This window comes from Streptomyces spiroverticillatus, from assembly GCA_014650415.1.
Taxonomy (GTDB): Bacteria; Actinomycetota; Actinomycetes; order Streptomycetales; family Streptomycetaceae; genus Streptomyces; species Streptomyces spiroverticillatus.
The window spans coordinates 1-113,642 of record BMUX01000020.1 but is presented as its reverse complement, the minus strand read 5'-3'; the positions used below and the strand labels follow the sequence as shown (position 1 = coordinate 113,642).

General features: G+C 72.2%; 96 protein-coding genes and 2 pseudogenes. 56 read left to right on the top strand and 42 right to left on the bottom strand.

Features of this window, described 5'->3' with window-relative positions; genetic code table 11:
- Positions 1-250 precede the first annotated feature (250 nt).
- Entirely contained in the window at positions 251-1,192 is a 942-nt protein-coding gene (locus IE269_RS36410; RefSeq protein ID WP_189827579.1) for a TIGR01777 family oxidoreductase, read from the bottom strand.
- Between the two features lie 370 nt (positions 1,193-1,562).
- Here IE269_RS36410 and IE269_RS36405 point away from each other — a divergent pair, with 370 nt between their 5' ends.
- From IE269_RS36405 to IE269_RS36385, 5 genes are read left to right on the top strand one after another with little or no spacing between them, the layout of a single operon-like run.
- Complete coding sequence (locus tag IE269_RS36405) at positions 1,563-3,218, top strand: ATP-binding protein (RefSeq protein ID WP_308437005.1); 1,656 nt, start codon at positions 1,563-1,565, stop codon at positions 3,216-3,218.
- Between the two features lie 57 nt (positions 3,219-3,275).
- Positions 3,276-3,704, top strand: a complete 429-nt coding sequence (locus tag IE269_RS36400; protein ID WP_189827577.1) for a roadblock/LC7 domain-containing protein — start codon at positions 3,276-3,278, stop codon at positions 3,702-3,704.
- Positions 3,701-4,060 carry a DUF742 domain-containing protein gene (locus IE269_RS36395; RefSeq protein WP_189827576.1) on the top strand — a complete coding sequence of 120 codons (360 nt, stop codon included), beginning with the start codon at positions 3,701-3,703 and terminating at the stop codon, positions 4,058-4,060. Before IE269_RS36400 ends, IE269_RS36395 begins: the two co-directional genes overlap by 4 nt.
- The gene (locus tag IE269_RS36390; protein ID WP_189827575.1) at positions 4,041-4,670 is read left to right on the top strand and encodes a GTP-binding protein; all 630 of its coding nucleotides are present in this window, start codon (positions 4,041-4,043) and stop codon (positions 4,668-4,670) included. The genes IE269_RS36395 and IE269_RS36390 overlap by 20 nt, the downstream gene beginning before the upstream one ends.
- On the top strand, positions 4,667-5,908 hold the full coding sequence (locus IE269_RS36385) for a cytochrome P450 (RefSeq protein ID WP_189827574.1): 1,242 nt from the start codon (positions 4,667-4,669) through the stop codon (positions 5,906-5,908). The genes IE269_RS36390 and IE269_RS36385 overlap by 4 nt, the downstream gene beginning before the upstream one ends.
- Positions 5,909-5,954: 46 nt before the next feature.
- On the opposite strand, the gene IE269_RS36380 is transcribed toward IE269_RS36385, so the two are convergent.
- Positions 5,955-7,196, bottom strand: a complete 1,242-nt coding sequence (locus IE269_RS36380; protein WP_229898483.1) for a cytochrome P450 — start codon at positions 7,194-7,196, stop codon at positions 5,955-5,957.
- A 216-nt stretch (positions 7,197-7,412) separates the two neighbouring features.
- Here IE269_RS36380 and IE269_RS36375 point away from each other — a divergent pair, with 216 nt between their 5' ends.
- Positions 7,413-9,500 (top strand): phosphocholine-specific phospholipase C, encoded by a 2,088-nt coding sequence (locus tag IE269_RS36375; protein ID WP_189827572.1) that lies wholly within the window; start codon positions 7,413-7,415, stop codon positions 9,498-9,500.
- Here IE269_RS36375 and IE269_RS36370 read toward each other — a convergent pair.
- A complete protein-coding gene (locus IE269_RS36370; RefSeq protein ID WP_189827571.1) occupies positions 9,497-10,276 on the bottom strand; it encodes a GNAT family N-acetyltransferase in 780 nt (259 codons plus the stop codon). The two genes, IE269_RS36375 and IE269_RS36370, sit on opposite strands and share 4 nt — an antisense overlap.
- Positions 10,277-10,525: 249 nt before the next feature.
- Between IE269_RS36370 and IE269_RS36365 the strand changes: the two genes are divergently transcribed.
- The 3 genes from IE269_RS36365 (at position 10,526) to IE269_RS36355 (ending at position 13,786) form a co-directional block, all read left to right on the top strand.
- Entirely contained in the window at positions 10,526-12,139 is a 1,614-nt protein-coding gene (locus IE269_RS36365) for a metallophosphoesterase (RefSeq protein WP_189827570.1), read from the top strand.
- 99 nt (positions 12,140-12,238) lie between these two features.
- Complete coding sequence (locus IE269_RS36360) at positions 12,239-12,742, top strand: hypothetical protein (protein ID WP_438817661.1); 504 nt, start codon at positions 12,239-12,241, stop codon at positions 12,740-12,742.
- 105 nt (positions 12,743-12,847) lie between these two features.
- Positions 12,848-13,786, top strand: coding sequence for a YihY/virulence factor BrkB family protein (locus tag IE269_RS36355; protein WP_189827569.1), 939 nt, complete (start codon positions 12,848-12,850; stop codon positions 13,784-13,786).
- Here IE269_RS36355 and IE269_RS36350 read toward each other — a convergent pair whose 3' ends face one another.
- Complete coding sequence (locus tag IE269_RS36350) at positions 13,787-14,494, bottom strand: alpha/beta hydrolase (protein ID WP_189827568.1); 708 nt, start codon at positions 14,492-14,494, stop codon at positions 13,787-13,789.
- Between the two features lie 229 nt (positions 14,495-14,723).
- Between IE269_RS36350 and IE269_RS36345 the strand changes: the two genes are divergently transcribed.
- Positions 14,724-15,635: a helix-turn-helix domain-containing protein gene (locus IE269_RS36345; RefSeq protein WP_189827567.1), complete on the top strand. Its 912-nt coding sequence runs from the start codon at positions 14,724-14,726 to the stop codon at positions 15,633-15,635.
- A gap of 101 nt (positions 15,636-15,736) precedes the next feature.
- Positions 15,737-16,594 carry a dioxygenase family protein gene (locus IE269_RS36340; RefSeq protein ID WP_189827566.1) on the top strand — a complete coding sequence of 286 codons (858 nt, stop codon included), beginning with the start codon at positions 15,737-15,739 and terminating at the stop codon, positions 16,592-16,594.
- 7 nt (positions 16,595-16,601) lie between these two features.
- Here IE269_RS36340 and IE269_RS36335 read toward each other — a convergent pair whose 3' ends face one another.
- Together IE269_RS36335 and IE269_RS36330 are read right to left on the bottom strand one after the other, a co-directional pair.
- On the bottom strand, positions 16,602-18,167 hold the full coding sequence (locus tag IE269_RS36335; protein WP_189827565.1) for a PTS ascorbate transporter subunit IIC: 1,566 nt from the start codon (positions 18,165-18,167) through the stop codon (positions 16,602-16,604).
- A gap of 30 nt (positions 18,168-18,197) precedes the next feature.
- On the bottom strand, positions 18,198-18,992 hold the full coding sequence (locus tag IE269_RS36330) for a PTS sugar transporter subunit IIAB (RefSeq protein ID WP_189827564.1): 795 nt from the start codon (positions 18,990-18,992) through the stop codon (positions 18,198-18,200).
- Positions 18,993-19,146: 154 nt separating this feature from the next.
- On the opposite strand from IE269_RS36330, the gene IE269_RS36325 reads away from it, so the two are divergent.
- Positions 19,147-20,220, top strand: coding sequence for a glutamate--cysteine ligase (locus tag IE269_RS36325; protein ID WP_189827563.1), 1,074 nt, complete (start codon positions 19,147-19,149; stop codon positions 20,218-20,220).
- Positions 20,221-20,307: 87 nt separating this feature from the next.
- Here the strand turns inward: IE269_RS36325 and IE269_RS36320 are convergent, their stop codons facing one another.
- On the bottom strand, positions 20,308-20,475 hold the full coding sequence (locus IE269_RS36320; protein ID WP_189827562.1) for a hypothetical protein: 168 nt from the start codon (positions 20,473-20,475) through the stop codon (positions 20,308-20,310).
- A 128-nt stretch (positions 20,476-20,603) separates the two neighbouring features.
- On the opposite strand from IE269_RS36320, the gene IE269_RS36315 reads away from it, so the two are divergent.
- Positions 20,604-21,911, top strand: a complete 1,308-nt coding sequence (locus IE269_RS36315; RefSeq protein ID WP_189827561.1) for a glycosyltransferase family 87 protein — start codon at positions 20,604-20,606, stop codon at positions 21,909-21,911.
- A gap of 174 nt (positions 21,912-22,085) precedes the next feature.
- Positions 22,086-23,531 carry a PP2C family protein-serine/threonine phosphatase gene (locus IE269_RS36310; RefSeq protein ID WP_189827560.1) on the top strand — a complete coding sequence of 482 codons (1,446 nt, stop codon included), beginning with the start codon at positions 22,086-22,088 and terminating at the stop codon, positions 23,529-23,531.
- Positions 23,532-23,570: 39 nt separating this feature from the next.
- Here IE269_RS36310 and IE269_RS36305 read toward each other — a convergent pair whose 3' ends face one another.
- Positions 23,571-25,076, bottom strand: coding sequence for a DNA-binding protein NsdB (locus IE269_RS36305; protein WP_189827559.1), 1,506 nt, complete (start codon positions 25,074-25,076; stop codon positions 23,571-23,573).
- A 233-nt stretch (positions 25,077-25,309) separates the two neighbouring features.
- On the opposite strand from IE269_RS36305, the gene IE269_RS36300 reads away from it, so the two are divergent.
- From IE269_RS36300 to IE269_RS36290, 3 genes are all read left to right on the top strand, one after another.
- Positions 25,310-26,431, top strand: a complete 1,122-nt coding sequence (locus IE269_RS36300; protein WP_189827558.1) for an aminoglycoside phosphotransferase family protein — start codon at positions 25,310-25,312, stop codon at positions 26,429-26,431.
- 296 nt (positions 26,432-26,727) lie between these two features.
- Entirely contained in the window at positions 26,728-26,991 is a 264-nt protein-coding gene (locus tag IE269_RS36295; RefSeq protein ID WP_189827557.1) for a GlsB/YeaQ/YmgE family stress response membrane protein, read from the top strand.
- Between the two features lie 237 nt (positions 26,992-27,228).
- Positions 27,229-29,064, top strand: a complete 1,836-nt coding sequence (locus tag IE269_RS36290; RefSeq protein WP_229898482.1) for an N-acetylmuramoyl-L-alanine amidase — start codon at positions 27,229-27,231, stop codon at positions 29,062-29,064.
- A gap of 22 nt (positions 29,065-29,086) precedes the next feature.
- On the opposite strand, the gene IE269_RS36285 is transcribed toward IE269_RS36290, so the two are convergent.
- The 3 genes from IE269_RS36285 to IE269_RS36275 all read right to left on the bottom strand — a co-directional run bounded on the left by IE269_RS36285 (position 29,087) and on the right by IE269_RS36275 (position 34,002).
- On the bottom strand, positions 29,087-29,584 hold the full coding sequence (locus IE269_RS36285; protein WP_189827555.1) for a hypothetical protein: 498 nt from the start codon (positions 29,582-29,584) through the stop codon (positions 29,087-29,089).
- A 63-nt stretch (positions 29,585-29,647) separates the two neighbouring features.
- A complete protein-coding gene (locus IE269_RS36280) occupies positions 29,648-30,457 on the bottom strand; it encodes an alpha/beta fold hydrolase (protein WP_268253644.1) in 810 nt (269 codons plus the stop codon).
- A 176-nt stretch (positions 30,458-30,633) separates the two neighbouring features.
- Complete coding sequence (locus IE269_RS36275; protein WP_229898481.1) at positions 30,634-34,002, bottom strand: ATP-binding protein; 3,369 nt, start codon at positions 34,000-34,002, stop codon at positions 30,634-30,636.
- A 763-nt stretch (positions 34,003-34,765) separates the two neighbouring features.
- Here IE269_RS36275 and IE269_RS36270 point away from each other — a divergent pair.
- The 8 genes and pseudogenes from IE269_RS36270 to IE269_RS36235 all read left to right on the top strand — a co-directional run bounded on the left by IE269_RS36270 (position 34,766) and on the right by IE269_RS36235 (position 44,692).
- Positions 34,766-36,916: a hypothetical protein gene (locus IE269_RS36270; protein ID WP_189827554.1), complete on the top strand. Its 2,151-nt coding sequence runs from the start codon at positions 34,766-34,768 to the stop codon at positions 36,914-36,916.
- A 72-nt stretch (positions 36,917-36,988) separates the two neighbouring features.
- Positions 36,989-38,533, top strand: coding sequence for a GT4 family glycosyltransferase PelF (gene pelF / locus IE269_RS36265; RefSeq protein ID WP_189827553.1), 1,545 nt, complete (start codon positions 36,989-36,991; stop codon positions 38,531-38,533).
- Positions 38,530-39,927, top strand: a complete 1,398-nt coding sequence (locus IE269_RS36260) for a hypothetical protein (protein ID WP_189827552.1) — start codon at positions 38,530-38,532, stop codon at positions 39,925-39,927. The genes pelF and IE269_RS36260 overlap by 4 nt, the downstream gene beginning before the upstream one ends.
- A 98-nt stretch (positions 39,928-40,025) precedes the next feature.
- Entirely contained in the window at positions 40,026-41,027 is a 1,002-nt protein-coding gene (locus tag IE269_RS36255) for an SDR family NAD(P)-dependent oxidoreductase (protein ID WP_189827551.1), read from the top strand.
- A gap of 76 nt (positions 41,028-41,103) precedes the next feature.
- Positions 41,104-41,817 carry a nucleotidyltransferase family protein gene (locus IE269_RS36250; RefSeq protein WP_189827550.1) on the top strand — a complete coding sequence of 238 codons (714 nt, stop codon included), beginning with the start codon at positions 41,104-41,106 and terminating at the stop codon, positions 41,815-41,817.
- A gap of 6 nt (positions 41,818-41,823) precedes the next feature.
- Positions 41,824-42,738: pseudogene (locus IE269_RS36245) on the top strand (NAD-dependent epimerase/dehydratase family protein); the annotation flags it as partial.
- Positions 42,739-42,971: 233 nt separating this feature from the next.
- Complete coding sequence (locus tag IE269_RS36240) at positions 42,972-43,634, top strand: spherulation-specific family 4 protein (protein WP_189827548.1); 663 nt, start codon at positions 42,972-42,974, stop codon at positions 43,632-43,634.
- Positions 43,635-43,738: 104 nt separating this feature from the next.
- Positions 43,739-44,692 (top strand): endo alpha-1,4 polygalactosaminidase, encoded by a 954-nt coding sequence (locus IE269_RS36235; RefSeq protein WP_438817662.1) that lies wholly within the window; start codon positions 43,739-43,741, stop codon positions 44,690-44,692.
- Between the two features lie 4 nt (positions 44,693-44,696).
- Here IE269_RS36235 and IE269_RS36230 read toward each other — a convergent pair whose 3' ends face one another.
- From IE269_RS36230 to IE269_RS36210, 5 genes are all read right to left on the bottom strand, one after another.
- Positions 44,697-44,933, bottom strand: coding sequence for a DUF397 domain-containing protein (locus IE269_RS36230; protein ID WP_189827546.1), 237 nt, complete (start codon positions 44,931-44,933; stop codon positions 44,697-44,699).
- Between the two features lie 1,068 nt (positions 44,934-46,001).
- The gene (locus IE269_RS36225) at positions 46,002-47,186 is read right to left on the bottom strand and encodes a thiolase domain-containing protein (protein ID WP_189827545.1); all 1,185 of its coding nucleotides are present in this window, start codon (positions 47,184-47,186) and stop codon (positions 46,002-46,004) included.
- Positions 47,179-48,258 carry a thiolase domain-containing protein gene (locus IE269_RS36220; protein ID WP_189827544.1) on the bottom strand — a complete coding sequence of 360 codons (1,080 nt, stop codon included), beginning with the start codon at positions 48,256-48,258 and terminating at the stop codon, positions 47,179-47,181. Before IE269_RS36220 ends, IE269_RS36225 begins: the two co-directional genes overlap by 8 nt.
- A gap of 3 nt (positions 48,259-48,261) precedes the next feature.
- Positions 48,262-49,218 carry a Zn-ribbon domain-containing OB-fold protein gene (locus IE269_RS36215; protein WP_189827543.1) on the bottom strand — a complete coding sequence of 319 codons (957 nt, stop codon included), beginning with the start codon at positions 49,216-49,218 and terminating at the stop codon, positions 48,262-48,264.
- Positions 49,219-49,299: 81 nt separating this feature from the next.
- A complete protein-coding gene (locus IE269_RS36210; protein ID WP_189827542.1) occupies positions 49,300-50,121 on the bottom strand; it encodes a crotonase/enoyl-CoA hydratase family protein in 822 nt (273 codons plus the stop codon).
- Between the two features lie 176 nt (positions 50,122-50,297).
- On the opposite strand from IE269_RS36210, the gene IE269_RS36205 reads away from it, so the two are divergent.
- A complete protein-coding gene (locus IE269_RS36205) occupies positions 50,298-51,914 on the top strand; it encodes an acyl-CoA synthetase (protein ID WP_189827541.1) in 1,617 nt (538 codons plus the stop codon).
- Positions 51,915-51,940: 26 nt separating this feature from the next.
- On the opposite strand, the gene IE269_RS36200 is transcribed toward IE269_RS36205, so the two are convergent.
- On the bottom strand, positions 51,941-52,372 hold the full coding sequence (locus IE269_RS36200; RefSeq protein ID WP_189827540.1) for an SRPBCC family protein: 432 nt from the start codon (positions 52,370-52,372) through the stop codon (positions 51,941-51,943).
- A gap of 112 nt (positions 52,373-52,484) precedes the next feature.
- Here IE269_RS36200 and IE269_RS36195 point away from each other — a divergent pair, with 112 nt between their 5' ends.
- The gene (locus tag IE269_RS36195; RefSeq protein WP_189827539.1) at positions 52,485-52,976 is read left to right on the top strand and encodes a DUF4232 domain-containing protein; all 492 of its coding nucleotides are present in this window, start codon (positions 52,485-52,487) and stop codon (positions 52,974-52,976) included.
- A 4-nt stretch (positions 52,977-52,980) separates the two neighbouring features.
- Here the strand turns inward: IE269_RS36195 and IE269_RS36190 are convergent, their stop codons facing one another.
- Positions 52,981-53,910 carry a ketopantoate reductase family protein gene (locus tag IE269_RS36190; protein WP_189827538.1) on the bottom strand — a complete coding sequence of 310 codons (930 nt, stop codon included), beginning with the start codon at positions 53,908-53,910 and terminating at the stop codon, positions 52,981-52,983.
- A gap of 412 nt (positions 53,911-54,322) precedes the next feature.
- Here IE269_RS36190 and IE269_RS36185 point away from each other — a divergent pair, with 412 nt between their 5' ends.
- Positions 54,323-54,529, top strand: a complete 207-nt coding sequence (locus IE269_RS36185; RefSeq protein ID WP_189827537.1) for a DUF4236 domain-containing protein — start codon at positions 54,323-54,325, stop codon at positions 54,527-54,529.
- Positions 54,530-54,536: 7 nt separating this feature from the next.
- On the opposite strand, the gene IE269_RS36180 is transcribed toward IE269_RS36185, so the two are convergent.
- From IE269_RS36180 to IE269_RS36170, 3 genes are all read right to left on the bottom strand, one after another.
- On the bottom strand, positions 54,537-54,911 hold the full coding sequence (locus IE269_RS36180) for a DoxX family protein (RefSeq protein WP_189827536.1): 375 nt from the start codon (positions 54,909-54,911) through the stop codon (positions 54,537-54,539).
- 38 nt (positions 54,912-54,949) lie between these two features.
- Complete coding sequence (locus IE269_RS36175) at positions 54,950-55,696, bottom strand: alpha/beta fold hydrolase (protein WP_189827535.1); 747 nt, start codon at positions 55,694-55,696, stop codon at positions 54,950-54,952.
- A 144-nt stretch (positions 55,697-55,840) separates the two neighbouring features.
- On the bottom strand, positions 55,841-56,296 hold the full coding sequence (locus IE269_RS36170; protein ID WP_189827534.1) for a hypothetical protein: 456 nt from the start codon (positions 56,294-56,296) through the stop codon (positions 55,841-55,843).
- A 233-nt stretch (positions 56,297-56,529) separates the two neighbouring features.
- Between IE269_RS36170 and paaK the strand changes: the two genes are divergently transcribed.
- On the top strand, positions 56,530-57,816 hold the full coding sequence (gene paaK / locus IE269_RS36165) for a phenylacetate--CoA ligase PaaK (RefSeq protein WP_189827533.1): 1,287 nt from the start codon (positions 56,530-56,532) through the stop codon (positions 57,814-57,816).
- Positions 57,817-57,822: 6 nt separating this feature from the next.
- On the opposite strand, the gene IE269_RS36160 is transcribed toward paaK, so the two are convergent.
- Positions 57,823-59,367 carry a fatty acyl-CoA synthetase gene (locus IE269_RS36160; protein ID WP_438817660.1) on the bottom strand — a complete coding sequence of 515 codons (1,545 nt, stop codon included), beginning with the start codon at positions 59,365-59,367 and terminating at the stop codon, positions 57,823-57,825.
- A gap of 161 nt (positions 59,368-59,528) precedes the next feature.
- Here IE269_RS36160 and IE269_RS36155 point away from each other — a divergent pair, with 161 nt between their 5' ends.
- From IE269_RS36155 to IE269_RS36145, 3 genes are all read left to right on the top strand, one after another.
- Complete coding sequence (locus IE269_RS36155; protein WP_189827532.1) at positions 59,529-61,937, top strand: penicillin acylase family protein; 2,409 nt, start codon at positions 59,529-59,531, stop codon at positions 61,935-61,937.
- 197 nt (positions 61,938-62,134) lie between these two features.
- Positions 62,135-64,399 (top strand): terpene synthase family protein, encoded by a 2,265-nt coding sequence (locus tag IE269_RS36150; protein WP_189827531.1) that lies wholly within the window; start codon positions 62,135-62,137, stop codon positions 64,397-64,399.
- Positions 64,400-64,478: 79 nt separating this feature from the next.
- Positions 64,479-64,652: a CsbD family protein gene (locus IE269_RS36145; protein ID WP_189827530.1), complete on the top strand. Its 174-nt coding sequence runs from the start codon at positions 64,479-64,481 to the stop codon at positions 64,650-64,652.
- 248 nt (positions 64,653-64,900) lie between these two features.
- On the opposite strand, the gene IE269_RS36140 is transcribed toward IE269_RS36145, so the two are convergent.
- Positions 64,901-66,466, bottom strand: coding sequence for an acyl-CoA synthetase (locus IE269_RS36140; RefSeq protein ID WP_189827529.1), 1,566 nt, complete (start codon positions 66,464-66,466; stop codon positions 64,901-64,903).
- A 7-nt stretch (positions 66,467-66,473) separates the two neighbouring features.
- Entirely contained in the window at positions 66,474-67,577 is a 1,104-nt protein-coding gene (locus IE269_RS36135) for a nitronate monooxygenase (RefSeq protein ID WP_189827528.1), read from the bottom strand.
- A 118-nt stretch (positions 67,578-67,695) separates the two neighbouring features.
- Between IE269_RS36135 and IE269_RS36130 the strand changes: the two genes are divergently transcribed.
- A complete protein-coding gene (locus IE269_RS36130) occupies positions 67,696-69,519 on the top strand; it encodes a serine hydrolase domain-containing protein (protein WP_189827527.1) in 1,824 nt (607 codons plus the stop codon).
- A 6-nt stretch (positions 69,520-69,525) separates the two neighbouring features.
- Here the strand turns inward: IE269_RS36130 and IE269_RS36125 are convergent, their stop codons facing one another.
- A complete protein-coding gene (locus tag IE269_RS36125) occupies positions 69,526-69,906 on the bottom strand; it encodes a hypothetical protein (protein ID WP_189827526.1) in 381 nt (126 codons plus the stop codon).
- Positions 69,907-69,959: 53 nt separating this feature from the next.
- The gene (locus tag IE269_RS36120) at positions 69,960-71,528 is read right to left on the bottom strand and encodes a phytoene desaturase family protein (RefSeq protein ID WP_229898479.1); all 1,569 of its coding nucleotides are present in this window, start codon (positions 71,526-71,528) and stop codon (positions 69,960-69,962) included.
- 144 nt (positions 71,529-71,672) lie between these two features.
- On the opposite strand from IE269_RS36120, the gene IE269_RS36115 reads away from it, so the two are divergent.
- Entirely contained in the window at positions 71,673-72,707 is a 1,035-nt protein-coding gene (locus tag IE269_RS36115) for a copper resistance D family protein (protein ID WP_229898478.1), read from the top strand.
- Between the two features lie 30 nt (positions 72,708-72,737).
- On the opposite strand, the gene IE269_RS36110 is transcribed toward IE269_RS36115, so the two are convergent.
- The 4 genes from IE269_RS36110 to IE269_RS36095 all read right to left on the bottom strand — a co-directional run bounded on the left by IE269_RS36110 (position 72,738) and on the right by IE269_RS36095 (position 78,278).
- Complete coding sequence (locus IE269_RS36110) at positions 72,738-74,993, bottom strand: serine/threonine-protein kinase (RefSeq protein WP_189827525.1); 2,256 nt, start codon at positions 74,991-74,993, stop codon at positions 72,738-72,740.
- Complete coding sequence (locus IE269_RS36105) at positions 74,975-75,898, bottom strand: oxygenase MpaB family protein (protein ID WP_189827524.1); 924 nt, start codon at positions 75,896-75,898, stop codon at positions 74,975-74,977. Before IE269_RS36105 ends, IE269_RS36110 begins: the two co-directional genes overlap by 19 nt.
- A 9-nt stretch (positions 75,899-75,907) precedes the next feature.
- The gene (locus tag IE269_RS36100) at positions 75,908-77,092 is read right to left on the bottom strand and encodes an acyl-CoA dehydrogenase family protein (RefSeq protein WP_189827523.1); all 1,185 of its coding nucleotides are present in this window, start codon (positions 77,090-77,092) and stop codon (positions 75,908-75,910) included.
- A 109-nt stretch (positions 77,093-77,201) separates the two neighbouring features.
- A complete protein-coding gene (locus tag IE269_RS36095) occupies positions 77,202-78,278 on the bottom strand; it encodes a MerR family transcriptional regulator (RefSeq protein WP_189827522.1) in 1,077 nt (358 codons plus the stop codon).
- A gap of 618 nt (positions 78,279-78,896) precedes the next feature.
- On the opposite strand from IE269_RS36095, the gene IE269_RS36090 reads away from it, so the two are divergent.
- On the top strand, positions 78,897-79,316 hold the full coding sequence (locus tag IE269_RS36090) for a CBS domain-containing protein (protein WP_189827521.1): 420 nt from the start codon (positions 78,897-78,899) through the stop codon (positions 79,314-79,316).
- Positions 79,317-79,382: 66 nt separating this feature from the next.
- On the opposite strand, the gene IE269_RS36085 is transcribed toward IE269_RS36090, so the two are convergent.
- The gene (locus IE269_RS36085; RefSeq protein ID WP_189827520.1) at positions 79,383-79,574 is read right to left on the bottom strand and encodes a hypothetical protein; all 192 of its coding nucleotides are present in this window, start codon (positions 79,572-79,574) and stop codon (positions 79,383-79,385) included.
- 108 nt (positions 79,575-79,682) lie between these two features.
- On the opposite strand from IE269_RS36085, the gene IE269_RS36080 reads away from it, so the two are divergent.
- The 4 genes from IE269_RS36080 (at position 79,683) to IE269_RS36065 (ending at position 85,261) form a co-directional block, all read left to right on the top strand.
- A complete protein-coding gene (locus IE269_RS36080) occupies positions 79,683-79,979 on the top strand; it encodes a hypothetical protein (protein WP_189827519.1) in 297 nt (98 codons plus the stop codon).
- A 115-nt stretch (positions 79,980-80,094) separates the two neighbouring features.
- On the top strand, positions 80,095-83,796 hold the full coding sequence (locus IE269_RS36075; RefSeq protein WP_189827518.1) for an nSTAND1 domain-containing NTPase: 3,702 nt from the start codon (positions 80,095-80,097) through the stop codon (positions 83,794-83,796).
- A 163-nt stretch (positions 83,797-83,959) separates the two neighbouring features.
- Positions 83,960-84,823, top strand: coding sequence for a C40 family peptidase (locus IE269_RS36070; RefSeq protein WP_189827517.1), 864 nt, complete (start codon positions 83,960-83,962; stop codon positions 84,821-84,823).
- A 63-nt stretch (positions 84,824-84,886) separates the two neighbouring features.
- Positions 84,887-85,261 carry a hypothetical protein gene (locus IE269_RS36065; protein ID WP_189827516.1) on the top strand — a complete coding sequence of 125 codons (375 nt, stop codon included), beginning with the start codon at positions 84,887-84,889 and terminating at the stop codon, positions 85,259-85,261.
- A gap of 140 nt (positions 85,262-85,401) precedes the next feature.
- Here IE269_RS36065 and IE269_RS36060 read toward each other — a convergent pair whose 3' ends face one another.
- Complete coding sequence (locus IE269_RS36060) at positions 85,402-85,689, bottom strand: hypothetical protein (protein WP_189827515.1); 288 nt, start codon at positions 85,687-85,689, stop codon at positions 85,402-85,404.
- Between the two features lie 315 nt (positions 85,690-86,004).
- On the opposite strand from IE269_RS36060, the gene IE269_RS36055 reads away from it, so the two are divergent.
- Together IE269_RS36055 and IE269_RS36050 are read left to right on the top strand one after the other, a co-directional pair.
- Positions 86,005-86,388 carry a hypothetical protein gene (locus tag IE269_RS36055; RefSeq protein ID WP_189827514.1) on the top strand — a complete coding sequence of 128 codons (384 nt, stop codon included), beginning with the start codon at positions 86,005-86,007 and terminating at the stop codon, positions 86,386-86,388.
- A gap of 122 nt (positions 86,389-86,510) precedes the next feature.
- Positions 86,511-86,675 (top strand): hypothetical protein, encoded by a 165-nt coding sequence (locus IE269_RS36050; RefSeq protein ID WP_189827513.1) that lies wholly within the window; start codon positions 86,511-86,513, stop codon positions 86,673-86,675.
- 61 nt (positions 86,676-86,736) lie between these two features.
- On the opposite strand, the gene IE269_RS36045 is transcribed toward IE269_RS36050, so the two are convergent.
- A complete protein-coding gene (locus IE269_RS36045) occupies positions 86,737-89,202 on the bottom strand; it encodes an ABC transporter permease (RefSeq protein WP_189827512.1) in 2,466 nt (821 codons plus the stop codon).
- Positions 89,203-89,456: 254 nt separating this feature from the next.
- Positions 89,457-89,945, bottom strand: a complete 489-nt coding sequence (locus IE269_RS36040) for a GNAT family N-acetyltransferase (protein ID WP_189827511.1) — start codon at positions 89,943-89,945, stop codon at positions 89,457-89,459.
- A gap of 179 nt (positions 89,946-90,124) precedes the next feature.
- Here IE269_RS36040 and IE269_RS36035 point away from each other — a divergent pair, with 179 nt between their 5' ends.
- The 4 genes from IE269_RS36035 to IE269_RS36020 all read left to right on the top strand — a co-directional run bounded on the left by IE269_RS36035 (position 90,125) and on the right by IE269_RS36020 (position 94,617).
- Positions 90,125-91,684, top strand: a complete 1,560-nt coding sequence (locus IE269_RS36035) for an MFS transporter (RefSeq protein WP_189827510.1) — start codon at positions 90,125-90,127, stop codon at positions 91,682-91,684.
- Positions 91,685-91,722: 38 nt separating this feature from the next.
- Positions 91,723-92,571, top strand: a complete 849-nt coding sequence (locus IE269_RS36030; protein WP_189827509.1) for an inositol monophosphatase family protein — start codon at positions 91,723-91,725, stop codon at positions 92,569-92,571.
- Positions 92,568-93,623: an enoyl-CoA hydratase/isomerase family protein gene (locus tag IE269_RS36025; RefSeq protein WP_189827508.1), complete on the top strand. Its 1,056-nt coding sequence runs from the start codon at positions 92,568-92,570 to the stop codon at positions 93,621-93,623. Before IE269_RS36030 ends, IE269_RS36025 begins: the two co-directional genes overlap by 4 nt.
- A 106-nt stretch (positions 93,624-93,729) precedes the next feature.
- Positions 93,730-94,617, top strand: coding sequence for an alpha/beta hydrolase fold domain-containing protein (locus tag IE269_RS36020; protein WP_189827507.1), 888 nt, complete (start codon positions 93,730-93,732; stop codon positions 94,615-94,617).
- Here the strand turns inward: IE269_RS36020 and IE269_RS36015 are convergent.
- Positions 94,592-95,626: a LysR substrate-binding domain-containing protein gene (locus IE269_RS36015; RefSeq protein WP_189827506.1), complete on the bottom strand. Its 1,035-nt coding sequence runs from the start codon at positions 95,624-95,626 to the stop codon at positions 94,592-94,594. The genes IE269_RS36020 and IE269_RS36015 overlap by 26 nt on opposite strands.
- A gap of 85 nt (positions 95,627-95,711) precedes the next feature.
- Between IE269_RS36015 and IE269_RS36010 the strand changes: the two genes are divergently transcribed.
- A complete protein-coding gene (locus IE269_RS36010; RefSeq protein WP_189827505.1) occupies positions 95,712-96,359 on the top strand; it encodes a maleylpyruvate isomerase family mycothiol-dependent enzyme in 648 nt (215 codons plus the stop codon).
- Between the two features lie 179 nt (positions 96,360-96,538).
- On the top strand, positions 96,539-96,967 hold the full coding sequence (locus IE269_RS36005; RefSeq protein ID WP_189827504.1) for a VOC family protein: 429 nt from the start codon (positions 96,539-96,541) through the stop codon (positions 96,965-96,967).
- 54 nt (positions 96,968-97,021) lie between these two features.
- On the opposite strand, the gene IE269_RS36000 is transcribed toward IE269_RS36005, so the two are convergent.
- Entirely contained in the window at positions 97,022-97,624 is a 603-nt protein-coding gene (locus tag IE269_RS36000; protein ID WP_189827503.1) for a DUF7691 family protein, read from the bottom strand.
- Positions 97,625-97,806: 182 nt separating this feature from the next.
- Here IE269_RS36000 and mutA point away from each other — a divergent pair, with 182 nt between their 5' ends.
- From mutA to IE269_RS35980, 4 genes are all read left to right on the top strand, one after another.
- Positions 97,807-99,693: a methylmalonyl-CoA mutase small subunit gene (gene mutA / locus IE269_RS35995; RefSeq protein WP_189827502.1), complete on the top strand. Its 1,887-nt coding sequence runs from the start codon at positions 97,807-97,809 to the stop codon at positions 99,691-99,693.
- Entirely contained in the window at positions 99,693-101,927 is a 2,235-nt protein-coding gene (gene scpA / locus IE269_RS35990) for a methylmalonyl-CoA mutase (protein WP_189827501.1), read from the top strand. The genes mutA and scpA overlap by 1 nt, the downstream gene beginning before the upstream one ends.
- A gap of 235 nt (positions 101,928-102,162) precedes the next feature.
- On the top strand, positions 102,163-103,158 hold the full coding sequence (meaB, locus tag IE269_RS35985) for a methylmalonyl Co-A mutase-associated GTPase MeaB (protein ID WP_189827500.1): 996 nt from the start codon (positions 102,163-102,165) through the stop codon (positions 103,156-103,158).
- Positions 103,159-103,238: 80 nt separating this feature from the next.
- A complete protein-coding gene (locus IE269_RS35980; RefSeq protein WP_189827499.1) occupies positions 103,239-104,087 on the top strand; it encodes an SAM-dependent methyltransferase in 849 nt (282 codons plus the stop codon).
- Between the two features lie 107 nt (positions 104,088-104,194).
- Here IE269_RS35980 and IE269_RS35975 read toward each other — a convergent pair whose 3' ends face one another.
- From IE269_RS35975 to IE269_RS35955, 5 genes are all read right to left on the bottom strand, one after another.
- A complete protein-coding gene (locus IE269_RS35975) occupies positions 104,195-104,761 on the bottom strand; it encodes a YciI family protein (protein ID WP_189827498.1) in 567 nt (188 codons plus the stop codon).
- Positions 104,762-104,792: 31 nt separating this feature from the next.
- Complete coding sequence (locus IE269_RS35970) at positions 104,793-105,746, bottom strand: sensor histidine kinase (RefSeq protein WP_189827497.1); 954 nt, start codon at positions 105,744-105,746, stop codon at positions 104,793-104,795.
- Positions 105,743-106,612 (bottom strand): MEDS domain-containing protein, encoded by an 870-nt coding sequence (locus IE269_RS35965; RefSeq protein ID WP_189827496.1) that lies wholly within the window; start codon positions 106,610-106,612, stop codon positions 105,743-105,745. Before IE269_RS35965 ends, IE269_RS35970 begins: the two co-directional genes overlap by 4 nt.
- Before the next feature lie 73 nt (positions 106,613-106,685).
- Positions 106,686-107,552, bottom strand: a complete 867-nt coding sequence (locus tag IE269_RS35960) for a helix-turn-helix domain-containing protein (RefSeq protein WP_229898477.1) — start codon at positions 107,550-107,552, stop codon at positions 106,686-106,688.
- Positions 107,553-107,561: 9 nt separating this feature from the next.
- Positions 107,562-108,389: an alpha/beta fold hydrolase gene (locus IE269_RS35955; protein WP_189827495.1), complete on the bottom strand. Its 828-nt coding sequence runs from the start codon at positions 108,387-108,389 to the stop codon at positions 107,562-107,564.
- Between the two features lie 242 nt (positions 108,390-108,631).
- Here IE269_RS35955 and IE269_RS35950 point away from each other — a divergent pair, with 242 nt between their 5' ends.
- The 5 genes from IE269_RS35950 to IE269_RS35930 all read left to right on the top strand — a co-directional run bounded on the left by IE269_RS35950 (position 108,632) and on the right by IE269_RS35930 (position 113,277).
- The gene (locus tag IE269_RS35950) at positions 108,632-109,138 is read left to right on the top strand and encodes a type II toxin-antitoxin system HicB family antitoxin (RefSeq protein WP_189827494.1); all 507 of its coding nucleotides are present in this window, start codon (positions 108,632-108,634) and stop codon (positions 109,136-109,138) included.
- Positions 109,139-109,209: 71 nt separating this feature from the next.
- On the top strand, positions 109,210-110,079 hold the full coding sequence (locus tag IE269_RS35945) for a DUF4097 family beta strand repeat-containing protein (protein WP_189827493.1): 870 nt from the start codon (positions 109,210-109,212) through the stop codon (positions 110,077-110,079).
- Positions 110,080-110,163: 84 nt separating this feature from the next.
- Complete coding sequence (locus IE269_RS35940) at positions 110,164-111,177, top strand: ATP-binding cassette domain-containing protein (protein WP_189827492.1); 1,014 nt, start codon at positions 110,164-110,166, stop codon at positions 111,175-111,177.
- Complete coding sequence (locus IE269_RS35935; protein ID WP_189827491.1) at positions 111,174-111,965, top strand: ABC transporter permease; 792 nt, start codon at positions 111,174-111,176, stop codon at positions 111,963-111,965. Before IE269_RS35940 ends, IE269_RS35935 begins: the two co-directional genes overlap by 4 nt.
- 118 nt (positions 111,966-112,083) lie before the next feature.
- Positions 112,084-113,277, top strand: coding sequence for a cytochrome P450 (locus tag IE269_RS35930; RefSeq protein WP_189827490.1), 1,194 nt, complete (start codon positions 112,084-112,086; stop codon positions 113,275-113,277).
- A 104-nt stretch (positions 113,278-113,381) separates the two neighbouring features.
- Here the strand turns inward: IE269_RS35930 and IE269_RS35925 are convergent.
- Positions 113,382-113,642, bottom strand: a pseudogene (locus tag IE269_RS35925) (potassium-transporting ATPase subunit C); the annotation flags it as partial.

Genomic DNA, 113,642 nt, shown 5'->3' with positions numbered 1-113,642 from the left:
CGGGGTGGTGGGCGGGGCGCAGAGTACCTGGCCAGGGGGTGGGGTGCGGGGAAATTTTGGGCGGTGGGCTGCTTGGGCGGGAGGGGCTGTGCGGCCCCCGCCCGCTTGGGCAAGAGGGCCCCTGACCCGCCCCTCCACCCAAAGCGCTCGCCGCGCGGCGATAGGACGGTTTCCTGCGGGTGCTTTGTGGCTGGTCGCGCCCACGCGGCGGAGCCGCAAATCGACACAGCCCCGCGCCCCTGAAGGGGCGCTAGCGGGTGCGGGCTCGGTGGACCAGGTCGCGGGCGGCGGTTCCCCATTCGGGGTGGGTGAAGGTGAAGCCTTCGGTGAGGAGGCGGCCGGGGACCACGCGGCGGCTCTTGAGGAGGAGTTCTGTGTCCGTGCGGAGGACGAAGGCGCCCGCTTCCGCCATCCAGCGGGTGGCGGGCAGGCCGATCGGCACGCCCGACGCCCTGCGCAGGGCGCGCATGAAGGCGCGGTGCGGGAGGGGGTGGGGGGCGGCCAGGTTGAAGGGCCCGGAGAGGTCGGGGCGGCCGATGAGGAATTCCACGGCGCGGACGAAGTCGTCGTCGTGGATCCAGGAGAGGTACTGGGCGCCGCCCGCGACCGGTCCGCCCAGGCCCAGGCGGACCATCCGGTGCAGGACGTCGAAGACGCCGTCCGCGTCCGGGCTCATCACCATCGCGGCGCGCAGGGCGACCTTGCGGGTGTGCGGGGTGGCGGCCCGCTCCTGGGCGCGTTCCCAATTCTTGGCGATGCGGACGCTGTACTCCCAGTAGCCCGGGACGTCCGGTTCGGTGCCGCCGACGACGCCGGTCGTCTCGTCGTGCGGGGTGTCGAAGCTGTGGGCGTAGAGGGTGGCGGTGCTCATCTGGAGCCAGAGGGCGGGCGGTTTGGACGCCGAGGCGATGGCCTCGCCGACGGCTTCGGCGGAGTGCACGCGGGAGTCCATCATGTCGCGGAGGTTGGCGTCCGTGTAGCGGCAGCTCACGCTGCGGCCCGCGAGGTTGATGACGACGTCGCTGCCGTCGATCTCCTTGGCCCACTCCCCCTGCGTGCGGCCGTCCCAGGCGACCTGCCGGGCCCGGGTCGGTGTGCGGGTGAGGATGACGACCTCGTGGCCCGCACCGGTCAGCGCGCGGTCGAGCACCGCCCCGACCTGGCCGGTTCCGCCGGGGATGACAATCTTCACGGGGGCTCCCCCTCGGTACGGCGCCGGGCTCCCCCGGTGCGGTGGGACGAGCCTATGCCCGTGCTCGCACAGGTGGACGCACGGGGTTCGTGGGTGCGTGACCGGCCAGGGGCGGGGTGATTCGGTCGAGTTGCCGGGGCGGTGTTCGTGGGTGACGTTGCGTGGCTAGCATGGCCATGGTCGGCGGAGCGGAGCAGGAGATTCAACTTCCGCTTTCCGGCTGCCTGTTCGTACGGTACGGAAGGGTTCCAGCCCCGTTCCGCCGCCGCATCCACGTCAGAGGACCCGCGCCATGACATCGCCTGCCGCCCCCCGACCGCGCCACAGCCCACCCGGAGGACAGCGGCGCCCACCCTGGGCGGCGCCCCTGGTGAGCCTGGTCGTCGCCGCGGCGGCGGGCGGCGGTGCGGTGGCCGCGGCACCGGAGGCCGCCCGGAGCTGGGTGCTGGGGGCGGCCGTGGTCGCCGGGGTGTGCGTGGTCGTGGCGGTCGCCGTGGCCGGGTCGTTGACCCGGAGGTCCGCGCGGGCCGCCGAGCGGGCGCGCGAGGAGTGCGACGTACTGCGCCAGGAGGCGTTGCGCCGGGCCGGGGAAACCGCACATCTGCTCAATGTGTCGCTGCCGGAGGTGGCGAAGCGGCTGCACGACGGTGCGGGCGCGGAGGCCGCGTTGCACAGCGTGCAGCGGCCCGCGGACCCGCAGTTGGCGCAGTTGCTGTACGCGGTGGCCGCCCGCTCCGGCGACCTGCACGCGCGGACGGCCGCCGCCGAGTCGGGGCGGGCCCGCGCCGAGCACACCCTCGGTGACGTCGAGCGGCTGGCGGCGACCGTGCTGCCGGAGGCGGTCTCCCGGTTGCGCACGGGTGCGTCGGCCGAGACCGTGCTGGCCGCGCTGCCGCTGCCCGAGGACCCCCGGCTGCGGGGGCTCCTGGAGCGGACCGTGCGCGACTTCGCGGACAGTGAGCGGCGTGCCGTCGCCGCGCAGGCGGCCAGCGCCACGGGGCTGGGGCGGGTGCAGGCCAAGACGCTGCGGATACTCGCCGATCTGCGGGGCATGCAGGACAAGTACGGGGGTGAAGTGTTCGGCGATCTGCTCCAACTCGACCACACCACCTCGCAGTTGGGGCTGCTGACGGACCGTCTGGCGCTGCTGATGGGCGGGCGTTCCAGCCGGGCGTGGAACAAGCCGATCGTGATGGAGTCGATCCTGCGCGGCGCGGTGGGCCGGATTAGCGACTACCGCCGGGTGCGTCTGCACTCGACGTCGACGGCCTCGATCGCCGGGTTCGCCGCCGAGGGCGTGATGCACCTGCTGGCCGAGCTGATGGACAACGCGACGAACTTCTCGCCGCCGGTCAACGAGGTCCATGTGTACGTCGAGGAGGGCACCTCGGGGCTGGTGGTGACCGTCGAGGACAGCGGCCTGTGCATGGCTCCCGCCGCGATGCGCCGCGCGGTCGCCTCGGTGTCCGGGCAGTCCAACGACCTGGCCTCCCTCCAGGGCACCCGGCTCGGGCTGGCCGTGGTGGGCGTGCTGGCCGCGAAGTACGGGATCTCGGTGAACTACCGGCCGTCCTCGCGCGGCGGCACGGGTGTCGTGGTGCTGCTGCCGCCGCAGCTGCTGGCCCAGCAGCGCAGCGCCCCCGCGGTGGCCCCGGCGCCGGTGGAGCTGCCGCGCCCGGCCGCGTCGCCGGAGGCGCCCGTACCGCAGGAGCTGTCCGTACGGGAGCAAGTGGCGCACGTAAAGGAGCAGGAGCTTCCGGTACGGGAGTCGCAGCGGCCCGCGCCGGAAGAGCCGGCCGCGCAGACCACCTCCACCCCCAACGGCCTCCCCGTCCGCCCCCGGGGCCGGACCATGGAGGCCGCCGACCGCAAGCGGCTCGACGCCGACGAGGCCCCCGCCGCCCGGCCCGCTCCCCCGCTGCCCGGGCAGCCCGAGGCTCCTCCCGCGCCGCCGCGTCCCGACGCCGGGGCCAGGTTCGGCGCCTTCCACCGTTCGCAGAAGCGGCAAGCCCCGCCCTCCGAGTAATCCCCTCTCCACCTCTCCCCCCGATTGGAGGCACGGGCCGCCCTTCCCCGGCGGCCCATGACCACCGTGCAGACCACTGACAACAGCCTCACCTGGCTCCTGGACAACCTCCTGGAGCGCACCCCCGGCTCCCGCCACGCCCTCGTGCTCTCCCGCGACGGGCTGAAGCTCTGCCGCAGCAGTCATCTCACGCTCGACCAGGCGGACCAGCTCTCGGCGATCGCGTCGGGCATGCAGTCGCTCGCGCACGGCGCGTCCGTCGAGTTCGGCGACGGGTCGGGCGGGGTGATGCACCTGATGACGGAGTTCCCCGGCGGGCTGCTGCTGATCGTGGAGGCCGGGCAGGGCGCCCACCTCGCGGTGGTGGCGGCGGCCGGGGCGGATCCGGGGATGATCGGGCACCACATGAGCGAGCTGGTCGAGCAGATCGGCGACCATCTGCGGGCGGATCCGCGTCAACCGTCCCCCGACGGCAGCCGGTCATGAGCCGGCCGCCCGTCGACACCGGTTCCCCGGACCGCCTCTACACCGTCACCGGCGGCCGTTCGGAGCCCGACGGTCTGGTCTTCGACCTGGTCACCCTGGTGGTCAGCGAGCGGGAACCGGCGCCCGGCATGCCGTCGGAGCACGTCCGCATCCTCGAACTCTGCCGCCATCCCGCCGCCGTCGTCGAGATCGCCGCCCATCTGGGGCTGCCGATCACGGTCGTACGCATCCTGCTGGAGGATCTCCTGTCCGCCGGGTCGATCACCGCCCGCCGCCCCCGCGCGGCGGCATCCGTCTCCCAACTCCCCGAGTCCGAACTGCTGTTGGGGGTGCTCCATGGACTCCGCAATCTCTGACTCCGCAATCTCCGAGGAAGCGCCGGAGCGCACGCCGCTGGGCGATGCCGCCGACACCGGGCTGAAGATCGTGATCGTCGGCGGGTTCGGCGTCGGCAAGACGACGCTGGTGAAGTCGGTCAGCGAGATCCGGCCGCTGAACACCGAGGAGCACATGACGCAGGCGGGGGCGGGCGTCGACGACCTGTCGCTGACCTCGGACAAGACGACGACCACGGTCGCCTTCGACTTCGGGCGGATCACGCTCAACGAGCAGATGGTGCTGTATCTGTTCGGGGCGCCGGGGCAGGAGCGGTTCTGGTTCCTGTGGGACCGGCTGTTCGCGGGGACGCTGGGCGCGGTGGTGCTGGTGGACACCCGGCGGATGGCGGACTCCTGGTACGCCATCGACCGGCTCGAACACCACCGGACGCCGTTCATCGTGGCGGTGAACCGGTTCGACGACGGGGCGCACTTCTCGCTGGAGGAGATCCGGCAGGCGCTCGCCCTCTCGGAGACCGTCCCCATGATCTCCTGCGACGCGCGGGTGCGGTCCTCGGGCAAGGCCGTGCTGACGACGCTCGTCGACCATCTCTACCGCCTGGCCCTGGCACGGGAGTTGACCTCATGAGCAGCGGTATCGAAGGCTGCCCCGCCCGCACCGAGGCCGTGCGGCTCGGCGGGCTCCAGTACCAGCAGACCCCCGCGGAGCTGTACCGGGGGCTGCGCCGGGAGCACGGCACGGTGGCGCCCGTACTCCTGGACGGGGACGTTCCGGCGTGGCTGGTGCTCGGGTATCCGGAGGTCAGTTACGTCACCGCGCACGACGAGCTGTTCGCGCGGGACTCGCGGCGCTGGAACCAGTGGCCGAACATTCCGGCGGACTGGCCGCTGCTGCCGTTCGTCGGCTATCAGCCGTCGGTGCTGTTCACCGAGGGTGCGGAGCACGAGCGGCGGGCCGGGGTGATCAGTGAGGCGCTGGAGGCGGTGGACCAGTTCGAGCTGGGGCACGACTGCCGGCTGATCGCGGACGAGCTGATCGACGCGTTCGAGGGCAGCGGGCAGGCCGAATTGATGTCCGCGTACGCGCATGCGCTGCCGATGCGGGCGGCGGTGCAGATGTGCGGGATGCCCGCCGGGTCCCTGGACACGACCGATCTCGTGCACGATCTGCGGGTGTCGCTGGACGCGGCGGAGGGCGACGATCCGGTTGCCGCGTACGTACGGGTGCAGGAGCGCATCCAGCAGCTGGTGAAGGACAAGCGGGCGGCCCCCGGGCCGGACGTGACCTCGCGGATGCTGCATCATCCGGCGGGGCTCGCGGACGAGGAGATCGTGCAGGATCTGATCTCGATCATCGCGGCGGCCCAGCAGCCGACGGCGAACTGGATCTGCAACACGCTGCGGCTGCTGCTCACCGACGACCGGTTCGCGCTGAACGTGTCGGGCGGGCGTCTTTCGGTGGGCGAGGCGCTGACGGAGATCCTGTGGCGGGACACCCCGACGCAGAACTTCATCGGCCGGTGGGCGGTGCGCGACACAACGCTCGGCGGGCGCAGGATCCGGGCGGGCGACTGCCTGGTGCTGGGTCTCGCGGCGGCCAACACCGATCCGCAGATATGGCCGCAGGGGCATGTGGGCGCGGAGGGGAACTCGGCGCACCTGTCGTTCAGCAACGGCGAGCACCGATGCCCTTATCCCGCGCCGCAGTTGGCGGACGTGATGGCGCGCACGGCGATCGAGACGCTGCTCGAGCGGCTGCCGGACGTGATGCTGTCGGTTCCGGCCGCGTCGCTGACCTGGCGTCCTTCGATCTGGATGCGGGGGCTGACGGCGCTTCCGGTGTCGTTCACTCCGGTGGCCAGGTAGTGCCTGTGCGGCCGGGGGCCCGCCCCTCCCCCGGCCGCCGAAGTCTTTACCGTACGGGCGTGAAGACGACCGGCACCGACTCCGGGCCGCGCGTGAACACGCCCTTCTCGGCGGTCACCGCGCCCTCCTTGAGGCGGACGTCGGGCATGGCGTCCAGGAGCCGGCCGACGCCTATCTGGATCTCGGCGCGGGCGAGCAGTGCGCCGACGCAGAAGTGGCGGCCGAGCGCGAAGGCCAGGTGGTCGGCGGCGGCGGAGAACGCGTTGGTGGCGTTCAGGTCCTCGCGGAAGAGGTCGAAGGTGTCGGGGTCGGCGTAGCGGCGCTCGTCGCGGTTGGCGGAGCCGATGAGGCAGGTGACGGTGGCTCCGGCCGGGATGGTGCCGCCGGTGACCTCCACGTCGACGGCGGTCTGACGCATGATCATGTGGACCGGCGGGGTGTAGCGGAGGGTCTCCGCGAAGGCGCGGTCGATCAGGGTGCGGTCCTTCTGGACTGCCGCCAACTGATCGGGGTGGGCGAGGAGGTTGGCGAAGATCGCGGCTATCGCCTTGTCGGTGGTCTCGCCGCCCGCCGCGAGGAGCAGGCTGCAGAAGGCCTTGATGTCCTCGTCGCTCATGCGGACGCCGTCGACCTCGGCTGCGCACAGGGAGGACAGCAGGTCGTCGCCGAGGTTGTTCCGGCGCTCCTGGATGATCGGGATCATGTACTCGGCGAACTCGACGCGGGTGCGCTCGCCCGCCGCGGCGATCTCGGGGTCGCCCGCCAGGTTGCCGAGGAAGGCGATGACGCTGGTGTACCAGCCGTGGAACTTGGCGTGGTCGGCCTTGTCGAGGCCGAGCATGTCGGCGATGACGTTGACGGGGAAGCGGGTGGCGAAGGCGTCCACCAGGTCGACCTCGCCCGTTTCCCGGAAGGAGTCGATCAGTTCACGCGCGTTGCGTTCGATGACCGGCACGAAGGTCTCCTGGAGCTCCTTGCCGCGGAAGGCGGGGGCGACCAGGGCGCGGCGCACCGAGTGCTCACGGCCGCTGAGCTGGAGGATCGTCTTTCCGTGGACCGGCTCGATCTGCCAGTCGTAGTTGTCGGTGGTGAACTGGCCCTCCTTGTCCTTGAAGATCCGCTCCACGTCCTCGTAGCGGGAGACTATCCAGCTCTGCATGGGCTCGTGCCAGACCAGCGGCGCGTGCTCGCGCATGGCGCGGTACACGGGGTAGGGGTCGGCGGCGAACTCGGGCGAGAGGATGTCGGGGATCTCGGGGACGTCGGGGGTCGCGTCGACTGCGGTCACGGGAGGGCTCCTTCGGCGGCGGGGGCGGCTGCGGTTGGGGGTGTCGATACGGCAAGGGGCGTGCCGCCCCAGGTTATTGATCATCCACCAGGCCCGGAACCCCCCGTTCCAGAGGGTCTTGTCACCTCGGTCCCTCGTGTCACCCCCTTCCCTTTTGCTGATCGCTCTTGCAGCATTCCGTTTGCTTCTGTTCCCCCACGATGAGGTCACCCACCCATGTCCGAAGTGCCTGAAGTCCCCTCGTCCGCCGCGGTGAACCGCCGCCGCTTCCTCCAGATCGCGGGCGCCACCGCCGGTTTCGCCGCACTGTCCGGCAGCATCGACCGGGCCGCCGCCATTCCGGCCGCCCGGCGCACCGGCAGCATCAAGGACATCGAGCACATCGTGGTGCTCATGCAGGAGAACCGGTCCTTCGACCACTACTTCGGTGCGATGAAGGGCGTACGGGGCTTCGGCGACCCGCGCCCGGTCGTGCCGCACGGGCTGAAGTCGGTCTTCCACCAGCCGGACGGGGCCAAGGAGGTCCTGCCGTACCACCCGGACGCCGACGACCTCGGGATGCAGTTCATCGCCGGGCTCAACCACGACTGGGCGGGCGGTCACCGGGCGTTCAACAACGGCTCGTACGACCGGTGGATACCCGCGAAGTCGGCCGGCACGATGGCCCATCTGACCCGGCAGGACATCCCCTTCCACTACGCGCTCGCCGACGCGTTCACCGTGTGCGACGCCTACCACTGCTCGTTCATCGGGGCCACCGACCCTAACCGCTACTACCTGTGGTCGGGGCACGTCGGCAACGACGGCAAGGGCGGCGGCCCGGTGCTGGGCAACGAGGAGGCGGGGTACGACTGGACGACGTACCCCGAGCGACTGGAGAAGGCCGGGGTCTCCTGGAAGATCTACCAGGACATCGGCGACGGCCTGGACGCGAAGGGCAAGTGGGGCTGGATCGACGACGCCTACCGGGGCAACTACGGCGACAACTCGCTGCTGTACTTCAACAAGTACCGCAACGCCAAGCCCGGCGACCCGCTCTTCGACAAGGCCCGCACGGGCACGAACGTCAAGAACGGCGACGGCTACTTCGACCTGCTGACCGCCGACGTGAAGGCGGGGAAGCTGCCGCAGATCTCCTGGATCGCGGCCCCGGAGGCCTTCAGCGAGCACCCCAACTGGCCCGCGAATTACGGTGCTTGGTACGTCTCGAAGGTGCTGGACGCGCTGACGTCCAACCCCGAGGTGTGGGCGAAGACCGCGCTGTTCATCACGTACGACGAGAACGACGGCTACTTCGACCACGTCGTACCGCCGTACCCGCCGTCCTCGGCCGCGCAGGGCAAGTCGACGGTCGACACGACGCTGGACTACTTCGGCGGCAACATCGGGTACGGGGCGGGCACGTACGGGCTCGGACAGCGGGTTCCGATGCTCGTGGTCTCGCCGTGGAGCACCGGTGGTTACGTGTGCTCGGAGACCTTCGACCACACCTCGGTGATCCGCTTCATGGAGAAGCGCTTCGGGGTGAGCGAGCCGAACATCTCGCCGTGGCGCAGGGCGGTGTGCGGCGACCTGACCTCGGCGTTCGACTTCCGGCTGCACGACACCGACCCGGCGTCGCTGCCCGGCACCGACGCGTACGAGCCGCCGGACAAGCAGCGGCACGACAGCTACGTGCCCAAGCCCCCGGCGGCGGGCGCGCTGCCCAAGCAGGAGCGCGGGTCCCGGCCCTCGCGTCCGCTGCGGTACGCGCCGTACGTGGACGGGGCGGTGGACGCGGCGGCGGGCAAGTTCACGCTGACGATGAGCGGCGGACCCTCGGCCGGGGCGGGCTTCCACGTGACGTCGGGCAACCGCACCGACGGGCCGTGGACGTACACGGCGGAGGCGGGCAAGGCGGTGGCCGACACCTGGAACGCCAAGTATTCCAAGGGGAGTTACGACCTTTCGGTCTTCGGCCCGAACGGCTTCCTGCGCACCTTCCGCGGTACGAATGCCACGGCCGGCCCGGAGGTCACGGTCCGGCACAGCGCGGACGGCGGCGGGCGGCTCCTGCTGACCGCGACGAACGCGGGCACGGCGGCCTGCCGCCTGACGGTCGTCAACTCCTACGGCGGGACGCGGACTTCGTTCACGGTGCCCGCCGGGGGCCGTGTCGAGCGGACGGTGGAGGTGCAGGGCGGAAAGCGCTGGTACGACCTCACGGTGACGTCGGGCACGGACGCCGCCTTCCTGCGCAGGCTCGCCGGGCACGTGGAGACGGGCCGGGCCGGGGTGAGTGACCCGGCCATCGCCACGGCCTAACTGCCCTGCGTGGGGCTGTAGTTGTACGGAGTCGTGATGCTGAGCTGGGCGAAGCCGAGCCGCTGGAGGATCGGGCGGCTGGTGTCCAGCACGGCGTCCGACTGGACGTAGCGGTAGCCGCGGGCGGTGGCGGTGCGGGCCCGGTGGGCGACGAGGGCGCGGTAGATGCCCTTGCCGCGCCACTCGGGCGCGGTGCCGCCGCCCCACAGGGTGGCGAACTGGGTGCCCGGGTCGAATTCGGCGCGGGCGGCACTGACCGGTTCGTCGCCGACCATCGCGACGATCACCGAGAGGGTGTCGGGGGCCTCGGTGAGGCGGGCCAGGATCTGGTGGCCGAGGCGCGAGGAGTCCTCGCCGAAGGCCAGCTCGTGGGCCCTGACCATCAGGTCGATGCCCGTCTTGTCGGTGACCTCGAGGAGCCGCACCCCGTCGGGGAGCACCGGGTCCGTGGCGAGTCCGGCCGCCTCGCCGACCATCACCGCCTCCGGGCCCTCGGGGACGAACCCGGCGGCGAGGAGGCGCTGCGGGAGGTCCTCGGGGCGGTCGTGGGAGTAGTGCTTCCACTCGAAGTCCAGGCCGAGGGCGGTGAAGTGCCGGACCTGCTCGGCGACGGCCGCGTCCGCGGTGTCCTCGGTGAGGTCGGACCACAGGACCGCGTTCCAGCCCTGTGCGCCGCCGGTGTGCCGGACGACGTGCCCGAAGTCGGGGCCGAGGCGCTCGCCGGCGTTGCGGCGCATCTCGGTGTCGAAGAGTTCGCGTACTGCGTCGAGGTTCATGGGCGTACTGGAACACGGGGCGGGGCTTGCCGCCAGCGAATTCCTCGGGGGGTGGGGCGGCACGGGCCCCATGCGGCTGAGCGCACGCAGCGCGGCGGGGTGCGGGGCCCGGCCGGGTGGGGCACTCCGGCAGGCCGCGGCGGGGTGTTCATGCACCTGCCATGTATGCGTTACTCATTGCGCCCCGGCGACTGGATCTTGCCCCTTAGCGTCACGCACATCCACCCGACGACAGACAAGGCAGCCCCCATGAGATTCGCCCCGCTCGTGATCGCCACCGCATCGGCCGCACTCCTCGCGCCGACCGCGATCACCCCCTCGGCCACGGCGGCCGACCCCCTCGCCCCGCCCACCCTCGTCAAGCCGGGAGGCCGTTACGAGGGCGCGGTCCCGCTCACCTTCCGGGCGGAGCGCGGCGCGGTCGTGCGGTACACGCTGGACGGGACGACGCCGACGCGCGGCAGCCGCCTGTACGTGCCCGGCCTGCCGGTGCGGATCACCAAGGACACCAACGTCACCGCCGTCGCCTTCAAGGGCGCGCGGACCAGCATCCCGGTGTCGCACGGCTATCTGATCAAGGGCACCGAGAAGCCGCTCGCCCGCGTCGTCGTCATGTCGGACGTGCACATCGGCGACTACGCGAAGAACACCAAGAAGTGGGCGAGCTTCTTCGACACCATCGGCTCCGTCTTCCCGAAGCCGGACGCGATCCTCTCCAACGGCGACATGATCAACGACAACGGCGACGGCAAGGGCCCCGACCACAAAATCGTCGCCGACATCTTCCAGGAGAACCTCAAGCGCAAGGGCATGACCACCACCCAGGTCCTGCTCTCCAACGGCAACCACGACGACTCCCTGGCCCAGATCCGCGCCCACTACCCGAAGTCCTGGTTCCCTGACGCGGGCGGCGGCTTCTACGAGTCGTCGGTCAACGGGGTGCCGCTGCTCACGCTGAACACCGAGACGTACAACTCCAGTGCGGAACAGCAGAGTTGGCTCAAGCGGCGGATGGCGGAGCTGACCGCGAAGAGCCCGCACACGCCCGTCCTGGTCCAGGGCCACCGGCCTGCGCCGAACACCGTGATGGACGGCCAGCAGGCCTCCAACCCGAAGCTGACCGCCGACCTGAGCGCCTTCCCGCAGGCCGTGTTCTTCTCCGGGCACTCGCACCTGAACCTCAACGACGACCGGTCGGTGCACCAGAAGGACTTCACGGCCGTCAACGACGGGTCGATGAGCTACGTGGAGATGGACCACGGCTACCAGGCGGTCACCGAGGAGGGGCTCGCGAGCCGCTTCGAGGCGCCGACCTCGCAGGCCCTGTTCGTCGAGGTGTACAAGGACCGCACCGAGATCGCGCGCGTGAACATGGCCGCCGACCGGCACGACATCTACACCGGCGGCACGTGGTCCTCGGACTGGCAGCCGCCGTACGCGAGCGCGGGCACGCTCAGCGGGAAGTCCTGGACGCTGCGGCTCAAGGGCCGCACCGCGCAGGAGATCAAGGACAACTTCACGTACACCGCGGCGAACCGCAACAAGGTCGCCCCGGTCTTCACCGGCCGCCACCCGCTGTCGGCGGTACGGGACGCGAAGGGCGCGACCGCTCTGCGGATCGCGCAGGCCCGGGACGACCAGATGGTGCACCACTACCGGGTCGACGTGACGGACGAGGCGACCGGCACGAAGGCCGTCTCCGCGAAGGTGCTCGCCGAGTACTACTACGCGCCGCTGCCGAACGCCCTGGACATCCCGCTGCCGAAGGCCGCCTGGGGCACCCGGTACACGGCGAAGGTGGTGGCGGTGGACGCGTACGGGAACGCGTCGCGGGAGATTTCACTGAAGTTCCGCACCCGGTAGGCAGGTTGGGGGTGGTGAGGCGGATCATTCAGTGATCAACTGTCCCGTCGGCCGGCTCCGCCGCCGCCCCCTCATCGCTCCGCCTTCCGAAGGACCCCCGTGAACCTCTCCGTACGGCTGCCCCGTTCCTCCTCCGGCTGGACCATGGCGGTCTTCGGTCTGCTGGCCACCGCGCTGGGCGTCGTGGGGCTCGTCGCCCCGGACGCCCAGCTCGCGCTGATGGGCTTCGCGCCGATACCCGACGGGCAGCGGGCCGCCGGGGACCACACCCTGATGTTCCTCACCGCCTCGTCGATGGCGGCGGTGAACATGGGCGTGTACTACGTGCTGGCCGCGCTCGCGGACTGGCGGGCCTTCTTCCGCTGGACGGTGCCCTTCCGGCTGCTCACCTTCACCGTCTTCACGCTCGCCGTGGTCACCGGGAGGGCTCCGGCCGGGTTCCTCGGGGTGGGGATCTGGGAGGGCGTCGGCGCGCTGGCCACCGGGATCGCGCTGCGCGGGGAGGCGCGGAAGGCGCCGCGCGGGAAGGCGGAGGGCGAGGAGTCGGCGGAGGAGTCGGCGGCCGGTTCCGGGGCATACGACGAGAACACCCGTTCCCGCTGACACACCGCACGGGACGACGACGTACCGCACCAGATGGGGAGAAGCGCGACAACGGGTGAGAAGGTAGGCGCAGCCGAACCCCGATCGACCCACGGAAGTACCCCCATGCCGAGTGAGCCCACCGCACCGCCGTCCGACCGGAGCGGTCCGCCTCCCGCCCCCGGGGTGCTGGCCCGCTACCGCACCGCGCTGCGCCGCACCCCCGTGTCGGTGTGGAACGACGACGTGTCCGACTGGGCGGCGGCGCTCACCTACTACGCGATCCTGGCGCTGCTGCCCTCGCTGCTGATCACCGTCACGCTGATCGGGCTCGCCAACCCGGACGCGACGCAGTCCTTGATCGACGACATCGCCTCGGTGGCCCCTGCGGAGTCCAGCAACGCGCTGCGCCAGGCACTGGAGGACGCGGTCCACGGGAACTCGGCGGTGTGGCTGCTGATGGTCACGGGAACGGTGAGCGCCCTGTGGTCGGCGTCGAGCTATCTGGCGGTGTTCCGGCGGGCGATGCACGCCATGCATCACGTACGGGACGTCCGCCCGGCGTTGCGCAAGGCGCACCTGATCCTGGTGACGGCGGCGTGTCTGCTGCTGGTGCTGCTGACGAGTGCGGCGGCGCTGGTGATCACGGGTCCGATGGCGCGGGGGCTCGCGGACAAGCTGGGCATGGGGGACGTGGGGGAAGCGGTGTGGTCGGGGCTGAAGTGGCCCGTGCTGGGGTTCCTGGTGGCACTGCTGATCATGATTCTGTTCCACACCGGGCCTGCTGTGGCCAGAGGTGTGCGGCGGGGGCTGCCGGGGGGTGTGCTGGCGGCGGTGCTGTGGCTGACGGCGTCGGCGGGGTTCGCGTTCTACACGACGCACATCGCGAGCTACAGCCGGTTGTACGGGTCGCTGGCGGGGATCGTGGTGTTCCTGGTGTGGGTGTGGTTCGCGAACCTTGCGCTGCTGGTGGGGGCGCAGTTCAACGTGGAGTTGGCGAGGCTGGAGGGGCGGGGACCGAGGCAACGGCATCCTCGGGAGGCGCCGAGGGCGGTGGCGGAGTAGTCAGCGCAGGTCCTCGATGCGCAGGACGGTGTCGCCGCCCGGTGCGAGCGCCGCTGACACCGCTGTCGGCAGCGGGGAGAACCCCAGCAGCCCGGTGGTGACCGCCGCCGTCGCCGTGTGCCACTCCCCCGCGCGGCGCAGCATCGCGTGGTCGCCGCCCTCGACGGTGACGACACAGGTGCGGGCCCCGGCCCGGCGGGCGCGGGCCGCCAGTTCGCGGGTGCCACGGGGACTGGTCGTACGGTCGCGGTCGCCGTGCAGGAGGACGAGGTCGCGGCCCGCGAGGTGGTCGACCGGCTCGTCCGCCGGGCACCACGGGGCGAGTCCGACCACCCCGGTGACCTGGGGGTGACCGGCGACGCGGAGGGCCGCCCGGCCGCCCATGGAGTGGCCGACGAGGACGACGGGTACGGGGCCGAGGTCTTCGGCCAGGGAGTCGAGGGCGCGCAGGGCGTCGTGCACGGGATCGGCGCGGGTGCCGTTCCAGCCCCGGTGCCGGTAGACGGCGGTGCGCAGGGCAAGGGGGTGCGAGCCTGCCGCCCGGGTGATGGCGCGGCCGAAGGGGATCATGCGGCGGCCGGGGAGGTTCAGCGGAGGGGGAGGTTCCAGGCCGTCGGCGCGGCCGCCGTGCAGGAGCAGGACGGCCGCCTCGGGGGCGGGCTTTTGCTCGTCGGTACGTTCGCTCGCGCTCGCCCCTCGGGTTCGCATGTGCGTCTCCGCCTCCGGCTTCTCTGGGTCGGGCCCTCTCGGGGTGTTCGGAGCGGGCGGCCCGGTGGATTGGCCGTGGTCGGCCGCTGTTGTCGAGGGCGCCCCCGCCGCACCATCTTCCGGTACCCGGCCGACGCCCGCCCTGTTCGCGGCCCGGTCCGCATGACATCGTGCATTGGTCCGGACCAGTTGTGGGCCCCGGGCCCCGGGAAGGGAGAGGGCAGCGCTCATGGAGACCGTGGAGAGAGCCGTTCCGCTGCACCGCCTCGAGGTGCCCGCACCCCAGCAACTCCCTTTCGCCATCGGGTCGTTCGACAGCATCGGCGCGCTCTCGCGGGCCTCCTTCCCGCACCGCCACACCTTCTACGAGATCGTCTTCGTCACCAGCGGGCGCGGCGCGCACGTCATCGACCTCTCCCGCTGGGAGCTGCGCCCGCCGCACCTGTGCTTCGTCGTCCCCGGCCAGGTGCACTACTGGGAGAACGCCACCGATCTGCACGGCCGCGTCATCCTCTTCACCGAGGACTTCCTGCTCGACCACCCCGGCGACCGCGACCTATTGCGCGCGCTCGGCGAGCGGCCGTGGTTCAGCCCCGCCGGGGACGACGCCCCGGCCTTCGCGCGGCTGGTCGCCGAGCTGGAGCGCGAGTACCGGGCGGGCCAGGAGGGCTTCGCCTCGGTGCTGCGCGCCTATCTGCACGTACTGATCGTGCGGGCCTCCCGGCTGGCGGGCAGCGTCGCCCCCACGCCCGACCCGACGGGCCGGCCCGCCCTGGTGTCCCAGGAGTTCGTACGGTTGCTGGCGCGGCCGGGCCCCGAGGTGTGGGAGGTGCGGTCCTGCGCCCGCCGGATCGGGGTGACCGTGGGCTATCTCAACGAGGCGGTGAAGCAGACCACCGGCCGCACTCCCGGACAGCTGGTCCGCGAGGTCCGTACCCACGAGGCCAAACGGCTCCTTGTACGAACGGACTTGACGGTACGTCAGGTCGCGGCGGAGGTCGGCTTCGCGGACCCCGCGTACTTCTGCCGGTTCTTCCGCCGCGAGACCGGCATCAGCCCGGGCGAGTTCCGGCGCGGCAGCGGTGCAATGCACCACGACTACCGCATCCCGTCCCTCGCGCACCCCGAGTCGCCGCCCTAGGTTCAAGGGGACTTCCGGAGCGCGCCCGGAGCGTCCCGGGGCCTGCCCCACAGGCCCCGGCTCTCCCCCCTTCCGCTCCCCCACTTGGAGGCGTCCCCGCCATGGACCAGCCCCAGCCGCCCGGCACCCCCGACCAGCCCGGCGCCCCCGACGCATCCGGGCCCCGCCCTTCCCGCAAGGCCGTGCTGCGCGCCGCTCTCGCCGCCGGAGTGGCACTGCCCACCGCGCTGGTGGGCGTGCCCGCACTGGCCAGGACGGCGCGTGACAGCGATGTACCGCCCGAGCTGACCCCGTCGTGCGACGACGGAGACGACCCGACTCCGGCGCAGACCGAGGGCCCGTACTTCAAGCCGAACTCGCCGCTGCGCACCTCACTCCTGGACGGAAACCCGCCCGGCACCCGGCTCACGGTGACGGGGTACGTCTTCGGGCTCGCCTGTCGCCCGATCGCGAACGCCCTGCTGGACTTCTGGCAGGCGGACGTCAACGGGGCGTACGACAACACCGGTTTCCGCTTCCGGGGGCATCAGTTCACCAACGCCCAGGGTGCGTTCAGCCTGACGACGATCGTGCCGGGCCTCTACCCGGGCCGCACCCGGCACATCCACGTCAAGGTGCAGGCCCCCAACCGGCCCGTGCTGACGACGCAGTTGTACTTCCCGAACGAGCCGCGCAACAACACCGACAGCATCTTCGATGCCCGCCTCCTGATGACCATGCGCAACAACGGGCCTGCCAGGGAGGGGAGTTACGACTTCGTCCTCAACGTCCCGCAGGGTCCTGGCCCGACCGATCCGCCGACCACGCCGCCGCCGTCCGGCACCTGGAAGGCGGGCACCGCGTACAAGGCGGGCGACCGGGTGACGTACGGCGGGCGTTCCTACGTCTGTCTCCAGACGCACACGGCGAGCGCGGGCTGGGAGCCGCCGAACGTTCCGGCGCTCTGGCGCGCGGTGTAGGAGCCGTTCACGGCCGGGGCGGCGGAGCCGGCGCTCCGGCCGGCGGGGCGATGCGGGAGTAAGCCCCGCCCGACCCGGTGGATGCGGCACTGTCCACCGGGTCCTCGGTCGTCACGTGGGCGTGCACGCCGAGTGCGGCGTCGCGCTTGGCGCCGGGGTCCCAGCCGGTCTCCACGACCCGCTTCTGCATGACGATCGCGCCGACCAGGAGGACCGCGCCGACCAGCAGCATCAGGGCGATCGCACCGCCTCCGCCGATCTTGGCGACGTTGCCGATGATCGAGCCGAACCAGCCGAAGTCGGCGTCGCCGAAGGTGGTGTTCTCCTTGCCGAACGCGCCCAGCACCTTGAGCAGGAGGGCCGGGAGGAAGGTGATGAGGACGCCGTTGAGGAAGGCTCCGACGACCGCGCCGCGCCGGCCGCCGGTGGCGTTGCCGTAGACGCCGGCCGCGCCGCCGGTGAAGAAGTGCGGGACCAGGCCGGGCAGGACCAGGGCGAGGCCGAAGGCCGGGTTGAAGATCCAGGCGAGCAGACCGAGGCTGATCAGGCCGCCGATGAAGCTGGAGATGAAGCCGATCAGGACGGCGTTCTGGGCGTACGGGAAGACGATCGGCGCGTCGAGCGAGGGGACGGCGCCGGGCACGAGCTTGTTGGCGATGCCCTGGAAGGCGGGGACCAGCTCGCCGAGGATCGTACGGACGCCGAAGAGGATGACGGCGACGGCGATGCCGAACTGGAGGCCCTGCATCACGGACTTCATCAGGTAGTTGCCGACGTCGGTGGCCGCCGCCCCGTCGCCGAAGGCCTTGAAGGCGACGTCCTGGCCGACCTTCACCAGGAAGACCACCGCCATGATCATGTAGATGAGGACCATGGAGAGCGCGGTGGCGACCATCGAGTCGCGCAGGAAGCGCAGGCCCTCGGGGAGGTTCATCTCCTCGGTGCTGCGGCTGCGCTTGCCGACGAGCTGACCGGCCGCGCCGGCCGTGATGTATCCGGCGGTGCCGAAGTGGCCGATGGCGACGCTGTTGTTGCCGGTGACGCGTTTGGTCCAGGGGTGCGCGAAGGCGGGCAGGGCGACCAGGAGGATCCCGAGCAGGATGCCGCCGACGATGACGACGGCGACCGAGCCCTGTCCGGCGGTGGCCAGCACCATGGTCAACAGGGTTGCCATGAACAGCATGTGATGGCCGGTCAGGAAGACGTACCGCAGTGGTGTGAAGCGGGCCAGGAGCAGGCTGACCGCGAAGCCCACGATCATCAGCCACGCCACTCTCGCCCCGAACTGGGCCTGGGCGATGCCGACGATGGCCTCGTTGGTGGGGATGACGCCGTGTGCACCGGTCGAGCCCTGGATCATCTCGCCGAGCGGGGCCAGGGAGTTGACGACGAGGCCCGCGCCCGCGCCGATCAGCAGGAAGCCCAGCGTCGCCTTGATCGCGCCGCCGACCACCTGCCCCGTGGACTTGCGCAGGGCGATCAGGCCGACGGCGGTGATGATGCCGATGAGGTAGGCGGGTTGGCTGAGGATCTCGTTGACGAGGAACTTCGCGAAGGAAACGAGCCAGTCCATGTGCGGGGCCTCCGTGCCGTAAGTCCTTGATCAGACGTCGTACGTGTCGCGCAGGACGCCGTCGACCTCGGTGGTGCTGGTGAAGTCCTCGACGACCTTGACCGGCACGCCCACGTCCCCGAGCGTGCGGGCGATCTCGCGCGAGGTGAGGATCGCGACGGCCTCGGAGGCCTTGCCCTTGGCGGAGATGGTGTCGGTGGCCTCGACGGTGACGTACTTCCCCCACCTCCAGCGGTCCAGGACCTGTTCCAGGGTGTTCTTCAGGAAGAGGCTGGTGCCGACGCCGTTGCCGCAGACGGTGAGGATCTTGTGCATGCCGGGCGCACCGCGTCCCGCAGGTGCGGCGGGCGCCGCCTTCTGCGGAGTACGTACGTCCTGCTGCCCGGCGAGTACGGCGTGCAGTGCCTGTGGCGTAGGCGCTTCGTGCAGGGCGCGGGAGGTTTCCGGGTCGCCCAGGAGGCGGGCGAGGGAGGCCATCGCGGCGGTGTGGGCGGCGGCGTCCTTCGCGGCGAGGGCGACCACCAGAGTCACCGGGTCATTGGTCTCGTGGCCGAACTCGACGGGCTCCGCGAGACGCACCCAGGACATTCCGGTTCGCAGTACGGCGGGCGACGGGCGGGCGTGCGCGAAGGCGAAACCGGGGGCGATGACGATGTACGGCCCGTTCTCCTCGACATTCCGGATCATCTCCGCCGTGTAGTCGGCGGTGGTGGTTCCGGTGGCCACGAGGAGTTCGCCCGCGTCCCGGACGGCCTGCTTCCAGTCCGTCGCGTGGGCGTCGAGTCGTATCGCTTCTGACGGAAGGAGATCACTCAATGCCGACATGAATCCGATATTTGCACAGTCGTGAACATGCGGCGCGGCCAGAGCACGTGGGTAGAGAAAGAGGGCACTCGCTCCGCCACCACGAAGATCGACGGCGACGCGCGCGGCGCGGACGTCGATTCGCGAAGATCACCGAGCCCGAGGGGGGCCACCCGTGCGCAGTGTGGGAGTGGAAGAGGAACTGTTACTGGTCGACAGCGACGGGACGCCGAGGGCGGTGTCCGGCGTCGTCCTGGCGGCGCTGCCCGACGGCTCCACCCTGGAGAAGGAGCTGCACCGGGAGCAGCTGGAGATCGCGACCCGGCCGCGCCACACCATCGAGGGGCTGGCCAAGGAGGTACGGCGCTGGCGCGGCGAGGCGGCGGCCGGCGCCCGGCGGGCCGGGGCGGAACTGGCGGCGCTCGCCACCTCGCCGCTGCCGGTGAACCCCTCCATCAGCTCCGGGGACCGCTACCGGCGGCTGGAGGAGGAGTTCGGGCTGACCGCCCTGGAGCAGCTGACCTGCGGCTGCCATGTGCACGTGTCGGTGGACTCCGACGACGAGGGCGTCGCGGTCCTGGACCGTATCCAGCCGTGGCTGCCCGCGCTCGTGGCACTCAGCGCGAACTCGCCGTACTGGCAGGGGCGGGACACCCGCTACGCCTCCTACCGGAGCCGAGTGTGGGGCCGCTGGCCGTCCACCGGGGCCATGGAGCACTTCGGGTCCGCCGAGAACTACCACCGGCAGGTGCAGGGCATGCTCGCCACCGGCACCCTGCTCGACGAGGGGATGATCTACTTCGACGCCCGGCTGTCGCGGCACTACCCGACGGTGGAGGTACGGGTGCCGGACGTGTGCCTGGAGGCGGACGACACGGTGCTCATCGCGGCGCTGGTACGGGCGCTGGTGGAGACGGCCGCACGGTCGTGGGCCGAGGGCGGTCCGGTGGACGACACCGGGGTGGGCCTGGCCCGGCTGGCCTCGTGGCGGGCGGCCCGCTCGGGTCTGTGCGGCGAGCTGGTCGACCCGGCGACCCTGACGCCGGCCCCGGCGGAGACGGTGGTGCGGGCGCTGCTGGCGCACGTGTCGGAGGCGCTGCGGGACAGCGGGGACATGGAACTGGTGAAGGAGCACCTGGAGGTCCTGCTGGAACGGGGCAACGGGGCACACGTCCAGCGGGAGCTGCTGAGAAGGACGGGCAGCCTGCGCGGTGTGGTGGAGGAGTGCGCGAGGCGAACGGTGCGGTAGCCCCTGGAGGGGCGGGGCCACCCTTTGGCGACGGCCCCGCCGCTCCCGGCCGCGCCGGGCGCGGGGCTCCGCGCCGGTGTGCGCGGTTCAGCCCGAGGGTTCCTCGACCGAGTGGTCGTCGGAGGAGGCGTCCTCCAGCCCCGGGCCGTCGACCGTCGCGTGGGGGTCGTCGTCCGGCGTCGCCTGTTGGTCGGGGAGGTCGCGGGGGATTCCCGGAGGCTGTTCCTCGGGGCCGTCCTGGCGGCGGTCTTCCATGGGGAGGGTCCTTTCGGGGTGTCGGTCGGGCGGCTGACACGGCGCCGCGTACCCGGGCCGGACCGGGGCATGCACGCCCCGCCTGACCTGCTGGTCTGCGGGGCGGGCCCGCCTCGTAGAGTGCGGGGATGCCCCGCAGCAGACCCAGCAGCACCAGCAGCACCTCGTCCGCCGAACCGGCACCGGCGTCCTCCGGCGTTCCGGCATCGGCGTCCCCCGGCGGTACGGCCCCGCGTTTTCGGCGTCTCCGGTCGCCCTGGGCGGCCCTGCTCGTCTGGGGGCTGACCCGGCTCTGGCTCGTTCCGGCGGCGCTCAAGCTGCCGCCGCTGGACGGTGACGGGACGCTCGATCCGTCCGTCGACCGGGTGTACCGGGGCTGGTTCGAGGTGCTGTCGGGCGGGACGTTCCCGGCGCACGATGTGAGCTGGCAGTACCCGCCGGGGGCGGCCCTGCCGATCCTCGCGCCCGGAGTACTGCCCTCGCTGGACTACGGGCTCGCGTTCATCGTGACGGCCGCCGTGACCGACGCGCTGGTGATGGCGGGGCTGATGTGGCTCGTGCTGCGGCGGGGTCGGTCGGCGGCGGCACCCTGGCTGTGGGCCGTCGCGCTGGCGGTGCTCTCGACCGTGCCGTGGAACCGCTTCGACCTCCAGGTGACCGCGATCGCCATGGCCGCCCTCGCCGTCGCCGCCTCGCAGCGGGCGTGGGCGGACCGCGCCTTCGGGGCGCTGGTCGCCCTGGGGGCGCTGGTGAAGGTGTGGCCGGTGCTGCTGCTCGCGGGGACGGAGCGGGGACGACGTACCCGGCAGGCGTGGATCTCGGCGGCCGTCGCCGGGGTCGTGCTGCTCGCGGTGTTCGCGCTGGCCATGCCGCACTCGCTGTCGTTCCTCACCGCGCAGAAGTCCCGGGGCATCCAGATCGAGTCGGTGGGCGCGCTGCCCTTCCACATCGCCCGGCACCTCGGCTGGAGCGGCACGTGGAAGGCGAAGGACGGGTCGCACGAGTTCGTGGGTCCCGGGGTGGAGACCGTCTCGCTGGTGATGCAGGGGCTGACCGTGCTCGCGCTCGGGTGGCTGGTCTACTGGCGGCTGAGGTCGGAGCGTTCGGCGCCCTGGATGCTGCCGGACGCGGCGCTGACCGCCGTACTGCTGTTCGTCGTGACGAGCCGCGTCATCAGCCCGCAGTACCTGATCTGGCTGGTCGGACTCGCCGCCGTGTGCCTGCTGCGGCGGGAGACCTCGCAGCGGCCCGTGGTGTGGCTGATCCTGGCGGCGTGTCTGTTCACGACACTCGGATTCCCTTTGCTGTACCGGGAGTTGAGGGACGACGCCGATCCCGTCGCCATCGCCAACCTCTTCGTGCGCAATGGCCTGCTGCTCGTCGCCGCAGGGCTGTCCGCCGTACGGCTGTGGCGGGCGGGGCGTGCGGGGCGCTGAGGGGCAGATGCAGCGGAGGGCCTTTGGCATATGCCAGGTGCACCACCGGATCGAGTGTTGCCAAACGGCTTACGGGCCCCCCACCCCTGTGCGAAAGTCTTAACGGTCGACTTCCGCAGACCGACTCGTCGTCGCTGACATCCGTTTCGGCCGCTGCCTGTATCGGAGTACGCCATGCCGTCCCCCCTGTTCGCGGATCGCTCCGCGCCGCAGCCTCCCGAGCGGGGCATGGTCGACGCACTGATCACGCAGACCCGCCGGCTGCGCGGGGACATGGACGCGGTGCGCCGGGACGCCCCCCTCGACCTCGGTGACGACGACGCACAGGTGCGCTGGCAGCGGGCCCTGTGCGACCTGGCGGTCAGCCAGCTCGACGACCTCGGCGTGCACCTCGGCCAGTTGAAGGACGGGCTGCCGTCCGTGCCCTTCACCCCCGCCGAGCGCCCCGAACCCCGCCCCCACAGCCCTCAGCCCGCCCTGCTCAGCCGGGTCGGCAGCGCCGAGTGGAACCTGCTGACGGACGAGGTCAGCTGGTCCGACGAGCTGTACGAGATCTTCGGGCGCACCCGCGCGGACGGCCCGCTCTCCCTGGACGAACTGCCCTCCATGCTGCTCCCCGACGACCAGGCCCTGCTGACCGCGATGGTCACCGACTGCCTGGTCGACGGGAAGCCGATCGACGGCGAGTTCCGCATCGTCCGCCGCGGCGACGACGCGGTGCGCACCCTGCACATGATGGGCGAGCCGGTCCTGGACGCCGACGGCTGCACCGCCTCCATGTGGGCGGTGCTGCGCGACGTGAGCACCCTGCGCCGCACCCAGCGCGCCGTGCGGGAGAACCAGGACTCCCTCCAGCACGCCCGCCGCCTCGCCCAGGCCGAACGGACCGTCGCCGTACAGCTCCAGGAAGCGGTGCTGCCCGCCTGGCGCGGCGCCTCCCCCCCGCTCCCGGCCGGCGACGCGCTCGACCTCGCCGCGTACTACCTCCCCTCCGCCAGCGGCGAACTCGTCGGCGGCGACTGGTACGACGCGATGGAACTCCCCGACGGGCAGCGGATGCTGACCGTCGGCGGACTCACCGGCCACGGCGTGACGGCCACCTCCTCCGTGGCGATGCTGCTGGGCGCACTGCGCGGCATGGCGCTCGCCGGGGTGCGCCCCGGGGCCCTGATGGGCCATCTCAACCAGCTCCTGGACTCCTCCTCCGCGCATGCGTCACCGGGCAGCGCCGTGTGCTGCCAGTACGATCCCGCCACCCGCCTCCTCACCTGGGCGCAGGCCGGTCATCCCGCACCGCTGCTGTTCCGCGACGGCCGCGGGCAGGCCCTGACGCCACCGCGCGGCGTCCTGCTGGGGGCGACGAGCGGAGCGGCGTACGAGCAGGCCGAAGTGACCCTCCGTACGGGCGATCTGCTCCTGCTGCACACGGACGGACTGTCCCGGCGCAGCCCGACGGACGACGAGTGCCGCGGCAGGCTGCTGTCCCTCGCCTCCCGGTTCGCCGACGCCCACAGTGCACGCGAGTGCGTGCGGCTGGTACTGGAGGAGTTCGGCGCCACGGAGCGCGAGGAGGACGCCTGTGTGCTGATCGCCAGGATCGGCGAGCAGGACGTCAAGTAGCGCGGAATCGCGGTGCGTTCGGGGGTCGGGGCGGCCCCGCTAGACGGCCGTCCCCGTTCCCCTCGTCCCGCCCGCCCTCTTCGGCATCACACGCTCCAGTTCCTTGCGCAGGTCGTCGATCATGGGGTAGTCCGCGTACTGCGCGGTGAGCCGGTACATGCTGCGCAGCCGGTCCCAGGTGCGGTGCGAGGAGGTCTCCCCCATCGAGTTCAGGGCGAGCCGGGCGTACCGGTCGGCCTGGTCGGGGTCGTTGCCGATGAAGCAGGCGGAGGCCATCGAGATGTGGTCGAAGAGCTTGGACCGCTGACGCCCGTCGGGGCGCAGCTCCAGAGCGCGCTTGGCGTGGTACTGCGCGAGGTCCGCCGCCGACGGTTCGTGCTCGGCGAGCGTACGGAACGCCAGCGCCTGCATGCCGTGCAGGTCCGCCTCGTCGAACATCTGCATCCAGCTCGGCGGCGGCGTCTTGCCGTCGTCCGAGACGAACAGCTCCTCGGCCTCGCCGAGGGTGCGCCGCATCGCCTGCCCCTGACCCATGGAGGCCTGCGCCCAGGCCTCGATGGTGTGCAGCATGGCACGCGTGCGGGGCAGGGTCTGTTCGCCGGAGCCGGACTTGGCGAGCTTCATCAGGTCCAGTGCGTCGTCGGGCTTGCCCAGGTGCACCATCTGCCGGGCAGCCCGGGACAACGCCTCGCCGGCGCGCGGGCGGTCTCCCCCCTCGCGGGCCGCGTGGGCGGCGATGACGAAGTACTTCTGGGCGGTGGGTTCCAGGCCGACGTCGTGCGACATCCACCCGGCGAGGACCGCCAGGTTGGCCGCCACCCCCCACAACCGCCTTTGCAGATGGGCGGGTTGACGGTAGGCGAGCATGCCGCCCACCTCGTTGAGCTGGCCGACGACCGCCTTGCGCTGGAGACCGCCGCCACGTGAGGCGTCCCAGGCGCGGAAGACGTCGACCGAACGCTCAAGTGCGTCGATCTCCTGCGACCCGACGGGGGCCGCCTCGTACAGGTCGTACCCCGCGCGTTCCATTTGCAGGGGGTGCTGGGGTTCGTTGATGCGCGGCCCCTCGGCCGCGAGCTTCGGATCGGTGTGCAGCCAGTCGTACATGGCGCTGGTCAGTGCGGAGCCGGCGGCGAGCGCGGCGCCCGCGCCCACCAGGCCGCGTCGGTTGAGCATGAGGTCCATTCCCGTGAATTCGGAGAGGATCTCGGCCAGTTGCTCTGACGTCCACGGCACGCCGTCGGGGTGCTCGGTCTTGCCCGGTGCCCGTCGTCGTCCCGTGCGCCCATGGCGAGTGAACCCGAGGTCCTCGATGGTCACGACACGACCGAGTCGCTCGGTGAACAGGGCTTCCAGCACCCGGGGCACCGGATCGCGGGGGGACTCCCCCATGTCGATCCAGCGCCGCACCCGAGAGGTGTCGGTGGCCAGTTGGGGGTGGCCCATGGCCGCCGCCTTCCGGTTCACCATTCTCGCGAGTTCGCCCTTGGACCATCCGGTGAGTCCGAACAGGTCGTTCAGGCGGGTGTTGGGTTCTCCGCTCACGTCAAGCCCCCAGGTTCTCGGCTGACTTGACATTAACCCGCCGCGATATGCGTCGCGACTATTCGCCAGGGTTCGCCAGGGTCCGCCAGATGGTGTGCCACCCGCACCCGGGTGTCAGGTAAGAGTGCGCCACCCCGGCCCGGCAGCCGGCTCGTACTCCCCAGGGTGCGGACCGTCCGCCGGGGCGGGTGGCGCACGCAACTCGTCGGCACACGAAGGGACCTGTACCGCCCATGTACACAGCACCGTCCTCCGTGTCCGCCCCGCCCCGGCCGCACCGTCCGCTGGTGACGGGCAGCGGGCCGTACCTCGATCCGCACCACGCCGCAGCGGCGGGCACCGGGCGGGCACGGCGCGCGGCGGGTCCCGGATCCCAACCGCTCAGCGGGAGACTCGACTTGTCCGGCCCCCAGGGCGCGCAACTGCGGACCGCTCTCGCGTCGGTGCACCGGATCTGCCCGGAGTTCCATCCGGTGCAGGTGCTGCGGCGCAGCAGGCGTTCCGTCCTGCTCGTCGGCACCGTAGGCCGTACGACCGCGGTCGCCAAGTGTTTACTCGACCAGTCCGACCGGTCCGCCGTGCGGTTCCGGCACGAGATAGCTGCCTATCGCGCCTTCGTCCGGCACCGTCCACCGGTGCGGGTGCCCCGGCTGATCGCCGCGGACCCCGACAACTGCACCCTGGTGATCGAACGGTTGCCGGGCCGGGTGGCTGCCCTGACGCGGCACCCTGCAGAGGCTCCCCCGCGGGCCGACGTCCGGGCCGCCCTCGGCGCGATCGACAAGCTCAACCACTGGCGGCCGCCGAGCGAGATGTTCAGCCAGCCGCTCGACTACGGCAAGCGGCTCACCGAGTACCACGCGCTGGGCCTGTTCACCGACCGCGACCTGGGCGACCTCCAGAAGCTGCTGCACGGCATCTCCCGGTCCTCGCTCCCCGGCCAGTTCTGCCACGGCGACGCCCTGCTCTCCAACATGATCCTCTCCCCGGCCGGTCCAGTGCTGGTGGATTGGGAGCATGCGGGCTGGTACCTGCCGGGGTACGACCTGGCGACCCTGTGGATGGTGCTGGGCGACGCCTCCCCGGTGGCGCGCCAGCAGATCAGCAGGATGGCCCAGGCGAGGGGCACCGCCGCGCGGGACGCGTTCCTGGTGAACCTGATGCTCGTGACGACGCGCGAGGTGCGCAGTTACGAGGCGAAGGTGCAGCGTACGATGCGCGAGGCCCCGCCGGCGGGCACCCTGACCGGCACGGGCATCTCGCCCGGCGAGGAGCAGCGGCTGCTGCTGCGCAGGCTGCACGACGACTGCGCGCTGGCCCGCCGGGCGGTGCGGGCGGCGGTCGGCACGCGCTAGGGCCGGTCCGGCGGATCAGGTCGCAAGGACACCCGCCGCTTCCTGGGCCCGGGGTGGCCGGGGAGCGGCGGTGGTGGAGGGGAAGGGCGGAGGGCAGTGCCTGGGCGCGGGCGCTGCCCTCCGCGCTGCTTCGCGTATTCCGGGTCGAAGGTCCTGCTGCTTGCGGGACCTTCGGCCCTTTGTGCGGCAGATGGACCGCTCCAGCGCTTCTGAGGCGTTTCGACCCCTTGTGCGGGGAAAGCAGGAAGAAGCTCCGGCCGACGCCGGGGTTCTTTTCGCACGGAGGTAGGAACACTGTGGGCATCATCGCGTGGATTCTGATCGGTCTGCTCGCCGGAGCCATCGCCAAGGCCCTGATGCCGGGCAAGGACCCGGGCGGCTGCCTGGTGACGATGCTGATCGGCATCGTGGGCGGTCTGCTGGGCGGGTGGCTCGGCAAGGTGATCTTCGGAGTGGAGTCGATCAAGGGCTTCTTCTCGCTGTCGACCTGGGTGGCGGCGGTCGTGGGTTCGGTGATCGTGCTGGCCCTGTACCGGATGGTGGCGGGGCGCAAGGGCTGAGCCGACGGGCGGATCGAGCGGTCGTCGTATCGTCCGATCAGGTGGCGTACGCCCGTCCGGACGGTCCGTCCCCTCCGGAGCGCAACGCCCTTTTCCCGCAGGCTCTTCGACGGGTACGAGGCCCGCTTCCGGCACGTCGCCACGCGACGCCGCCGGGGCGGGCCTGCGCCGTTCGGGCGCGTCCGGTGGGCATCATGAGCGGTTCCGCCGCCCGCTGAAGTGCCACCGGAGGACGCCTTGCACCTTTCCGCCACCAGGACGGGGGGCGTCGCGGCCGCCGCCGCCCTCCTGCTCACCCTCACCCCGCTCGCCGCCTCCGCCGACGTCCCCGCGCCCGAGGCACGGACGGCCCCGGCGGCCGATTCCCTGCAACGCACCTTCCGTGCGGCGGCCGACCGGTACGGGGTTCCGGCGGACCTCCTGCTGGCGGTGGCCTACCTCCAGTCCCGCTGGGACTCGCACGACGGGGCGCCCAGTGTCGGCGGCGGCTACGGGCCGATGCACCTGACGGACGCCCGCACCCCCTGGCCCCGACTCGCCGCGGGCGAGGGCATGTTGGCGCAGGCCGCCGCGCTCACCGGGCTGTCCGAGGAGGCGTTGCGCACCGATCCGGCCGCCAACGTGCAGGGCGGGGCGGCCCTGCTCGCCGCCGCGCAGCAGCGGGCGGGGCGGGCCGCCGGCGCCGATCCGGCCCGCTGGCGGGAGGCGCTGGCCCGGTTCTCCGGGGCCGAGGAGCCCGCCGCTGCACGGGCGTACGCGGACGAGGTGTACGCCGTACTGCGGGAGGGGCAGCACCGTACGAACGACGACGGGCAGGACCTCGCCCTGCCGGCACACCGGAGCGCCACGCCTGCCGCCACTGCCCCGACGAGCCCAGCCGAATGTCCGCCCACCGTGTCCTGCGAGTGGATTCCCGCTCCGTACAAGAAACTTGACGGTTCGTCGGACGACGACTTCGGCAATCACGACCTGGCCGACCGGGACCGGGACGGCAGCATCGACTACATCGTCGTGCACGACACCGAGGGCTCCTGGAAGACCGCGCTGCGGCTCGTCCAGAAGCCGGACTACGTGTCCTGGCAGTACACCCTGCGCTCCTCCGACGGGCACATCGCCCAGCACGTCCCGCTGAAGGACGTCGCCTGGCACGCGGGGAACTGGTACACCAACGCCACGTCCGTCGGCCTGGAGCACGAGGGGATCCTGACCGCGCCGGACGCCTGGTACACGGAGGCCATGTACCGCTCCTCGGCCCGGCTGACCCGCTACCTCGCCGAGCGGTACGGCATCCCGCTCGACCGGCTGCACATCATCGGCCACGACAACGTGCCCGGTGCCACCCCGGAGGCGGTGCGCGGCATGCACACCGACCCGGGCCCGTACTGGGACTGGGCGCACTACTTCGAGCTGCTGGGCAGGCCCTTCGTGTCCACGGCGGGCCCGGACAGTGCCGTGGTCACCGTCCGGCCGGAGTACGGGAGCCACCGTCCGCCGTACACCGGCTGCGGGAAGAAGTCGACAGAGCCCTGTCCCGAGCACGCCTCGGGTGCGGTACGGCTGCACACCGCACCGGACGCCAAGGCTCCGCTGGTGAAGGACATCGGGCGGGGCAAGGACTCGACGATCCAGGTCAACGACACCGGGGCGCGCGCCTCCACCGGGCAGAGCTTCGCGGTGGCGGAGCGGCGCGGGGACTGGACGGCGATCTGGTACCTCGGGCAGAAGGCCTGGTTCGCGAATCCGGCCGCGCGGCCGACCGCCGTGAACACGCGGGCCCCGCTGCTCACCCCGCGCGAGGGGCTGACGTCGGTCCCGGTGTACGGCAGGGCCTACCCGGAGGAGTCCGCGTACCCGGCGGACGTGCCACCGCAGCCGGTCGTACCGCTGGCGTACCGCATTCCCGCAGGTCAGCGGTACGTCGTCGGGGAGCGGACGCCCGGCGCGTACTTCCACGCGAAGGAGTACGGGAAGCCGGGGCGGGTGATCCGGGGCAAGGAGGTGTACTACGAGATCCAGTACGGGCACCGGATCGGGTACGTGAAGGAGTCGGACGTGCGGGTGCTGGGCGGCTGAGCCGCTTTGTCGCGGTCGCCGGTCAGCCCTGGAACATCTCCGCCGGAAGCGGCTTCAGCAGCGCGTACAGGTCGTCGGTGATCGGCCGGTCCCAACTGGCGATCGTGACCAGGACGTTGTCGCTGCGGTCGAACTGCACGCAGGAGATCCGGCTCTCGGAGAGCTTGAGGCGGCGCACGATGAGGAGGTTGTCGCCCTGCATGACGGGGACGTCCTCGGTGCTGACGACCTCGACCTCCTCGTCGTTCTCCAGCGCGAGCAGGAGCTGTGCGACCTCGAAGGGGACCTGGCCCTCGCCGAGCTCACGGGCCGGGGCGCCCTCGGGCAGGTTCCCGATCACCATCGCCGGGCCGCGCCCGCCGAAGAGGTCGTAGCGCAGGAAGACGCCCTGGCAGGTGCCGTCGGGGGCGGGCAGCAGACCGGCGCCGAGGTTTCCCGGCCAGTCGCCCGGGTCCATCGCGAGGACGTCGAAATCCGGCCCCGTGGGCGTGGCGGAGGGGCGGCGGCGGAGGAAGGACATGCGGACATGGTACGTGGCCGGGGCGGGCCGCGTTCAAGCGGTCGGCCCTTCCCCGGCCGCCCCTCACGGCTGCCGGGGGCCCTGGCGCAGCGGCTGTCCCTCGCCGCTCGCGGCGAGGAGCAGGAGGTCGGCGAGTTCTTCGGGGCGCGACAGCATCGGGTAGTGGCCGGTGTCCAGGTCGACGTAGCGCGCGGTGGGGTCGGCGAGCATCCGGAACTGGGGGTTCCCGGTGTCGACGAGGGCCTGGATCGCGGCGGTCGACGCGAAGCCGCCGCGGGTGCAGAAGACGGCGCTGAACGGGGGCCAGGGGGCGTCCTTCGGCAGGTCCAGCGGCTCTTCGAGGGTGGCCAGCGGCTGGGGTGCGCCGAGCTGCTCGAGGCGTTTGAGGTCCGGCTCGGTGAGGTCGGCGAGGGAGCCCCAGAGGGCTTCGTCGTGCATCGGGGGGACGGGGAGGCGCCAGCCGTCGAGGCTCTGGGCCCTTGTACGCAGGCGGTCGCGGTACGCGGGGTCGGGGTTGGCGTCGATCACCGATCGGCCGTGGGCGGGCATGGCCGCGTCCAGGAAGATCAGCCGGTCGATGCGGCCGGGGCGGCGGAGGGCGGCGCCGACGGCCGGGTGGATGCCGTAACTGTGGCCGACGAGGACCACGGGCCCGGAGGGGTCTGCGGGGTCGAGGTGGTCGAGGGCCTGGACGATGTCGTCGACGTGGGTGGCGAGGGTGGTGGAGGGGGTGGCGAGGTGCCGGCGGTCACCCAGGCCGGTGAGGGTGAGGGGGTGGGGGGTCGCTCCCTTTTGGCGGAGGTGGTGGGCGGTGTCGCGCCAGATCCAGGCGCCGGTGTAGCCGCCGGGGACGAGGAGGAGGTGGGTCATCATGGCCGAGCTCCATTTCTGGTTGCTGTTCGTGCCGGGGGCGCTGCCCCCGGACCCCCGGGTTTCGCCCCGGTCCCGCCCCTTTCCCTGAAGCGCTCGCCGCGCGGCTTGGGTTTTGGTTGCTCGCGCCCGCGCGGCGGAGCCGCAAATCGACACAGCCCCGCGCCCCTGGAGGGGCGCTACTCGCGCAGGGCCGCAGCGAGCCCCTCCCGTTCCGTGCCCAGTTTGCGGTAGACCGTGGACATCAGGCGGGCGACTCCTGTCTCGTCCGAGGCCAGGGTCTCCGCTATGTCCCGGACCGTGTCGCCCGCGACCGTCATGCGTGCGGCCGTCCGCTCCCGCGACGTGAGCGTGGCGGTGTCCTCGTCCGTGGGACGCAGGCGGCGCGGGCTCAGGCCCGCGGCGGCCAGCTCCTGGCGGGCCTGTTCCGCGAGGCCGTCGGCGCGGCACTGGAGGGCGCCTTCGAGGGCGCGGTAGAGGTGCTCGGCGGCCTCCTTCGCGCGGGCCGTGCGGCGCAGTTCGCGGCCCAGGGCGAAGAGGGAGCAGGCCAGTTCGTAGGCGGCCGGTGACGCCTCCAGGCAGGCCACCGACTCCTCCAGGAGCTTGACCCGCTCGGCGGGGGTCGCCGCCACTTCCGCCTGGACGCGCAGCGCCTGGCCGATGACGGAGGGCGTGCCGGTCAGGCGGGCGCGGGCGACCGCTTCGCGGGCGGTGGCGCGGGCGCGTTCCGGCGCGTCGTGGGCCTCGGCGCGGGCCAGGTGCAGCATCCAGGGGCACCAGCCGGGGTTGCGGATGCCGCGCGGCTCCAACCTCCTTCCGGCGGCGGCCAGTTCGGCTGCGGCCTCCTTCGGCAGGCCCCGGGCGAGGAGCAGTTCCCCGTACACGGTCTGCGAGTCGGGGAAGGTGACGGCCGCGGGGAAGGGTTCGCCGAAGCCGTGCCGTTCGGCGACCTCCGTGGCCTCCTCCACCTTGCCCCGGGCGAGGAGGACCTCGACCAGGGCGCCGAGTCCGTACCACTGCACGGGGGTGCGGACGCCCGTGCGTTCGGCGAGGCGCACGCCCGCGCGGATGAAGTCCTCGGCCTCGACCAGGCGGCCCCTGCGGAGGCGGATGTAGCCGAGGAGGGTGTACGCGAAGGACAGGTGCGCCCCGCGCCAGCCCTGGCTCTCGAACTCGGCGATGCCCGGTGCGAAGAGTTCCTCGGCGCGGCCGGGCCGGTCCGCGTACATGAAGACGAGCGCGGTCAACACCGGCACCTCGAAGCCCCGGCTGTCGTCGGCCCAGCTCAGGCCGCCCTCCAGGGCCCGTTCGGCGTGGTGGACGGGGACCTTGGAGTGTTCGCCGCGCAGGGTGGCGTCCCAGGCGCGCAGCCCGATGATGTACCGCTCGGTGATGTCGCGGCCGGTCAGCCGGTCGGCGAGGCGGGCCAGGCGGCGGGAACGGGCGGGCGAGTCGGGTTCGTCGGCGCGGAAGGCGTCCCACATGAACTTCTCCGCCTGCATGCGCAGCCGGGTGCGGGCGTCCTTGGCGGTGCGGGCCTCGTGGACGAGGAGTTCGCAGGCCTCGGCGAGGCGGTCGCTGTGGGCGAGGACCTGGGAGAGCCGGTAGACGATGCCCTGGCGCAGGGCGGGGTCGTCGATGGGTTCTTCGAGGGCGGCGCGCAGGTGGTTGACGGTGGTGGCGGGTTCGGTGAGGAGGGAGGCACAGCCCAACTCGTAGAGGACTGCGGCGCGTTCCTCGGTCTGCGGGGGTTCGCGCAGCGCGCGGGCGAGGGCCCGGCGGGCGGCGTCGGGGGCGCCGGCGCGCAGTGTTTCGCGGGCGGCGGCGCGCAGGTGGTGGACCGTCCAGGGGTCGGCCTCGGGGTGGGTCTCCAGCAGGTGGCGGGCGGCGGCCGCCGAGCCGAGCCCGGCGTCGACGACGCACCAGGCGGCCTGCCCGTGCAGGGCTACCCGGAAGGCGTCGGGGATGGCCCGGTAGATGGCGGTGGCGATGAGGGGGTGGACGAACTCCAGCGGTGCGTCCGGGTCACCGGTGCCGTCCTCCCGAGTGTGCGGTACGGCCAGGATGCGGGCCTCGCGGAGCCGGTCGACGGCGTCGGCGGCGGCCTCGGTGCCGAGCCCGGCGAGGTTGCCGGCCAGGCCCGGGGAGATCTCCGTGCCGAGGACGGCGCAGGCCCAGGCGAAGCGGACGGTGGCCGTCCCCAGGCGTTCGAGGCGGGCGACGAGGCCGCTGCCCTTGACGGCGGCGGCGATGCCGGGCACCAGGTGGACGCTGGCGGCGGAGGGCGGGAGCTGCCGTTCGTGGGCCTTGGCGAGGAGTTCGACGGTCTCGAAGGGGTTGCCGCCGGTGACGTCCCAGCAGGCCCGGCAGAACGCGTCGTCGGCGTGCGCGCCGAGGGTGGCCCTCACGAGGCGGGCGGTGGCGGTGCCGGTGAGCGGGGCGAGGCCGAGCGGACGGTGTCCGGCCCGGCCCGGCAGCGTACTCAACTGGCTTGCGTGCTCGGGGAGTTCGTCCGGCCGGTAGGCGACGACGAGGAGCATGGGGAGGTCTTCGACGCGCGGGGCGAACGCGGCGAGCCAGCTGAGCGACTCGGGGTCGGCCCAGTGCGCGTCGTCCATGACGACGACCAGGGGCGCACGCTGCACGGCGAGGTGGGTGAGGACCCAGTCCAGGCCGTCGCGCAGGCCCTGCGGGTCGGGCGGCGCGCCCTGGGCGGTGGTGCACAGCCCGAGGGCGGGGGCGACGATGTCGTACCAGCTGCCCAGCCGTGACCGCAGTCCGGTGTCGGACTCCCCGGCGAGCTGCGGCTGGAGGAGCTGACGGGCGACGTGGAAGGCGACGGTCTGTTCCTGGTCGCCGCCGCGCGCGGAGAGCACGGTGCACCCGAGTGCGGCGGCCCGCCGCCGGACCTCGGCGAGCAGGGTGGTCTTCCCGAGCCCCGCGGGCCCGGCGACGGCGAGCAGTCCGCCGCGCGAGGGCTCCTGGGCACCGGCCCGCTCGGCAACCCGCAGCACCCGGACCCGCGCGCCGGCTTCCGGGCGGGAGTCGTCGTCGTGGGCTTCGTTCCCGAGGGCGCTGCCGTACAAAACCGTCGCGTCCGGCACGAGACGCAACCCGGCACCGCCGCCCAGCGCGCACGCCACCCCGTCTTCGTACGCACCGGGATCGGCGCCCCCTTCCGGAGCCGTCCCCCTCCCCGGCACCGCGCGGCTGCCCGCAGCCGAGTCGGGGTGGCCCTCCCCCGGCTCCCCGGCAAGGGGTCCGTCGTCCCCCGTCGACCCGCCGGAGGCGTCGCGTCCCCCGTCCCCGTACAGCCCTGTCAGCGCACGCAACGCCTCGTCGATCGCGGCGAGTTCACTCTCCCGCTCGAACATTCGGCGTCCGGGTGCGCCGGAAATTCGCGACATGTCGTCCCCCAACTCCCGTTCCGCGCCCGGCGCGAGGCGGCGCCGGCGTGCGGAGCCGAAGAACTCCAGCATATGCCGCCACGCCCTGGTGAGGGGCTTCTGCGGGCGGATCGACCGGCGGCGGAGCGCTGCCGGCGGCATGCGTCACCCGTGGCCGGGGTCGCATCATGCTTCACAGGTGCTTCACAGAACGGGCGACCCCCGCGCACGGGAGGGGCGGGCCTTCCGGGTGTGCGCTGCGCGGCGCTTCACGGGCGGGCAGCGGCGCGGGGCGGCGTCCCGGCGGGCCTCCGTGCACGTACGGGCGGAGCGTGCGGCGGACAGGGAAGCTCCGGTTCACTTTCAGTTCACGTCCGGAATGGCCGTGTTCGATGCGGAGTTCGGACAGGCGTGCCGTGCCACCGTGCGCCTGGTTCGCGCCACTGGCCGGGGGGCGTCACTCCGGTTCGACTCGTCGCACTTCAGCGGCGTTGTCGCGGCCGCTCGACGCACCCCGTCTCACGCTTCGAACAGTCGAGCCTTCGACCAAGTGGCCGAATTTCAACCCTCCATCACAGCGGTCACAGGTCCAGTCCACTGGTCGCTCACGATGTGTGCAACAGAGGTCACGGAAAGCGTTTGTGGCCGTGGCGGGAGCGGCTTCCGACCTCCCTGGGGAGCCACTCGCCCACGCACCGTGACCGACCCGCCGAAGGCTTCGAGCATTGCCCCGATCTCCGAAACGACACCTACTTTTTTTCGACAGGTTTCACATCAGGCACACAAATGCTGCACTCAGGCATGAATATGTGAGTCAACAGAGCACGTCGACAGCCGCCCCGTGCGGAAGCCGTCGCCGTGATGGGGGTGGGGGGCCGCCCGGTGTCGCTGCCGTGCGGGCCCGTTCGGGAGGGAAGCACACCGCATGAAGCGTCTCAGACGTCAACGCGCCCTCGGCGCCGGTGCCTTGCTGCTGGCGCTGGGCCTGTCGGCCGCACCGGCCGGCGCGCTCCCGGCACCGGCGGCGACGGCCGCCGAGCAGCCGCGCATCGACCTGCGGGTGCTCGTCGTCAGCGACGGCGGCCCCGGCACCGCCGCCATCGCGGCCGAACTGGACGGCGCGGGCACCCCGTACACCGTCGTCCAACTGGGCGACGCGCAGAGGCCGTTGATCGACGCCGCCTTCCTCGCGGACACCGTGGACGGGCGGCCCCGGGCGAAGTTCCAGGCGGTCGTGCTGCCCAACGACAACCCGTTCGGGGCCGGTTCCGCCGAGATGGCGGCGCTGGTCGCCTACGAGCAGACGTACGCGGTGCCCCAGGTGGACGCGTACACCTACGCCTCCGCACAGAACGGCCTCCAGCCGCCCGTCTACAGCGGGTCCGTCGACGGCGTGCGCGCCGAGGTGACGACGGCGGGGCGCGGCGGCCCGTTCGGCTATCTCGAAGGGGCCGTGCCGTTTGAGGACAACTCGCCCACGGTGGGCGAGAGCTATGCGTTCCTGGCACGCCCGGCGGCCGGGGCGGACTTCACGACGTACGTCGAGGCCCCGGTACCCGGCGGCTCCGGCACCGGCAGCCTGGTCGGCGAGTACCGGCACGACGGGCGCCGCGAACTGGTCGTCACCTTCGCTTACAACCAGTACCAGCAGCAGTTCCGCCTCCTGGCGCGCGGCATCGCCGACTGGATGACACAGAACGTCCGGCTCGGCGCGGCCCGCAACTACTTTGCCGTGCACGTGGACGACGTGTTCGCCGCCGACGACCGCTGGGACGCCACCCTCAACTGCACGCCGGGCGACGTGGACTGCCCGCCGGGGCAGGGACAGACGAACCCCATCCGGATGACCGCCGCCGACGTGCAGCACGCCGCCGACTGGTCGGCGTCGCGGGACTTCACCCTGGACATGGCGTACAACGGCGGCGGCAGCGTCGAGCACCGGGAGAACAACAACGGCGCCGACCCGCTGGCCGACTCCTTCGTGGCCCAGCGCGGCGACTTCCGCTGGATCAACCACACCTACGACCACCCCTTCCTCGGCTGCGAGCAGGACGTGTCGTCGGTGCCGTGGAAGTGCGCGAAGAACGCGGACGGGTCGGTGAAGTACGTCAGCCAGGCCGAGATCTCCCGGCAGATAGCCGACAACCGCCAGTGGGCGGCCTCCGTACAACTGCCGGTCGAGAACGACGAGTTGGTGACCGGTGAGCACTCCGGCCTGAAGGTCGCCCCGCAGCAGCCCGAGGACAACCCCAACCTGGCCCCCGCTCTGGCCGCCAACAGCATCGGCTGGCTCGGCTCGGACAACTCCCGCGATCCGCAGCAGCGTCAGGTGGGCCCGGCAAAGACGGTCTCGCGCCACCCGATCAACATCTTCTACAACGCGGGCAAGATCGCCGAGCAGGTCGACGAGTACAACTGGATCTACACCAGGCGCTCGCAGGGCGGCAGCGGCCTCTGCGAGGACCTGCCCAACACCACCTGCCTGCCCGGCCCGTTGGACGCGGCCACCGGGTACGCGCAGTACATCGTGCCCCAGGAGATCTCCACTGCGATGGGCCACGTGCTGGGCAACGACCCGCGCCCGCACTACATCCACCAGTCCAACCTGGCCGAGGACCGCATCGCCTACCCGGTCCTGGACGGCACCCTCCAGCGCTACGACGACCTCTACACGGCGTCCGCGCCGCTGGTGAACCTGCGGATGCGCGACATCGGCGCCGAGCTGCGCGACCGCGCCGCGTGGCGGACCGCCCTGAACTCCGGGCAGGTCACCGCGTACCGCATCGGCGACACGGTGACCGTGCAGGCCCCGGCCGGCGTGCGGGCCACGGCCACCATGCCGGACGGCACCCGCCGGGTCATCGCCTCGGGCACGGACGCCTTCGGGCAGGAGTACGCGGGGACCGTCTCCGGGTGGGTCGCACCGGACGGCGGCCAGAGCGCGGTGACGCTGAAGCTGGCCGAGGTGCCGGAGGCGGGCGCGGCCCGGCGCGGTTCCGCCCCGCTGAAGGCCGCCCCGCGCACACCCTTCCCGGCGGGCGTCACCCGCTCCGTCCCGTACCAACCGCAGCGCTGACCACGCACCACCGAGGGCGGCCGCCCGGGCCGCCCCCACACCCCCGCACCCTTCTTGCCGTGGAGCGCATCGATGCACGATCCGCACCGCGCACCGCACTCCGGTGCCGCGCGCGTCACCCTCCTCACCGAAGGCACCTACCCGCACAGTCACGGCGGCGTGAGCGTCTGGTGCGACCAGCTCGTCACCGGCATGCCGGACATCGACTTCGACGTCGTCGCGGTCACCGGCACCGGCCGCGAGTCCCTCGCCTGGGAGCTGCCGGGACACGTCCGCGAGGTCCTCTCCGTACCGATGTGGGGGCCCGCTCCGGCCGGTGCGCCGCCGCGCGGCCGTCGTCGCCGGCGGCTGATGGCCTCGTACGAACGGTTCCTGACGGCGCTGCTGGACCCGGGGGCGGAGGACGTGTTCGCGCCCGCCCTGTACGAGCTGGCGCACGCCGCCCGGGACGGGCTGCTCAGCCCTGCGCTGCGCAGCGACGCGGCGGTCCGGGTGCTGACCGACGTGTGGAACCGGCCGGGGCTCCCGGTGGGCGAGGCCTCGCCCACCGTGCACGACGCGGTGACCGCCACCGGGCTCCTGGAGCACGCGCTGCGTCCGCTCGCCGCTCCCCCGCCGCGCACCGGCGTCTCGCACGCGGTCAGCGGCGGCGTGGCCGTCCTTCCGGGGCTCGCAGCCCTCCAACTCCACGGTGTTCCGCTGCTGTTGACCGAGCACGGGGTGTATCTGCGCGAGCGCTACCTCGGCTACCGGACCGGGCCGTACCGCTGGCCCGTCAAGGCGGTACTGCTCGGCTTCTTCCGGCTGCTCGCCGAAGAGACGTACCGCAGGGCCGCGTTGATCACACCGGGCAACCGGTACAACCGGCTGTGGGAGGAACAGGGCGGCGCACCGCCGGAGTTGATCCGCACCGTCTACAACGGCGTGGACCCGGCCGCCTTTCCGCCCGCCGGACCCGAGCCCGCAGGCCCCACCCTGAGCTGGGCGGGCCGGGTGGACCCGATCAAGGACCTGGAGACGCTGATCCGGGCGTTCGCGCAGGTGCGGACGCAATTGCCAACAGCGACGCTGCGGCTGTTCGGCGGCACGCCGCGCGGCGGTGAGGCGTACCGGGAGCGCTGCGAGGCGCTCGCGGCGGAGCTGGGGCACAGGGACGCGGTGACCTTCGAGGGCCGGGTCGACGACATCAAGGACGCGTACGCGGCGGGCAACGTCGTGATGCTCTCCAGCATCAGCGAAGGCTTCCCCTTCACGCTCATCGAGGCGATGTCGTGCGGACGGGCCACCGTGTCCACGGACGTGGGCGGGGTGCGCGAGGCGGTCGGCGACACCGGTCTCGTCGTGCCGCCGCGCGACCCCTCCGCGATGGCGGCGGCCGCGCTGGAGCTGCTGCGGGCCCCGGCCCGGCGGGCGGCGATGGGCGAGGCGGCGCGGCTGCGGGTGATCGAGCAGTTCACGCTGCGGCAGACGGTCGACACCTTCCGGGAGATCTACGTCGACCTGGCACGCGGCAACGCCACGCCCGTGCACGACCGTTCCGTACGGAACCATTCCGTACGCGACCATTCCGTACGCGACCACTCGGAGACCGTGCAGCTGCGGCAGGTGGCCGGATGAGCGGCCCGATATCCCTGGAGCAGCATCGCGGCAAGGAGGACACGCTCACCCTGCGCCTGGCCTCCCTGTCGCAGGTCACCATGGCGTTGCGGCTGCCGCGCATCGGCGCCGGCCGCCGGGTGCACCCCGACGACGCCGTGGACGAGCTGGCGGCGAAGCTCGCCGACCGGATCGGGCCCGCGGTGCACCCGTACGAGGTGGCCGCCCTGCTGGAGTCCGAAGGGCTGACCGGCGAGGCGATCACCGAGAAGTACGGGCACAAGGACCTGTTCTCGCTGGCCGAGGACCTGTACACGCGGGTGCCGCGCGAATTCCCGGAGCCGCCGGGGGCCGCCGATCCGTGGGCGCCCGACCATGTGCGGTGCGCGTTGCGCGGGGCACTGTTCGGGCTGCCGGGTCTTGCGTATCCGCTGACCTCGGGGCTGTGGTTCTCCGACGGTGCGGTGGCCGCGCTGATCGTGGCGGGCCTGATCTCCTGGGCATGGAGCCAGGGGCTCGCGCACCGGGCGTACCTGCGGCTGGCGTCCGGGCGGCACGAGGCCGGGCGGACGCTGCTGTACGGGGCTCCGGCGGGCGCACTGCTGGCGGCGGGGGCGGCCACCGTGCTGGCCGGGCCGACTCCGGCCGCGCTGTTCGCGGTGTGGCAGTCGGTGTACCTGGCGGCGGCCGGGGTGCTGCTGGTGTTCGCCCGGGAGCGGCTGCTGCTGGCCACGCTGGTGCCGGTGATCGGCGGGGCGGCGGTGCTGCCGTGGGTGGAGCCGGGCCCGTGGGTGCGGGCCGGACTGCCGTTGCTGACCGCCGTGCTGGTGGTGGCGGTGGCGGGGCGGGCGATCCGCGCTGCGGTACGGGAGGACCCCGCGCCCGGTGCGGTGCGGCCGGGGCCTGCCGTGTCGTTGCCGTACGGGCTGTTCGGCCTGGGGGCCGGGGTGCTGGTGATGTGCGCCGGGCTGCGGCACCCGTGGGCGGTGGTCGTGCTCACGCTCAGCATGGGTCCGGCCGAGTGGCTGCTCTTCCGCTACCGGGGGCTCTCGGTGGCGGCGCTGCGCAAGGCGTCGACACCGGCCGGTTTCCGGGCCAAGTCGGCTGCCGTACTGGGTGGTTGTCTGGCCGTGTACCTGCTGCCGCTGGCTCCGGCGGCGTACTTCACCGGGGCCGAGATCGCCCCGCTGCTCGCGCTGGCCGCCGTGCTGTGGACGGCGCTGCTCCTCCAGGCGTTCGGCATCGCCTGGGTCCCGGCGGCGCTGACGCTGTGCGCGGCGGCCGGGGTGGGCGCGGACGCCTGTCTGCGGCCTCCGGCGGGCCCTCTCGTACCCCTGCTGTGTTGCACCGCCGCGGCCGTGGGCCTGCTGGCGTGGGCACTGCACCGGCTCGGCCGCCCCACCGCGCACGCCTGAGCCCCCTCCCGACCTCCTTCGGCGCCCCCAGCCCCCGGGCGTCCTCTTCCGGGCAACTCCTGCCCCTTGTCTCCCAACAACCTGTAAGGAACGACACGTTGACCACCTCACCGCTCGCCGCAGTCACCGGGGCCGAGGGCTTCATCGGCTCCCACCTCACGGAGGCCCTCGTCGCCGCCGGGTTCCGGGTGCGCGCCATGGCCCAGTACAACTCCTTCTCCTCCTACGGCTGGCTGGAGACCCTCTCCCCCGACGTCCTGGACCAGGTCGAGATCGTCCTGGGCGACGTCCGCGACCCGGGTTCGGTGCGGGCGCTGGCCGAGGGCGCGGAGGCCGTCTACCACCTGGCGGCGCTCATCGCGATCCCGTACTCCTACCAGGCGCCGCACAGTTACGTGGACACCAACGTCACCGGAACCCTCAACGTCCTGGAGGCGGTACGGGCGTTGGGCACCCCGCGCCTGGTGCACACCTCGACGTCCGAGACGTACGGCACCGCGCAGACCGTGCCGATCACCGAGGACCACCCGATCAACACCCAGTCCCCGTACGCCGCTTCGAAGGCGGGCGGCGACCGGCTGGCCGACAGCTACTACGCCAGCTTCGCCACCCCGGTGGTGACCCTGCGCCCGTTCAACACCTTCGGGCCCCGGCAGTCGATGCGGGCGGTCATCCCGACCGTCATCGGTCAGGTCGCGGCGGGCTCGCGCACGATCACGCTCGGGGACCTGCGGCCCACCCGCGACTTCACCTTCGTCAAGGACACCGCGCAGGCGTTCCTGGCGGTGGGCACCGCGCCCGCCGAGGACGTGGTGGGGCGCACCTTCAACGCCGGTACCGGCGGCGAGATCTCGGTCGGCGACCTGGTGCGGCTCATCGGCAAGGTGATGGAGGCCGACCTCGACGTGCGCGAGGACGAGCAGCGCATCCGGCCCGCGAACTCCGAGGTGATGCGCCTGGTCGCGGACGCGTCCCGGCTGGCCGCCGCCACCGGCTGGAGCCCGGCCCACGACCTGGAGCAGGGACTGGCCGCGACCGCCGAGTTCTTCGCCGACCCGGCGAACCTGGCCCGCTACAAGACGGACATCTACAACATCTGACGCATCGTCAACTCATGTCCGACTCCGCACAGCACCACTTACCTGCCGGTTTCGCGTTCCACCTAGGGAGGCCACCATGCACGCTGTGATACTCGCCGGAGGCAAGGGCGTCCGGCTGCGGCCGTACACCACCGCCCTGCCAAAGCCGCTCGTCCCGATCGGCGACCAGCACGCCATCCTGGAGATCGTGCTGCGCCAGCTGTCGACCGCCGGCTTCACCAGCGTCACCCTCGCGATCGGTCACCTCGGGCACATCATCCGCGCGTACGTCGGCGACGGCGAGCAGTGGGGCCTGAAGGTCGACTACGCCACCGAGGAGAGCCCGCTGGGCACCATCGGCCCGCTGCTCAACCTCCGCGACAGGCTCCCGGAGTCCTTCCTCGTGATGAACGGCGACATCCTCACCGACCTCGACTACGCGGACGTGCTGAGAAGCCACCGCGCCTCGGGCGCGCCGCTCACCATCGCCACCTATTCCCGTCAAGTCCGCATCGATTTCGGGGTGTTGACCACCGACGAGAGCAAGGTGGTGGCTTTCACGGAGAAGCCGAGCATGGACTACCGGGTCTCCATGGGGGTGTACGGGATCTCCCGCGACACCCTCGCCGACTACACCGCGGGCCTGCCCCTCGGCTTCGACGAGCTGGTCCTGGACCTGCTGCGGGACGGCACTCCGCCGCACGCCTACGCGTTCGACGGCTACTGGCTCGACATCGGCCGGCCCGACGACTACGACCGGGCGAACGCGGAGTTCACGACGCACCGTTCGCTGCTGCTCAAGGGAGCCTGAGAGACGATGCGTGTACTCGTACTGGGGACGACCGGCTATCTGGGCCGGCACGTCGTGGAGCGGCTGGAGTCCCTCGCGGACGTCCGGCTGCTCTCCGGCGGCCGGGGCCCCGACGCCGGCCTGCGGGTGGACCTCGGCTCCGCCGACGCCCATGAACTCGCCGACTCACTGCGGGAGTTCGGTCCCGACGTCGTGATCAACTGCGTGGGCGCGGTGGGCGGTGACCCGGTCACGCTCGCCGAGGTCAATGCCCGGGGCCCGGCCGTGCTGGTGGCGGCGCTGCACCGGGCTGCGCCCGGGGCCCGCCTGATTCACCTGGGTTCGGCGGCCGAGTACGGCCCCACCTCCCACGGCATCCGGGTCACCGAGACCGACCCGACCCGCCCGGTGGGCGTCTACGGCGCCACCAAGCTGGCCGGGACGGTGACGGTGGCGGCCTCGGGCCTGGACGCGGTCGTGCTCCGCATCGGCAACCCGGTGGGCCCCGGCGCACCGTCCGCCGGACTGCCGGGCCGCTTCGCCCGGAACCTCCTGGCGGCGGGCACGGACCCGGACGCGGTGATCCGCCTGGGCGACCTCTCCTCGTACCGCGACTTCGTCGACACCCGGGACGTCGCGGAGGCAGTGGCCCTGGCGACCACGGCCTCGGGCCCGCTCCCGCCCGTCCTCAACGTCTCCGGCGGCCGGGCCCTCCCGGTGCGCGAACTGGTCCAGGAACTGGTCCGGATCTCAGGCTTCCGCGGCCGGGTGGAGGAGAGCACGCAGGAGGCGTCGGAGCGGTCCGCCGAGGTGTCCTGGCAGTGCTCGGACATCACGTCCACGGGCAGCGCGCTGGGCTGGCGCCCCCGCCACTCGCTGGAGGACGCGGCACGGGCGCTGTGGGAGTCCGTACGGGAGGAGGCGCGACCGGAATCCGCCCCTCCCGGCCGGCCCCCGGTGCACGTCACCGCGTCCGCCCCCCGTTCCGGGTCCGAGGCCGGAGGCGCATCCCCTGTGCGCCCCCGGACCGCATCCGGGCACACCCCGGGGGCGCGGTTCGCAGGGCACGCGGACGCCCACACCCCCGGGCCGACCGTGCACTCCCGTACGGAGTCACACACCCGCGGCCCCCGCGCCGGGACTCCCGCACGCGCGCCCCGCCCGGACGCCCCGCGGTGAGCATCCTGCTGCCGCTGTACGCGCACCCCGCCGTGGACCCGGAGGCGTGGCGGCTCGCCGCACGCGCCGCCGACCGGGTCCGCGGCGTGGTGCTCAACGCCGCCGACGGGCCGGGCGAACTGCCCGACCCCGCGTTCACCTCCGCCGCCGCCGACCTGCGCGCGGCGGGGGTGCCCGTGCTCGGTTACGTCGACCTGGACTACGGGGCGCGCCCGGCCCCCGAGGTGGCCGCCGACCTGAACCGCCACCGGACCTGGTTCGGCGTCGACGGCTGGTTCTTCGACCGGGCCCCCTCCGAGCGCGCGGACCTGGCGGCCTGCCGCAGGACGGTCCGCTCCGCCCGCCGCACGGGTGCACGGACCGTGGTCTTGAACCCCGGTGTGCACCCGTCCCCCGGATACGCCCGCATCGCCGACCTGATCGTGACCTTCGAGGGCCACTGGACGAGTTACGTCGCCGGGTTCAGCCGCCCCCGCTGGACGGAACGCCACCCCCCGGAACGCTTCTGTCATCTCGTGTACGGGGTCCCCCGCGCCCTCTCCCAGGTCGCGGCCCGCACCGCGCGCACCCGGGGCGCGGCGGTGTGCTGCGCGGTCGGCGGCGAACTCCCCAATCCGTGGTCGGCCCTGCCGCCCGAACTCCTGGAGCACGCGTCATGATCGCCGCCCCGCACGGAGGCACCCCGAGGGCCTCCGACGTCTCCCGCCCCGCGCTCCCTCCGCACACCGGCCGAGGCCCTCTCGTACGGAAATGGTCGCGTCCGGTGCTGCCGCTGGCGCTCCTGGTGCTGCTGGCGCTCGGGGGGTGCTCGTCACCGGGGGCCGACGACGCCCCGGGCAGGCGCCCGGAAGCCGGGGGCGCGCAGCCCGGGGCCCGCTCCGCCGCCCCCGGCACCCCCGCGCCGTCCCTCTCGAAGACCCCGCAGCCCCTCACCACAGCCCCCTCGAACGGCACCTCCCACCCCTCCACCTCCTCGCCTCCACCCCGCAAGGACACGACCACGCGCCCCTCCACCCGGCGCATCTGGCAGCCCCGCCCGGGCACCGCCTGGCAGTGGCAGCTGGACGGCCGCGTCGATCCCCGTACCGACGTACCCGTGTACGACATCGACGGATTCGAGAACACCGCGTCCGACGTGGCACGTCTGCACGCGGACGGCCGCAAGGTGATCTGCTACATCAACGCGGGCGCGTGGGAGGACTTCCGCCCGGACAAGGCCGCCTTCCCGAAGTCCGTCCTCGGCGCCACGAACGGCTGGGCGGGCGAACGCTGGCTGGACATCCGCCGCACCGACGTTCTCCGCCCCCTCATGGCGAAGCGCTTCGACATGTGCCGGGCCAAGGGCTTCGACGCCGTCGAACCCGACCTGATGGACGCCTACCAGAACGAGTCCGGCTTCCCCCTGACCGCCGCCCACCAGCTCACCTACAACAAAATGCTCTCCGCCCTCGCCCACGAACGCGGCCTGGCCGTCGGCCTGAAGAACGACCTCGAACAAATCCCCCAACTGCTCCGCCACTTCGACTTCGCCGTCAACGAAGAATGCGCGGAATTCGACGAATGCGAGAGCCTCCGCCCGTTCATCACCGCGGGCAAGGCGGTCTTCCACGTGGAATACACCCTGCCCAACAGCGACTTCTGCGCCGACTCCCGCCGCCTCGGCCTGTCCTCGATGCGCAAGAACCTCGACCTGGACCCCTGGCGCAAGCCCTGCTGAACACTCACCTCACGTCAAACGCCCCAGCCCTCGCGTTCACCACAAAAGCCCGCCACTGCGCCGGATCGAAAATCACCGAAGACCCCACCGGATTCGCCGCGTTGCGCATCGCGATGAACCCCTCCACGAAGGCGATCTGCACGTCCCCCGCCCCCTTGCTCCCGGACTGCCAGTCCGCCCCACTGAGATCGAGCTCCGGCCTCGCCCGCCCCACCAAACCGTGCTGCGTACTCGTCGCCACCGTCGCACTCCTCCCACATAGCCGTCGTCCGCCAGCCACACTAGCCACCGCAGGGGGTGGCGGACAGGGCACTGACGCAGCGACGACAGGGCTGTTGCCGTGGCCCTCCGGGATGTGCAGGAACGCGCGAGGCACACATGGAGTTCGCACGGGCTGCCGATGCCGGAACGAAATCAATCACGTGCCACACGAAGGGGTGATGTGACGCGAAGTCCCGTCCGTGCACGTACTTCCGGCGATGCCCTGCGGACCAGCCCGTATGTCGGCCGACCGGCCGTGCCCGAGCACCCGGCAGGACGAAATTCAGGGGGGAGAGCCGTGTCCTCTGCACCCGCCGGTAGTTGAGAGGTCGGAGACCTCTGTCCAGCAGATCGCCCCGCAGGGATCTGTGGTTCTACGGCTCCGCCCCACCGCAAAGGCGTTCCCATGGCGGGCAGGGGAAGCGTGTGGCATCTAGCTTGCAGGCGCAACGCTACCCACTCCCCCCACCCGTTCGAAGGAAGGCCAGTAGGGACGTGCAGAATGACCTCCTTCAAGGCCCAACTGTGCCGGATGCGCCCACTACTCGGAGGCGGCTTCCGGAAACTCCGCATCCGCACCGGCAAATTCGTTAGACTCCTCTGCTCCCATGGCCACCAGATCGGGATCTGGGTGTCGATCGCCATGCTGTGCAGCGCGGTCGTCCTCCTGGTGAAGAGTCAGACCGCCGAGGCAGCCGTACTGACAGGCATGGCCACCTTCGTGCTGACGTTGACCGTCGCCAAACACCGAGGCTCGCAGGAGACCCCCGGTGCCGGTCCACCGGCTTCCTCAGCACAAGCCTCTCTGCCTCAGCCGGCGTTGGAAGCCGCTCCCGCTCTCCGTGAGCTACCGCCTCCTCCACCGAACGGAAACCCGGGGGCCTGCCCCCACATCATTCCGGCCCAGGCTCAAGCCCGAGCCCAGAACCGGTTCCGGGCATCGGGCAGGCACCGCCGCACTCGCGGCAAGAAGCGCACCACCACGTAGGGGGCAGGGCGCTCGGTGGCCGGGGCCCGCGCCCCGGCCACCGCCGTACTCCCCTCCCCCTCACCCGCCCGGCCGCTCCGCCCCTACCACCCACATCGCGAAGAACTGGGAGCCGCCTCCGTAGGCGTGGCCCAGGGCTGTGCGGGCGTCGGGGATCTGGTGGGCGCCCGCGCGGCCGCGGACCTGGAGGGCCGCTTCGGCGAAGCGGATCATGCCCGAGGCGCCGATGGGGTTGGTGGAGAGAACGCCGCCGGAGGGGTTCACGGGGAGGTCGCCGTCGAGTTCGGTGACACCGGATTCGGTGAGTTTCCAGCCTTCGCCCTCGGCGGCGAAGCCGAGGTTCTCGAGCCACATGGGTTCGTACCAGGAGAAGGGGACGTACATCTCGACGGCGTCGATCTGGCGGCGCGGGTCGGTGATGCCCGCCTGGTGGTAGACGTCGGCGGCGCAGTCCTTGCCCGCCTGCGGGGAGACGAAGTCCTTGCCCGCGAAGAGGGTGGGTTCGCTGCGCATGGCGCCGCCGTGGACCCAGGCGGGCGGGTGGGGGGCGCGGGCCGCGCCGGCGCGGTCGGTGAGGATCATGGCGCAGGCGCCGTCGGAGGAGGGGCAGGTCTCGGCGTAGCGGATGGGGTCCCAGAGCATGGGGGACGACTGGATTTTGTCGAGGGTGAGGGTGGGGTCCTTGAGGTGGGCGTAGGGGTTCTTGAGGGCGTTGCGGCGGTCCTTGTAGGCGACCAGGGAGCCGATGTGGTCGGGGGCTCCGGTGCGGCGCATGTAGGCGCGGACGTGCGGGGCGAAGAAGCCGCCCGCGCCCGCGAGGAGGGGCTGCTGGAAGGGGATGGGGAGGGAGAGGCCCCACATGGCGTTGGACTCGGACTGCTTCTCGAAGGCGAGGGTGAGAACGGTGCCGTGGACGCGGGCGGCGATCAGGTTCGCGGCGACGAGTGCCGTGGAGCCGCCGACGGAGCCCGCCGTGTGGACGCGGAGCATGGGCTTGCCGACCGCGCCGAGCGCGTCGGCGAGGTAGAGCTCCGGCATCATGACGCCCTCGAAGAAGTCGGGGGCCTTGCCGATGACGACGGCGTCGATGTCCGCCCAGGTCAACTCGGCGTCGGCGAGAGCGCGTTGGGCGGCCTCGCGGACCAGGCCCGCGATCGAGACGTCGTGGCGGGCCGAGACGTGGGCGGTCTGGCCGATGCCGACGACCGCGACCGGCTCCTTGTGGCTGGCGCGCTGCCTACTCACGGGGGTCTCCCTCCAGGACTGCGACAAGGTTCTGCTGAAGGCACGGGCCGGAGGTGGCGTGCGCCAGGGCCGCGTCGGACTCGCCGCGGTGGATGCGGGCGGCCGCCTCGCCGATACGGATCAGGCCGGCCGCCATGATCGGGTTGGCGGCGAGCGCCCCGCCGGACGGGTTGACCGTGATGTCGTCGCCGAGGCCGAGGGCCTTGCGCAGGACGACCTCCTGGGAGGTGAAGGGCGCGTGCAACTCGACCGTGTCCAGGGCGACTTCATACGCTCCGGCGCGCTCGGCGGCGAGCCGGGTGGACGGCGAGTCGGTGAGGTCGCGGACGCCGAGGCCGTGGGCCTCGATGCGGTGGTCGATGCCGCGGATCCAGGCGGGGCGGGAGCAGAGTTCCCGGGCCCGGTCGCCCGCCGCGAGGATGACGGCGGCGGCGCCGTCGGAGATGGGCGGGCAGTCGGTGGTGCGGAGGGGATGGACGAGGTAGTCGCCTGATGGGATGTCACCAGCGAGTTGGGCATGGGGATTGGACTGTGCGTCCGCCCTGCTGCGGGAGGCGACCGCGGCGAGTGCGGGTTCGTCGGTGTCGCCCGCATCGATGAGGGCCTGCGCCTGGAGGGCGGCCAGTGACACGGAGTCGGGCCAGAGCGGGGCGAGGTAGTACGGGTCGAGCTGGCGGGTGAGGACGTCGCGGACCTGTCCCGGCGAGGACTTCCCGTACGCGTAGACCAGCGCGGTGTCCGCCTCGCCGGTGAGAATCTTCACCCAGGCCTCGTACAGCGCCCAGGCCCCGTCCATCTCGACGTGCGACTCGGAGATCGGCGGCCAGGCGCCGACCCCGTCGAGCGCCATGGTGAAGGAGAAGGCGCGGCCCGCGAGGTAGTCGCTGGAGCCGGAGCAGGTGAAGCCGATGTCGCTGGTCTTCAGGCCGGTGTCGGCGAGGACCTGGTGCAGGACCGGCATCAGCATCTCGACTTCGGAGAGCTCGTCGGTGCGGCGGCGGTGGTCGGTCTGCGCGAAGGCGACGACGGCGACGTCGCGTATCGGCCCTGTGGGAGCGGGAGTTGGGGGCATGGCTCAGATCAGCTCCTTGAACGCGTCGTAGTCGGCGTCCGGTTCGCCGGTGGGCCGGTAGTGGTCGGGGTAGCGGGCGTCGCCGCTCCACACCGGTTCGACGCGCAGGCCCATCCGGACCTGGTCGTACGGGATGCCGGCGATGCGGCCGTGCAGGGCGAGGTCGGCGCCGTCGAGGGCGATGTGCGCGTAGACGTACGGGACTTCGATGTCGAGGTTCTTCGCCTTGATGTTCACGATGCAGAAGGTGGTGACGGTGCCGCGCGGGCCGACCTCGACCTGTTCGGCGGTGGCGATGCCGCAGGTGGGGCAGGCACCACGGGGCGGGACGTACACCTTGCGGCAGGACGGGCAGCGCTCGCCGACGATCCGGTGGTCGGCGAGGGCCGCGAGGTAGTCGGTGGGGGCGCGGCCTGGGGTGTAGGTGTAGTCGAGCCGGGCGGGGGCGGTGAAGAGGGTGACCGGGTCCTCGAACTCACCGCTGTGCGGACCGACTTGGTGGTCGTTGTCGCTCTCGTACGGTTCGAAGCAGGCGATGTCGGTGATGGCTCCGGTACGTTCCTGGGCCCAGCGGACCCGGACGCGCATGCCGGAGCGGAGCTGCTCGGGGCCGGGGGCGTCGAGGGCGTGCAGGACGGCGGTGTCGGCGCCGTCGAGCTTCACGAGGACCCAGGCGAAGGGGGTGTCGAGGGGCTGGAAGGGGCGGGGGGCGGGGTTCCAGGCCCAGGTGGTGACCGTGCCCGTGGGGGCGACTTCGACGAGATCGCGGAGCTCGTCGGCGGTGGCCGGGTCGTACTCGGTGGGCGGGAAGAGGACCTGCCCGGAGATGGTCCGCACGCCGAGGAGGGTGCGGTGCCGCAGCCCGGTCAGGAAGGCGGACTGGACGGGGCCGAGGGAGCGGGTGAAGGGGAATTCGACGGTGAGGGGGGCTTTGAGGGCGGGTGTCTGCTGGGCGGGCATGGGGCGGGCCTCCGGTCTACGGGGGGGGTGTCGGTGATTGCGCCGGCCGGTCGGGGCGCGATTCGTGGGCCGTCTGCGGCGTCACCGCCGCCGGAACACCGCCCCCCTCCCCTCCGCGAACGCCCTCGCCCCCTCCTTCGCGTCCTCCGTTTCGAAGATCGGCCACCCTCGCTTCAGCTCCGCCGCCAGCCCCTCCTCCTCCGTCAGCTCCGCCGTCTCGTACACCGAAGCCTTCACCGCCTCCACGGCCAACGGACCGCAGACGTTGACCCGTTCTGCGATCTCCAGTGCGGTTTCCAGGGCCGTTCCGTCCGGTACGACCCGTCCGATCAGCCCGATCCGGGCCGCCTCCTCCGCCCCGTACGGCCGCCCCGTGAGCAGCATCTCCAGCGCGTGGGTGCGGGCGATCTGGCGCGGCAGCCGCACCGTCGAGCCGCCGATGGGGAAGAGGCCCCGGCGCACCTCGAAGAGGCCGAAGGTGGCCGAGGCGCCGGCCACGCGGATGTCCGTTCCCTGGAGGATTTCCGTGCCGCCCGCCACGCAGTGGCCCTCGACCGCCGCGATCACCGGCTTGCGCGGCCGGTGGTGGCGCAGCATCGCCTTCCAGTGCAGGTCGGGGTCGGCCTTCATGCGGGCGCGGTACGAGTCCTCCTCACCGCCCATGCCGCGCTTGCCCGCGAGGGCCTTGAGGTCCATCCCGGCGCAGAAGCACCCCCCGGCACCGGTGAGGACGACCGACCGTACGGAGTCGTCCGCGTCGGCCTCCAGCCAGCCGTCGTACAGCCCCACCAGCATCGGCAACGACAACGCGTTCTTCGCCTCGGGCCTGTTCAGGGTGAGCACCAGCGTGGCGCCCTCGCGCCGCACGGTGAGGTGTTCCGTACCCGATTCCGTACCGGACATGACCGTCCTCCCGTCGTCAGACCTGGAACAGGTTGCAGGAGAGGCCCCACCACTTCAAGAGTTTTCTGACAGTCAGTCAGATTTATTCGGCGCACACCCTTCCCACTTGAAGCGCCCTTTGCTGTGATGGCCGACACATCAACTCGCCCGTGTGCAACCGGGGTTCAGGAGGAACGGTGGAGTACAACCTTGCCGACCTGTTCGAGTCGGTCGTCGACGCGGTCCCCGACCGCGAGGCACTCGTGTACATCGACCATCCCGGTACGGGCGCGGAGCGCCGCCTCACCTACGCCGAACTGGACGCGGCCGCGAACCGCATCGCGCACCACCTGATCGACGCGGGCCTGAAGCCGGGCGAGCAGCTGGGGCTGCACCTCTACAACGGCACCGAGTACCTCCAGACGGTGCTGGCCTGCCTGAAGGCACGCCTCGTGCCCGTCAATGTCAACTACCGCTACGTCGAAGAGGAGTTGGTGTACCTCTATCGCGATGCGGATCTCGCCGCGCTCGTCTTCGACGCCGAGTTCACGGAGCGGGTGGCCGCGGCGCTCCCCCGCACGGAGAAGCTGCGTCACCTGCTGCGGGTCGGTCCGCCGCCCGGCGACGCGCCGCCCCTGAACTGCGTGGAGTTCGCGGCGGCCGAGGCCGCCGCCTCCCCGGAGCGGGGCTTCGCGGAGCGTTCGGCCGACGACCTGTTCATCATCTACACGGGCGGCACGACCGGCATGCCCAAGGGGGTGATGTGGCGTCAGGAGGATCTGTTCTTCGCCGGGTTGTTCGGCGGCGACCCCACCGGCAACCCCGTCAAGCGCCCCGAGGAGCTGGCCGAGCGGGTCGCGGCCGGCGGTGCGGGCCTCACCTTCTTCCCCACTCCCCCGCTGATGCACGGCACGTCCACCCTCACCTCGTTCATCGCCTTCCACTACGGCCAGCGCGTGGTCATCCACCGCAAGTACGTGCCGGAGGAGGTGCTGCGGACCATCGAGAAGGAGAAGGTGTCGAGCGTGTCGCTGGTCGGCGACGCGATGCTGCGCCCCCTGGTCGACGCCCTGCACGGCCCCCTGAAGGGCACCGACCTCTCCTCCCTCTTCAGCGTCTCCTCGTCCGGGGCGATCATGTCGGACACGGTGCGCGCCCAGTTCCAGGAGCTGGTGCCGAACGTGCTGCTGCTGAACAACTTCGGTTCCTCCGAGTCCGGTTCGAACGGCAGGGCCACGGACGACTCCGGCCCGGAGAAGGGCTTCCGGCTGGAGGTCAACGAGCGTACGAAGGTGGTCGACCCGGCGACGTACGCACCCGTGGGCATCGGCGAGATCGGCCGCCTCGCCCAGTGCGGTCACGTCCCGCTCGGCTACTACAACGACCCGAAGAAGACGGACGAGACCTTCTTCCAGCGCGACGGCCAGCGCTGGGTGCTGCTCGGCGACATGGCGACCGTCGACGAGGACGGCATCGTCACCGTCCTCGGCCGGGGCTCGCAGTGCATCAACACCGGGGGCGAGAAGGTCTATCCGGAGGAGGTCGAGCAGGCCCTGAAGTCCCATCCGGACGTGTACGACGCGCTGGTCGCCGGTGTGCCGGACCCCACGTGGGGGAACCGGGTCGCGGCCGTCGTCCAGGTCCGAGAGGGTGCCGCCGCACTCGACCTGGCAGCCGTCCAGGAGCACTGCCGCACCCGGCTCGCGGGCTACAAGATCCCCCGCAAGCTGGTGCTCACCGACCGGATCCGCCGCTCGCCGAGCGGCAAGGCGGACTACCGCTGGGCGAAGGAGACGGCCGCGCGGGAGGAATAGGCACGGGAGGAGTAGGCGTTACGCCCCTACCGCCCCTTGAGGAGTGCGCGCATCGCCCGCCCGAACACCACCCGGCCCGCCGCCGCCAGCAGCGGGTCGCAGAACCGGGGCAGCCCGCGCAGCCGCAGGTCCTCCGTCCAGGTGACGTACGATCCCGGGCCGCCGCCCGGCGCGGGGCGTACGTCGATCTCGGCCCAGCCCGTCACCACCCGCCCGCTCTTCTCCAGGCGGCAGTGCTCCGGCGGCCGCCACTCGACGACCTCCATCGGATCGTCGAAGCCGATCCGGCCGAGCCGGGTGCGCGCCACGAAACGGGTGCCCTGCCGGGTGGGCGGGTCGGTGCCGAAGACCATCCGGGTGAAGGGGACCTGGGCGGCGTGCCGCTCCCAGGCGGTGAGTCTGCGCCAGGCCTCGTCGGGGGCGAGGGGCGTGCGGTCGGTGATGCGGAAGAGAGCCACGGGTCAAACGTTACGCACTCCACGCGCCCGGCACCTGCCGGAGTGTCACGGCCACGTCACACAAAGGGTGGCGCTCTCCCCGAACCGCCCCTTTCGCCCCCAGCATGGACATATGTACACGCACCAGCGACTCACCACGGCCGGCGCGCTCGCCGCCGCCCTCCTGCTCGCCGCCTCCGCCACGGCCTCGGCCTGCGTCACCCCACCGGCGAAGGCGGTCCCCCGCTGCGCCGAACGGAACCTTTCCCTCAAGGTGACGGCCGCCCCGACCCCGGACGCCCTCACCCTCCGCGTCACCAACAACGGCCGCACCGCCTGCACCGTCGACCGCATCCCCACCGTCACCTTCGGGAACCTCGACGGGGCCGCCCGCCCGAACCCGCCGGCCGACAGCGGGCCGTACCGGGTGGCGGCGGGCACCAGCGCGTACGCCACGGTCCTGGCCCCGCCGACACCGGCCGACGTACGCGTCGTACGGGACATCGGTGTGGCGGCGGACCCGGCGCACCACGGGGTGCGGGTCACGGCGGCGTCGCTCGGCCTGCCGAAGGGTGTACGGGTCTACGACCCGGTGACCACCTTGTGGGGCCCGAAGGCCCCGTAGCCCCTCACGACTTCTTCAACTTCGCCTCCTGCACACGGAGTTGAAGGGTCGCCAGATCGAGCAGCGGTGTGGGTACGCCGAGGGCGCGGGCCCTGGCCACGAGGTCGCCGAAGAGGTGCTCGGCCTCGGAGGGCAGGCCCGCCGTCATGTCCCGGTAGAGGGAGGTGACGAGCGGGGAGCCGGCCCGGGTGGCCGTCGCGACTGCGAAGTCCCGCACCTCGTCCGACAGTTCATTGCCCGAGGCGGCGGCCACCGCTGCCGCCTCGGCGAACGCGGCCGGTCCAAGGGCAGCGCCCCCGGTCGCAGAGACGACTTCGCCGACGCTGCCGCGCCCGAGGATGTTGACGGTGCTCACCGTCGCGATGAACGACCACTTGGCCCACATGTCGTCGCGGATGTCCGCTGAGGCCGCGGCTCCAACGCCGGGCACGGCGTCGAGCAGAGCGGCCGTGCGCTCGGCCCGGGCGGGATCGGTGCCGTCGAGCGGCCCGAGGTCGAGGGTGGCGATGGGGGCGAGGCGGACGATGTCGCCGTCGTCGTTGAGGGTCGTGACGATCTTCGCGACGCCGCCCCAGACACGGTGCGCGCCGAAGCGGTCGGTGAGGAGGTCGAGGTGGGCGAGGCCGTTGAGGACGGGCAGGATCACGGTGTCCGGGCCGACGGCGGGGGCGAAGTCCTCGACGGCCCGGGCGAGGCCGGTGGCCTTGACGGTCAGGAGGATCAGGTCGTACGGGTCCGCCAGTTCGGCGGCGGTGAGAAGGGGAACGTCGACGCGCCCGTCGGGCTCGCCGAGGCCGGTGAGGCGGAGACCGCGGCGACGGAGGGCTTCGGCGCGGGCGGGGCGGACGAGGAGGGTGACGTCGTGCCCGGCTTGGGCGAGACGGGCACCGAAGTAGCCGCCGGTGGCGCCGGCGCCGATGATGAGGGTGCGCATGGGGGGCCTTTCGGGGCGTGAGGTCTGGCTTAGCGGGCTGCTTGGGGGCGGTGCGGGTCGGTCGGGTCGGCACCCGGTGCCGGGGCGGATTCGCCCCAGCCCCGCCCCTTCACCTAAACCCGCGGGGCAATGGGGCGATTCCGTGCGGGTGAGTGGGTGGCAGGTCGCGCAGTTCCCGCGCCCCTGGAGTGCCTGCCCTTCGGGCGGCACATCAGGCTGCGCCAGGCATATCAGCCCGTCCGGCGTTTGAGGACGCGCGGCGCAGCCGTGCAGGGGGCAAGGGGCGCAGCCCCATCGGGAGCAGCAACCCACGCAGCGCCGCAGGCTGCCCCGCCAGGGGCCCACGCATTGATGCGGCAGAAGCGGCAACCCGTACACCATTCGACCGCCTCCGCCCAAGGAGCAAGCCCGCATGCCCCTCACCTTCCGCAAGAGCTTCCGCATCCTCCCCGGCGTCCGCCTCAACATCAACCGGCGCTCCTGGTCCCTCACCACCGGCGGCGGCAGCCACGGCCCGCGTCACACGCACAGCAGCACCGGCCGCCGCACCACCTCCATGGACCTTCCGGGCCCCTTCGGCTGGCGGAAGACCACCACGAAGCGGCGCCGGAACCGTTGACGCGGTCTCAGCGTCCCGCGTCCCGGCCCACCTTCGCCGCCCACATCACCAGCGGCGCCTGGAGCGGAATGCGGGCGTAGGCACCGGCCCGCAGGGCCGTCGGCTTCTCGCGCCAGTCGTACGCCATCTTGAGGTGGGCCGGCAGGATGGCCGCGAAGAACCCGGCGGCGGCCAGCCCCCCGACCTTGCGGGTCTGCGGCACCGCGATCGCCGCCGCGAGCAGCAGCTCGACGACTCCGCTCGCATGCGTCCACGTCCGCTGCGTGCCCGGCAGGAACTCCGGGACCATGTCGTCGAAGAGCTTCGGCACCACGACGTGGGCCGCGCCCGCCCCGGCGAGCAGGCCGACGAGCAGACGGGCGGAGCGGTCGTTCGTGGTCAACTCGGGCCTCCTGGGCGGGGAAGGGGGTGCGGCGCCTGTCAGTAAATACCGAAGGTCCGCAGTTCCGCCAGGAATCCCTCCGGATCGTTCCGGTGGATGAGGTGGCCCACGGGGAGCGTCACGCGGCGGGCGTCCGGCAGCAGGTCGGTCAGCTTCTGCTGCTCCGCGTCGGGCAGGAAGCTCGCCTCGCCGCCGGAGACCACGAGCACCGGCGCGGTGATCTTCGCCAGGCCCGCCTCCCACGCCGGATCGGGGTGGTTGGCCCCCTCGTCGGTGTGCGGGATCAGGTCCCAGTCGAAGTCGAGGGCATCGATCTCCTCCTGGGCGGGGCGCGGATCGGTGGCCCGCGGCGGGTCCAGGGGGAACGGCGGCAGCGCGTCCTCCAGCACGACCCGGGCGATCCGCTCCGGTCGGGCCTGGGCGACCTGGAGCGCGATCGCCCCGCCCATCGAGTGCCCGACGAGGTCGACCCGGTCCAGGCCGAGGACGTCGAGGAACTCGCATACGTCTGCGACGAGTTGGGGGTAGTGGTAGTCGCCGGGCCGGTCGCTGCTGCCGTGTCCGCGCACGTCCGGGGCGTACACCCGGCGGGTGGCGGAGAGGGCTTCGGCGATGTCCGTCCAGTCGGCGCCGGTCATGGTGCGGCCGTGCAGGAGGACGACCGGCGGGGCGGTCGGAGTGCCCCAGGTGCGGTACGCGATGCGGTTGCCTGCGGCGAGGCGTACGCGGAGGGGTTCGGTGTCGCCCGCGAGGGGGGCTTCATCAGGGGTGGAAAGGTCAGCCATCCCCCCATCCAAACAGGCCCCCGCCCCCAACTCCCCTCGGGGCCCCCGCAGGGGGCGGATCGGGCGGCCAAGGTGGTGGCCCGTCCGATCCGAGCCCGCCCGGCCCGAACCCGCCCGATCCGAGCCCGCCCGTCCCCCGGAGCGCTACATTTCCGGCCCGCCCTCGTTCGCCGCCTGCACCGCCGCCTCCCCCTCCGGCGTCCATCCTCCGCCGGGCGCGACGTACCCCTTCGCCAGCCACTTGTCGAACTGCTGGAGCGCGGTCACCGGATCGTCCGCGTACTCGATCTTGTTGGGGTTCCACCAGCCCGTCGCCTTCAGCCGGTCCAGTTCCTTGGACGCCGCTTCCGGGTCCCCCGTGAGGACCACGTCCGGCTTGCCCGCCGCCGCCGCGGAGGCGGGCGGAGACGGGGACAGGGTCGGGGTCGGGGTCGGCGTGGCCGTCACGGTGACGGTCGGAGCGGGGGCGGTGACCGTGGTCGTCACCGCCGGGGCGGGGTGGTCGTCGTTGCAGGCCGACAGGCCCACCGCGCCCACCGCCGCCATCAGGACGGCCACTGCGGTTCTGCGGAGTCGACGCTGCGTCACGGGCTGGTGCATTTCTGGCCGTCCTTGCCTCGGTGCGGTGATGGTGAGCCGGTCTACTTCTACCGATACACCATAGTTTGGGGTGTTTCGCCTCGCCCATGGAGGCGGGACACCCGGAAGTCGGTCGTTCCGCCCCGTACGACCCCTTGCCAGATGGCCGTCGATCCTGAATTACTGACCCCGGACGCTGCACGACCGAATGATCGGTCGTCCATTTTGGGTATGCCGGTACGGGAGAGTGATCCATGAAGGCGCTGCTCGACGCGACGGAGCGACTCGGCCGCGAGGAGCTGGAAGTCCTGCAACTGGAGCGGTTGCAGAGCAGCCTCCAGCACGCCTACACGAACGTGCCGCACTACCGGGCCGCCTTCGACAAGGCGGGGCTGAAGCCCGAGGACTGCCGTTCGCTCGCCGATCTCGCCCTGTTCCCGTTCACCACCAAGGCCGATCTGCGGGAGAACTACCCCTTCGGGATGTTCGCCGTGCCGCAGGACGAGATCCGCCGGCTGCACGCCTCCAGCGGCACCACGGGCCGCCCGACCGTCGTCGGGTACACCAAGAACGACCTCTCGATGTGGGCCGACATGGTGGCCCGCTCCATCCGGGCCGCCGGGGGGCGGCCCGGCCACAAGGTCCATGTGGCGTACGGGTACGGCCTGTTCACCGGTGGGCTCGGCGCCCACTACGGGGCGGAGCGGCTCGGGTGCACGGTCATTCCCGCGTCCGGCGGCATGACGGCCCGTCAGGTCCAGCTGATCCAGGACTTCAGGCCCGAGATCATCATGCTGACCCCCTCGTACATGCTCACCCTCCTCGACGAGTTCGAGCGGCAGGGCGTCGATCCCCGCTCCACCTCCCTCAAGGTCGGCATCTTCGGGGCGGAGCCGTGGACGCAGGAGATGCGGCGGGAGATCGAGGAGCGGTTCGCGATCGACGCGGTCGACATCTACGGGCTGTCGGAGGTGATCGGGCCCGGTGTCGCGCAGGAGTGCGTGGAGACCAAGGACGGGCTGCACGTCTGGGAGGACCACTTCTACCCGGAGATCGTCGACCCGATCACCGGCGAGGTGCTGCCGGAGGGTGCGGAGGGGGAGCTGGTCTTCACCTCGCTGACCAAGGAGGCCATGCCGATCGTCCGCTACCGGACCCGGGACCTCACCCGTCTGCTGCCGGGCACCGCGCGCGCCTTCCGGCGGATGGAGAAGATCACCGGACGCAGCGACGACCTGGTCATCGTGCGCGGGGTGAACCTCTTCCCGACGCAGGTGGAGGAGATCGTGCTGCGTACATCCGCGCTCGCCCCGCACTTCCAGCTGATGCTGACCCGGGAGGGGCGGATGGACTGCCTGACCGTACGGGCCGAGGCGCGGGCGGATGCGACCGGCGAGGAGCGGGAGGCCGCCGCGAAGGCGGTCGCGGCGGCCGTGAAGGACGGCATTGGGGTGTCCGCCCGGGTCGAGGTGGTCGACCCGGAGACCCTGGAGCGGTCGGTCGGGAAGTTCAAGCGGATCGTCGACCGCCGCCCGAAGTAGCCGCCTCTATCCGGCGAACCGGTCCCGCAGTTCCCGCTTGAGGATCTTCCCGCTCGCGTTGCGCGGCAGCTCGTCCACGAACACGATGCGCTTCGGCGCCTTGAAGTGGGCGAGCTTCTCGCGTGCGTGGGCCAGGAGTTGATCCTCCGTCAGGGAGGCGTCGCGCGGGACGACGACGGCCGTGACGGCTTCGATCCAGCGTTCGTCGGGCAGGCCGATCACGGCCGCCTCGGCGACGGCGGGGTGGGTGTAGAGGGCGTCCTCGACCTGCCGGGAGGCGACCAGCACTCCCCCGGAGTTGATGACGTCCTTCACCCGGTCGACGATCGTGAAGTAGCCCTCGGCGTCGCGCACCGCCAGGTCGCCCGAGCGGAACCAGCCGTCTGCGAAGAGGTCCTGGTCGTCCGTCCCCCAGTAACCGAGGCAGAGTTGGGGCGAGCGGTAGGCGATCTCGCCCGCCGTGCCGTCCGGGACCTCCGCGCCCTTCTCGTCGAGGATGCGTGCCTCGACGTGCCGGACGGGTCGCCCGCAGGAGTCCATCCGGCCCTCGTGCTCCTCCGGGCGCAGCACGGTGGCCAGCGGGCCGATCTCGCTCTGGCCGAAGCAGTTGTAGAAGGCGAGGTCGGGGAGGCGGGCGCGCAGGCGTTCCAGGACGGGGACCGGCATGATCGACGCCCCGTAGAAGGCCTTGCGCAGGCCGTCGAGGGAGCGGGTCGCGAAGTCGGGGTGGTTGGCGATGGAGATCCACACGGTCGGCGGTGCGAAGAAGCTGTCCGCGCGGCCCGCCTCGACCAGGTCGAAGAGCGTGCCCGCGTCCGGCCCGTCGAGGAGGGTGTTCTCCGCGCCGACCGCGAGGTACGGGAGGAGGAAGACGTGCATCTGGGCCGAGTGGTAGAGCGGCAGGGCGTGGACCGGCCGGTCCGTGTCGGCGAGGTCCAACGCCTCGACGGCGCTGGCGTATTCGTGCACCAGGGCGCGGTGCGTCATGATCGCGCCCTTGGGGTCGGCGGTGGTCCCCGAGGTGTAGAGGAGCTGCACGGGCGCGAGCGGATTGCCGTCCGGCTCGTACGGGACGGGTTCTTTCAGCGCGTCGAGGAACGAGTCCGGCGCGTCCCGCAGCGGCTGCACCGCGAAGCCCTCGGGGACGCGCACGGCGAGGTCCGGGTCGGCCAGTACGAGGGAACTGCCGGACTGGCGCAGGATGTACGTCAGGTCCGCGCCGGTGAGGTTCTGGTTGACGGGGACGTGGATCAGCCCGGCGCGGGCGCAGGCCAGGTAGGCGATGAGGTACGCGTCCGAGTTGTGCCCGTACGTCGCCACCCGGTCGCCCTCGGCGAGGCCGCGCGCGGTGCGCAGGTGGGCGGCGGCGGTGCTGACGGCCGCGTCGAGTGCGGCGTACGTCCAGGAGCGGTCCCGGTAGTGCAGGGCCGTGCGGTCGGGGGCGCGGCGGGCGGAGGCGCGCAGTACTCCGTCGACCGTACTGTCGAGGAGGCCGTCCAGCCGGTCGGACAGGCGGCCGGGCTGGTGGCCGGGGGTCCCTGGTGTCGTCATGGCGTGATCCTGCGGTGCCTCGCGCGGCAAATCAAGGGAAACGAAGCAGCCGCATACCGGACGGGATGTTGACAGGTACCGGCCGGTAATGGCTGAGTGGCCTGTGACATCTCGGTCACCTTTCGCAACTCCCGTGTTGCGACGCCTTGTTGGGAGGCACGTTGTCCCTCCGGACCCGTACGAGATCCCGCTCCGCCGCCCGGCACCGTACGCGCTCGCTCACCGTCGCCTCGGTCGCCCTGCTCACCGCGGCCACCGCGCTCTCCCCGACGGCCTCCGCCGACGGCCAAGGCCAGGAGCGGCGGCCCTCGGGCGGCGGGCTCTCGGCCCTGATCCGGTACACGGAGTACGGCATTCCACACATTCTGGCCAAGGACTACGCGAACCTGGGCTTCGGCAACGGGTGGGCGCAGGCCAACGACCAGGTGTGCACGCTGGCCGACGGCTTCGCGACCGTCCGGGGCGAGCGCTCGCGCTTCTTCGGCGCGGAGGGCAAGCCGGACGGCTCGCTGTCCTCGGCGTCGACGAACCTTGCGAGCGACCTGTTCTTCCAGGGCGTTCGGGACTCGGGCATCGTCGCGAAGCTGACCGCGCGGCCGGCCCCGGTGGGGCCGGGCACGCAGGTGAAGGAGCTGATGCGGGGCTGGACTGCCGGGTTCAACGCCTGGCTGGAGCAGAACCGGGTCAGCGATCCGGCCTGCAAGGGCGCCGAGTGGCTGCGGCCGGTGTCGCTGTCCGACGTGCAGCACCTGAACTACGCGTTCTCGGTGCTGGGCGGGCAGGGGCGGGGCGCGGACGGCATCACGGCCGCCCAGCCGCCGGGCGCCACCGGACCTCGTACCGGAAGGACCACGGAGGACCCGGCGGAGGCCGCACGGAAGTTCTTCGACACCTCGGACGCGGCGATGGGGTCCAACGCCGTTGCCTTCAGCGGGAGTTCGACGGCGAACAAGCGGGGGCTGCTGCTCGGCAACCCGCACTACCCGTGGTCGGGCGGTCGCCGCTTCTGGCAGTCGCAGCAGACCATTCCGGGTGAACTCAACGTCATGGGCGGCTCGTTGGTCGGGTCGGCGACGGTGTCGATCGGGCACACGGCGCGCATCGCCTGGAGCCACACGGTCGCCACCGGCACCACCATGAACCTCCATCAGCTCACGCTCGCCCCGGACGATCCGACGGTGTACGTCGTGGACGGCAAGCGGGAGGCGATGACCAAGCGGACCGTGACCGTGCAGGTCAAGGGCGGTCAGCCGGTCACCCGCACCCAGTGGTGGACCCGGTACGGACCCGTCGTCACCGGGCTCGGCGCCCAGCTCCCGCTGCCCTGGACGGCCACGACGGCGTACGCGCTGAACGACCCGAACGCCACGAACCTGCGCGCCGGGGACACCGCGCTCGGATTCAGCAAGGCACGGGACGTGACGGGCATTCAGGAGTCGCTGCGCCGTACGCAGGGCCTGCCGTGGGTGAACACGATCGCCTCCGACTCCTCGGGCGGCTCGCTGTTCACGCAGTCGCAGGTGCTGCCGCGCATCACCGACGAGCTGGCGCAGCGCTGCTCGGCACCGCTCGGCAAGGTCACGTACCCCGCGTCGGGTCTGGCGATCCTGGACGGTTCGCGGACGGACTGCGCGCTGGGCAGCGACAAGGACGCGGTCGAGCCCGGCATCTTCGGCCCGTCGAAGATGCCGACCCTGAAGAACGCCCCGTACGCGGAGAACTCCAACGACAGTGCCTGGCTTGCCAATACGGACCGGCCGATCACCGGGTACGAGCGGGTCTTCGGGAACGTCGGCACGCAGCGTTCGATGCGCACCCGAGGCGCGGTCGAGGACGCGGCGGCGATGGCGAAGAAGGGGCGGCTGACGGTCGCCGACCTCCAGAAGCAGCAGTTCGCCAACCGGGTTCCGGCCGCGGACCTGACGGTGGACGAGGTCGTGAAGGGGTGCGAGGAGCTTCAACTCGGCTCTGCTTGCAGTGTGTTGAAGGCATGGGACCGGAAGATGGACACCGGGAGCCGGGGCGCGCTGCTCTTCGACCGGTTCTGGCGGGCGCTGGTGTCGTCCGTGCCGGGGGCGACGCTGTGGAAGACGCCGTTCGACGCGGCCGATCCGGTACGTACTCCGCGCGGGCTGAACACGGCGGCCCCCGGTTTCGCGGCGGCCCTCAAGGGCGCGGTGGCGGAGTTGCAGGCGGCGGGCATCGCCCTGGACGCGCCGCTCGGGCAGCACCAGTTCGTCGTACGGAACGGCAAGCGCATCCCGATCCACGGCGGCACCGAGTCGCTGGGCGTGTGGAACAAGGTCGAGCCGGTCTGGAACGCGGCGGGCGGCGGCTACACGGAGGTGACCACCGGGTCGAGCTACATCCAGGCGGTCGGCTGGAACGGGGGTCCCTGCCCGGTGGCCAAGACCCTGCTGACGTACAGCCAGTCCTCGAACCCCAACTCCCCCTACTACCGCGACCAGACCGAGCTGTACGCGGGCGAGAAGTGGGTGGGCTCGCGGTTCTGCGAGTGGGACATCCTGACCTCGCCGAAGCTGAAGGTGGTGTGGGCGAGGGAGCGCTGAGCGGGATTGCGCACCGGCCGGCTGAGCGGCCTTCCGCACCGGCTGTGCGGGCCGCTTCACCGCCAGCAAGATCGTTAATCGGCCCCGGGCGAAGATTCACCACTTCGGAGGTGATCGCCCGGGGCCAGGATCGTTTTTCCTCCCGCATGCCTAGCGTGAAGCGGTCCGCTGTCGTACCGGAAGGCGCCCCCCGAACCATGCCCCAGCCCTTCACGCTGCCCGAGTTCTACATGCCGTATCCGGCCCGGCTCAATCCGCACCTGGAGCACGCGCGCACGCACTCCAAGGAGTGGGCCCGCGAGATGGTCATGATCGAAGGCTCGGACATCTGGGACGAGCACGACTTCGACAGCCACGACTACGCGTTGCTGTGCGCGTACACCCATCCCGACTGCACGGCCGAGCAGTTGGCGCTGGTCACCGACTGGTACGTGTGGGTGTTCTTCTTCGACGACCACTTCGTGGAGCTGTACAAGCGCAGCCCCGACATGCGCGGCGCGAAGGCGTACCTGGACCGGCTGCCGATGTTCATGCCCGTCGCGTCGGGCGCGGAAATGCCCGAGCCGACGAACGCGGTGGAGGCGGGGCTCGCCGACCTGTGGCGGCGGACCTGCCCGTCGATGTCCGAGGCGTGGCGGCACCGGTTCGCGGTCTCCACCGAGCACCTCCTCGAAGAGTCGATGTGGGAGCTGATGAACATCAGCGAGGGGCGGATCTCCAACCCCATCGAGTACATCGAGATGCGCCGCAAGGTGGGCGGCGCGCCGTGGTCGGCGGGGCTCGTGGAGTACGTGGCGAACGCCGAGGTCCCGGACGTGATCGCCGCGTCGCGGCCGATGTGCGTGCTGCGGGACGCGTTCTCGGACGGGGTGCACCTGCGGAACGACCTCTTCTCGTACGAGAGGGAGATCCTCGACGAGGGCGAACTGTCCAACGGCGTCCTGGTCATGGAGACCTTCCTCGACTGCCCCACCCAGCAGGCCGCCGAGCACGTCAACGACCTGCTCACCTCACGGCTCCAGCAGTTCGAGACGACCGTCTTCACGGAGCTTGAGCCGTTGTTCGCGGAGTTCGGCATCGGGCCCCAGGAGCGGCTCGACGTCCTCGCGTACGTCAAGGGGCTCCAGGACTGGCAGGCCGGCGGCCACGAGTGGCACATGCGCTCCAGCCGGTACATGAACGGCGGGGGGCCGTCCGAGGCGTACGGGCTGGGCGGCCCCCAGGGGCTCGGGACGGCGGCCTCGCAGCTGCTGGCGTCGCTGGCGATCGGCATCCCGGCGCGGCTGAAGAACGTGGCGGTGCACCGGTTCGAGAAGGTGGGCCACCTGGAGATTCCGGATCTGGGGATGCCGTACGAGACACGGCTCAGCCCGTATCTGGAGGCCTCGCGGGAGAACGTGGTGGTCTGGGCCGAGGCGATGGGCATCCTCGACGAGCTGCCGGGGCTGCCGGGCTCGGGGGTCTGGAACGAGGAGAAGATCCGGGCATACGACCTGGCACTGTGCTCGGCCGGCATCCATCCCGACGCCACTCTCGCCGAATTGGACCTCACCTCCGGGTGGCTGGCGTGGGGGACGTACGGGGACGACCTCTTCCCCGTCCTGTACGGGCGGACGCTGGACCTCGCCGGGGCGAAGGCGGCCAACGACCGGCTGGCGCTGTTCATGCCGCTGGAGGGTGCGCCGGTGGAGGTGCCGGTGACTCCGCTGGAGCGGGGGCTGGCCGATCTGTGGCGGCGGACGGCGGGCCCGATGGCGCCAGCGGCCCGCAGGAAGTTCCGCAAGGCCGTCGGGGACATGACGGCGAGCTGGCTGTGGGAGCTGGCCAACCAGGCGCAGGACCGGGTGCCCGACCCGGTCGACTACTTCGAGATGCGCCGGTTCACCTTCGGCTCGGACCTGACCATGAGCCTCTCGCGGCTTTCGCACGGGAACACGCTGCCGCCGGAGATCTACCGGTCGCGGCCGTTCCTGACGATGGAGCGGGCGGCGATGGACTACGCGGCCCTGATGAACGACCTGTACTCGTACCAGAAGGAGATCGAATTCGAGGGGGAAATGCACAACGGGGTGCTGGTCGTGCAGCACTTCCTTCAGTGCGGGATCGAACAGGCGCGGGATGTCGTCGTCGATCTGATGAAGGCGCGCATGGCCGAATTCCAGCACGTGCTGAGCGGGGAGATTCCCGAACTGTGCGAGGAATTCGGCCTCGACGCGGCGCAGCGCGGGGTGCTGATGCACTACGCCGAGGAATTGAAGAACTGGCTGTCGGGGATTCTGACCTGGCACGAGGGCTGCGCGCGCTACCGGGAGGCGGATCTTGTACGTCACCACGCGCCGCCGGTACCGCCCGTGCCGCCCGTGCCGCCCGTGCGGCCCGGGTGGCTCGGGCCAAGCGGGATCGGGACGTCGGCGGCGCGGATCGGGGAACTGTGGGAGGGGCGGATTTCTGTTGTGGGGTGAGGGGGTTTCCGGGCGGAATGGCGGGGCACGCGATCTTCTGTCAGGGAAACGCCTCAACACGCAAGGGAGCGCGCACACCATGACTGCGCAGAAGAAGACCAAGGCCAAGTCCGACCAGGTCCAGGGCGCCGCGAAGGAAACCGCGGGGCGGCTCGTGGGCAATGAGCGACTCACCGCCGAGGGCCGCGCACAGCGGGCCAAGGGTGACGGACGGGAATCGGTCGAGAAGGCCAAGGACGCGTTCAAGCGGTGACGGTCGGGTTGGTTTAGCGGATTCGCCGCGTTTCAGCGCGACGCGGCGAATCCTGGGTCACGTTCCGGCGGCTTCATTCCCCCCTTTCCGCCGGGGCGTGGCCCTTTTTGTGCGTGGGATACGAGTGGGCTGTGCGCGGGCGTGCGGGGGTGTTGTGGTCTCTGTCCTGTGCGGGTTCGTTGTGGCTGGTCGCGCAGTTCCCCGCGCCCCTGGATGGATGCCCTTCGGGCACCATCCCCCCACCCCGCCTACACGACCCGCTCCCCGTCGCCCCAGTACGGCTCCCTCAAGCGGCGCTTGTAGAGCTTGCCGTTGGGGTCGCGGGGCATCGAGGTGATGAAGTCCAGGGACTTGGGGCGCTTGAACGCCGCCAGGCGGCCCTCGCAGTGGGCCAGGATGGAGGCGGCCAAGCTCTCGGAGGGCGGCTCGGCCGGTTCGACGACCGCCTTGACCTCCTCGCCCCAGTCTCCGTGCGGGATGCCGAAGACGGCCGCGTCCGCCACCCCCGGGTGGGAGAGGAGGACCGCCTCGATCTCCGCGGGGTAGATGTTCACCCCGCCCGAGATGATCATGTCGATCTTGCGGTCGCGCAGGAAGAGGTAGCCGTCCTCGTCCAGGACTCCCAGGTCGCCGACCGTGAAGAAGTCGCCGATGCGGTTCTTCCGGGTCTTCGCCTCGTCCTTGTGGTAGCTGAAGCCGCCCGTGTTCATCTTCATGTAGACGATGCCGAGTTCGCCCGGGGGGAGCTGGTTTCCGTCGTCGTCGAAGACGGCCAGTTCGCTGATCGGCCAGGCCTTCCCGACCGTGCCCGGCTTCTTCAGCCAGTCCTCCGCCGTGGCGAACGCCCCGCCGCCCTCGCTCGCCGCGTAGTACTCCTCGACGCAGTGCCCCCACCAGTCGATCATCGCCCGCTTGACGTGGTCCGGGCACGGGGCCGCCCCGTGGATGGCGTGGCGCATGGACGTGACGTCGTACGCGCGCCGCGTCTCCTCGGGGAGGGAGAGGAGCCGGTGGAACTGGGTGGGGACCATGTGGGTGTGGGTGCAGCGGTGGGTGGAGATGAGGCGGAGCATGTCCTCCGGGGTCCACTTGTCCATGAGGACCAGGGGGTGGCCGATGTGCAGGGCCGCGCCCGCGAACTGGAGGACCGCCGTGTGGTAGAGCGGTGAGCAGACCAGGTGGACGTTTCCGTCGAAGGGCTTGATGCCGAAGATGCCCAGGAAGCCGCCCAGGTAGGACTCCTCGGGCAGCTTGCCCGGCAGCGGGCGGCGGATGCCGCGGGGGCGGCCCGTCGTACCGGAGGTGTAGTTCATGACCCAGCCGAGCGTGCGGTCGGTGGGGGGCGACTCCGGCTGTCCGGAGAGGAGTCGGGGGTACGGGCGGAAGCCGGGGGCCTCGCCGACGCAGTAGCGGTGGGTGACGGGGAGGTTGGCCTCGTCGGCGGCCGCCGTCGCCGTGTCGGCGAAGCGCTCGTGGGCAATGAGGACCTTCGCCGCCGAGTCGGAGACGATCCAGGCGATCTCCGGGCCGGTGAGGTGGTGATTGACGGGGACGAGGTAGAAGCCGGCCTGGGAGGCGGCGAGGTAGGCGGTGAGGAATTCGACGCCGTTGGGGAGGACGACGGCGAAGGAGTCGCCCCGTGACAGGCCCGCTGCGCGCAGGCCGTGCACCAACTGGTTGACGGCGGAGTGGAGTTGGGCGGCCGACCACTGCGTGCCGTCCGGGGCCGTGAGGACCGTGCGGTCGGGGGCGGCGGCGGCCTGGGCCCAGAAGCCGTTGGGGGGTTGTGCCGTGCCGGCTGCGGTTTCGGTCATGCGCGGTTCAGCTCCTTCCGGCGATGCGGTTGAGGCGGGCGACTGCCTTCTCGAAGCTCCGGGTCAGGTCGTCGAAGACGGCCTGGACGCTGCGTTCGGAGTTCATACGGCCGACGATCTGGCCGACCGGGGTGCCGAGGAGGGGTTCCACCTCGTACTTCTGAATGCGGGAGTTGGCCTCGGCGACCAGGAGGCCCTGGAGCGGCATGGGGAGCGTGCCGGGGCCGTTCGGGTCGTCCCAGGCGTCGGTCCACTGGGTACGGAGCTGGCGGGCGGGCTTGCCGGTGAGGGCGCGGGAGCGGACCGTGTCGCCGGAGCCCGCGGCGAGGAGTTTCGCGGTGAGGGCGCGGGAGTGCAGGTCGGCCTCTTCGGTGGTGAGCCAGAGGGAGCCGAGCCAGGCGCCCTGCGCGCCGAGCGCGAACGCGGCCGCGATCTGCTCGCCGCTGCCTATTCCTCCGGCGGCGAGGACGGGCAGCTCGCCCACCGCGTCGACGACTTCGGGGACCAGGACCATGGTGGCGATCTCACCGGTGTGGCCGCCCGCCTCGTACCCCTGCGCGACGATGATGTCGATCCCGGCCTCCGCGTGCCGCCGTGCGTGCTTGGGGCTTCCGGCGAGGGCTGCGACGAGGACGTCGTGGGAGTGGGCGCGGGCGACGACGTCGGCGGGCGGCGAGCCGAGGGCGTTGGCGAGGAGTTTGATCGGATAGTCGAAGGCGACGTCGAGCTGGTTGCGGGCGACCTGTTCCATCCAACCGGTGATGCGCCAGCCGGACGCCTCGCCCTCGGCGAGTTCGGGGACGCCGTGCTTGGCGAGGATCTCGCGGACGTACGCGCGGTGGCCCTCGGGGATCATGGCCTCGACCTCGGCCTCGGTGACGCCCTCGACCTTCTTGGCGGGCATGACGACGTCCAGGCCGTAGGGCTTGCCGTCGGTGTGGGCCTGCATCCAGTCGAGGTCGCGGGCGAGGTCGTCGGGGGCGGTGTAGCGGACCGCGCCCAGCACGCCGAATCCGCCCGCCCGGGTGAGGGCCGCCGCCACCGCGGGGAACGGCGTGAAGCCGAAGATGGCGTGCTCGACTCCCAGTTTCTGGCTCAGCTCCGTCTTCATGGGCGGCAGGATGCCGCAGCGGGGCGGAGAGCGGAAGAGCTTTTCTGATGCTGCGTCAGATTCTTGGGGGCTGCTGGGACCGTTGACACGGGCGGTGCGCTTTGGCCTGCTGGTGGCCATGACTGAGGATGATGCGCACAGAGGTGACGGTCACGGAAGCGGTCACCGGGGCATGGGGCGAAGGCACTTCGCGGGCGGGGCCCTGGCACTGGGAGGTGCGTTGATGCTGAGCCCGATTCCGGCCGCCGAGGCGGCGGACGGCTCGACGAAGGGTGCGGCGGGTCGGTCCCGGCCGACCCTGCGGTACGGGTCCGCGGCGCGGGCCGGGCTGCTGCCCGAGCACCTGGAGCGCGTGGTCGCCGAGGCGAAGCGGTTCCTGGGGCCGTCCCCGAAGTACCCGTGGTACGCGGGCGCCGTGGTGCTGGCCGGGCGCGGCGGCACGGTCGCGCTGCACGAGCCGGTCGGCATGGCGGTGCGTTACTCCGCGTACGACGAGAAGACGGACACGGCGGTGGAGTTCCCGCCGGAGCGGCAGATCGCGATGGCCCGGGACACGGTCTTCGACCTGGCGTCGGTGTCGAAGCTGTTCACGTCGATGCTGGCGGTGCAGCAGATCGAGCGGGGCGCGCTGGAGCTGGAGGCGAAGGTCGCCTCGTACCTGCCCGAGTTCGGCGCGGCGGGCAAGGCGGAGATCACGGTGCGGCAGTTGCTCACGCACACCTCCGGGTTCCGGGCGTGGATTCCGCTGTACTCGCAGCCGACCCGCGAGGGGAAGCTGAAGATGCTGTGGAACGAGGTCCCGGCGAGCCCGCCCGGCTCCGCGTACCTCTACTCGGACCTCAACCTCATCTCGCTCCAGCTCGTCCTGGAGAAGATCACCGCTCGCACTTTGGATGCACTGCTCCACGACGAGATCACCGCTCCACTGGGGATGCACCGCACTCGGTTCAATCCGCCCGCCTCCTGGAAGCCGAAGATCGCCGCCACCGAGGACGCCCGCAAGCCCTGGTCGGGCATCGACCGCGGGCTGGTCTGGGGCGAGGTGCACGACGAGAACGCCTTCGGCTTCGACGGCGTCGCCGGTCACGCCGGGGTCTTCTCCACCGCCTGGGACCTCGCGATTCTCGCCCGCACCCTCCTCAACGGCGGTGTCTACGGCCGCGCCCGCATCCTGAAGCCGGAGTCCGTGGACCTGATGTTCACCGACTTCAACACCGCCTTCCCCGGCGACGAGCACGGCCTCGGCTTCGAGCTCTACCAGCACTGGTACATGGGCGCGATGGCCACCCCGCGCACCGCCGGCCACACCGGTTTCACCGGCACCAGCCTGGTCATCGACCCGACGACCGACTCCTTCCTCATCCTCCTGGGCAACTCCGTTCACCCGGTGCGCAGTTGGCGCTCCGGATCCGCACCCCGGGTGGCGACCGCCGACGCGATGGCCCGCGCGGTCGCGGTACGCCCGGAGCACGGACGTACCGCCTGGTTCTCGGGGATGGCGTCGGCGACCACCGCCACGCTCGCCCTGCCCGCCCTGCGGCTCGCCTCGGACCGGGGCCTGTTCCGCTGCGACCTGTGGTGGGACACCGAGCCCACGGCGGACGCGCTCACGCTGGAGGCGTCGGCGGACGCGGGGGCGACCTGGCAGGCGGTGCCGTTCACGACCGTACGCAAAGGGGAGCGGCCCAAGCCGCATCCCGGCGGGGCGGTGACGGGCTGGTCCGGGCGGGTCTGGCACCGCGCGGGCGCGGACCTCGCACCGTACAAGGGCAGGAGCGTCGTACTGCGGTGGCGGTACGCGACGGACGTGCGTTACGTCGGGCGCGGGGTGTACGTCGACGGACTGCGGGTCGAGGACGGGCACCGCACGGTGTTCGACGAGGCCCGCCCCGGGGACGCCGCCCGTATCGTCACGCAGGGCTGGACGGCGTCCCGGGACTGAGCCCGCTCAGCCGCGGCGGTGGCGCAGAAGCAGCAATGCCGCTGTCCCCGCCGCCGCGGCGACCGCCACTCCGGCGGGCCCGGGACCGTCTGCGCCGATCGCGCGCAGGCTGTAGCGGGACCGCAGGGAGAACGCCGACCACGCGGACTGCGCGGAGAAGAGCGACCCCGTGCTCATCACCGATCCGAAGGACACCTTCGACAGCGCGGAGCCGATCGAGCCGACCGACAGCGCGGACCCTACCGACCCCACGGACAGCACGGAGCCGACCGACCCGATCGACAGCACCGAGCCCGCCGAGCCGATCGACAGCAGGGAGTCCTGGGAGTACAGCGAGAAGGCCGAGTTGGCGGAGGTGCGGTCACAGCGCTTGCTCAGTTTCGACATGCGGCCATCCTGCCCCCGAACCCCGCCCCCCGTCCGCGGACCGCACCCCTCCGCTACCGCCCCAGGACCGCCATCGCCGCGTTGTGCCCTCCGATCCCGCTGACGCCTCCGCCTCGCACCGAACCCGCCCCGCACATCAGCACGTTGGGGTGCGCGGTGGCCACTCCCCACCGGTCGCCGGGTCCGGCGGAGTGGGGGAAGGTCAGGTCGCCGTGGAAGATGTGCCCGCCCGGCATCCACAGGTCGCGCTCCAGGTCGAGGGGGGTCTTGGCCTCGATGCAGGGGTTGCCGTCCGCGTCCGCGGCCAGGCAGTCGGCGACCGGTTCGGCGAGGTGGGCGTCGAGGCGGGCGAGGGTGGTGCGCAGGAGTGCGGTGCGGGCGGTGTCGTTGTCGGCGGCGAAGAGGCGGGCGGGGGTGTGCAGGCCGAAGAGGGTGAGGGTGTGGTGGCCGCTCGCGACCAGTTCCGGGCCGAGGATCGAGGGGTCGGTCAGGGAGTGGCAGTAGATCTCCGAGGGCGGTGCGGTCGGCAGCCGCCCGCCGGCCGCCTGCGTGTACGCCTCGCGGAGTTCCTCGTACCCCTCCCCCACGTGGAAGGTGCCGGAGAAGGCGTCGCGCGGGTCGACGGAGGAGTCCCGGAGCTTCGGCAGCCGCTTCAGCAGCATGTTGACCTTGAACTGGGCGCCCTCGGGAGGCGGCGCGAAGGGAGCATCCCCTTCGCCCAGCAGGCGGCCGAGGTGGTGCGGTGCCGCGTTGACCAGCACATGGCGGGCGTCGACGGTCCCGGTCGCGCCCTCGCTCGTACGGTACGAGACCTCCGCGCGGACCCCGTCGGTCTCGACGCGGGTGCCCTCGTGCCCGGTGACGAGGGTGGCGCCTGCGGTACGGGCGGCGTCGGCGAGGGCGTCGGTGAGGGCGCCCATGCCGCCGACGGGGACGTCCCAGTCGCCGGTTCCGCCGCCGACGACGTGGTAGAGGAAGCAGCGGTTCTGGACGAGTGAGGGGTCGTGCGCGTCGGCGAACGTACCGATCAGGGCGTCGGTGAGGACCACGCCCCGCACCAGGTCGTGTGCGAAGTTCTCCTCGATGGCGACGCCGACCGGCTCCTCGAAGAGCGTGCGCCAGGCCACCGGGTCGTCGATGCGGCGGCGCAGTTCGTCGCGGGTGGGCAGGGGTTCGGTGAAGGTCGGGAAGACGCGTTCGGCGACCCCGCGCAGCCTTCCGTAGAACTCCTCCCAGGCGCGGAACTCCTGCTCTCCCCCGGTGAGTTCCGCGAACGAGGCCCGCGTGCCGGAACCGCCGACCAGCAGTCCGCCGTCTCCCTTGGGGGTGTACGAGGAGATTGTCCGCTTCCGGACGTCGAACGAGAGTCCGAGGTCGCGCACAATGGCTGCGGGGAGGAGAGACACGAGATACGAGTAGCGCGAGAGCCGGGCGTCCGTGCCGGGAAAGGGACGGGCGGACACGGCCGCGCCGCCGGTGGCGCCGAGGCGCTCCAGCAGGAGCACCGAGCGACCGGCGCGGGCGAGGTAGGCGGCGGCGACGAGTCCGTTGTGACCGCCACCGACGATCACGACGTCGTACGAGGAACGCAGCGGTGAGGGCATCGGCCGGGGCATCGACATGGCCGGACCCTATGCGGTGCGTCACAGGTGCGACAGGGGGCGATGACGCAGATGGCCGTGGAGCGGCAGGAGTACAGACCGGAGGAGGACGACCGGGAGGGGGGTCGCTTTGTGCCACCTCGTCCGTATAGGGAAAATCAGGAGGTGACCTACCCGGAGCCTCCCACCCCGACCCGCGACGACCGCCCCCTGGGCATACCCCTGGACGCACCCGCGCCCGACGACTGGCGTCGGCGCGCACGGGCGTTCGCGACGCCGGCGGCGGCCGTCGCCGTCCTGATCGTCGTCGCCCTGCTGGGCATGGGCATCGTGTCCCGCGACACGGGCGAGCTGCACATACCCGGCGCCGGGACGACGACGCTGCTGCGTTCGGTGTTCCTGGCCGCCCTCTTCCTGCACGTCGGCGAGATCGTCGGCCACCGGCTGGCGCGCACGGTGCCGGGTGCTCCGGAGGTCCGGCCACCCATGTGGGGGATCGCGCTGTCGCTGGCCGGGGCGGCGGCCTCGTTCGGCCAGATCGTCCAGATGGCCGACTACAGCGGGCTGACGTTCACCGAGACGTACGCGACCGAACCCGGCGGGATGCTCCTCCTGCAGGCGAACGCGTTCCTGGCGGCGGCCGCGTGCACCTGGCTCTTCAAGAAGCCGACCTGGGCCCTGCTGCCGCTCGCGGCGGTCATCTTCTCCGAGGCGGTGCGCGCGCACCCCGAGCAGGACACCCCCGAGATCGGCATCCTCCTCACCACCATCCACCTGACGGCCTCGGCGCTGTGGACGGGCGGACTGGTCTACGCCCTGCGCGCGATGCACCAGTGGCGCTCCCGCCCGGACGCCGAACCGGGGGCGGGCCGCCGCCTCCTCGCCCGCTACGCCCGCATGGCGGCCTTCCTCTATGTGGCCCTCGCGGTCACCGGCACCTTCAGCACGCTGCGCCGCCTGCCCCTGGAGAACATCTTCGTCACGGCGTACGGCCGCACCCTGCTGGTCAAGCTGGCGCTCTTCGCCATCGTCAGCGTGCTGGCCCTGATCGCCCGTTCCCGCCTGCACCGCAAGCAGTCGGCGCACCGCCGCGTGGACCCGGACGGCGCGGCGAAGGCCGCAAGGGCGGAGGTCGTGATCCTGGTCGGCGTGGTGGCCGTCTCCGCCCTCCTGACAGTGGTCCCGACCCCGACCTGGTAGCCGGAGGGGCCGGGCTTCTGCCGGGGGAGGCTAGCCCCGGCCCCTCCTGAGCGCCGCCACCCGACGGTAGATCTCCGCCGCCTCCGCGCCCCGCCCCAACTGCTCCAGGCACTGCGCCTCGTCGTTCCGGCTGGCCAGGGCGTCCGGATGGTCCGCCCCCAGCACCCGCTCCCGCGACCTCGCCACCTCCCGGTACACGGCCAGCGCGTCCGCCCACCGCCCGAGCCATCCGAGCCCCACGGCCACCTCGCGCCGCGAGACCAGCGTGTCGGGGTGGTCGGGCCCCAGCACCCGCTCCCGGATCGCGCACACGTCCCGTGCCTCGGCGAGCGCCTCCTCCCAGCGCGCCAGCCGCCCGAGGTTGACCCCGAGCCCGTGCCGCGCCCGCAGGGTCTCCGTGTCCGCCGGCCCGCCGGTCCGCGTCCGGTCGTCCACCAGGTCCCGGTACAGCTCCAGCGCCTCCGCGCTGCGCCCCAGCCGTCCCAGGCAGATCCCGACCTCGTACCGCGCCGACAGGGTGTCCGGATGGTCGGCCCCGAGCGCCTGCGCCCGCGCGGTCGCGACCTCCCGGTACGTCTGCAACGCCTCCGTCCACCGGCCGAGCTGCCCGAGCGCGTACGCCACCTCGTACCGCGTGACCAGCGTGTCCGGGTGGGTCGCCCCCAGCACCCTCGCCCGCGCGGCCGCGACGTCGCGCGCCATCCGGTACGAGTCCTCCAGGCGGCCCAGCCGACTGAGGTTGAAGGCCAGGTTGTGTCGACATCTCAAGGTGTCGACATGATCGGGGCCCATGGTCCGCTCCCGGGCCGCGAGCACCGACGAGTACACCTGGTGCGCGTCGAAGTGCCGGCCGAGCTGCCCCAGTACGTACGCCGTCTCCTGCCGGGCGGCGAGGGTCTCCGGGTGCTCGGCGCCCATAGTCCGCGTGCGCCCCTCGGTGACCTTGGTGAACTCCCGCAGCGCGTCCGCCGCCCGCCCGGTGCGGCTGAGCGTGAAGCCGACCTCGTAGTGGCTGGCCAGGGTGTCGGGGTGGTCGGGTCCGAGCGCGTGCTCGCGTTCGGCGGCGACCGACCGGTGCACCTCGCCCGCCTCCTCCCAGCGGCCGAGGCGGCCCAGGCTGAGGCCCGCGTTGTGCCGGTTGTCCAGGACCTCCAGCACCTCGGGCGGCGGAGTGGGCCGTTCCGAGCGGGGCGGCGGGACGGGGGCGGCGCGCAGGCTGCCGCCGCTGGTCCACTCCCCCGTCAGCCCGGCGGCCGGGTCGCCGTGCGCCGGGGTGAGCGTGCCGGTGCCGCCCGCCTTGGTGCCGGTGGTCATGCCGCGGGTCCAGGACGGCAGCCGGGGCGCCCGGTTCGGCGGCTGCTTGGCGGGCGGCCGCAGTTCGGGCGCGGCGGCGAGCACGGTGGCCGGGTGTCCGACGAGGGCGATGCCGCCGGGTCCGGTGCGCCCGTCGGTGAGCCGCCGCCCGAGGTCCTTGGCGTCGGCGGGCCGCTCCTCGGGGGTCTTGGCGAGCAGGTCGAGCACTATCCGGTCGAAGAACTCGGGCAGCTCCTCGCGGTGGCTGCGCGGCGGTTCGGGCGCGGTGTCGCGGTGCCCGACGAGCACCGCCCACGCGTCGTCCAGATCAAAGGGAGGCACACCCGTGGCGATCTCGTACAAGACGCAGCCCAGCGAGTACAGGTCGCTGCGGTGGTCGACGTTGACCCCGCTGATCTGCTCGGGCGACATGTAGTGCGGGGTGCCCATGGCGATGCCGGTGCCGGTGAGGCGGGAGGTGAAGCCGATGTCGTGGCCCAGGCGCGCTATGCCGAAGTCGCAGATCTTCACGGTGCCGTCGGCGAGCCGCATGATGTTGGCGGGCTTCAGGTCGCGGTGCACGATGCCCTGTTCGTGCGTGTACGCGAGCGCCCAGGCGACCTGTTCGGCGATGTCGACGACGTCGCTCACGGGCAGCGGGTGCTGCTTGTTGTCCTCCAGGAGCTGGCTGAGGTTGCGCCCCTCCAGCAGTTCCATCACCAGGTACAGCACGCCCTCGTACTCACCGAAGTCGTGTACGACGGTGACGCCCCGGTGCTGGAGGGCCGCCGCCACCCGGGCCTCACGCCGGAAGCGCTCCCGGAGCACGCCGGAGATCTGCTGGTCGTGCGAGGTGCCGATGGGCTTGAGGCACTTGACCGCGACCCGCCGTCCGAGCGATTCGTCGCGGGCACGCCACACCTCGCCCATGCCCCCGCGCCCGATCAGGTCGAGCAGCCGGTACCGGCCCTGGATCAGCCTGGTGTCCGCCATCTCGTACTGTCGCCCCCGTCATTCCGCTGCGCCCTCCCCGGCCCGTCCAGTATGGCCGCCTGCCGCTTCAGTTTGTACGGGGCGGGACGGCTGCCGGGTCCCAGGCGGGCAACTGCCTTCAAGATGTGACCTGGTGGGAGCTGCCAGCGGAGCTGGGAGGGAATCGCGCGCAGGATGTTCCCGGTGGCACGGAGTTGACGGTCCGCCACGCGTGGGGCGGGGCCCGGCCTGCCGTACAGCGCGTGCGCGAACGGCGGCAGCGAGGTGTACGCGAGGGACGCGACCCGCCGCCAGACCAGCTCGCGCGCCGGTACGAGGCCGGGGTGCACCGGCGGTCTGCGCAGGAAGGCGTCCACGGTACGGGCGTCCTCGCCGCCCTCCAGCACGGGCCGCACGGCTGCGAAGTAGGCCGCCAACTCGGCCGTACCGGACGGCACTTCGGCCGGATCGAGGCCGACCAGACGGGCGCTCTCGCGGTGTTCGTCGACGTAACGGTCGGCCTGGGCGTCGCTGATCGGCAGCCCGGAACGGCGGGCGACCGACAGATAGCTGTCGATCTCCGCACAGTGCACCCACAGCAGGAGTTCGGGGTCGTCGACGCCGAGCAGCCGGTGGATCTTCCGGACCCTCGCCCCGGCCCGCTCGGCGGCGTCCGTCGTGCCGTAGGTGGCGGTGCCGACGAAGTTCGCGGTGCGCATGAGGCGCCCCCAGGCGTCCTCCATGAAGGTGCTGTTGATCATCACCCCGCGTACGGCGACGGGGTGCAGGGCCTGGAGGTAGAGGGCGCGGACCCCGGCGATCCACATCATCGGGTCGCCGTGCACCTGCCAGGTGACGGAGGACGGCCCGAAGAGGCCGGGGTCGGCTCCGGTGAAGGTGGGCGCGCCCGCCCGCGGGAAGGTCATTCCTGCACGCTAACGCCGGACCCTCGGCATCCCCAGTCCGATCCAGGAAATGATCTCGCGCTGGATCTCGTTGTTGCCGCCGCCGAAGGTGAAGATCACAGCGGAGCGGTAGCCGCGTTCCAGCTCGCCGTGCAGGACGGCGCCGGTGGAGCCCTCCTTCAGCGGGCCGGCCGCGCCGACGACCTCCATGAGCCAGCCGTAGGCGTCGCGGCGGGCCTCGGAGCCGTAGACCTTGACGGCGGAGGCGTCCTGGGGGGTGAGGGTGTTGTTCTGGACGGCGTTGACCATTCTCCAGTTGAGGAGCTTCATCGCGTCGAGTTTGGTGTGGGTGCGGGCGAGGCGGCCGCGCACCCAGGTGAGGTCGATGACGCGGCGGCCGTCGGAGAGCTTGGTGTCCATGGCCCAGCGCTGGACGTCGTGCAGGGCGCGGACGGCCATGGTGCCGTGGGCGGCGAGGGTGACGCGTTCGTGGTTGAGCTGGTTGGTGATGAGCCGCCAGCCCTTGTTCTCCTCGCCGACGCGGCGGGAGACGGGGACGCGGATGTTCTCGTAGTAGCTGGCGGTGGTGTCGTGCGAGGCGAGGGTGTTGATGAGGGTGCAGGAGTAGCCGGGGTCGCTGGTGGGGACCAGGAGCATGGTGATGCCCTTGTGGGGCGGGGCGTCCGGGTCGGTGCGCACGGCGAGCCAGACCCAGTCGGCGGTGTCGCCGTTGGTGGTCCAGATCTTCTGGCCGTTCACGACGTATTCGTCTCCGTCGCGGACGGCTCGGGTCTTGAGGGCGGCGAGGTCGGTGCCCGCGTCGGGCTCGCTGTAGCCGATGGCGAAGTCGAGCTCGCCGGAGAGGATCCTGGGGAGGAAGTAGGCCTTCTGCTCGTCGGTGCCGTACTGCATGATCGTCGGCCCGACGGTGTTGAGGGCCATCAGCGGCAGCGGGACGCCTGCCTGGGCGGCCTCGTCGAAGAAGACGTACTGCTCCATGGGGCTCAGCCCGCGCCCGCCGTACTCCTTCGGCCAGCCGACGCCGAGCCAGCCGTCCGCACCGAGGCGGCGGATGGTCTCGCGGTAGAACCGCTTCTGGGCGGCGGGGTCGCCGTAGCGGGCGTGGGCGTGGGCCTCGTCGGGGACCAACTCGGCGAAGTAGGCGCGCAGTTCGGTGCGCAGCCGCTGCTGTTCGGGGGTGTAGGCGAGGTGCACGGGCCCTCCAGGCGTCTTGCGGACGGTGGCACACGGGGGTCTGGCGGCGGCGCACACAGTAGAACGTGTTGCAGGAATGTGGAAGGGGAGGGCATTCCGGGTTTCGGGATCAGTGGTACGAGGCCGACTCGACCAGTTCCAGCGCGTCCGCCAGGCTGTACGGCCGGTGCACGCCCTCGCTGGGGGCGGTGCGCGACCAGCCAGGGCCTGCGGCGAGCACCGCCGGGTGGGTGCGGGCGCCCCGGATGCCGCGGGCCGTGGAGCGGATCAGGCCGAGGACGGCGCGGTCTGCGGTGGGGCGGGTCTGGGACCACAGGACGACGGCGCGCGGGCCCGTGCGGCGCACGGCCTCCGTGAGCGCGCGCAGCGGTACGGCCGCCCCGAACATCCTTACCGGAACGCCCCGTTCGGACAGTGTCGCGGCGAGGGCCTCCAGGGCGAGGGTGTGCATCTCGCCGGGCAGGCACGCCAGGAGTACCGGCTGCTCGTCGTCGCCGGGGTTCTTCACGGGGGCATTGCGGCGCAGGGCGGTGGAGATGTGCCAGGACAGCAGGTGCTCCGCCTCCACGTACCGCTCGCCCGCCGCGTCGCCGGAGGTCGCCCAGGTGCGGCCGATGGCGCGCAGGGCCGGCGCCATCGCGCCCTCCCAGGAACCGACGAGGCCGTGGGAGTTCACGGTCGAGGTGAGCAGCCCGTCGATGAGCGGGGAGTCCAGCCGCACGGCGGCGTTGCGCAGGCCGCGGACGGTGCGGACGGGGATGCCGGAGGAGGGCGGACGGGGGGTGGGGATCTCGGGCAGCGGGTCGGGCGGGGAGAAGAGCGGGGGGTGCGGGTGCGGTCGTGCGGGTGTGCCCTCGGCGGCGTCCGTGGCCTCGCGGGCCAGCCGCGCCGCTTCGGCCGGGGGGACGCCGCGTGCGGTCAGGGCGCACATGCGCTCCAGCAGGTCGACGTCGGCGGGGGTCCAGCGGCGGTGCCTGCCGTCGTCGCGGACGGCGGGGCCGATGCCGTAACGGCGGTCCCAGGAGCGCAGGGTGGTGGGGGCGACGCCGAGGCGGCGGGCGACGTCGCCGGTGGTCAGTCCCGGGGTGGGCGGCGGGCTGTCGTACGGGCCTTCGTGCGGGCCCGCGTCCGGGCCTTGATGCGGGTCTGCGTTTGTGTCTGCGTGTGTGCGCCGACTGCCGTTCATGGGCCGACGATACGACGCATGAGCGATGCGAGTTGCCGGGTTTGCGCAACTGCGGGAAAGGTGGGCGGTGCAGGAACAGCAACCGGGCCCGCATCGCCCGCGCCTCCTCCGCCGCCGGCGTTGTGGAGGGCGTGCGGGGGCACCCATGCGGGGAGCACGAGAGTGGGCCGGGTTGCGGGGTGGTGTCACGGGCGGATGATCGGCCGCCCGTGCACCGTCCGGTGGGAGTGACGGGCTCCGCATCGCCCCGGGGCTGCGGCCTCCGGGCTCGGCGCCTCGACTGGCTCACCTGGTGGTCCCCCGAGCCTCCGTCCATGGTTCGCAGACCGGCTCGCTGCGGTGGGGGCTTCCTCTGTGCCGTTGGGCGGCACCCCGATTGCCTGCGGCGCTTCGCCCCGGCCCCGCCCCTTCACCTGTACCCGCGGGGCTGAGTGGTGGGCGTTCGGGGGTGTGGTGGTCTCGGTTCCGTGCGGGTGCGTCGTGGCTGGTCGCGCAGTTCCTCGCGCCCCTGATGGCACGCCCCCGTCCCGTCACCCGTACGGCAGTGTGCGGTCGCCCCTCCGCAGGGCTCGCCGGAGCATGACGGTGCGCTCAACTTCATCGAAACCGGAGGCTTGCATGACCACCGTCCGTGACCTCATGACCCCCGACGTCCGGTCCATTCCGGCGACCGAGACCCTGGACCGGGCCGCCCAGCTCATGCGTGAGCACCACATCGGCGCCCTGCCCGTCCAGGGCAGCGACGGCGCCCTCACCGGCATCGTCACCGACCGTGACATCGTCGTGAAGTGCATCGCGGCCGGGCACGACCCGTCGAAGAAGACGGCCGGTGACCTCGCCGAGGGGGCGCCCGTGTCCGTCGATGTCTCGGCGGACGCCGACGAGGCCGTACGGGTCATGAGTGACGCCCGGATCCGGCGGCTGCTCGTGCTGGAGAACGGGTCGCCGGTCGGCATGGTCACCGAGGCCGACCTCGCCCGCGCACTTCCGGCGGACCAGTTGGTGACGTTCGTGAGTGCGGTGTACGCAGGACGGTGAAACGGCACTGTGCCCCGCCCGGTCACCAGGAACGGGCGGGGCACAGGCATGTCGGGCGGCGGGAGGTCAGGGCAGTTCGCTCTCGATCGCTGCGCGGCCCTCCTTCTCCAGCCGCTTGCGCGCCCACTCCAGGTTCTCCGGCGTCAGGTCGCGGCCCGAGGCCAGCACCAGGTCCTCGGGGGTCGCGTCGTCGCTGCCGCCGCTGTGCAGCACGCTGTCGGGGGTCACTTCGGACGGGTCGGGGCCCTGATCGCTCATGCCGTCTCCTTCAGTGGTCGTGTTCCCGCTCATCTCGATTCTTGTTCCGGTCCGCCCGGTCCGCACCTCCGGGATGCGTACTCCGTCCGGGTGAGGCAGCGTGAGTGCATGAGCGACACGTACGACACCGACGGCGACCTCCCCGAGGACGACGGGGTGCTGGACGCCCAGGACACCCTGATCACCGACCGGCTCGACTACGACCCCCTCGACTCCGGCATCGATCCGCCGGACCACTGGTCGCCCGCCGAGTCCTTCGGCACGACCGCCGAGGAGGCCAGGCGCGGCGAGTCCCTGGACCAGCTGCTCGCCGAGGAGGAACCCGACCTTCCGCAGCCCTCGGGGGACGAGTTCGGCGAGGAGTACGCCGACGACCTGGACCTGGATCCGACCGATGATCCCTGAGAGAGAAGCGCAGGACCGGGCCGCGTACGCGAAGAACGCCCCGCCGTTCGCAAGTTCAGGTGAACATGTCCGGTGACAACTGAAATGTCCATGTCCGCCCTGTACGGTGCCGGGCATGAACGGGGTACGGGGCACGCGCCCCCTCGATGAATCTGGCGCGTTCGGGGCCGAGTTGAGGCGCCTGCGGGGCGAGCGCGGGATGTCGCTCACCGCACTGGCACGGTCGATCCACTACAGCAAGGGCTACCTCAGCAAGATCGAGACCGGCGGCAAGCCGCCCACCTGCGACGTGGCACGCCGCTGCGACGAAGTCCTGGGCGCGGGCGGCGCGTTGCTGCGGCTCGTGCCGGAGGTTCCGACGGCTCGCGAGGCACCGCCCGAGTCGCCCGAGGCCCGGGTTGCCGGTGAGTGCCCGTATCGCGGGCTCGCCTCCTTCGACGTACGCGACGCACGGTGGTTCTTCGGGCGGGAGCGGGCCACCGCCGCACTGCTGGACAAGCTGGCGGAGCGTGCGGGGGCCGGGCCGCTCGTGGTGGCGGCACCCTCGGGTGCGGGGAAGTCGTCGCTGCTGCGGGCCGGTCTGGTGCCGGCGTTGCGGCGCGGGGAGCTGCCGGTGCCGGGGTCGCGCGGGTGGCCGGTGGCGCTGTGCACCCCGACGGCGCATCCGTTGCGGGAGTTGCTGCGGTGTGTGGGGGAGGTCGTCGGCGCTCTGCCGGTCGATCCGGATGCCCTGGTCGACCGGCCCGGGAGGCTCGCCGACGCGCTCAGGACGGAGGGGCGGCAACTCGTCCTCCTGGTCGACCAGTTCGAGGAGGCGTTCACGCTCTGTGCCGATGTACGGGAGCGGCTCGCCCTTGTCGACGCCCTGTGCGCGCTCGCCGGGCCCGGTGGTCCGGCCGTCGTGGTGCTCGGGCTGCGGGCCGACTTCACCGGGCGGTGTCTGGAAGTGCCTGCCCTGGTGCCGGTGTTCACGCACGGTCTGTTCGCGCTCGGGCCGATGTCCGAGGGCGAGCTGCGTGAGGCGGTCGCGCTGCCCGCCGCCGGGGCGGGGCTGGTGCTGGAGCCCGGGCTCGTCGAGTTGCTGCTGCGCGACCTGGGGCCGGGCGGCACTTCGGGCTGCGGGCCGGACGCGCCCGGTGCGCTGCCGCTGCTCGCGCATGCGCTGCGGATGACCTGGCAGCACCGCACCGGGCGCACCCTGACCGTCGCCGGGTACGAGCGGACCGGCGGCATCCGGGGGGCCGTCGCACTGAGCGCGGAGGAGGTTTTCACCGGACTGCTGCCCGGCGAACGCGAGATGGCCCGGCGGCTGTTGGTGCGGCTCGTGCACCTCGGGGACGACGGCAGCGAGTCGCGGCGGCGCAGCGGGCGGGAGCGGCTGTTGGCCCGGCTGCCCGATCCGGACGGCGCGCAGGCCGCGCTGGACGCGTTCGTCGCGGCCCGGCTGCTCACGGCGGGGCGGGACTCCGTGGAGATCACCCACGAGGCCCTGCTGCGGGCCTGGCCCCGCCTGCGGGACTGGATCGACGCCGACCGTGCGGGCCTGCTGCTGCGCCAGCAGCTCACCGCTTCGGCGGCCGAGTGGGTACGGGCCGACCGCGACCCGGCGCTCCTCCCCCGCGGTTCCCGGCTGCGCACGCTCGCCCGGTGGGCCGAGCAGCGCGACGCCCATATCGAACTGGGTCCCGCCGAGGCCGAGTTCATTGCCGCCGGACAGGCGGAGGAGCGGGCCAGGCAGCGCACCGAGCGGCTCCGGGTGCGCACCCGCCGGGCGCTGCTCGCCACGCTCGCGGTGCTGCTGGTGCTGGCGGTGGGCGCGGGCAGAGTGGCGTACGAGCAGCGCGAACGCGCCTATCAGGAGAGGCTGACGGCTCAGTCGCAGGCCATGGCGGTACGCGCCGGGACGCTCGCCGCCGGCCGCCCCGAGGAGGCGATGCGGCTGGCGCTGCGCGCCTACCGCGCGGCCCCGACCGTGGAGGCGCGCGGCGCGCTGCTGAGCACCCAGGCGCAGCCCTTCGCGGGGCGGCTGAAGGGGCACACCGGGCCGGTGAACGCGGTGGCGTTCGCCCCGGACGGGCGGACGCTGGCGTCGGGAGGCAACGACGGCACCGTACGCCTGTGGGGCGGGGCCGGGCACCGGCAGTCCCTGGCCGTGCTGACCGGGCACGGCGGGCAGGTGCTGGGGCTGGCGTTCAGCCCGGACGGGAAGGTGCTCGCCTCGGCGGGCGCCGACGGGACGGTACGGCTGTGGACCCTACGGGACCACCAGTGGGCCGGGACGCTGCTCGGGCACGGGGGTGCGGTGCGGGCGGTGGCGTTCGCACCGGACGGGCGCTCCCTGGTGACGGGCGGCGCGGATCGCACCGTACGCCTGTGGGACGCACGGCGGTACACGCTGCGCCAGACGTGGCACGGGCACACCGACGTGGTGATGGCGGTCGCCTGGTCGCCGGATGCCCGGCGGGTGGCGTCGGCGGGCATGGACCGGACCGTGCGTCTGTGGGAAGCGGCAAATCCTGCACCGGGGCTGGTGCTCGCGGGGCACAGTGACGGGGTGCTCGCGGTGGCCTGGTCGCCGGACGGGGAGCAGGTCGCCTCCGGGAGCGCGGATCGCACCGTGCGCCTGTGGGACGTACAGCAGCGGCAACTGCGGCAGGTGCTGGTGGGGCACAGCGACGACGTGAACGCGGTGGCGTACTTCCGGGACGGGACGACCGTCGTGAGCACCGGCGGTGACGGAAGTGCGCGCTTGTGGGACGTGGCGAGCAGGCGCACGGTGGCGACGTTGTCGGGGCACACCGATTACGTGCTGGGGGTGGCCGTCGGGAGCGGCGGCGAGCTGGCGACGGCGGGCTTCGACGGGACGGTGGTGCTGTGGGACCTGGGGCGGGCGGCGCTGACGACACGCCCGTTCGCGGAGTCCTGGCAGCCCGCTTTCTCGCCGGACGGGCGGTGGCTGGCGTCGGCGAGCGCCGATCGTACGGTGAAGCTGTGGGACGCCCGCGCGCACCGGGCCCGGGGCTCGCTGGACGGGCACACCGGATCGGTGTTCCAGGTGGTGTGGTCGCCGGACGGGCGGCGGCTGGCCTCGGCGGGCGCGGACCGCACGGTGCGGGTCTGGGACACCCGCTCCAGGCGGCTCCTGAAGTCTCTTTCCGGGCACACCGGTTCGGTGCTGGGGCTGGCGTGGTCGCCGGACGGACGCTGGCTGGCGTCGGCGAGCGCGGATCGTACGGTACGGATCTGGGACGCCCGGACGCTGCGGTCCGCCGCCGTCCTGACCGGGCACCGGGACTTCGCGAACGCGGTGGCGTTCGCCCCGGACGGGCGCACGCTCGCCAGTGGCGGGGACGATCTGACGGTACGGCTGTGGGGCGTTGCGGGCTGGCGGCCGGGACCGGTGCTGGAGGGGCACACCGGGTCGGTGCGCGCGCTGGCCTTCGACGGGGACGGGCACGTGCTGGCGTCGGGCGGCAACGACGGTGTCGTACACCTGTGGGACCTGGCGCGCGGTGTCACTGTCGCAGCGCTCACCGGACACAGCGGAGCGGTGCGCGCGGTCGCCTTCGCACCCGGCGGTGGGCACACCCTGGCGAGCAGCGGCAGTGACGGCACGGTGCGCCTGTGGGACGCGGCCCGGCACCTGCCGACGGCCACCCTCACCGGTCACCAGGGGGCCGTGTGGGGCATCGCCTTCGACCGGCGCACGGGGCTGCTCGCCAGCAGCAGCAACGACGGCACGGTCCGGCTGTGGGACACCTCGGCGAACCGACGGGAGAAGGCCGTGTGCGCACTGGCCGGGTGCCCGGACGACTGATCCCGCGCTCCGTGGAAACCCCTGGTTTCCCTGGGCGTTTCCCGTTTCCTGACGCATCGGGAGACACCAGGAGTCTCGACAGCCCCGCCGGTGGACGGCCAGTCTCGAAAGGGCCGGGCACACCTCCGGCGACACCCTCACGCACCACGAACGGGGACCCTCCATGCACCACCGCACCCGGCACCCGCCCCGGGCCGCCGCCGCAGCCCTCGTCGCCGCACTGGCCCTCGCCGCCACCCCGCTGACGCTCGTTCAGGCGAGCGCCGCGGCACCGGCGCCGGCGGCCTGCGACGTCCTGACGCCCGGCGCGTCCGCCGCCGCCGAGAAGGCGGTCCGGGCCGCCTGCACGCAGCTCGGCGTCTGGTACTCCTGGGGCGGCGGGCACGGGCCGCAGCCCGGACCCACGTACGGGCAGGTCGACCCGACCGACCCGGACAGCTCCCAGGACCCGTACCGCAAGGGCTTCGACTGCTCGGGCTTCGTGCGGTGGGCATACGCGCAGGCCGCCGGGCAGGACGTCCTCGACGGCAACGCGCACAGCCAGTACAACTCCGGGCGGGTGAGCGCGCGTTTCGACGCCGCACAGGGGCTGGACCCGCTGCTGCCGGGCGATCTCGTCGTCTGGGGCAGCGCCCGCAAGGTGCACCACATCGCGATCTACCTGGGCGCCGGGAAGATGGTCGAGGCCAAGGAGTCCGGCACCAAGATCATGGTCAGTGACGTCCGGCTGGGCGGCGACTACTTCGGCGCGGTGCGCATCAACGCCGAACCCGGGCAGGGCGGCGGCCACAGCACCTGGGGCACGGACGTGTGGACGCACACGGAGCCGTCGACGACGAGCCCGCGCGTGCACAAGTTCGCCGGGCCGACGGCGGTGCGCATCGAGTGCCAGAAGCACGCCCAGTCGGTGACCGCCGAGGGCATCACCAACGACGCCTGGTCGTACCTGCCCGACCACAAGTCGTGGATCACCAACATCTACCTCAAGGGACCGGCCTGGCTGGACGGCGTGCCGACCTGCCCGTAGCCCCCCCACCTGCACATCCCCCCCAATTGCACATCCCCCCATGCGCAGAAACAGGAGCAAGTCATGAACCTCACCAGGAAGTTCGCCGTCGCCCTCGCCGCCACCGCGCTGACCGCCGGTCTCACCGCGGCCGCCGCGCCCGTGACCGCCGCCCCGCAGGGCGTCGCCGCCGAGTGCGGGGTGCGCTCCGACGGCAGGCTGCACTGCGGCAACAACGCGGGCGCCAAGGGGTACGAGCACCGTTCGTACGGCTCGGCGGTGCGCGGGCAGATGAACACGACCTTCAGCTGGTTCCAGTGCTGGGGCCGGGGCGACAACCACGCCGGCGGCAACAACATCTGGTACTGGACGCAGCTCGACAACGGCCAGTGGGGCAACATGCCCGCCGTCGACGTGCACACCTCGGTCGACCCGGCGCCGGGTCTGCGCGAGTGCTGATGCCTCTCGCGCCCGTCTGACCCCCCACCGGTCCGGCAGCCCCCGCACGGGCTGCCGGACACCCCCACCCGTGGGCCGCCCTCCTTGCCAGGGGCGGCCCACGGTCGTGCGCGGGGCAACGGCCCGCGGTCGTGTGCGCGTCAGACGAAGACGCTCCTGCCGCCGGTGTACGAACCACCGGGGTTGATGACGTATTCGACGCTTCCGGTGCAGCCGGAACCCGTCCACACCACCACGACCTGGTCCGTCTGGTTGCCGACCGTGGACGGCACGAAGTCGCCGAGCTGGTAGCAGCCGCTCGGCTCCCGGATCGCCTGACCGTCGATGTACAGGAATCCGCGGGCCGCGAAGGCGGGGCCCGCCACCGTGAGCGCCAGTGTCGTCGCCGCCAGGCACGTGCCCAGCACCTTCGCCATGCGTCGCCTCATGTGCGCCTACCTCTTTCCGTGTCGCGCGGGCCCGCCTCCGGAACGAACCCTGCCAATAACCAAAAGTAGGCTTTACGTCACACAGAGCTATCGGCCCAGGAGGGGTCGGCCTGCCTACCGCCCAGGCATAGGACAGCGGCAACACGAAAGGGTGCACGCGGCGTCGCGATTGACGAGGTCACCCTCCGCATCAGGCGGCGCAGGGGAACCCGCCAGGGACTGCCCTGCACCGCTGGACCGTTCGACCTACCACGATGGGTGTAAAACGGGGCAAGACCGGGCGATTCGCCCGCCCGTCGGGGGAACCTGTGCCCCATGGCTTCCGTGCCCCTCCCCCCACGGACGGTGCTCCGGCGCGTGCTCGCCGCGCTGCTGGCGTTCACCGCCGTGTTCGCGCTGCTGGTGGGCGCGGAACCGGGTGCCGGGAGCTCCGCCTCGGGGGACGTGGCCCGGTCGGCGGGCGCACTGCCCGGCTCGGCCGAGAGCGAAGGCACACAGGACGGCTCGGCCGATCCGGAACTACGGCTCCAACTGGGCGGCGTACGCCGGGTGCACGAGCTGCCCGCGCCTTCGCAGGCCCGGCCGCGCGGCGGTCCCCCGGCACCACCGGTGCACGCGCCGCCCGTGGTCCCGCTCCGCACCTCCCCCGTCCGCCCTCCCGTGCCGTACGCGGCACGGTGTGCGGTGCTGCGCTGCTGAGAGGCCCGCCGCCGGCCCGACCGGCTCCCGCCCGGAGCCCGCACGGCCGGTACGTCGCGCCAGCCCGCGTCCCTCCACGAGGGCGCGCGGGGTCTCTCCGTACCGCAAAGGACGAAACAGCCATGCCTTTTGACCCGTACGCCGCACTGAACGCCATGATCCGCGCCGAGGTCCGCCGCTCCTCCGACTCGGGCCCGTCCCCGCTCGCGCGGCGCACGCCCAAGACCGCCGAGCGGTCCGAGCCCGCCCGTCGGCAGGCCCCCGAGGCCGGCCACGACAAGCGCTGACCGGTGACACGGCGGGGTGCCCCGGACGTCGTGCGGCGTCCGGGGCACCCCGCGTGCGTACTCACTCCGCGTGCAGCGCGTCCACCACCGGCATCCTGCGCACCCGGCGGGCGGGGAGCACCGCGGCGGTCAGGCCGATCAGGACGGTGACGCCCAGCAGCCCGACGATCATCAGGGCCGGGGTGTGCTGGAAGCCGTAGGACTGGGTGACGGACCGACCCGCGAGCCAGCCGTAGACCAGGCCGAGCGCGGTGCCCGCGACCGCGCCGGTCAGGGAGAGCAGGACGGCCTCCAGGGTGAGCATGGAGCGCAGTTGGTCGCCGCTGAGGCCGATCGCGCGGAGCATGCCGATCTCCCGGGTGCGTTCGTCGACGCCGAGCATCAGGGTGGCGGCGACGCCGAGGGCGGCGATGGCCATCGAGAAGGCGAGCAGCACCGAGGCGACCAGGACCAGGCGGTCCATCGTCGTGCTCAAGAACTCGGCCTGCGCGGCACTGTCCTGGACGCGGACGGTGGGCTGGTCGAGGAGGGCCTTGTCGAGGAGCTTGCGGGCCTCGTCGTGCGGGAGGTCTCCGGTCGTCGCGACCCAGGCGGAGGTGACGGTGGCGTTGGGGGCGATGCGGTCCATGGTGCGCGGGGTGACGAAGTAACTGGCCTCCGGTGCGACGGCGTACGGCAGTGTCGACATGCCCGGCGCGATCTTCAGCCCTGCCGGGGCCTTGCCGTCCTTGGGGGTGAAGGGGGCCAGGGCCTCGCCGTCCGCGAGGGAGCGGGCGCGGCCGATGTCCTCCACGGCGTCGTTGAGGAGCGCGGGGTCGGCCGCGGCGACGACGGTCTTGCGGCCGCCGACGTCGAAGGTGGCGGTACGGACCGGGGCCGCGCGCAGTCCCTTCTCGCGGCCGATCGCGGCGAGCGCCTCCTGCGGGACCTGCTTCTTGTCGGTGACCAGGGCGAACGCGCCGGGCTGGCGGGAGGCGAGCATGTCGCCGAGGGAGCCGCCGGTGGTGGAGACGACGGTGGCGGCGGCGACCATCACGGTGACGCCGACCAGGAGCGCCGAGGCGGCGGAGCCGGTGCGGCCGGGGTTGCGGTGGAGCTGCTGGGCGGCGAGTTTGCCGGTGGTGCCGAAGAGGCGGCGGGCGGGCAGGGCCAGCACGGTCACCACGGGCGGCAGCAGCCAGCGGGCCAGGCGCAGTACGCCGAAGAAGCTGAGGATCGCGCCCACGGTGACGCCGAAGAGGGCGATCGGCCCGGTGGCGGTGGCGCCGTAGAGGAGCATCAGGACGCCGGAGCCCAGCAGGAGCGCGGACAGGACGTGGCGCACGAGGCGACTGCCGGTGCTGTCCGGGGTCGCGGTGTGCGCGCCGCCGAGCGCGGCGATGGGCGGCACTGCGGACGCCGCCTTGGCGGGTGCGCGCACGGCGAGCACGGTGAGCAGCACGCCGAACAGGAGCCCGAGCGCGAAGACGTACCAGGCGGGCATCAGGTCGACCGTGACCGGGCCGAGGTCGAAGGCGCCGAGCAGCAGCGTGCCGAGGGCGGCGGCGCCCGCGCCGAGGGCGAGGCCCACGAGGGAGGCGGTGATGCCGAGGAGAAGCCCCTGGCGGCGGACGTGCCGGCGCACCTCGGTGCGGCTGGCACCGATGCAGCGCAGCAGGGCGAGCTGGCGGATCTGCTGGGAGAGCACCACGGAGAAGGTGTTGCTGACGACCATCCGGGCCACGGCCATGGCGATGAGCACGAAGCACAGGGCGGCCACCAGGACGAAGGCGAACATGGTGCCGCTCTCGCGGGTGGCGTTCTGGACCGAGGCGTCGTGGGTGCGGACGCGGAGACCGTCCGGGTTCAGTACGTCGCGTACGGCGTCGGCGACGGTCTGCGGCGATGCGCCGGGCGTGACGGACAGATCGAGCTGGGTGGTGCGCAGGCCGGTGGCGTACCGGGAGATCGCGCCGTCGGGGACGCCGAGCACGGGCTGCCCGGCCGTGCTCGGGGCGGTACGGGTGTCGAGGGTGCCGGTGAGGAGGGCGGAGGTGCGCTTTCCGGAGGCGGTGAGCAGGTCGAGCCGGTCGCCGGGGGCCAGCCCGATGCGGTCGGCGGTGCCGCTGTCGAGCATGACCTCGTCCGGGGCGGTGGCCCACTTCCCGCCGTCGGCGAGCTGCCAGCGCAGGGCCGGGTCGCCGGAGAGGGAGAGGGCGACCGCGCCGTCGTCGAGGGGGCGGCCCGCCGGGGTGAGGACGGTGGCACGGCCGGTGCGGCGGACGGCGACGGACTCGACGCCCGGGGCGCGGCCGGCCTTCGCGGCGGCGTCGTCCGGCACCGCCGCTTCGCGCCCCTCGGGGGTGACCTGGAGGGCGGCGGGGCCGACCTCGGCGGCGGCGAGCTGGCTGAAGGAGCCGACCAGGGCGCCGCTGCCGCCGACGGCGAGGACGAGGAAGGCCACGCCGACGGCGACGGCGGCACCGGTGAGCAGCAACTGCCGTGCCTGGCCGCGAAATTCCTTGAGCGTGTACTTGAGTGTCGCCATGTCCGTCCTCACCCGTACCGCGAGGGGCGGGAGGCCCCTCGTGCGTCTTCTTCGACGCTAGGTGCGGTTCGGCGAGGGGTCGTCAGCTCGCGGGTGGGACCGGGCTCATACTGCGGGCTGACGCTCCGGGGGCCCGTGTAGCCCCGGAGGCTGACCCGGACCCCGAGCCTCCGGGTGCCGGGCCCCGGATGCCGGGCCGGGTGACGGGTGCCGGGTGACCGGTGCCGGGTCCCGTGTGCCGGAGGCCGTCCGGGTCAGAGCGGGCAGTACATGACGTGCAGGCCGACGTATCCCTGGTCCGGGTGCCGGAAGCCGTCCGGGATCGTACCGATGATGCGGAAGCCGAGGCGTTCGTAGAGGCGGACGGCGTGGGTGTTGGAGGCGGCGACGGCGTTGAACTGCATGCCGCGGAAGCCCTGGGAACGGGCCCAGTCGAGGGTGTGCTCGACGAGGGCGCGGCCGACGCCGCGGCCGCCGTGGGCGGGGTCGACCATGTAGCTGGCGCTGGCGATGTGGGCGCCGTTGCCGTTCTGGTTGTTGTTCATCTTGGCGGTGCCGAGCACGGTGCCGTCGTCGTCGACGGCGACGACCGTGCGGTTCGGGGCGCTCAGCATCCACCAGCCGCGGCCGGTCTCGTGGTCGAGGTCGAGCGGGAAGGTGAAGGTGTCGCCGGCGGCGGTGATCTTGTGGAAGAAGGGCCAGATCGCGGCCCAGTCGTCGGCGGTGGCTTCTCTGATCAGCATGCGGTCAGGGTGCCTTCCCGCAGGCCCCGCCACCAGCCCTTTTCCTCGCGCCGAGCAGGGGGCGGGGAAGTCGATCGCAGCCCGGGACTGGGACAACGCCTTTTCGTGTGAGACACTGATGTCTCATTCGAGGCTCGCCAGTCTCGCAATGCAGCCCTCAAACCGGAACGGATGTGTCCATGTCCTCCCCCGCCGCCACCCGGCCCGACGCCAAGGCCGCCGCCCCGCTGCTGGACCCCCGGCGCTGGATCGTCCTGGCGATCCTGTCGGGCAGCCTGCTGCTGATCGCGATGGACACCACGATCCTGAACGTGGCGTTCCCCTCGCTGGTCTCCGACCTCCAGCCGGGGTCGGTCGAGCAGCTCTGGATCATCGACATCTACGCCCTCGCCCTGTCCGGACTGCTGGTGACGGCGGGTGCGCTGGGCGACCGGTTCGGCCGCAAACGGATGCTGCTGACCGGCTTCGCGATCTTCGCGCTGGCCTCGCTGCTGGCGGTGTTCGCCACCGAGGCGTGGCATGTGATCGGCGCGCGGGCGCTGCTCGGCATCGGCGGCGCGGCGATCATGCCGTCCACGCTGTCGATCCTGCGGCACGTCTTCACCGACGCCCGTGAGCGGGCCTTCGCGTACGCCGTGTGGGCGGCCGTCTTCGGCGGCGGCATGGCGCTCGGCCCGGTCGTCGGCGGACTGCTGGTCGAGGACTTCGGCTGGCAGTCGGCGTTCCTGCTGAACCTGCCGGTCGCGGCCCTCGTCATCGCCCTGGGCGCCTGGTTCCTGCCCGAGTCGCACTCGCCGCGCAGTGGCCGGTGGGACTGGTGGGGCGTCGGTCAGTCGATCGTCGGCATGCTCGCCCTCGCGGGCGGCATCAAGCAGCTCGGCAAGAGCGGCTTCGCGGACCCGCTGCCGTGGGCACTCCTGGTGCTCGCCGCCGTCGCGCTGACGGTCTTCGTACGCCGTCAGCTCCGGCTGGAGAGCCCGCTGCTCCAGGTCCGCCTCTTCGCCAACCGGTCCTTCTCCATCGCCGCCGTGTCGATCTTCCTCGGCATGGTCGGGATGGGTGCGGTGCTCTTCCTGGTGACGCAGTGGTTCCAGTACGGCGAGGGCTACACGCCGCTGGAGGCGGGCGTCCGGCTGCTGCCCGCGTCGCTCGGACTGGTCGTCACCTCGATGGTGACCCCGTCGCTGATGCACCGCTTCCCGATCCGGCACGTGCTGGGCTTCGGCCTCGTCGTCATGACGATCGGGCTCGCCCTCCCCTGGACCGTGCAGCAGTTCACCCCGATCGGGTACCCGGCGGTCGCCGTCGCGCTGGCGGTCCTCGGCATGGGCGTCGGCATCGCGACCACGGTCGCCTCGGTGACGCTGATGGCGGCCACCCCGGCGCACGAGGTCGGCGGTGCGGCCGCCGTCGAGGAGACCTGTTACGAACTGGGCGCGGCGCTCGGCGTCGCCATCCTGGGCAGCCTGGCCACCGCGCTGTACCGCTCGAACCTGCCCTCCCTCGACCTGGACGGGACGGCGGCGGCCGCGGTCCGGGGCTCGGTCGGCGAGGCGGCGCACGTGGCGCAGGGCCTCGGCGGCGAGGCGGGCCGCTCGCTGCTGGACGCCGTCTCGGCGGCGTACACCACGGCCATCACCCCGGCCTTCCTGATCGGCTCGCTGCTCACGCTGGCTGCGGCGGCGATTGCCTGGGCGTGGGTGCCGCGCGACCTGCGGCCGACGGAGAACGCGCACTGACGCGAGTGCGCACACGGGGTACGGCTAGCCTGGCGATCATGTGGATCGACGAGGTGACCGACATCCTGCGCGAGGCAGCCGCCGAGGCGATCCTGCCCCGCCACCGGGCCCTCACCGAGGGCGAGATCACGGAGAAGACACCCGGCGAGGTGGTCACCGTGGCCGACCGGGAGGCGGAGGCCCTGATCACTCGGCGGCTGCGTGCCGTCCGGGACGTCCCGGTGGTCGGCGAGGAGGCCGCGGCCGGCAACCCCGCCCTGCTGCACGCCGTGCGCGACGCCCCGTACGCCTGGCTCGTCGACCCCCTGGACGGCACGCCGAACTTCGTCGCGGGCCGGGACGACTACGCGGTGATGGCGGCCCTGGTACAGGCGGGCGAGACCGTCGCCGCCTGGATCCTGCAACCGGCGACGGGGGTCGCGTACGTGGCGGAGCGGGGGGCGGGGGCGTGGCGTGTTGAGGCGCCGAAGGGCGGGGCTGACGGCGCGCGGCGGCTCAGGCGTGGTGCCGCCCCCGGTGACCCCGCCGAGCTGGGTGGGGTCGCGCTCACCGGGTTTCTGGATTCCGCGGCCCGGGCCCATGTCGAGGCGACCGCCTCGCGGTTCGGCGTGCTGTCGGCCGGGACCAAGTGCGCCGGGATCGACTACCCGCGGCTCGCCTCCGGTGAGCTGGACTTTCTGCTCTATCACCGCACCCTCCCCTGGGACCACGCGCCCGGCGCGCTGCTGGTCACCGAGGCGGGGGGTGCCGTACGCAGGCCGGACGACGCCTGTGCGTACCGGCCGGACGACGACCGCAGTGGGCTGGTCGCCGCCGCCGACACGCAGACCTGGCGCACCGTCCGCGACCTGCTCCTGCCCCCCTTCCCGCGAAAGGCGCACGCATGACCGAGCAGCAGACCGAAGCCCCCGTCCTCGTCCACGTCGAGGGCCGGGCCGGGCATCTCGTGCTCAACCGTCCCCGGGCCCTCAACGCTCTCACCCACCCCATGGTGCGCATCCTGGAGTCGACCCTCGCCGCCTGGGCCGAGGATCCCGCGATCGACACCGTGGCCCTGTCCGGCGCGGGCGAGCGCGGTCTGTGCGCGGGCGGAGACATCCGGACCATGCACGACGACGCGCGCGACGGCGACGGGACGGCCACCGAGCGGTTCTGGTGGGACGAGTACCGGCTGAACGCGCGGATCGCCCGCTTCCCGAAGCCGTACGTCGCGTTCATGGACGGCATCGTGATGGGCGGCGGCGTCGGCGTGAGCGCGCACGGCGGGGTGCGGGTGGTGACCGAGCGCTCGCGGGTCGCCATGCCCGAGACCGGCATCGGGTTCGTGCCGGACGTCGGCGGCACGTACCTGCTGTCGCGCGCGCCCGGCGAGCTGGGCACGCATCTCGCCCTGACGGGCGGCTCGGTGGGTGCGGCGGACGCGCTGCTGTGCGGGCTGGCCGACCACTTCGTACCGTCGCAGCGGCTGGAAGCGCTGCGGGCCGACCTGGCGACCGTACCGGCGGCGGAGGCGGTGCGACGGCATGCGGCGGCACCCGAGGCGGGGGTGCTCGCGCGGGCGCGGACGTGGATCGACCACTGCTATGCGGCGGAAACCGTCGAGGAGATCGTGCGGCGGCTCGCGGACAGCGGGGAGCCCGAGGCGAAGGAGGCGGCCGAGACGATCCTCGCGAAGTCGCCGACCTCGGTGAAGGTCACGCTGGAGGCCGTGCGGCGGGCGCGTGGACTGGGATCGCTGGAGGCGGTCCTGGCGCAGGAGTACCGCGTGTCGTGCGTGGCGCTGCGCAGGCCGGACATGGTGGAGGGCGTGCGCGCGCAGATCGTCGACAAGGACCGCAACCCGCAGTGGTCGCCCGCCACGCTGGAGGAGGTCTCGGCGGAGACGGTCGCCGGGTTCTTCGCGCCGCGCGGCGCGAGCCGCGAGCTGACGTTCGACTGAGGCCCCTTGGCAGGGGGCCTTTGTGCAGGCAGGATCGCGGAACGGGCTGCCGGGACACCCCGTCACGGACCGGTCCGTGACTTCGATCCGAAGAGGAGTGGTGGGCGTGGCGAGTGTGCGGATGCGGGTCCTGTCCCTCGTGCTGCGAGGTGCGCGCAAGCCGCTTCTCGCCTCGGCGGAGGCGGCCCGCAAACGCATCGCCGCCCCCAAGGCCGACCCGGCGCCGCCGCTGCCCCTGCTGCGCCGGCACCGAGTGAGCGTCCGCGAGGTGGAGGGCTTTCCGGTCTACAGCGTGATCCCACGCGGCGGTACGGCCCCGTCTCGGGCGGTCGTGTACTGGCACGGCGGCGCCTACACCGCCGAGATCCTGCGCCCGCACTGGTCGTTCGTGTCGCAACTGGCGGACGCGGGATGCCGGGTGGAGGTGCCGTTGTACGGGCTCACTCCCGACCACACGTACCGGGAGGCCCTGCCGCTGGGCCGGGCCGTGCACGCCGAGCTGCTCAAGCAGTTCGAGCCCGGCGCGGTCACCCACGCGGGCGACTCCTCGGGCGGCGGGCTGGCGCTGGCCGTCACGCAGACGCTGGCCGGTGCGGGACTCGCGCTGCCGGGGCGGCTGGTGCTGCTGTCGCCCTGGCTGGACCTGACCGTGGCGAACCCGGGGATCGCCGCGGTCGAGCGGCGCGACCCGTGGCTGAGCAGCGCCGGACTGATCGAGGCGGGGCTGGCGTGGGCGGACGGGGACGATCCGCTGCTGCCCGCCCTGAGCCCGCTGCACGGCGAGCTGGCGGGCCTGCCCGAACTCGACATCCGGATCGGCACGCACGACGTCTTCCACCCGGACTGCGTGGCCCTGCACGAGCGCGCCACGGCGGCCGGGGTGCGCTCCGAACTCCATGTGGTGGAGGGCGGCTGGCACGTCTACGTGCTCGGACCGGTGCCGGAGGGGCGGCAGGCGCGGGCGGAGATCATCCGGAAGGTCGCGTTCGACTGAGCGGTACGACGGTGAGCGGTGCGGCGGTGAGGGGTGCGCCGGTGAGCGGTGCGCCCGCGTCGGCGAGGCGGGTCCGGAGCGCGGCCACGAGGTGGTCCAGGAAGGTCCGGGCGGCCGGACCCGCCGGGCCGTTCGCCGGCCGGGCGAGGGCGACACGCGCACGGGGTGCGGGGTCGGTGAGGGCCAGTTTGCGCAGGCCGGGCCCGCTCCGCCGGGCTATGCCGGCGGGCAGCACCGCAACACCGAAGCCGCGGGCGGCGAGCTGGAGCAGGGCCTGAGGTGCGGACGCCTCGAAGGCGACGAGAGGCTCGAACCCGGCCTCGGCGCAGGCCCGTTCCAGCACGGCGCGCACGCCGGTGCCGGACGGGAGGGTGATGAGGGGGCGGTCGCGGAGGGCGGCGAGCGGGACGGGGTCCGCGTCCCTCAGTGCGTCCCCGTACGCGTCCCTCAGTGCATCCCCGGCCGCCCCGCCCAGCGGATCACCGTCCGCGACCAGCCCCATCAGCGGCTCGTCCAGCAGGACCTGGAGATCCACGCCCGGCGGCGGCCTCTCGTCGGCGATCGAGGCCAGGGCCATGTCCAGTGCGCCGCGCCGCACGGCCATCAGCAGCCGGTCGGAGGTGTCCTCGGTGAGGGAGAACTCGACTCCGGGGTACGCGTCGTGGAAGTCGGCCAGCACCCCCGCCAGGTCGAACGCCTCCGGCGGGGCACCCAGCAGCGACCCCAGCCTGACCCGGCCGCGCAGCAGCCCGCCGAACTCGTCGGCCGTCTCGCGCATCGCGTCGACGGCGGCGAGTGCGGCGCGGGCGTGCGCGAGGATCGCCTCGCCCGCCTCGGTGGGGGTGACCGTGCGTCCGGACCGGTCGAGGAGCTGCTGCCCGAGCTCCTTCTCCAACTGCCTCACCCGGGCGCTGACTCCGGGCTGGGCCAGGTGCAGGCGGGCGGCGGCGCGGGTGAAGTTGGCCTCCTCCACGACGGTAACGAAGCAGCGCAGTTGGCGAAGTTCCATGCCCGTGATGCTAGAAGCCGTGCTTCTGATCGCCAGCAGGAACCCTTCTTGGACTTATGGTGACGGCCCGACCACCCTTGTGATCATGGCGAAGACGAAGCTGCACACCGACGACGCGACGATCCGGGCGGCCGTTGCGGCCGAGCGCCGTGAACTGGCCGATCTGCTCGTCCGGTTGCCCGAGGAACGCTGGGACGAGCCGACGCTGTGCACCGGGTGGCGGGTGCGGGAGGTGGCGGCGCACATGTCGTTCGGCTTCCGGTACCCGATGCGCAAGGTGGTGGGCGAACTGGTGCGGGCGCGCGGCAGCATGGACCGGATGACCGACCGGGTCGCCCGCCGGGAGGCGGCGGAGATGTCCCGGCAGGAGATGGCCTCGGCGCTGCGGGAGAACGCGGACCACCCGTGGACGCCCCCGGTGGGCGGGTTCGCGGCGGCGCTGGGCCACGACGTGGTGCACGGGCTGGACATCACGATTCCGCTGGGCCTGGACCGGCAGGTGCCCGAGGACCGGCTGCGCATCGTGCTCGGCACGGCGAGCCCGATGGGCGCACGGTTCTTCGGGGCGAAGCTGGGCGGCGTACGGCTGCGGGCGGACGACCTGGAGTGGTCGTACGGGACGGGCAGCGAGGTGACGGGGCGGCCGCAGGACCTGGTGGCGGTGCTGTTCGGGCGGAAGGTGCCGGCGGGACGCCTGCGCGGCGCGGAGGCCGGTCGCTTCACCAGCGCGTGAACCCATCGCGTGAGCCCTGCGCGTGAGCCCTGCGCGTGAACCGCCACGCGCGCTGCCGTTCCCCCAACAGCCGCCCTCCCGGCGGCGTTTCCCCGCCCTGCGGGGGTACCCGCAGCACACAGCGGTGCCGCCGGTCCAGGCACGGCAGCGCGCGGACGAAGCAGAGGCGGGGCAGGGACATGACGGTGGAGAAGCGCACGGTACTGGTACTGGACTGCGCGGAGGCGGACGAACTGGCCCAGTTCTACGCCCGGTTGTTCGACGCGGAGACCCGGCGGGGCGAGGACATGGACTTCGTGGAGATCGTCGGGCACAACGGGGTGCACCTGGCGATCCGGCGCGACCACGGGTACGCGCCGCCGAGCTGGCCCCGCCCCGACGACTCCCAGCAGGCGCACCTGCGCATCCTGGTGGCCACCGATGACATGGACGAGGCGGAGCGCGAGGTGATCGGGCTGGGCGCCCGCCCGCTGGAGACCCCGAACAACACGGGCCTCAGCAGGGACGTGCGCCGCTTCTCCGACCCGGCCGGGCACCCCTTCTCCCTGGTCGCCTCACCGACCGGCGACGGCCAGGAGCAGCCGGAGGGCGAACTGCGGCTGGCGTGACGGCGGACCGGGGACCCGGGTATCAGAAGAAGAAGCGGAACGGGGACCAGTGCATCAGAAGAAGAAGCCGACCACTCCCGCGCCCTCCTTCGCCTCCGCCGCCTCCAGCCAGCCCACGACGGACTCGACCGCCCGGAGCACCTCGTCGTCCAGCCGGTCCCGCTGCTCCGGCGTGCTCGCCCGCCACTGCCGCAGTGCCTCGGCGCAGTCCGCCGCGCTCCACTCCCCGTAGCCGGGCACCTCCACGGGGCGCGGCAGCGGGGACGGCGGCGATCCGTAGGAGAAGTCGGTCAGTTCGACCGCGGTCATACCCAGGGCGGCCATTCCCTTCTCGACCTCCTCCAGCCAGGACCCGCGGAAGGGCGAGAAGGAGCTGTTGTCCAGGAAGCGGCCGTGGAACTCGCAGACCATCTGGTAGGCGTACGTGTACTGGAACGCCGACGGCTCCTCGAACGGCCCGCCCGCGATCACCGCGCGCAGCGCCTCGTACCGCGTGGGCGCGCCCTCGGCTATCTCGCTCGCGAACCACTGGTCGTCGTGCGCCATGCGGGACTTGAAGCGGCCGCCGATCATGCGGCGCAGCTTGTCGTCGCCGGAACCGACGGCGCTGCGGACCGTGGAGGGATCGACCAGGTACAGGCTCAGTGAGTAGCTCATGACCCCGACAGTAGGGGTAGGCACTGACAAGGCCTCCGAACCCCAGAAACAACCCCTGAACCACGCCCGCCGCTACTCCCCGGTAGGGCATTCGGCCGAACGGATCAAGGCAGGTCAGGAGAGGTCAAGGTCACAGCGGTTACCCCTGCTGCCCCTTTGGGGGGCTGCCCTAGCATCTGAGCATGACGGTCCTGCCTGACGACGGGCTCTCCCTGGCCGCCGAGTTCCCTGATGCGACCCATGAGCAGTGGCAGCGCCTGGTGGAAGGCGTGCTGCGCAAATCGGGTAAAGACGTCACGGGTGACGCGGCCGAAGAAGCCCTCTCCACTTCCCTCGACGACGGGCTGACGACACGCCCGCTGTACACCGCCGCCGACGACGCCCGCCGGGGCGACTCGCCCGGACTGCCCGGTTTCGCCCCGTTCACCCGGGGTGCGTTCGCCGCGGGCACGACGGCCGCGGGCGGCTGGGACGTACGGCAGCGGCACGAGCGCCCCGATCCGGTGCGCGCCAACGAAGCCGTGCTGGCGGACCTGGAGAACGGCGCGTCGTCGCTGTGGCTCGCGGTCGGCGGCTCCGGGCTTCCGGTGTCGGGCCTGGAGCAGGCCCTGTCCGGCGTGTATCTGGACCTGGCGCCCGTCGCCCTGGACGCGGGCGCCGAATTCGACGCCGCCGCACGGGAATTGCTGCGCCTGTACGAGCTGCACGGCGTCGCGGCCGAGGACGCGCGCGGCAACCTGGGCGCGGACCCGCTGGGGTACACCGCCCGTACCGGCGTGCACGACCCCGTACTCGCGGCTTCGGCCACCGAACTCGCCGAGCTGACGGCACGTCAGTACCCGCAGCTGCGCGCCCTGGTGGTGGATGCGCTGCCGTACCACGAGGCGGGCGCGTCGGCCGCGCAGGAGCTGGGCTGCTCGCTGGCCACCGGTGTCGCCTACCTGCGGCAGCTGACCGGGGCCGGACTCGACGTCGAAGCGGCCTGCGGGCAGCTCGACTTCCGGTACGCGGCGAGTGCCGACCAGTTCCTGACCATCGCCAAGTTCCGGGCGGCGCGCCGTCTGTGGGCCCGGGTCGCCGAGGCCTGCGGCGCGCCCGAGGCGGGGGCCCAGCGGCAGCACGCGGTGACGTCGTCGGTGATGATGACGCGCCGCGACCCCTGGGTGAACATGCTGCGCACCACGATCGCCTGCATGGCAGCCGGGGTGGGCGGCGCGGACGCCGTCACCGTGCTCCCCTTCGACCAGGCGATCGGCCTCCCCGACGCGTTCGCGCGCCGTATCGCCCGCAACACCTCGACGATCCTGGTCGAGGAGTCGCACCTGTCGCGGGTCGTCGACCCGGCGGGCGGCTCCTGGTACGTCGAGCAGCTCACCGACCAGCTGGCCGAGGCCGCCTGGGAGTGGTTCCAGGAGATCGAGCGGGCCGGCGGCCAGGCCGAGGGCCTGCGCTCGGGTCTGGTCGGCAGCCGGATCGCCGCCACCTGGGAGCGCCGTACGACCGCACTCGCCAAGCGCAGGGAACCCATCACCGGCGTCAGCGAGTTCCCGCTGCTCGCCGAGCGCGAGGTCAACCGGGACCCCGCCCCCGAGCGGCCCACCGGAGGACTGCCCCGGGTGCGCAGGGACGAGGCGTACGAGGTGCTGCGCAGCCGCTCCGACGCGCACCTGGCGGAGACCGGGGCGCGCCCGCGTGTCTTCCTCGCCGCGCTGGGTCCGGCCGCCGCGCACACCGGGCGTGTCACCTTCGCCGCGAACCTCTTCCAGGCGGGCGGCATCGAGCCGGTGCACGACCCGGTGACGGTGGACGCGGCGTCGGTCGCGGAGGCCTTTACGGCGAGCGGTGCGAGCGTGGCCTGCATCTGTTCCAGCGACGCCCTGTACGCCGAGCAGGCGGCGGACGTGGCGCGCGCCCTCAAGGAGGCGGGTGCGCGGACGGTGTTCCTCGCGGGCCGTCCCGGGGAAGCCGAAGAGACATACCGGAGCGCCGGCGTCGACGCGTTCGTCTTCGCGGGCTCGGACGCGGTGGCGACGCTCACCTCCGTCCTCGACCGTATGGAAGTGAAGTAATGGGCACCAATTCCCCGGGGATTCCCGACTTCTCGCAGATTCCGCTGGCCTCCGACCATGCGCCCGCCGCCTCCGACGAGCAGTGGCAGTCGGCCGTGAAGGAGGCCACCGGGCGCGGCGTGGCGGACCTGGTCTGGGACACGCCCGAGGGCATCCCGGTGAAGCCGCTGTACACGGAGAAGGACACCGAGGGCCTGGACTTCCTCCAGACGTACCCGGGTGTGGCACCGTACCTGCGCGGTCCGTACCCCACCATGTACGTCAACCAGCCGTGGACGATCCGCCAGTACGCGGGCTTCTCCACCGCCGAGGAGTCCAACGCCTTCTACCGGCGCAACCTCGCCGCAGGTCAGAAGGGCCTCTCCGTCGCCTTCGACCTGCCGACGCACCGGGGGTACGACAGCGACCACCCGCGCGTCACCGGCGACGTCGGCATGGCGGGCGTGGCGATCGACTCGATCTACGACATGCGGCAGCTCTTCGACGGCATCCCGCTGGACAAGATGTCGGTGTCGATGACGATGAACGGCGCGGTGCTGCCCGTGCTGGCGCTGTACATCGTGGCGGCCGAGGAGCAGGGGGTGCCGCCCGAGAAGCTGGCGGGGACCATCCAGAACGACATCCTCAAGGAGTTCATGGTCCGCAACACCTACATCTATCCGCCGAAGCCCTCGATGCGGATCATCTCCGACATCTTCGCGTTCACCTCGCAGAAGATGCCGCGCTACAACTCCATCTCGATCTCCGGCTATCACATCCAGGAGGCGGGTGCGACGGCCGACCTGGAGCTGGCGTACACCCTCGCGGACGGGGTCGAGTATCTGCGCGCGGGGCTCGAAGTCGGCCTGGACGTCGACGCGTTCGCGCCGCGCCTGTCCTTCTTCTGGGCGATCGGCATGAACTTCTTCATGGAGATCGCCAAGATGCGGGCGGCGCGTCTGCTGTGGGCGAAGCTGGTCAAGCAGTTCGACCCGAAGAACGCCAAGTCCCTTTCGCTGCGCACCCATTCGCAGACCTCGGGCTGGTCGCTGACCGCGCAGGACGTCTTCAACAACGTGCCGCGCACCTGCATCGAGGCGATGGCCGCCACCCAGGGCCACACCCAGTCGCTGCACACCAACGCCCTCGACGAGGCCCTGGCCCTGCCGACGGACTTCTCGGCGCGCATCGCCCGCAACACACAGCTCCTGCTCCAGCAGGAGTCGGGCACCGGGCGGGTCATCGACCCGTGGGGCGGCTCCGCCTACGTCGAGAAGCTGACGTACGACCTGGCGCGGCGTGCCTGGCAGCACATCGAGGAGGTTGAGGCGGCCGGCGGTATGGCGAAGGCGATCGACGCGGGCATCCCCAAGCTCCGTATCGAGGAGGCCGCCGCGCGCACCCAGGCGCGGATCGACTCGGGCCGCCAGCCGGTGATCGGCGTGAACAAGTACCGGGTGGAGACCGACGAGGAGATCGACGTCCTCAAGGTCGACAACTCGTCGGTGCGCGCCCAGCAGATCGCCAAGCTGAAGCGGCTGCGCGAGGAGCGCGACGAGGCGGCCTGCCAGGACGCCCTGCGCGCCCTGACTGCCTCCGCCGAGCGCGGCTCCTCCAGCAGCCTGGACGACAACCTCCTCGCGCTCGCGGTGAACGCGGCGCGCGCGAAGGCGACCGTCGGCGAGATCTCGGACGCGCTGGAGAAGGTGTACGGCCGCCACGCGGGCCAGATCCGTACGATCGCCGGTGTGTACCGCAACGAGGCAGGAGAGTCCCCTTCCGTGGAGCGCACCCGGGCCCTGGTCGACGCCTTCGCCGAGGCGGAGGGCCGCCGTCCGCGCATCCTGGTCGCCAAGATGGGCCAGGACGGCCACGACCGCGGCCAGAAGGTGATCGCCACCGCCTTCGCCGACCTGGGCTTCGACGTGGACGTCGGCCCGCTGTTCCAGACCCCGGCGGAGGTGGCGCGCCAGGCCGTCGAGGCGGACGTGCACATCGTCGGCGTGTCGTCCCTCGCGGCCGGGCACCTGACCCTCGTACCGGCGCTCCGCGAGGAGCTGGCGGCGGAGGGCCGCCAGGACGTGATGATCGTCGTCGGCGGTGTCATTCCGCCGCAGGACGTGCCCGCGCTGCACGAGGCGGGCGCGACGGCGGTCTTCCCGCCGGGCACGGTCATCCCGGACGCCGCGTTCGACCTGGTGCAGCGGCTGGCCGAGGCACTGGGGCACGAGCTGGCGGTGCCGGGCGGAGAGTGAGACGGCCGGACCGCACCGGACGACACGCCGGGCGTACGGTACGGCGCGCACGCCGTACCGCCGCCGCCCGTGCGGCCCGCCCGGGACGGACCCGTACGGTCGCCGCAGTCGTACGGCCCGGCACACTGGCCGTACGGTGACCACCACCGTGCGGCGCGCGCCCCGTGTCCCGGGGCCGCCGCCGCACGGAGACCGACCCGCATGCCCCTGAAGCCGGACGGAGACTGAGAACCGTATGCCCCCGAAGATCGACATCGAGGCGTACGCCAAGGGCGTGCTCGACGGGAAGCGGGCCTTCGTGGCCCGTGCGATCACCCTCGTCGAGTCGTCCCGCCCCGACCACCGGGAGCTCGCCCAGCGACTGCTGACCGAACTGCTGCCGCACTCGGGGTCGGCGCGCCGCATCGGGATCAGCGGGGTGCCCGGTGTCGGCAAGTCGACGTTCATCGACGCGTTCGGCACGATGCTGACGGGGCTCGGGCACCGGGTCGCGGTGCTCGCCGTGGATCCCTCCTCCAGCCGTACGGGCGGCTCCATCCTGGGTGACAAGACCCGGATGGAGCGCCTCGCCGTCGATCCGGCCGCGTACGTCCGGCCCTCCCCTTCGGCGGGCACGCTGGGCGGTGTGGCGCGGGCGACGCGCGAGGCGATGGTGGTGGTCGAGGCGGCCGGGTACGACGTCGTCCTCGTGGAGACGGTGGGTGTCGGGCAGTCGGAGACGGCCGTGGCGCACATGGTCGACACCTTCCTGCTGCTGACGCTGGCGCGCACGGGCGACCAGCTCCAGGGCATCAAGAAGGGCGTCCTGGAGCTTGCGGACGTCGTCGCGGTGAACAAGGCCGACGGCCCGCACGAGCGCGACGCGCGTTCCGCGGCACGGGAGTTGGCGGGCGCCCTGCGCCTCATGCACCCCGCCGACGCCGCCTGGACTCCCCCGGTGCTCAGTTGCAGCGCCCGCGAGTCGGCCGGGCTCGACACGGTGTGGGACCGGCTGGAGCAGCACCGCACGCTTCTCGACTCGACGGGCCGGCTGGCCGCCAAGCGCGCCGACCAGCAGGTCGACTGGGCGTGGTCGATGGTCCGCGATGAACTCCTCGGCCGGCTGCGCGCCCATCCGGGTGTGCGCGGTGTGACACCTGAGGTCGAACAGGCTTTGCGGGACGGCGAGTTGACGGCGACACTGGCGGCGGAAAGGATCCTCGCGGCGTTCGGCGAACAGCCCGGCCAGTGACCGGGCGTGCCCCCCAGGGGCACCGACCCCGGCGCCCCGAGGCGGCCGAGCGACACCGGGGAACCTGAGGAGACACGCGCATGACCGCCGCTTCGAAATCCACCGCTTCGAAATCCACCGTTTCGAGAACCGCCACTTCGAAGTCCGCCGCTTCGAGAATCGACACCACCCGCCCGCACACGGCCCGCATCTGGAACTACTGGCTGGACGGCAAGGACAACTACCCCGTGGACCAGGCGGCGGGCGACCAGATCCGCGCGCTGCACCCCGGCATCGGGGACTACGCGCGCGCCGACCGCGCGTTCCTCGGACGGTCGGTGCGGTACCTCACCGCCGAGGCGGGCATACGCCAGTTCCTCGACATCGGCACGGGGCTGCCGAGCGCGGACAACACCCACGAAGTGGCGCAGCGGATCGCCCCCGAGTCCCGGGTCGTGTACGTCGACAACGACCCCATCGTCCTGACGCACGCCCAGGCCCTGCTGACCAGCACGCCCGAGGGCCGCACCGCCTACGTGGACGCCGACCTGCGCGACATCGACACGGTGCTGGGGCACGCCGCGAAGACCCTCGACCTGTCGCAGCCGGTCGCCCTGATGCTGCTCGGCGTCGTGATCTTCATTGAGGACGAGGCGGAGTCGCTCGCCCTCGTACGACGCCTGATGGACGCCCTGCCCTCCGGCAGCCACCTGGTCCTCTCGCACACGATCACCAGCCCGTCGATGCCGGACGTCGACGCGGCGGTGGCGTTCTGGAACGAGAACGGCACGCCGAAGCTCACCCAGCGCACCCCGGACCGCGTCGAGCGCTACTTCGACGGGCTGGACCTGCTCGCCCCCGGAGTGGTCTCGTGCAACCACTGGCGGCCCGACGAGACCCAACTGGCCCCGGAAGTAGCCATGTTCGGAGGCGTCGGCCGCAAACCGTAGCAGCTACTGCACCCACGTCCGTTGCCTCAGCGCCGTGTCCGCCGCGTCGAGGATGTTGGCGCAGGTACGGGCGATGACCGGCCGGGCAAGGCCCGGGGCCCGCTCTGTCAGCGTCGCCCGCCGCACTGCCAGCGGTGCACCTCGATCTCCGCGTATGCGCCTGCGGTCAGGACGGCGCGCGCAGCGTCTGCGTCCGGGGCCCTGACCAGCGCCGCCGTGCCCAGCCACGTCTCGCCGTCGTCGGACAGCAGCGGCCCGTACGCGATGAGGCTGTTCCGGTCGACCGAGGGCTCCAGGTCCGCGGCCTCCCCTTCGCCGCGGGCCTCGGCGAGCCCGAGCACGACGTACCGGTCGCCGTCGTCGTTCAGGCCGCCCGGGTACTCCCACATGGTGCGCCCCAGAACATTGCACCACCGTCGCACCATCACGTCCCGGAAGGCGCCCGCCTGGTAGCAGGGCTCCTCGAAGGCGAAGGTGCGGGCGGCCTCCGGTCCCGGGAGGTCCACGATGTGCACACTGCCGACAAGGGTTTCGTCGGCGTCGTCGGTGAACACCGGCCCACGGGCGAGGAGTTCCTTCTCGTACGTGTCCATGTACGACCAGTGCCGCTCGCCCAGCGCCTCGCGCAGCGGCAGCGAATCCGTACGGTCCCGGTGGTAGCAGAAGAATTCCATGCCTCATGATCGCCCGCGGGCGGCACCCCGGCTAGGCCGTTTCCAGGTGCAGCCGGAGCACCAGTCCCTGCTCCGTCGCCCGTACCTCCACCAGGTCGCACAGCTGGTGGATGATCCACATGCCGCGGCCGCCGTTCGGGGCGAACGGGTCGGGGCGGCGGCGGCCTGTGAGCGGGTCGGCGAGGCGGCCCTGGTCGCTGATCTCCGCGATCACCGAGCGGTCCTCGCACCACATGCGCAGCACGCCCCGGCCGCCGCCGTGGCGCACCGAGTTGCTGAGCGCCTCACCGACGGCCAGCAGCCAGTCGGCGCGGCGGGAGTACGTCAGGCCCGCGGCCTGCGCCCAGGCGGACGCCGCGTCGCGGGTCCGGCCCAGCGTGTCCACGTCGAAGGCGAGGGAGACGGCGTCCCGGGGCTCCGGGAGGGGGTGGTCGAGGTCGCGGCAGACCTTGTGCGGGTCGGTGTAGCGGGTGCTGGGGCGGTACGGTCCGGGGCCGCCGACGAAGGGGTGCGTGCGGTGCGCCCGGTCCAGGACGTCGGCGGGCAGCGCGGTGTCGTACGGGCACAGGATGTCTGCCTCGCGGCCCGCGAAGGCCACGTTGATCAGCGCTTCGTGGCGGGTGGCCTCCAGGGCTTCGGCCGGGGTGCGGCCGACCCAGATGGGCTCGCCGACGATCGACACCCGTGCCCCGTCGGCACGGTCCGCGAACTGCTGGATCAGGGAGAGGATGCGCCCGGGATTGCGTCCCGCGCGGGTCATGTCCTCCCAGGTGACGTCGGCGCGCGCGGGGCCGAGGAAGCCCTGCAGCAGTGCGAGGCGGGGGCCGGGGACGGCCACCAGGACGGGCCGGCCGTCGGCCACGGCGTCGCGGACGAAGCCGCCGACGCCCTCGCGGTAGGAGTCCGGGCCGGTGTAGAAGAAGGCCGGGTGGAAGAACGGGAACCGGTGGCCGGGCACGGCGGTCACCCGGGAGCGCGTGGTCATCGTGCGACGACCTCCAGCCTGGAGCCCAGTTCCGGGAAGAGGTCCAGCAGCCGCCGCACGTCCGGTGGCGGCCGCAGGAGCCGCAGGGGGGTGCTTCCCGGGCAGCGGGCGGCCGCCCGGGCGAGGGTGGCCAGCGACTCGGCGTCGAGGTGGCGCAGGGCGGAGAGGTCCAGGGCGAGGCCGGGGTACGGGGTGCGGGTCAGGGCGGCGGCAGCGGCGGCGAGGACGCGCCGGGTGTCGTACCCCGCCGAGCCGTCGAGCCGGAATCCGGGGGCCTCGTCCAACGGGGCCACTTTCAGGGCGGGTTCGGCGACGGAATCCCCGCGGTGCGAAAGATGCGCACCCGCCAGCAGACCCAACCGCTCCCGGGACATCAGCCGCCGGTCGTAGAAGCACCACCCCGTCAACGGGAGTTGCTCGAACACCTCGTGGTGGATGCGCAGTTCGTACTCCAGCATGCGGTCGGCCTCCCCCGCGTCGCGCTCCGCGAAGGACATCTCGCCGATGACACGCAGCCCCCGGTAGCCGTCCGCGAAGGCCGTATCGACGGTCGCGTGCCACTGGCCGATCAGCGCGTCCGGGTCGAAGGCGGCGTCCGCGCGATACCCCGAGGACACGCTCTCCACCACCAACTGGGCACTGCGAACCGCCCCTTGGGCGTCGATGCCCGCGTCGGTGAGCGTGCGCAGCACCTGGGCGGGTTCGGTGGCGTACGCGAAGTAGCGCATCGCCTCGTGCCGGGTCAGGCCGTCCCGGACGAATCCGCACACGTGCTCGGCCCACCGCCGGTCGTCGGAGTAGACGATGCTGGAGTGCCGCCCACCCGCCCGCGCGGTGGGTCCGGCCGCATTGGGCGCTGTGGCCACGCTGCACGTCCCCTGCTGGCTTCCCTGCCTGTCCCGCTCATCAAAACACACAGCCCGCACCGCCGTGCGGCCTTCAGCGTCCGGCCGCCCCTCCGGGCCAGGCGATGTCGTCGATGGCCAGCCACGGCGCGGCCGCCAGCGCCGTGGGCGTCAGTCCGACGAACTCCCGTACGTCACGGTGCAGATGGGGCTGGTCCGCGTACCCGCAGCCGAGGGCGACGTCGGCCGGCGGGCGGCCTGCCGCGAGGAGGTGTGCCGCGCGGTCGAAGCGGACCAGGCGGGCGGCACGCTTGGGGGTGATGCCGAGCTGGGAGCCGAAGCGGGCCGAGAGCCGCTTGCGGCTCCAGCCCGTCTCGTACGCCAACGCCTCGACCCGCACGCACCCTTGCCCGGCGAGTGTCCGCCGCCAGGTGTGCTCGACCTCGGGATCGACCGGCGGCCGCCGCTCCCGGCGCTCTTCGGCCCGGCGGCCGAGCAGTCCGACGGCGGCGGCGAAGCGCGCGTCCCAGGACACGGCTGCGCGCAGCCGCTCCTCGGCCTGCTCGGCGGCGCTGCGGCCCCAGACGTCCGCGAGTGAGGCCACCTCTCCGACGAGCTCGGCCGCCGGGCCGAGCACGGCCGCCGCGGCGACGGGCCCGAGCCGGATCTGGAGGCAGGCACCGACCGGGCCGCCCGCCCTGAATTCGCCGGGCAGGAGGCCGACGGCGGCACTCCCTCGCACGTACCGGCCCTCGGTGCCGCAGACGAGCCCGTCACCGCCGCCCAGGTCGAACAGCAGGGTGACGGAGGGGTGCGCCACCATGGCGATCTCCACGGCCGCGGGGGCGTCGGCGACGCGCTGCCCGAACCCGGCCATGGCGACACCGGGCAGTCCGGCCGTCGCCCGCGGGACCGTGATGTCCACAGCCGCCCAGTCGAGGGGCGTCGCCTGCTCCAACATGCTGTCAGGCTAAGCCTGTTGACGCCGCTCGGACGGGGCGCCTGCGCCCCGTTCCACGAACTCCAGCAGCAGCCGGGCGGTCTCCTCCGGTGCTTCCCACAGGGGTACGTGTCCGACGCCCGCCAGCATCTCGACCCGCGCGACGGTTGCGTACAGCCGTGCCGACGCCGGGTCCCAGCGCGGATCGGCGCCGCCGAAGACGACCCGCACGGGCACGTCGAGGGCGGCGAGGCGGTCGGGGACGGCACGTTCGGCGAGGTAGGCGTCGTATCCGTGCAGCACCCGGCGGAATCCGCGGTACGTGGTGTGCTTCAGGTCGGCGACCACCGCGTCCGGCACGGGCACCGGCCGGGCCATCGTCGCCGCCAGCCCCTTGCGGACCATCGGCTCGGACCGCACCGCCCACACCAGCGGCCCGAACGGCGGCGCGGTCAGGGCCCGTACGATCGCGGGCTGCGGAAGGAGCGCCTCGGCACGCGGCCCGGTACTGATCAGCACCAGTGCGGCCGCGAGGTCGGGACGGCGTTCGGCGAGCGCGGTGGCGACGTAACCGCCGCTGGAGTGGCCGGCCACGGTGACCGACCGCAGCCCGAGGCCGTCGAGGACCTCCGCGACCCGGTCGGCCTGGGCGGGGACGTCGTAGGTCGGCGGGGGCGGCGACTGGCCGCTGCCGGGGAGGTCGACCCGTACGACATGGTGGTGCGCGGCGAGCGCGGGAAGCATCGGGCCCCAGGAGGCGCCGGACGCGCCCGACCCGTGGAGCAGCAGCAGGGGCGGCCCTTGCGGCGGGCCGTCGTGGACCACGTGGATGCCGTTGGCGGCGTCGTGTTCGCTCATGCATCCGAGAGTGCGCCGCCGCCTCCGGCCCGTCTTGTACGAATGTCGCACCTCCTGCGCCACGGATGGCACCACGCGTGCCGCGATGGCACCACATCCGGCACCCCGACATCGATGGCACACCCTTGGCCGCGACCCGGCATTCCACATGAGCCCAGGTCACAGCCATACGCGCGCCATGCTTCCGGGATTTCCCACGGAACCACTTGCCCATGACGCCAAAGTGGTGCCATGATGACGCCATGGACCTCACCCCGTACGTCGACACCCTCCGCCGCGAACTCGCGGTGGCCGCCGAAGCCGGTGGCACCGAGGCCCGCGCGCTGGCCGAGAAGCTCACCGCGCCCCTGGACGCGGCGGCCCGGCTGACGATGCTCCACGTGCTCTCGGCCGCGACGAACGAGATCACCCGCGAGCTGGCCCCCGGCTCGGTCGACGTACGGATGCGGGGCTTGGACCCCGACTTCGTGGTGGCGCTGCCGCCCGCCGACAGCCGTGCCCCGATGAGCCCGACCGCACCGCACGGCAGCCCCGTGACCGACGGCGACGACGGCGCGGTCGCCCGCGTCAACCTGCGTCTCCCGGCACACCTCAAGTCCCGTACGGAGGAGGCCGCGGCCCGCGAGGGCCTGTCGCTCAACGCGTGGCTCGTGCGCGCCGCCGCGACCGTCCTCGACGCCGAGCCCCGGCCCCGTACGGCGGAGAAGATCCCCACCATGGGCAACAGCTTCACGGGCTGGGCGCAGTAGCCCGGCACCCGCACCACCCCACCTCACGTCCCCTCGCGGGACGGCCCCGAGACCCGAAGGACACCACAGCCATGCCTGCTCGCGACACTTCCACCTTCGACACTCCCGGACCGATCTCGGCCACGACCCGCGTGGAGGCCGGTTCCCTCCAGTTCACCGCGACCGACCGCACCGACACCGTCGTGACGGTGGAGCCCCGCAACACCAAGAAGGAGCTGGACGTACGGGCCGCCGAGCAGACGGAGGTCTCCTTCGCGAACGGCGTGCTGAACGTCCGTACGCCCAAGCCCAATCTGCTGGGCCTCAGCATCGGCCGCGTCGGCACCGTCGACGTGACGGTCGAACTGCCGGCGGGCTCACGCGTCGACATGGCCGGGGCCTGGACCCAGATGCTCGCCGAGGGGCGACTCGGCGAGGTGCGGGTCAAGACCTCCTCCGGCGACGTCCGCCTCGACGAGACCGGACCGCTGAACCTGACCGCCTCGCACGGTTCCATCACCGTGGACCGGGTCGCGGGCCGGGCCGAGGTCACCACCAGCTCCGGCAGCGTGCGCCTCGGTCACGTGGACGGCCCGGCCGTCGTCAAGAACTCGCACGGCACCACCACCGTCGGCACCGTGACCGGCGAACTGCACGTGCGCAACGCCGTCGGCGACATCGACGTCACCCGGGCCGAGGACTCGGTGACCGCGGCCACCGCCCACGGCACGCTCCGGATCGCCGAAGTGGTGCGCGGCACCGTGCAGTTGGAGACCAGTCACGGGGCCATCGAGGTCGGCGTGCGCGACGGCACGGCCACCTGGCTCGACGTCGACGCGGGCGCCGGCCAGGTGCGCAACGCGCTCGCCTCCGCCGAGCCGCCGGAGCAGACCGAGGAGACCGTCAAGGTCCGTGCGCGCACCAAGTACGGCAACATCACCGTCCGCCGCGCCAAGGCCTGATCCCCGGGCCGGCCCCGGCCGGGGCCGGCCCCACCCCTCCCAGCCCACCCCTCCCAGCCCCCGCCTCCCAGAACGGGAAGACCCATGCCTTCTGCTGTCATGCCCACACCAGACCGAGATGCCGCTGCCTCCGCCGCCGTCTCCGCCACAGGCCTGCGCAAGTCGTACGGCGACAAGACCGTCCTCGACGGCATCGACCTGCACATCCCCGCCGGAACCGTCTTCGCCCTGCTCGGGCCGAACGGGGCGGGCAAGACCACCGCCGTGAAGATCCTCTCCACCCTCATCGGCGCGGACGGCGGGCAGGCCAGTGTCGCGGGCCACGACCTCGCCGCGAGCCCGCAGTCCGTCCGGGCCGCGATCGGCGTCACGGGACAGTTCTCCGCCGTCGACGGGCTGATCACCGGCGAGGAGAACATGCTCCTCATGGCGGACCTGCACCGCCTGCCCCGCCGCGAGGGCCGCCGGGTCACCGCCGAACTCCTGGCCCGCTTCGACCTGACCGACGCGGCGAAGAAGCCCGCCTCCACCTACTCCGGCGGCATGAAGCGCCGGCTCGACATCGCCATGACCCTGGTCGGCAACCCGCGGATCATCTTCCTGGACGAGCCCACCACCGGCCTCGACCCGCGCTCCCGGCACAACATGTGGGGCATCATCCGCGACCTGGTCACCGGCGGCGTCACCGTCTTCCTCACCACGCAGTACCTGGAGGAGGCCGACGAGCTGGCCGACCGCATCGCCGTCCTCAACAACGGCAGGATCGCCGCCGAGGGCACCGCCGCCGAACTGAAGCGCATGATCCCCGGCGGGCACGTCCGGCTCCGCTTCACCGACCCGGCCGCCTACCGGTCGGCGGCCACCGTACTGAACGAGGCCACCCGCGACGACGAGGCCCTCGCGCTCCAGATCCCCAGCGACGGCAGCCAGCGCGAACTGCGCTCCGTCCTGGACTGGCTGGACTCCGCCGGCATCGCGGCCGACGAACTGACCGTGCACACCCCCGACCTCGACGACGTCTTCTTCGCCCTGACCGGCAGCACCGACCGCACGACCGCCACCACCGTCCCCCACCAGCCCAAGGAGGCTGTGCGATGAGCTCCCTGTCCCTCGCCGCGCGCGACTCGTCCACGATGCTGCGCCGCAACCTCCTGCACGCGCGCCGCTATCCGTCGCTCACCCTGAACCTGCTGCTCACGCCGGTCATGCTGCTGCTGCTCTTCGTGTACATCTTCGGAGACGCGCTCAGCGCGGGCATCACCGGCGCCGGAGCCGACCGCGCCGACTACATCGCGTACATCGTCCCGGGCATCCTGCTGATGACCATCGGCGGTACCACGATCGGCAGCGCGGTGTCCGTCTCGACCGACATGAGCGAGGGGATCATCGCCCGGTTCCGGACGATGGCGATCCACCGGGGGTCGATCCTGATCGGGCACGTCGTCGGCAGTGTCCTCCAGTGCGTGCTGAGCGTGGTCGTCGTGGGCGCCGTCGGCGTGGCCATCGGTTTCCGCTCCAAGGACGCCACGGTCGTGGAGTGGCTGCTGGCCTTCGCCCTGCTCGTCGCCTTCTCCCTGGCGCTCACCTGGATCGCGGTCGGGATGGGCCTGATCAGCCCGAACGCGGAGGCGGCCAGCAACAACGCGATGCCGCTGATCTTCCTGCCGTTGATCTCCAGCACCTTCGTGCCGGTCGACGCGATGCCGGGCTGGTTCCAGCCGATCGCGGAGTACCAGCCCTTCACTCCGGCGATCGAGACCCTTCGGGGGCTGCTGCGCGGCACCGAGATCGGGTACAACGGGTGGCTGGCCGCGGGCTGGTGCCTGGGCCTCGCCGTCCTGGGCTACTTCTGGTCCAAGTCGGTCTTCAACCGCGACCCCAAGTAGCAGCCCCTGGTGGGACGGTGCGCTGCGCCACCGTGTCGGAGCGCACCGTCCCACCGGTCCCACCGCTCGACTGCGCCATGTCGTTCCACAAGCCGAGAACCCGAACCGAGGACTGGTCATGAACGCATCACCGCACACCCTCTCCCCGCTCCCGACGGAGCGCCGCCCCGGTTGCCCCTTCGACCCGCCGCAGGAGCTGATCGAGGCCCGCGAACAGGCCCCGCTCAGCCGCATCACCCACCCCGGCGGGGTGCCCGGCTGGATGATCACCGGGTACGACCTGGTGAAGTCGGTGCTGGCCGACCCCCGGTTCAGCTCGCGCAAGGAACTGCTGAACATCGTCGCCGACTTCGAGATCCCGCCGGCGCCGCCCGGCGAGTTCCTGCTGATGGACGACCCGCAGCACTCGCGCTACCGCAAGCCGCTGATAGCCAAGTTCACCGCCCGGCGGCTGCGGCTGCTGACCGAGCGGATCGAGCAGATCACCACCGAGTGCCTGGACGCGATGGAGAAGGCGGGCCCGTCGGCGGACCTGGTGACGGCGTTCGCCAAGCCCATCCCGACCATCGTGATCTGCGAGCTGCTGGGCGTTCCGTACGATCAGCGCGCGTCCTTCGAGGAGCAGATCGCCCTGTTCATGAACGGCGAGCCCAGCGACGAGGAACTGCTCGCCGCGTACACGGCGATCCAGCAGTACCTGGCGGAGCTGGTGGTTGCCAAGCGCGCCCACCCCACCGACGACGTGCTCAGCGAACTCACCGGGAGCGACCTGACCGACGAGGAGTTGCAGGGCATCGGCCTGATCCTGCTGGCCGCCGGACTCGACACCACCGCGAACGTGCTGGCGCTGGGCACCTTCGCCCTGCTCCAGCACCCCGAGCAACTGGCCGCGCTGCGTGCGGACCCCTCGCTCACCGACAAGGCCGTCGAGGAGCTGATGCGCTATCTGAGCGTCGCGAAGACGTTCATGCGTACGGCGACGGAGGACGTCGAACTGGGCGGCCAGCTGATCGAGGCGGGCACGACGGTCCTGCTGTCGTACAACACCGCCAACCGCGACCCGGAGCGCTTCGCCGACCCCCACACGCTGGACATCCGGCGTCAGGCCGGCGGCCACCTGGGCTTCGGGCACGGCGCGCACCTGTGCCTGGGGGCGCAGCTCGCCCGCATCGAGATGCGGATCGCCTTCCCGGCCCTGCTGGAGCGCTTCCCGACGCTGCGCCTGGCCGTACCCGCCGAGGAAGTCGCGCTGCGCCCGGAGGCTGCGGACATCTACGGGGTGAAGAGCCTGCCGGTCACCTGGGACGTGTAACGGATGATCGCGGAAGCCGACGAGCCCCGGGTGCGGGTCCGTCGGCTTCCGGGCGCGTCTTCTACCTCATCAGCCCTTGTTCACCTTGTTCGTATTGTCGGCANGTCGGTGTTCTCGGTGACGAGCTTGTCGACGGCGGCGAGGTCGAGGTGGTTCTTCTCGGCGACGCGGTGGGTCTGGAGTTTCGCGTACGTCGGGGAGATGTGCGGGTCGAGGCCGGAGCCGGAGGAGGTGACGGCGTCGGCGGGGATGTCGGAGGGCTTCACCGGGTGGGTGGGGGTGGAGTTGTCCTTGATGACGGCCTGCTGGGCGGAGAGGACCTTGTAGCAGAGGGTGGCCTGCTCGTCTTCGGTCTTGTACGCGGA

Bases quoted from the DNA above. Each gene is read 5' to 3' on its own strand.
- IE269_RS36365 (WP_189827570.1), top strand. From the start codon at position 10,526: ATGAGATTCGCCCCGCTCGTGATCGCCACCGCATCGGCCGCACTCCTC.
- IE269_RS36120 (WP_229898479.1), bottom strand. From the start codon at position 71,528: ATGTCGATGCCCCGGCCGATGCCCTCACCGCTGCGTTCCTCGTACGAC.
- IE269_RS36195 (WP_189827539.1), top strand. From the start codon at position 52,485: ATGTACACGCACCAGCGACTCACCACGGCCGGCGCGCTCGCCGCCGCC.
- IE269_RS36060 (WP_189827515.1), bottom strand. From the start codon at position 85,689: ATGAGGCGACGCATGGCGAAGGTGCTGGGCACGTGCCTGGCGGCGACG.
- IE269_RS36135 (WP_189827528.1), bottom strand. From the start codon at position 67,577: ATGAAGACGGAGCTGAGCCAGAAACTGGGAGTCGAGCACGCCATCTTC.
- IE269_RS36370 (WP_189827571.1), bottom strand. From the start codon at position 10,276: ATGAACCTCGACGCAGTACGCGAACTCTTCGACACCGAGATGCGCCGC.
- IE269_RS36330 (WP_189827564.1), bottom strand. From the start codon at position 18,992: ATGTCGGCATTGAGTGATCTCCTTCCGTCAGAAGCGATACGACTCGAC.
- IE269_RS36125 (WP_189827526.1), bottom strand. From the start codon at position 69,906: ATGTCGAAACTGAGCAAGCGCTGTGACCGCACCTCCGCCAACTCGGCC.
- IE269_RS35975 (WP_189827498.1), bottom strand. From the start codon at position 104,761: ATGGAATTCTTCTGCTACCACCGGGACCGTACGGATTCGCTGCCGCTG.
- IE269_RS36090 (WP_189827521.1), top strand. From the start codon at position 78,897: ATGACCACCGTCCGTGACCTCATGACCCCCGACGTCCGGTCCATTCCG.
- IE269_RS36175 (WP_189827535.1), bottom strand. From the start codon at position 55,696: ATGGCTGACCTTTCCACCCCTGATGAAGCCCCCCTCGCGGGCGACACC.
- mutA (WP_189827502.1), top strand. From the start codon at position 97,807: ATGACGGTCCTGCCTGACGACGGGCTCTCCCTGGCCGCCGAGTTCCCT.
- IE269_RS36395 (WP_189827576.1), top strand. From the start codon at position 3,701: ATGAGCCGGCCGCCCGTCGACACCGGTTCCCCGGACCGCCTCTACACC.
- IE269_RS36145 (WP_189827530.1), top strand. From the start codon at position 64,479: ATGACTGCGCAGAAGAAGACCAAGGCCAAGTCCGACCAGGTCCAGGGC.
- IE269_RS36025 (WP_189827508.1), top strand. From the start codon at position 92,568: ATGACCGAGCAGCAGACCGAAGCCCCCGTCCTCGTCCACGTCGAGGGC.
- IE269_RS36315 (WP_189827561.1), top strand. From the start codon at position 20,604: ATGCCCCGCAGCAGACCCAGCAGCACCAGCAGCACCTCGTCCGCCGAA.
- IE269_RS36055 (WP_189827514.1), top strand. From the start codon at position 86,005: ATGGCTTCCGTGCCCCTCCCCCCACGGACGGTGCTCCGGCGCGTGCTC.
- IE269_RS36260 (WP_189827552.1), top strand. From the start codon at position 38,530: ATGAGCGGCCCGATATCCCTGGAGCAGCATCGCGGCAAGGAGGACACG.
- IE269_RS36375 (WP_189827572.1), top strand. From the start codon at position 7,413: ATGTCCGAAGTGCCTGAAGTCCCCTCGTCCGCCGCGGTGAACCGCCGC.
- IE269_RS36250 (WP_189827550.1), top strand. From the start codon at position 41,104: ATGCACGCTGTGATACTCGCCGGAGGCAAGGGCGTCCGGCTGCGGCCG.
- IE269_RS36350 (WP_189827568.1), bottom strand. From the start codon at position 14,494: ATGCGAACCCGAGGGGCGAGCGCGAGCGAACGTACCGACGAGCAAAAG.
- meaB (WP_189827500.1), top strand. From the start codon at position 102,163: ATGCCCCCGAAGATCGACATCGAGGCGTACGCCAAGGGCGTGCTCGAC.
- IE269_RS36190 (WP_189827538.1), bottom strand. From the start codon at position 53,910: ATGCGCACCCTCATCATCGGCGCCGGCGCCACCGGCGGCTACTTCGGT.
- IE269_RS35970 (WP_189827497.1), bottom strand. From the start codon at position 105,746: ATGACCACGCGCTCCCGGGTGACCGCCGTGCCCGGCCACCGGTTCCCG.
- IE269_RS36095 (WP_189827522.1), bottom strand. From the start codon at position 78,278: ATGAACGGCAGTCGGCGCACACACGCAGACACAAACGCAGACCCGCAT.
- IE269_RS35945 (WP_189827493.1), top strand. From the start codon at position 109,210: ATGCCTGCTCGCGACACTTCCACCTTCGACACTCCCGGACCGATCTCG.
- IE269_RS36050 (WP_189827513.1), top strand. From the start codon at position 86,511: ATGCCTTTTGACCCGTACGCCGCACTGAACGCCATGATCCGCGCCGAG.
- IE269_RS36340 (WP_189827566.1), top strand. From the start codon at position 15,737: ATGGACCAGCCCCAGCCGCCCGGCACCCCCGACCAGCCCGGCGCCCCC.
- IE269_RS36075 (WP_189827518.1), top strand. From the start codon at position 80,095: ATGAACGGGGTACGGGGCACGCGCCCCCTCGATGAATCTGGCGCGTTC.
- IE269_RS36070 (WP_189827517.1), top strand. From the start codon at position 83,960: ATGCACCACCGCACCCGGCACCCGCCCCGGGCCGCCGCCGCAGCCCTC.
- IE269_RS36210 (WP_189827542.1), bottom strand. From the start codon at position 50,121: ATGTCCGGTACGGAATCGGGTACGGAACACCTCACCGTGCGGCGCGAG.
- IE269_RS35935 (WP_189827491.1), top strand. From the start codon at position 111,174: ATGAGCTCCCTGTCCCTCGCCGCGCGCGACTCGTCCACGATGCTGCGC.
- IE269_RS36185 (WP_189827537.1), top strand. From the start codon at position 54,323: ATGCCCCTCACCTTCCGCAAGAGCTTCCGCATCCTCCCCGGCGTCCGC.
- IE269_RS36275 (WP_229898481.1), bottom strand. From the start codon at position 34,002: ATGCCGCCGGCAGCGCTCCGCCGCCGGTCGATCCGCCCGCAGAAGCCC.
- IE269_RS35940 (WP_189827492.1), top strand. From the start codon at position 110,164: ATGCCTTCTGCTGTCATGCCCACACCAGACCGAGATGCCGCTGCCTCC.
- IE269_RS36220 (WP_189827544.1), bottom strand. From the start codon at position 48,258: ATGCCCCCAACTCCCGCTCCCACAGGGCCGATACGCGACGTCGCCGTC.
- IE269_RS36080 (WP_189827519.1), top strand. From the start codon at position 79,683: ATGAGCGACACGTACGACACCGACGGCGACCTCCCCGAGGACGACGGG.
- IE269_RS36045 (WP_189827512.1), bottom strand. From the start codon at position 89,202: ATGGCGACACTCAAGTACACGCTCAAGGAATTTCGCGGCCAGGCACGG.
- IE269_RS36385 (WP_189827574.1), top strand. From the start codon at position 4,667: ATGAGCAGCGGTATCGAAGGCTGCCCCGCCCGCACCGAGGCCGTGCGG.
- IE269_RS36215 (WP_189827543.1), bottom strand. From the start codon at position 49,218: ATGCCCGCCCAGCAGACACCCGCCCTCAAAGCCCCCCTCACCGTCGAA.
- IE269_RS36040 (WP_189827511.1), bottom strand. From the start codon at position 89,945: ATGCTGATCAGAGAAGCCACCGCCGACGACTGGGCCGCGATCTGGCCC.
- IE269_RS36270 (WP_189827554.1), top strand. From the start codon at position 34,766: ATGAAGCGTCTCAGACGTCAACGCGCCCTCGGCGCCGGTGCCTTGCTG.
- IE269_RS36035 (WP_189827510.1), top strand. From the start codon at position 90,125: ATGTCCTCCCCCGCCGCCACCCGGCCCGACGCCAAGGCCGCCGCCCCG.
- IE269_RS35950 (WP_189827494.1), top strand. From the start codon at position 108,632: ATGGACCTCACCCCGTACGTCGACACCCTCCGCCGCGAACTCGCGGTG.
- IE269_RS35980 (WP_189827499.1), top strand. From the start codon at position 103,239: ATGACCGCCGCTTCGAAATCCACCGCTTCGAAATCCACCGTTTCGAGA.
- IE269_RS36015 (WP_189827506.1), bottom strand. From the start codon at position 95,626: ATGGAACTTCGCCAACTGCGCTGCTTCGTTACCGTCGTGGAGGAGGCC.
- IE269_RS36310 (WP_189827560.1), top strand. From the start codon at position 22,086: ATGCCGTCCCCCCTGTTCGCGGATCGCTCCGCGCCGCAGCCTCCCGAG.
- IE269_RS36000 (WP_189827503.1), bottom strand. From the start codon at position 97,624: ATGAGCTACTCACTGAGCCTGTACCTGGTCGATCCCTCCACGGTCCGC.
- paaK (WP_189827533.1), top strand. From the start codon at position 56,530: ATGAAGGCGCTGCTCGACGCGACGGAGCGACTCGGCCGCGAGGAGCTG.
- IE269_RS36320 (WP_189827562.1), bottom strand. From the start codon at position 20,475: ATGGAAGACCGCCGCCAGGACGGCCCCGAGGAACAGCCTCCGGGAATC.
- IE269_RS36150 (WP_189827531.1), top strand. From the start codon at position 62,135: ATGCCCCAGCCCTTCACGCTGCCCGAGTTCTACATGCCGTATCCGGCC.
- IE269_RS36390 (WP_189827575.1), top strand. From the start codon at position 4,041: ATGGACTCCGCAATCTCTGACTCCGCAATCTCCGAGGAAGCGCCGGAG.
- IE269_RS36140 (WP_189827529.1), bottom strand. From the start codon at position 66,466: ATGACCGAAACCGCAGCCGGCACGGCACAACCCCCCAACGGCTTCTGG.
- IE269_RS36170 (WP_189827534.1), bottom strand. From the start codon at position 56,296: ATGCACCAGCCCGTGACGCAGCGTCGACTCCGCAGAACCGCAGTGGCC.
- IE269_RS36345 (WP_189827567.1), top strand. From the start codon at position 14,724: ATGGAGACCGTGGAGAGAGCCGTTCCGCTGCACCGCCTCGAGGTGCCC.
- IE269_RS36005 (WP_189827504.1), top strand. From the start codon at position 96,539: ATGACGGTGGAGAAGCGCACGGTACTGGTACTGGACTGCGCGGAGGCG.
- IE269_RS35930 (WP_189827490.1), top strand. From the start codon at position 112,084: ATGAACGCATCACCGCACACCCTCTCCCCGCTCCCGACGGAGCGCCGC.
- IE269_RS36065 (WP_189827516.1), top strand. From the start codon at position 84,887: ATGAACCTCACCAGGAAGTTCGCCGTCGCCCTCGCCGCCACCGCGCTG.
- IE269_RS36285 (WP_189827555.1), bottom strand. From the start codon at position 29,584: ATGTCCTTCCTCCGCCGCCGCCCCTCCGCCACGCCCACGGGGCCGGAT.
- IE269_RS35960 (WP_229898477.1), bottom strand. From the start codon at position 107,552: ATGTTGGAGCAGGCGACGCCCCTCGACTGGGCGGCTGTGGACATCACG.
- IE269_RS36105 (WP_189827524.1), bottom strand. From the start codon at position 75,898: ATGACCTTCCCGCGGGCGGGCGCGCCCACCTTCACCGGAGCCGACCCC.
- IE269_RS36160 (WP_438817660.1), bottom strand. From the start codon at position 59,367: ATGACGACACCAGGGACCCCCGGCCACCAGCCCGGCCGCCTGTCCGAC.
- IE269_RS36030 (WP_189827509.1), top strand. From the start codon at position 91,723: ATGTGGATCGACGAGGTGACCGACATCCTGCGCGAGGCAGCCGCCGAG.
- pelF (WP_189827553.1), top strand. From the start codon at position 36,989: ATGCACGATCCGCACCGCGCACCGCACTCCGGTGCCGCGCGCGTCACC.
- IE269_RS36085 (WP_189827520.1), bottom strand. From the start codon at position 79,574: ATGAGCGATCAGGGCCCCGACCCGTCCGAAGTGACCCCCGACAGCGTG.
- IE269_RS35955 (WP_189827495.1), bottom strand. From the start codon at position 108,389: ATGAGCGAACACGACGCCGCCAACGGCATCCACGTGGTCCACGACGGC.
- IE269_RS36335 (WP_189827565.1), bottom strand. From the start codon at position 18,167: ATGGACTGGCTCGTTTCCTTCGCGAAGTTCCTCGTCAACGAGATCCTC.
- IE269_RS36400 (WP_189827577.1), top strand. From the start codon at position 3,276: ATGACCACCGTGCAGACCACTGACAACAGCCTCACCTGGCTCCTGGAC.
- IE269_RS36110 (WP_189827525.1), bottom strand. From the start codon at position 74,993: ATGGCGGACACCAGGCTGATCCAGGGCCGGTACCGGCTGCTCGACCTG.
- IE269_RS36130 (WP_189827527.1), top strand. From the start codon at position 67,696: ATGACTGAGGATGATGCGCACAGAGGTGACGGTCACGGAAGCGGTCAC.
- IE269_RS36300 (WP_189827558.1), top strand. From the start codon at position 25,310: ATGTACACAGCACCGTCCTCCGTGTCCGCCCCGCCCCGGCCGCACCGT.
- IE269_RS36280 (WP_268253644.1), bottom strand. From the start codon at position 30,457: ATGATGACCCACCTCCTCCTCGTCCCCGGCGGCTACACCGGCGCCTGG.
- scpA (WP_189827501.1), top strand. From the start codon at position 99,693: ATGGGCACCAATTCCCCGGGGATTCCCGACTTCTCGCAGATTCCGCTG.
- IE269_RS36010 (WP_189827505.1), top strand. From the start codon at position 95,712: ATGGCGAAGACGAAGCTGCACACCGACGACGCGACGATCCGGGCGGCC.
- IE269_RS36355 (WP_189827569.1), top strand. From the start codon at position 12,848: ATGCCGAGTGAGCCCACCGCACCGCCGTCCGACCGGAGCGGTCCGCCT.